General features: G+C 49.4%; 98 protein-coding genes and 2 pseudogenes (1 of these 100 running past the window's edge). 27 read left to right on the forward strand and 73 right to left on the reverse strand.

Going from position 1 to position 115,343, the window contains the following annotated elements:
- Positions 1 to 274: 274 nt before the first annotated feature.
- The 7 genes and pseudogenes from BUB38_RS06835 to BUB38_RS06865 form a co-directional block, all read right to left on the reverse strand.
- Positions 275 to 1,018, reverse strand: coding sequence for a flavodoxin (locus tag BUB38_RS06835; protein ID WP_073158938.1), 744 nt, complete (start codon positions 1,016 to 1,018; stop codon positions 275 to 277).
- A gap of 11 nt (positions 1,019 to 1,029) precedes the next feature.
- Positions 1,030 to 2,100 carry a carboxymuconolactone decarboxylase family protein gene (locus BUB38_RS06840; protein ID WP_217650867.1) on the reverse strand — a complete coding sequence of 357 codons (1,071 nt, stop codon included), beginning with the start codon at positions 2,098 to 2,100 and terminating at the stop codon, positions 1,030 to 1,032.
- A gap of 449 nt (positions 2,101 to 2,549) precedes the next feature.
- Positions 2,550 to 3,176, reverse strand: a complete 627-nt coding sequence (locus BUB38_RS06845; protein ID WP_254794892.1) for a virulence RhuM family protein — start codon at positions 3,174 to 3,176, stop codon at positions 2,550 to 2,552.
- A gap of 292 nt (positions 3,177 to 3,468) precedes the next feature.
- A pseudogene (locus BUB38_RS06850) lies at positions 3,469 to 4,215 on the reverse strand (5-methyltetrahydropteroyltriglutamate--homocysteine methyltransferase); the annotation flags it as partial.
- Positions 4,216 to 4,446: 231 nt separating this feature from the next.
- A complete protein-coding gene (locus tag BUB38_RS06855) occupies positions 4,447 to 4,947 on the reverse strand; it encodes a threonine/serine exporter family protein (RefSeq protein ID WP_073158942.1) in 501 nt (166 codons plus the stop codon).
- Between the two features lies 1 nt (position 4,948).
- Complete coding sequence (locus BUB38_RS06860; RefSeq protein ID WP_073158944.1) at positions 4,949 to 5,881, reverse strand: threonine/serine exporter family protein; 933 nt, start codon at positions 5,879 to 5,881, stop codon at positions 4,949 to 4,951.
- A gap of 20 nt (positions 5,882 to 5,901) precedes the next feature.
- The gene (locus tag BUB38_RS06865) at positions 5,902 to 6,432 is read right to left on the reverse strand and encodes an FISUMP domain-containing protein (protein ID WP_083539719.1); all 531 of its coding nucleotides are present in this window, start codon (positions 6,430 to 6,432) and stop codon (positions 5,902 to 5,904) included.
- 232 nt (positions 6,433 to 6,664) lie between these two features.
- On the opposite strand from BUB38_RS06865, the gene BUB38_RS06870 reads away from it, so the two are divergent.
- Together BUB38_RS06870 and BUB38_RS06875 are read left to right on the forward strand one after the other, a co-directional pair.
- A complete protein-coding gene (locus tag BUB38_RS06870; protein ID WP_073159185.1) occupies positions 6,665 to 6,970 on the forward strand; it encodes a metal-sensing transcriptional repressor in 306 nt (101 codons plus the stop codon).
- 12 nt (positions 6,971 to 6,982) lie between these two features.
- Positions 6,983 to 9,658, forward strand: coding sequence for a heavy metal translocating P-type ATPase (locus BUB38_RS06875; RefSeq protein WP_073158946.1), 2,676 nt, complete (start codon positions 6,983 to 6,985; stop codon positions 9,656 to 9,658).
- A gap of 19 nt (positions 9,659 to 9,677) precedes the next feature.
- On the opposite strand, the gene mnmA is transcribed toward BUB38_RS06875, so the two are convergent.
- The 3 genes from mnmA to BUB38_RS06890 all read right to left on the reverse strand — a co-directional run bounded on the left by mnmA (position 9,678) and on the right by BUB38_RS06890 (position 13,368).
- On the reverse strand, positions 9,678 to 10,784 hold the full coding sequence (gene mnmA, locus BUB38_RS06880; protein WP_073158948.1) for a tRNA 2-thiouridine(34) synthase MnmA: 1,107 nt from the start codon (positions 10,782 to 10,784) through the stop codon (positions 9,678 to 9,680).
- Between the two features lie 200 nt (positions 10,785 to 10,984).
- Positions 10,985 to 11,917: a cysteine synthase A gene (cysK, locus tag BUB38_RS06885; RefSeq protein WP_073158950.1), complete on the reverse strand. Its 933-nt coding sequence runs from the start codon at positions 11,915 to 11,917 to the stop codon at positions 10,985 to 10,987.
- Positions 11,918 to 12,087: 170 nt separating this feature from the next.
- Positions 12,088 to 13,368, reverse strand: a complete 1,281-nt coding sequence (locus BUB38_RS06890; protein WP_073158952.1) for an O-acetylhomoserine aminocarboxypropyltransferase/cysteine synthase family protein — start codon at positions 13,366 to 13,368, stop codon at positions 12,088 to 12,090.
- Positions 13,369 to 13,872: 504 nt separating this feature from the next.
- Here BUB38_RS06890 and BUB38_RS06895 point away from each other — a divergent pair.
- From BUB38_RS06895 to BUB38_RS06905, 3 genes are read left to right on the forward strand one after another with little or no spacing between them, the layout of a single operon-like run.
- Positions 13,873 to 15,195 carry a hypothetical protein gene (locus BUB38_RS06895; protein ID WP_073158954.1) on the forward strand — a complete coding sequence of 441 codons (1,323 nt, stop codon included), beginning with the start codon at positions 13,873 to 13,875 and terminating at the stop codon, positions 15,193 to 15,195.
- Between the two features lie 6 nt (positions 15,196 to 15,201).
- A complete protein-coding gene (locus BUB38_RS06900; RefSeq protein WP_073158956.1) occupies positions 15,202 to 16,068 on the forward strand; it encodes a hypothetical protein in 867 nt (288 codons plus the stop codon).
- 4 nt (positions 16,069 to 16,072) lie between these two features.
- Positions 16,073 to 17,014, forward strand: coding sequence for a hypothetical protein (locus BUB38_RS06905; protein ID WP_073158958.1), 942 nt, complete (start codon positions 16,073 to 16,075; stop codon positions 17,012 to 17,014).
- Between the two features lie 89 nt (positions 17,015 to 17,103).
- On the opposite strand, the gene BUB38_RS06910 is transcribed toward BUB38_RS06905, so the two are convergent.
- Both BUB38_RS06910 and BUB38_RS06915 read right to left on the reverse strand, forming a co-directional pair.
- Entirely contained in the window at positions 17,104 to 17,562 is a 459-nt protein-coding gene (locus tag BUB38_RS06910) for an RrF2 family transcriptional regulator (RefSeq protein ID WP_073158960.1), read from the reverse strand.
- Between the two features lie 80 nt (positions 17,563 to 17,642).
- Positions 17,643 to 18,998, reverse strand: coding sequence for an FKBP-type peptidyl-prolyl cis-trans isomerase (locus tag BUB38_RS06915; RefSeq protein WP_083541999.1), 1,356 nt, complete (start codon positions 18,996 to 18,998; stop codon positions 17,643 to 17,645).
- A 74-nt stretch (positions 18,999 to 19,072) separates the two neighbouring features.
- On the opposite strand from BUB38_RS06915, the gene BUB38_RS06920 reads away from it, so the two are divergent.
- Together BUB38_RS06920 and BUB38_RS06925 are read left to right on the forward strand one after the other, a co-directional pair.
- On the forward strand, positions 19,073 to 19,636 hold the full coding sequence (locus tag BUB38_RS06920; protein WP_073158962.1) for a hypothetical protein: 564 nt from the start codon (positions 19,073 to 19,075) through the stop codon (positions 19,634 to 19,636).
- A complete protein-coding gene (locus BUB38_RS06925; RefSeq protein ID WP_073158964.1) occupies positions 19,629 to 21,812 on the forward strand; it encodes a PorV/PorQ family protein in 2,184 nt (727 codons plus the stop codon). Before BUB38_RS06920 ends, BUB38_RS06925 begins: the two co-directional genes overlap by 8 nt.
- 169 nt (positions 21,813 to 21,981) lie before the next feature.
- Here the strand turns inward: BUB38_RS06925 and rsmG are convergent, their stop codons facing one another.
- Positions 21,982 to 22,782 carry a 16S rRNA (guanine(527)-N(7))-methyltransferase RsmG gene (rsmG, locus tag BUB38_RS06930; protein WP_083538182.1) on the reverse strand — a complete coding sequence of 267 codons (801 nt, stop codon included), beginning with the start codon at positions 22,780 to 22,782 and terminating at the stop codon, positions 21,982 to 21,984.
- 79 nt (positions 22,783 to 22,861) lie between these two features.
- Between rsmG and BUB38_RS06935 the strand changes: the two genes are divergently transcribed.
- From BUB38_RS06935 to BUB38_RS06945, 3 genes are all read left to right on the forward strand, one after another.
- Complete coding sequence (locus BUB38_RS06935; protein ID WP_073158966.1) at positions 22,862 to 24,271, forward strand: hypothetical protein; 1,410 nt, start codon at positions 22,862 to 22,864, stop codon at positions 24,269 to 24,271.
- Between the two features lie 210 nt (positions 24,272 to 24,481).
- On the forward strand, positions 24,482 to 24,886 hold the full coding sequence (locus BUB38_RS06940) for a hypothetical protein (RefSeq protein WP_083538181.1): 405 nt from the start codon (positions 24,482 to 24,484) through the stop codon (positions 24,884 to 24,886).
- Positions 24,879 to 25,619 carry an epoxyqueuosine reductase QueH gene (locus BUB38_RS06945; protein WP_073158968.1) on the forward strand — a complete coding sequence of 247 codons (741 nt, stop codon included), beginning with the start codon at positions 24,879 to 24,881 and terminating at the stop codon, positions 25,617 to 25,619. The genes BUB38_RS06940 and BUB38_RS06945 overlap by 8 nt, the downstream gene beginning before the upstream one ends.
- 65 nt (positions 25,620 to 25,684) lie before the next feature.
- Here the strand turns inward: BUB38_RS06945 and BUB38_RS06950 are convergent, their stop codons facing one another.
- The 7 genes from BUB38_RS06950 to BUB38_RS06980 all read right to left on the reverse strand — a co-directional run bounded on the left by BUB38_RS06950 (position 25,685) and on the right by BUB38_RS06980 (position 32,286).
- Positions 25,685 to 26,566 (reverse strand): hypothetical protein, encoded by an 882-nt coding sequence (locus tag BUB38_RS06950; RefSeq protein ID WP_073158970.1) that lies wholly within the window; start codon positions 26,564 to 26,566, stop codon positions 25,685 to 25,687.
- 95 nt (positions 26,567 to 26,661) lie between these two features.
- Positions 26,662 to 27,429, reverse strand: a complete 768-nt coding sequence (locus BUB38_RS06955) for a hypothetical protein (protein WP_139258305.1) — start codon at positions 27,427 to 27,429, stop codon at positions 26,662 to 26,664.
- 38 nt (positions 27,430 to 27,467) lie between these two features.
- Entirely contained in the window at positions 27,468 to 29,213 is a 1,746-nt protein-coding gene (locus BUB38_RS06960) for a hypothetical protein (RefSeq protein ID WP_139258307.1), read from the reverse strand.
- On the reverse strand, positions 29,203 to 30,060 hold the full coding sequence (locus BUB38_RS06965; protein WP_073158976.1) for a TIGR02147 family protein: 858 nt from the start codon (positions 30,058 to 30,060) through the stop codon (positions 29,203 to 29,205). Before BUB38_RS06965 ends, BUB38_RS06960 begins: the two co-directional genes overlap by 11 nt.
- Positions 30,061 to 30,843 (reverse strand): outer membrane beta-barrel protein, encoded by a 783-nt coding sequence (locus BUB38_RS06970; RefSeq protein WP_073158978.1) that lies wholly within the window; start codon positions 30,841 to 30,843, stop codon positions 30,061 to 30,063.
- A 25-nt stretch (positions 30,844 to 30,868) separates the two neighbouring features.
- Entirely contained in the window at positions 30,869 to 31,354 is a 486-nt protein-coding gene (locus BUB38_RS06975) for a hypothetical protein (RefSeq protein ID WP_112131967.1), read from the reverse strand.
- 293 nt (positions 31,355 to 31,647) lie between these two features.
- On the reverse strand, positions 31,648 to 32,286 hold the full coding sequence (locus BUB38_RS06980) for a nitroreductase family protein (RefSeq protein ID WP_073158982.1): 639 nt from the start codon (positions 32,284 to 32,286) through the stop codon (positions 31,648 to 31,650).
- Between the two features lie 165 nt (positions 32,287 to 32,451).
- Between BUB38_RS06980 and BUB38_RS06985 the strand changes: the two genes are divergently transcribed.
- Genes BUB38_RS06985 through BUB38_RS07005 form a run of 5 tightly spaced genes read left to right on the forward strand, consistent with a single transcriptional unit; the run spans position 32,452 to position 34,549 of the window.
- Positions 32,452 to 32,664 carry a DUF3791 domain-containing protein gene (locus BUB38_RS06985; protein ID WP_073158984.1) on the forward strand — a complete coding sequence of 71 codons (213 nt, stop codon included), beginning with the start codon at positions 32,452 to 32,454 and terminating at the stop codon, positions 32,662 to 32,664.
- A 1-nt stretch (position 32,665) separates the two neighbouring features.
- Positions 32,666 to 33,226: a DUF3990 domain-containing protein gene (locus BUB38_RS06990; RefSeq protein ID WP_073158986.1), complete on the forward strand. Its 561-nt coding sequence runs from the start codon at positions 32,666 to 32,668 to the stop codon at positions 33,224 to 33,226.
- On the forward strand, positions 33,217 to 33,444 hold the full coding sequence (locus tag BUB38_RS06995; RefSeq protein WP_073158988.1) for a hypothetical protein: 228 nt from the start codon (positions 33,217 to 33,219) through the stop codon (positions 33,442 to 33,444). Before BUB38_RS06990 ends, BUB38_RS06995 begins: the two co-directional genes overlap by 10 nt.
- A gap of 21 nt (positions 33,445 to 33,465) precedes the next feature.
- Complete coding sequence (locus BUB38_RS07000) at positions 33,466 to 33,867, forward strand: hypothetical protein (protein WP_073158990.1); 402 nt, start codon at positions 33,466 to 33,468, stop codon at positions 33,865 to 33,867.
- Positions 33,848 to 34,549 carry a hypothetical protein gene (locus BUB38_RS07005; protein ID WP_073158991.1) on the forward strand — a complete coding sequence of 234 codons (702 nt, stop codon included), beginning with the start codon at positions 33,848 to 33,850 and terminating at the stop codon, positions 34,547 to 34,549. The genes BUB38_RS07000 and BUB38_RS07005 overlap by 20 nt, the downstream gene beginning before the upstream one ends.
- A 23-nt stretch (positions 34,550 to 34,572) precedes the next feature.
- On the opposite strand, the gene BUB38_RS07010 is transcribed toward BUB38_RS07005, so the two are convergent.
- Together BUB38_RS07010 and BUB38_RS07015 are read right to left on the reverse strand one after the other, a co-directional pair.
- A complete protein-coding gene (locus BUB38_RS07010; RefSeq protein ID WP_073158993.1) occupies positions 34,573 to 35,814 on the reverse strand; it encodes a pyridoxal phosphate-dependent aminotransferase in 1,242 nt (413 codons plus the stop codon).
- A gap of 133 nt (positions 35,815 to 35,947) precedes the next feature.
- Positions 35,948 to 36,976, reverse strand: coding sequence for an expansin family protein (locus BUB38_RS07015; RefSeq protein ID WP_073158995.1), 1,029 nt, complete (start codon positions 36,974 to 36,976; stop codon positions 35,948 to 35,950).
- A gap of 667 nt (positions 36,977 to 37,643) precedes the next feature.
- Here BUB38_RS07015 and BUB38_RS07020 point away from each other — a divergent pair.
- From BUB38_RS07020 to BUB38_RS07035, 4 genes are read left to right on the forward strand one after another with little or no spacing between them, the layout of a single operon-like run.
- Positions 37,644 to 38,231: a S41 family peptidase gene (locus BUB38_RS07020; RefSeq protein ID WP_073158997.1), complete on the forward strand. Its 588-nt coding sequence runs from the start codon at positions 37,644 to 37,646 to the stop codon at positions 38,229 to 38,231.
- Between the two features lie 20 nt (positions 38,232 to 38,251).
- Positions 38,252 to 39,094, forward strand: coding sequence for a hypothetical protein (locus BUB38_RS07025; RefSeq protein WP_073158999.1), 843 nt, complete (start codon positions 38,252 to 38,254; stop codon positions 39,092 to 39,094).
- A gap of 9 nt (positions 39,095 to 39,103) precedes the next feature.
- Positions 39,104 to 39,967: a DUF6345 domain-containing protein gene (locus BUB38_RS07030; protein WP_073159001.1), complete on the forward strand. Its 864-nt coding sequence runs from the start codon at positions 39,104 to 39,106 to the stop codon at positions 39,965 to 39,967.
- A 12-nt stretch (positions 39,968 to 39,979) separates the two neighbouring features.
- Positions 39,980 to 40,429 (forward strand): hypothetical protein, encoded by a 450-nt coding sequence (locus BUB38_RS07035; protein ID WP_073159003.1) that lies wholly within the window; start codon positions 39,980 to 39,982, stop codon positions 40,427 to 40,429.
- Positions 40,430 to 40,509: 80 nt separating this feature from the next.
- Here the strand turns inward: BUB38_RS07035 and BUB38_RS16290 are convergent.
- The 6 genes and pseudogenes from BUB38_RS16290 to BUB38_RS07060 form a co-directional block, all read right to left on the reverse strand.
- Positions 40,510 to 40,650, reverse strand: a pseudogene (locus tag BUB38_RS16290) (HNH endonuclease); the annotation flags it as partial.
- Between the two features lie 219 nt (positions 40,651 to 40,869).
- Positions 40,870 to 41,019, reverse strand: coding sequence for a hypothetical protein (locus tag BUB38_RS16295; protein ID WP_175547652.1), 150 nt, complete (start codon positions 41,017 to 41,019; stop codon positions 40,870 to 40,872).
- 65 nt (positions 41,020 to 41,084) lie between these two features.
- The gene (locus BUB38_RS16300; RefSeq protein ID WP_073159005.1) at positions 41,085 to 41,747 is read right to left on the reverse strand and encodes a hypothetical protein; all 663 of its coding nucleotides are present in this window, start codon (positions 41,745 to 41,747) and stop codon (positions 41,085 to 41,087) included.
- Positions 41,747 to 42,478 (reverse strand): tetratricopeptide repeat protein, encoded by a 732-nt coding sequence (locus BUB38_RS07050; protein WP_073159007.1) that lies wholly within the window; start codon positions 42,476 to 42,478, stop codon positions 41,747 to 41,749. The genes BUB38_RS16300 and BUB38_RS07050 overlap by 1 nt, the downstream gene beginning before the upstream one ends.
- A gap of 84 nt (positions 42,479 to 42,562) precedes the next feature.
- A complete protein-coding gene (locus tag BUB38_RS07055; RefSeq protein WP_073159009.1) occupies positions 42,563 to 44,338 on the reverse strand; it encodes an NPCBM/NEW2 domain-containing protein in 1,776 nt (591 codons plus the stop codon).
- A complete protein-coding gene (locus BUB38_RS07060) occupies positions 44,338 to 45,576 on the reverse strand; it encodes a M18 family aminopeptidase (RefSeq protein WP_073159011.1) in 1,239 nt (412 codons plus the stop codon). Before BUB38_RS07060 ends, BUB38_RS07055 begins: the two co-directional genes overlap by 1 nt.
- An 87-nt stretch (positions 45,577 to 45,663) precedes the next feature.
- Between BUB38_RS07060 and BUB38_RS16750 the strand changes: the two genes are divergently transcribed.
- Genes BUB38_RS16750 through BUB38_RS07070 form a run of 3 tightly spaced genes read left to right on the forward strand, consistent with a single transcriptional unit; the run spans position 45,664 to position 47,465 of the window.
- Positions 45,664 to 45,927: an MlaD family protein gene (locus tag BUB38_RS16750; RefSeq protein WP_254794894.1), complete on the forward strand. Its 264-nt coding sequence runs from the start codon at positions 45,664 to 45,666 to the stop codon at positions 45,925 to 45,927.
- Positions 45,928 to 46,671 carry an MCE family protein gene (locus BUB38_RS07065; protein WP_254794896.1) on the forward strand — a complete coding sequence of 248 codons (744 nt, stop codon included), beginning with the start codon at positions 45,928 to 45,930 and terminating at the stop codon, positions 46,669 to 46,671.
- A complete protein-coding gene (locus tag BUB38_RS07070) occupies positions 46,665 to 47,465 on the forward strand; it encodes a hypothetical protein (RefSeq protein WP_073159012.1) in 801 nt (266 codons plus the stop codon). The genes BUB38_RS07065 and BUB38_RS07070 overlap by 7 nt, the downstream gene beginning before the upstream one ends.
- Positions 47,466 to 47,537: 72 nt before the next feature.
- Here BUB38_RS07070 and BUB38_RS07075 read toward each other — a convergent pair whose 3' ends face one another.
- The 10 genes from BUB38_RS07075 to BUB38_RS07120 all read right to left on the reverse strand — a co-directional run bounded on the left by BUB38_RS07075 (position 47,538) and on the right by BUB38_RS07120 (position 58,958).
- Complete coding sequence (locus BUB38_RS07075) at positions 47,538 to 48,395, reverse strand: hypothetical protein (RefSeq protein ID WP_073159014.1); 858 nt, start codon at positions 48,393 to 48,395, stop codon at positions 47,538 to 47,540.
- Positions 48,396 to 48,416: 21 nt separating this feature from the next.
- The gene (pyrF, locus tag BUB38_RS07080; RefSeq protein ID WP_073159016.1) at positions 48,417 to 49,310 is read right to left on the reverse strand and encodes an orotidine-5'-phosphate decarboxylase; all 894 of its coding nucleotides are present in this window, start codon (positions 49,308 to 49,310) and stop codon (positions 48,417 to 48,419) included.
- A gap of 23 nt (positions 49,311 to 49,333) precedes the next feature.
- Positions 49,334 to 50,680, reverse strand: a complete 1,347-nt coding sequence (locus BUB38_RS07085; protein WP_073159018.1) for a TrmH family RNA methyltransferase — start codon at positions 50,678 to 50,680, stop codon at positions 49,334 to 49,336.
- On the reverse strand, positions 50,677 to 52,545 hold the full coding sequence (gene dxs, locus BUB38_RS07090; RefSeq protein WP_073159020.1) for a 1-deoxy-D-xylulose-5-phosphate synthase: 1,869 nt from the start codon (positions 52,543 to 52,545) through the stop codon (positions 50,677 to 50,679). Before dxs ends, BUB38_RS07085 begins: the two co-directional genes overlap by 4 nt.
- The gene (locus BUB38_RS07095; RefSeq protein WP_083538187.1) at positions 52,545 to 53,432 is read right to left on the reverse strand and encodes a polyprenyl synthetase family protein; all 888 of its coding nucleotides are present in this window, start codon (positions 53,430 to 53,432) and stop codon (positions 52,545 to 52,547) included. Before BUB38_RS07095 ends, dxs begins: the two co-directional genes overlap by 1 nt.
- A 68-nt stretch (positions 53,433 to 53,500) precedes the next feature.
- Positions 53,501 to 55,264 (reverse strand): hypothetical protein, encoded by a 1,764-nt coding sequence (locus BUB38_RS07100; protein WP_073159022.1) that lies wholly within the window; start codon positions 55,262 to 55,264, stop codon positions 53,501 to 53,503.
- Positions 55,261 to 56,097, reverse strand: coding sequence for a TIGR02147 family protein (locus BUB38_RS07105; protein ID WP_073159024.1), 837 nt, complete (start codon positions 56,095 to 56,097; stop codon positions 55,261 to 55,263). Before BUB38_RS07105 ends, BUB38_RS07100 begins: the two co-directional genes overlap by 4 nt.
- Positions 56,098 to 56,143: 46 nt before the next feature.
- Entirely contained in the window at positions 56,144 to 56,539 is a 396-nt protein-coding gene (locus tag BUB38_RS07110) for a hypothetical protein (RefSeq protein WP_073159026.1), read from the reverse strand.
- A gap of 4 nt (positions 56,540 to 56,543) precedes the next feature.
- Positions 56,544 to 57,872, reverse strand: a complete 1,329-nt coding sequence (locus tag BUB38_RS07115; RefSeq protein ID WP_073159027.1) for a GGDEF domain-containing protein — start codon at positions 57,870 to 57,872, stop codon at positions 56,544 to 56,546.
- Positions 57,873 to 57,923: 51 nt separating this feature from the next.
- The gene (locus BUB38_RS07120) at positions 57,924 to 58,958 is read right to left on the reverse strand and encodes a GDSL-type esterase/lipase family protein (RefSeq protein WP_083542011.1); all 1,035 of its coding nucleotides are present in this window, start codon (positions 58,956 to 58,958) and stop codon (positions 57,924 to 57,926) included.
- A gap of 218 nt (positions 58,959 to 59,176) precedes the next feature.
- Here BUB38_RS07120 and BUB38_RS07125 point away from each other — a divergent pair, with 218 nt between their 5' ends.
- Positions 59,177 to 59,584, forward strand: coding sequence for a c-type cytochrome (locus BUB38_RS07125; protein ID WP_158535436.1), 408 nt, complete (start codon positions 59,177 to 59,179; stop codon positions 59,582 to 59,584).
- A gap of 11 nt (positions 59,585 to 59,595) precedes the next feature.
- Here the strand turns inward: BUB38_RS07125 and BUB38_RS07130 are convergent, their stop codons facing one another.
- The 25 genes from BUB38_RS07130 to BUB38_RS07250 form a co-directional block, all read right to left on the reverse strand.
- Positions 59,596 to 61,449, reverse strand: a complete 1,854-nt coding sequence (locus tag BUB38_RS07130; RefSeq protein WP_254794897.1) for a hypothetical protein — start codon at positions 61,447 to 61,449, stop codon at positions 59,596 to 59,598.
- A gap of 84 nt (positions 61,450 to 61,533) precedes the next feature.
- Positions 61,534 to 64,254, reverse strand: coding sequence for a helicase C-terminal domain-containing protein (locus tag BUB38_RS07135; protein ID WP_073159035.1), 2,721 nt, complete (start codon positions 64,252 to 64,254; stop codon positions 61,534 to 61,536).
- Positions 64,255 to 64,273: 19 nt separating this feature from the next.
- Complete coding sequence (locus tag BUB38_RS07140; RefSeq protein WP_073159037.1) at positions 64,274 to 66,052, reverse strand: Ig-like domain-containing domain; 1,779 nt, start codon at positions 66,050 to 66,052, stop codon at positions 64,274 to 64,276.
- A gap of 19 nt (positions 66,053 to 66,071) precedes the next feature.
- Positions 66,072 to 67,469 carry a signal peptidase I gene (gene lepB / locus BUB38_RS07145; protein WP_073159193.1) on the reverse strand — a complete coding sequence of 466 codons (1,398 nt, stop codon included), beginning with the start codon at positions 67,467 to 67,469 and terminating at the stop codon, positions 66,072 to 66,074.
- Positions 67,470 to 67,502: 33 nt separating this feature from the next.
- Positions 67,503 to 68,270, reverse strand: a complete 768-nt coding sequence (locus BUB38_RS07150) for a LytR/AlgR family response regulator transcription factor (protein WP_073159039.1) — start codon at positions 68,268 to 68,270, stop codon at positions 67,503 to 67,505.
- A complete protein-coding gene (locus BUB38_RS07155; protein ID WP_083539722.1) occupies positions 68,267 to 68,758 on the reverse strand; it encodes a copper resistance protein NlpE N-terminal domain-containing protein in 492 nt (163 codons plus the stop codon). Before BUB38_RS07155 ends, BUB38_RS07150 begins: the two co-directional genes overlap by 4 nt.
- 46 nt (positions 68,759 to 68,804) lie before the next feature.
- Positions 68,805 to 69,737 carry a formylglycine-generating enzyme family protein gene (locus tag BUB38_RS07160; protein ID WP_083542001.1) on the reverse strand — a complete coding sequence of 311 codons (933 nt, stop codon included), beginning with the start codon at positions 69,735 to 69,737 and terminating at the stop codon, positions 68,805 to 68,807.
- Positions 69,737 to 73,174, reverse strand: coding sequence for a hypothetical protein (locus BUB38_RS07165; protein WP_073159042.1), 3,438 nt, complete (start codon positions 73,172 to 73,174; stop codon positions 69,737 to 69,739). The genes BUB38_RS07160 and BUB38_RS07165 overlap by 1 nt, the downstream gene beginning before the upstream one ends.
- A 60-nt stretch (positions 73,175 to 73,234) precedes the next feature.
- Positions 73,235 to 73,978: a hypothetical protein gene (locus BUB38_RS07170; protein WP_073159044.1), complete on the reverse strand. Its 744-nt coding sequence runs from the start codon at positions 73,976 to 73,978 to the stop codon at positions 73,235 to 73,237.
- A 14-nt stretch (positions 73,979 to 73,992) separates the two neighbouring features.
- Positions 73,993 to 75,936, reverse strand: coding sequence for a tetratricopeptide repeat protein (locus BUB38_RS07175; RefSeq protein WP_254794904.1), 1,944 nt, complete (start codon positions 75,934 to 75,936; stop codon positions 73,993 to 73,995).
- 10 nt (positions 75,937 to 75,946) lie between these two features.
- Complete coding sequence (locus BUB38_RS07180) at positions 75,947 to 76,729, reverse strand: PASTA domain-containing protein (RefSeq protein ID WP_073159048.1); 783 nt, start codon at positions 76,727 to 76,729, stop codon at positions 75,947 to 75,949.
- A 1-nt stretch (position 76,730) separates the two neighbouring features.
- Entirely contained in the window at positions 76,731 to 77,441 is a 711-nt protein-coding gene (locus BUB38_RS07185) for a Crp/Fnr family transcriptional regulator (RefSeq protein WP_073159050.1), read from the reverse strand.
- Between the two features lie 23 nt (positions 77,442 to 77,464).
- Positions 77,465 to 78,748, reverse strand: a complete 1,284-nt coding sequence (locus BUB38_RS07190) for an adenylosuccinate synthase (protein ID WP_073159052.1) — start codon at positions 78,746 to 78,748, stop codon at positions 77,465 to 77,467.
- 688 nt (positions 78,749 to 79,436) lie between these two features.
- The gene (locus BUB38_RS07195; RefSeq protein ID WP_073159054.1) at positions 79,437 to 80,420 is read right to left on the reverse strand and encodes an AAA family ATPase; all 984 of its coding nucleotides are present in this window, start codon (positions 80,418 to 80,420) and stop codon (positions 79,437 to 79,439) included.
- 238 nt (positions 80,421 to 80,658) lie between these two features.
- On the reverse strand, positions 80,659 to 81,525 hold the full coding sequence (locus BUB38_RS07200) for a BatD family protein (RefSeq protein ID WP_073159056.1): 867 nt from the start codon (positions 81,523 to 81,525) through the stop codon (positions 80,659 to 80,661).
- Between the two features lie 110 nt (positions 81,526 to 81,635).
- The gene (locus tag BUB38_RS07205; RefSeq protein WP_073159058.1) at positions 81,636 to 83,546 is read right to left on the reverse strand and encodes a glycosyl hydrolase family 8; all 1,911 of its coding nucleotides are present in this window, start codon (positions 83,544 to 83,546) and stop codon (positions 81,636 to 81,638) included.
- On the reverse strand, positions 83,546 to 85,687 hold the full coding sequence (locus BUB38_RS07210; protein WP_073159060.1) for a cellulase family glycosylhydrolase: 2,142 nt from the start codon (positions 85,685 to 85,687) through the stop codon (positions 83,546 to 83,548). The genes BUB38_RS07205 and BUB38_RS07210 overlap by 1 nt, the downstream gene beginning before the upstream one ends.
- A 194-nt stretch (positions 85,688 to 85,881) precedes the next feature.
- A complete protein-coding gene (locus BUB38_RS07215; RefSeq protein WP_073159062.1) occupies positions 85,882 to 87,342 on the reverse strand; it encodes a glycosyl hydrolase family 8 in 1,461 nt (486 codons plus the stop codon).
- A gap of 92 nt (positions 87,343 to 87,434) precedes the next feature.
- Positions 87,435 to 88,445, reverse strand: coding sequence for a T9SS type A sorting domain-containing protein (locus tag BUB38_RS07220; protein ID WP_073159065.1), 1,011 nt, complete (start codon positions 88,443 to 88,445; stop codon positions 87,435 to 87,437).
- Positions 88,446 to 88,562: 117 nt separating this feature from the next.
- The gene (locus BUB38_RS07225; protein ID WP_073159067.1) at positions 88,563 to 89,609 is read right to left on the reverse strand and encodes a glycoside hydrolase family 18 protein; all 1,047 of its coding nucleotides are present in this window, start codon (positions 89,607 to 89,609) and stop codon (positions 88,563 to 88,565) included.
- 10 nt (positions 89,610 to 89,619) lie between these two features.
- Positions 89,620 to 90,714: a hypothetical protein gene (locus BUB38_RS07230; protein ID WP_073159069.1), complete on the reverse strand. Its 1,095-nt coding sequence runs from the start codon at positions 90,712 to 90,714 to the stop codon at positions 89,620 to 89,622.
- A 9-nt stretch (positions 90,715 to 90,723) separates the two neighbouring features.
- On the reverse strand, positions 90,724 to 92,904 hold the full coding sequence (locus BUB38_RS07235) for a hypothetical protein (protein ID WP_073159071.1): 2,181 nt from the start codon (positions 92,902 to 92,904) through the stop codon (positions 90,724 to 90,726).
- A gap of 12 nt (positions 92,905 to 92,916) precedes the next feature.
- Positions 92,917 to 95,223: a hypothetical protein gene (locus BUB38_RS07240; protein WP_083538177.1), complete on the reverse strand. Its 2,307-nt coding sequence runs from the start codon at positions 95,221 to 95,223 to the stop codon at positions 92,917 to 92,919.
- An 18-nt stretch (positions 95,224 to 95,241) separates the two neighbouring features.
- Positions 95,242 to 97,788 (reverse strand): hypothetical protein, encoded by a 2,547-nt coding sequence (locus BUB38_RS07245; RefSeq protein ID WP_073159075.1) that lies wholly within the window; start codon positions 97,786 to 97,788, stop codon positions 95,242 to 95,244.
- Between the two features lie 15 nt (positions 97,789 to 97,803).
- A complete protein-coding gene (locus BUB38_RS07250; RefSeq protein ID WP_249269351.1) occupies positions 97,804 to 98,544 on the reverse strand; it encodes a sugar-binding protein in 741 nt (246 codons plus the stop codon).
- Between the two features lie 211 nt (positions 98,545 to 98,755).
- On the opposite strand from BUB38_RS07250, the gene BUB38_RS07255 reads away from it, so the two are divergent.
- Complete coding sequence (locus BUB38_RS07255; RefSeq protein ID WP_073159077.1) at positions 98,756 to 99,970, forward strand: glycoside hydrolase family 5 protein; 1,215 nt, start codon at positions 98,756 to 98,758, stop codon at positions 99,968 to 99,970.
- A gap of 4 nt (positions 99,971 to 99,974) precedes the next feature.
- Here the strand turns inward: BUB38_RS07255 and lpxA are convergent, their stop codons facing one another.
- Entirely contained in the window at positions 99,975 to 100,781 is an 807-nt protein-coding gene (lpxA, locus tag BUB38_RS07260) for an acyl-ACP--UDP-N-acetylglucosamine O-acyltransferase (RefSeq protein WP_254794899.1), read from the reverse strand.
- Here lpxA and BUB38_RS07265 point away from each other — a divergent pair.
- Positions 100,780 to 101,883: a glycosyltransferase gene (locus tag BUB38_RS07265; RefSeq protein WP_073159079.1), complete on the forward strand. Its 1,104-nt coding sequence runs from the start codon at positions 100,780 to 100,782 to the stop codon at positions 101,881 to 101,883. The two genes, lpxA and BUB38_RS07265, sit on opposite strands and share 2 nt — an antisense overlap.
- 57 nt (positions 101,884 to 101,940) lie before the next feature.
- Here BUB38_RS07265 and BUB38_RS07270 read toward each other — a convergent pair whose 3' ends face one another.
- Genes BUB38_RS07270 through BUB38_RS07285 form a run of 4 tightly spaced genes read right to left on the reverse strand, consistent with a single transcriptional unit; the run spans position 101,941 to position 106,613 of the window.
- Complete coding sequence (locus BUB38_RS07270; RefSeq protein WP_073159081.1) at positions 101,941 to 103,269, reverse strand: CCA tRNA nucleotidyltransferase; 1,329 nt, start codon at positions 103,267 to 103,269, stop codon at positions 101,941 to 101,943.
- An 8-nt stretch (positions 103,270 to 103,277) separates the two neighbouring features.
- Positions 103,278 to 103,736, reverse strand: a complete 459-nt coding sequence (locus BUB38_RS07275; RefSeq protein ID WP_073159083.1) for a hypothetical protein — start codon at positions 103,734 to 103,736, stop codon at positions 103,278 to 103,280.
- A gap of 12 nt (positions 103,737 to 103,748) precedes the next feature.
- The gene (locus BUB38_RS07280; protein ID WP_073159085.1) at positions 103,749 to 105,986 is read right to left on the reverse strand and encodes a T9SS type B sorting domain-containing protein; all 2,238 of its coding nucleotides are present in this window, start codon (positions 105,984 to 105,986) and stop codon (positions 103,749 to 103,751) included.
- A 9-nt stretch (positions 105,987 to 105,995) separates the two neighbouring features.
- Positions 105,996 to 106,613: a sigma-70 family RNA polymerase sigma factor gene (locus BUB38_RS07285; RefSeq protein WP_073159087.1), complete on the reverse strand. Its 618-nt coding sequence runs from the start codon at positions 106,611 to 106,613 to the stop codon at positions 105,996 to 105,998.
- Positions 106,614 to 106,782: 169 nt separating this feature from the next.
- Between BUB38_RS07285 and BUB38_RS07290 the strand changes: the two genes are divergently transcribed.
- Positions 106,783 to 108,705, forward strand: coding sequence for a protein-disulfide reductase DsbD family protein (locus tag BUB38_RS07290; protein WP_073159199.1), 1,923 nt, complete (start codon positions 106,783 to 106,785; stop codon positions 108,703 to 108,705).
- A gap of 101 nt (positions 108,706 to 108,806) precedes the next feature.
- Here the strand turns inward: BUB38_RS07290 and glgA are convergent, their stop codons facing one another.
- The 5 genes from glgA to BUB38_RS07315 all read right to left on the reverse strand — a co-directional run bounded on the left by glgA (position 108,807) and on the right by BUB38_RS07315 (position 114,833).
- Entirely contained in the window at positions 108,807 to 110,036 is a 1,230-nt protein-coding gene (gene glgA / locus BUB38_RS07295; protein ID WP_073159089.1) for a glycogen synthase, read from the reverse strand.
- A 146-nt stretch (positions 110,037 to 110,182) separates the two neighbouring features.
- Positions 110,183 to 111,490, reverse strand: coding sequence for a poly(ethylene terephthalate) hydrolase family protein (locus tag BUB38_RS07300; RefSeq protein WP_073159091.1), 1,308 nt, complete (start codon positions 111,488 to 111,490; stop codon positions 110,183 to 110,185).
- A gap of 231 nt (positions 111,491 to 111,721) precedes the next feature.
- Positions 111,722 to 112,291, reverse strand: a complete 570-nt coding sequence (gene folE / locus BUB38_RS07305; protein ID WP_073159093.1) for a GTP cyclohydrolase I FolE — start codon at positions 112,289 to 112,291, stop codon at positions 111,722 to 111,724.
- 137 nt (positions 112,292 to 112,428) lie between these two features.
- Positions 112,429 to 113,781, reverse strand: coding sequence for an amino-acid N-acetyltransferase (gene argA / locus BUB38_RS07310; RefSeq protein WP_073159095.1), 1,353 nt, complete (start codon positions 113,779 to 113,781; stop codon positions 112,429 to 112,431).
- Positions 113,782 to 113,894: 113 nt separating this feature from the next.
- Positions 113,895 to 114,833, reverse strand: coding sequence for an FKBP-type peptidyl-prolyl cis-trans isomerase (locus tag BUB38_RS07315; RefSeq protein WP_073159097.1), 939 nt, complete (start codon positions 114,831 to 114,833; stop codon positions 113,895 to 113,897).
- 299 nt (positions 114,834 to 115,132) lie between these two features.
- Between BUB38_RS07315 and BUB38_RS07320 the strand changes: the two genes are divergently transcribed.
- Positions 115,133 to 115,343: the 5' portion of a hypothetical protein gene (locus BUB38_RS07320; RefSeq protein ID WP_073159099.1), read on the forward strand. The gene runs 11 nt beyond the window's last position; 211 of the gene's 222 nt are visible here — the first part of the coding sequence; it begins with the start codon at positions 115,133 to 115,135; its stop codon lies off the right edge, out of view.

A 115,343-nucleotide genomic window follows, 5' to 3' on the forward strand; every position in this document is an offset into this window, starting at 1 on the left:
ATGGATTTGTATAATTTTGACATGGGCTTTTTCTTCTGTTTTTTTTGGCGATTAAATTTTAGAAAATAGCCCATTTTTTGTTTAATTTAGGCGAATGTCAACAAAAAAGGGTGGCGAAGCCACCCACACATGTTGATGAAGAGCCCATTTTTTGTTTAATTTAGGCGAATGTCAACAAAAAAGGGTGGCGAAGCCACCCACACATGTTGATGAAGAGCCAGTTTTTTCATGATTTTTGAATGTGCCGCCGCAGCGGCGGTTTAGAATTTTAAATTTAAAATTCGGACTTCAACCAGTCTGCGATTTTGGTTTCGCGGCTAGAGAAATCTGCGGACTTTATAGAAAGGCTTGCGGTGAAGTTATTGCCAGGAAGCAAGCGCCTGGCGTCGGCTTCTACTCCGCTGATTCCGCTGGAATGGCTGCTAACAATGAGTCCCACTTTTTTATTTGCAAGTTCCTTGCTGTTCTTGAAAAGATAGGTCTGCATGGGGGCGGCCATTTGACTCCACCAAAGAGGCGCAACGACGATCACCTCGCTGTAATTTGCGAAGCTTACTTCGGTGCTGACGGTGATAGCGGGGTAGCTGCTTTCCGCATCGGGATTCTTGTCGATTGCTTCGATGAGAGCATCGCCGATGGCGTAGTTGTTTGCTGCAAAATCAGCTTTTTCCACAGGAGAAATTTCAACAACATCGACAGAAATCATCCCCGTCAAAGTTTCTACGATAGCCTTGCTGTTCCCGGTGAAGGAGTAATAAGCGACCAGCATTTTTTCAGAGGCTGCGGAGTCAACAGTAGGTTCGTCCGCGCCTGTAGAATCAGCGATGTTCCCGCTAGAAGAACTTGTGGCATTCTCGACTTCGCTGGAACTGCTTTCCGCAGTTTCTGTTGCAGAAGATTCTACGATGCTCTCACTTGAACCTGCAACATCATTCTTTGCGTTAGAGCTGGAGTCGTCGCCACAGGCGTTCAGAAAGAACACCACCGTCGCACTCAACAAGAACAGCAATTTTTTCATGCCACCCTCAATTACGGAAGCTTGTTGTACACTTCGTCAACTACAGGTTCCAACCATTCGTTGCTGGCGTTTTCGCCAACGTGGGTGTGGTAAGTCAAGTGCTGGAACCAGGAATCCTTGGCAGCACCGTGCCAATGTTTTTTGCCTTCGGGAATGGCCACCACAGTACCCGGCGTCATTTCAAGAGGTTCCTTGCCTTCTTCCACATACCAGCCGCGGCCAGAAACAGCGATCAAGACCTGCACCTGGTTGTGATGCACGTGCCAGTTGTTGCGGCAGCCCGGTTCAAAAGTCACGTTGGTGGGGCCGCCATTTTCGGCGCTCATGGGAGCTACATAGCTGTTGCCGATAAAGTACTTTGCGTAATTTACGTTAGGTACGCCGCGGGGCCACGGGGAATCTCCGCCGTACATGCCAGGAATCAACTTGGCATCCTGCAAAGTCATGGTAATGCTTTCCACCTGCTGATCCGTAAGGCCTGCCTTTTTTGCTCCAGCCTTGTGCGCAGCCAGCTGGGAGTGAACGCCGTCCATGCCGCTGAGGGCAGCAACTGTCACCAGTTCGCGTTCCGGCATAGTCAAGTTGTCGCGGGCGAAAATGTCGCCGAACAAATGAGCCTTCAGGTAGTAATCCGTTGCAGGAGCGAAAGTATTGTTCACCTTGCCGAACAACTTCGTCTGAACTTCGGTACCGGCCTTCAGGGAGTTGTAATTCTTGGGCAGGGGAGAAGCGTCCTTGCCTTCGGCGGTCTTCTTGCCGGCGGCCTTGCGTTCATCCAGAACCTTCTGCAAAGTTCCCAGGGCGTTCAGGGAGCGCGGGAAACCGGTGTAGGCATAAAGCTGGGAAAGGGCTTCCTTCACCTGGCTTACGGTGAGGCCGTCGTCCAGGCCCTTGTCAATGGCCTTGCTAAGTTTTGCCAAGTCGCCCTTGGCTTCCAGGCAGGCGATAATAGCCATGTCCTGCTGCTGAACGGTAAGAACGTTTTTCATAATCTGTGCGTTTGTGGTGGTGGCGAATGCGGCAGAAATTGTGACCGCCGCGCCCATGGATTTTACGAATGTTTTAAAGAATGCAGTTTTCATAGTTATGAATTTACCAAAAGACTAGTTTTAATTCACTACCCAAAACAAATGAATTTCTACCAAAAACACAGATTTTATATATGAAAATTTATAAAATTCTACCATTTTGTAACTTTTTATGCGGTAATTATAGTGCGTTCTTGTGCAGAGCCTGTTTGAAACGTGAATAAAAAAGCGACGGTTATTCATTTCACGCTTTCTAAAAGTTGTTCCCTTGAGATTGCACTCAGTACAGAAAATGCGGTTAGCTTGCTGCCTAAATCGCGGATGCTTGCGCCTACATGGTAAATTGTATTATCGACAATGATGAACCTATCGTGGACATCACGCATGTTGCGAAGCTCAACGGTCGGGAACTGCCGATTTAACCTTGCCGCTTCCTCATTCATGGTTCTATTAATGCGAGCCGAATACACGAAAACTTTAACACCTTCGGCCTTCTTTGCGATTCACGAAAGCACGGTGTCATCGGCATACGGATCGATAATGACGATTTCTTCTTTTGCGGAACGCACCAACTGCGCCGCAAATTCATACCCGCTCCACCAGGATTTTGCGTTTAAGATTCCCTCGCTCGGCGGCAAGTCCGCCTTGACAAAGAAATCGACTTGCTTTTCGAGGGACAAAAGCCTGGAATCGTGATTTTCCAACTTATTTTCGTGAGAAATTAGCCGCTGATTTACGGAGCCGCCTTTAAGCAAATATTCCTTGAGAACCTGGTTTGCCCAGCGACGAAATTCTATACCTTTTAAGGTATTAACTCTAAAACCTACGGAAATAATCATGTCAAGATTGTATAAAGCAACTTTTCTGAGGACATTTCTATTGCCCTCCTTCTGAACTAGTTCCAAAATGGAACTAGTTGACTTTTCCTCTAGTTCATGACTCTCAAAAATATTCTTGATATGTTTCGTAATCGCTTGACGCTGAACATCAAATAATTCAGCCATCTGAGCCTGCGTAAGCCAAACGGTTTCATTCTCTACACGAACTTCAATGTGAAATTCGCCGCCCTCCGGCTGATATACAATGATTTCGTTCTTTTCGCCATTATTGGCAGAAACTGCTTTATCCATTTTTCCTCCAGTCGCTACAGGCTTGAAAAAGCGACAGTTTAATCAGTGTTCTTTTGTTCACTACTAAATTTATACAAAAGTTTGGGCGGTGTCAAGGCGGGGCGCGAAAAAATTTCACTTTGCAAACTATAGGCGACAGGGGACTATGTTTTGGGCGTTGCCCTGGCGGGCCGGCCCTCTTGCGCTATCGACTCGCGATGCGAGTCGTTCGTTCAGCCTCGCGCGACCTGCGACTGCACAAGGCAACCGCCGCGCGAGTCCGACCCCATGCGGGCGGCGGGGCCTAACGCATTCATTTCACGCTTTCTAAAAGTTGTTCCTTTGCGATTGCACTCAGCGCGGAAAATGCGGTTAGCTTGTTGCCCACATCGCAGGAGGCAAAGCCACATTGAGGGCTCAGCTTCAGGCGTTCCAAAGGAATGTACTTGGCCGCTTCCTTAATGCGGGCGATAACTGTCGCCTTGTCTTCCAGCTTGGGGGACTTGGAAGTAATCAGGCCAAGAACCACAACCTTGTCGGCGCTTACCTTTGACAAGGGCTCAAAACCACCGGAGCGTTCGTCATCGTATTCCAGATAAAGCGTGTTCACATTTTCACGGGCGAAAACGTAGTCAGCCACGGAGTCGTAGGGGCCGCTGGTGAAATAGGTGGAGTGATAGTTGCCACGACAAATGTGGGTATTGATCTGCAAGTCCGCAGGCTTGCCTTCGATGGCCAGGTTGTTCACATGAAGCAGCTGATTTTTCACCACGTCAAGGCTCAGGCCCAGGGACTTGTAGCGCTGTGCGGCGGCATCGCCAACGATAGCGCCCCAGGTGCAGTCATCGAACTGGATAGTTCTGCAGCCAGCGTCATAAAGTTGACGGATTACGCCGCGGTAGGCGTAGGCAATATCTTCAATCAGTTCATCGTTTGTGGCGTAGAACTTGCGGGTCGTTTCGATGTTCTGGGGAACGATAAGCTGCTGGAAAAGTTGAGCAGGAGCAGGAATGGTCTGCTTGGCTTCATGACCGTCACCTTCAAGAGACTTCACAAATTTGCGGGGCGCAGAAAACTGCCCACCACATCAAAATGGTGCGTATTTGGCATCGTATTTTTCCTTTTCATGTTGTCGCAGGGCTAAAGGAGAGCACTAGGCGCAAACCTTCGCCGCCACGCTGTCATCAAAGACAGTATTCAACTAAGAGTTATTTCTTAGATGCCGCCAAATATAGATGGAATCTATCGCTTTGTCCAATACTTAATTTTTAGAGTTTGCGATAGGTTTTTGCTATACGCCCTTATGAAAGAATCGATTCCACTTGATTTCAAAGGATCTTTTCTTTTGCAGGTGTATGACGAAGGTGACGCCAAAGACCATCAGCAAAATCGCCAAGAAGCATACCATAAAGTTGTAGAAGAATATGTGTATGTAATGGTCAAACAAACCGTCGCTCGGAGTCTTGAAACAAAGAATCAGGGACTGCACGGAGCGATAGGCGTACATACCGGGAATCATGGGAAGTAGCGCCGGGAACGCCAAGGATTCGCAGGGGCACTTCCAGACTTTTCGCAAAAGGACTGCAAACGTCCCGATGGAAAAACCCGCCACGAGACTCGCCCATATAATGTGAAAGCCGCAAAGGTTCATCAACACAAATCGGGTGACGTGGCCAATGGCCGCCACAAGGCCGCAACCTGCGAAAATCCGTTTAGGCACATTGCTGATGCTTCCAAATCCGACGGCTGCAATGGAAGCGAAAAATCCGTCTTGAAGTAATGTCAGTAACATATTAGAAGAAATGAAGGTTGGTGAGAACAAGGCCTACGCAAAAACCTAGCGATAGGCAGATAGTTAGAATGGCGCCCTTAAAAAACTGGCTGATGCAACCCAGGAACATTCCATTCAGCAAATTGCTAAGCGAATTAATATACGGGATTCCCGGAACCAGGTAAAGGATGCTTGTAGCGAGAGCCACATTAGGTGTTTCTCCAATCTGAAAAACATAGCCGCTGGTGCCAATGACCGTAGAAATGGTAGCCGCCAAAATCGTACCCATTCTAAAATCCAGTTTGAACCGCGAGCACAAAGTTCTTCGCAAGTAAAATCCGCAGGCAGTCGCTGTAGCCACAATGGCCATGGAAATAAAGTCCCCGTTGAACAGCCTGCAGAACGAAGCGTTGGCAAGGCTCGCCAGCACAAGAACAAAATTTGGATGCAGCCTTTTTACCACAAGAATCTTCTGGAACTTTTCATAGAAAATTTCGGGAGAATAATTTTCTGTCACCGTTTCCTTGGCAAGATGATTCAGCAAAATAATCCTGTCAAAGTCAAGGGGATTCTCCTTGATCTTCTGGTTGATGGTATAAGTTTTCTGTCGTTTATCATCTACAGCGCAAAGGAGAATATGCTGCGGCAAGCCAGTCACTTCGGCATGAATTCCAAAGTGGGTCGAAAGGTACGCCACGCTGGACAAAACCTGCATACTGGTCGCACCGCAAGCAGCCAGCGTCGCCGCAAACTCCGCAATCATTTTGCAAACAATGAATTCCTGATTCTCCTGTTGTTCAAGAATTTCAGAAAGCGGCGAGGCGCTCGTCCCCATCCCTTTCTTCGTGATAAATGCTTCATAAATAATCAGGAAAAGTACGATTGCAAAACATGCGCCTATAAGAACGGTTGCATTTCCAGAGGAAACGCTAGTGATGTCAATATCAATTCCCATGGAAATGCCCTCAACAAAAACTAGTCTTCGATGCAGCGGACAGACGCAGCAATATCCTTGTTGAAGTGTTCCACGGTAATGATGCCGTTATCACTGATGTTCAGCATATAGGCGCGAACCGCATCGTACTCGTCATCAATCCAAATGCGAGCCGACTTGTCGCGATCCACATAGTTGTCTTCATGGTAACGGAAGCCTGCATTAACCACATTCAGCTTTGCAAATTCACCGGACGCAATCAGAGATTCATACTCAGCTTTTGTAGGAACATGCCAGCCAAGAGGACAAGCCTTCTTTGCGGCAGCCCAAGTATAAAGGCGACCATAGTCAAAACACATCTTGAAATCATCGCCATAGCAGTAGCTGAAATCCGTGTAGAAATTGGCATTCTGTGCAAACCACTTTTTCCCATTCGCATTCACGACTTTATAGACATTCTCGCTACATTTCAAGGATGTTTGATCATCGCTGAATTTGCATTTATGGAAGTCTTCGCAGGCGGTAAGGACGAAGGTTGCGGTAATTGCCAAGAAGGGAAGAATTTTCATCATTGTGAACTCCTATGTTTTTTTGTTCGGGCCACAATGTAGAATCCCAAAGTTTTTTTGACTAATACTTTATATTTCTGAAAATTATATGTTTTTTTAATACAATCAATTTTTATGATTGATAAATCACGAAAGATGAATATTTGCACTAAGCACTACGATTTCACACCGGGAAAGCACACTCATAGATAAAATGTATTGGTATATACCCCCTAGGGGTATGTATATTTACAGCATGAAAAAAGAAAAATGTTGCTGTTCCTGCAAGAAAAAGGAACGAGAAAATTCCGAAATCAAGAGCCTCATGACCCGTTTAAACCGCATTGAGGGGCAGGTCAAGGGCATTCGAAACATGATTGAAAATGACGCCTACTGCACCGACGTTCTGGTACAGGTGTCCGCCGTCAACGCTGCGTTAAACGCATTTAGCAAGACTTTGCTAGCAAACCATATCAAGACCTGCGTTGCAAATGATATCCGAGCTGGCAAGGACGAGGTCATCGACGACCTGTTGAACACGCTTCAGAAAATGATGAAATAGGTCGGGCAAGCAATGCAAAAATTCAATGTTACAGGAATGAGTTGCGCCGCCTGCGTGGCCCGTGTCGAAAAGGCAGTGAACAGCGTAGAGGGCGTAGAAAATTGCGCCGTCAGTCTATTGACGAATTCCATGAACGTGGAAGGTACCGCCGACTCCGCAGCTATTATCCGCGCCGTAGAAAAAGCAGGTTACAAGGCAAACGTGCAAAAAAGCGCAGGCGAGCCATCGAGCGAGAACGCCACAGGGATTGCGAACGATACAGGGACCGCCGCCGGACCCGCCGACGCCCTAGAAAGTGCAGCCACCGCAGAAATCAACATTTTGAAACGTCGACTAATCGCCTCCCTCATTTTCTTACTGCCGTTGCTTTACTTTAGCATGGGCCACATGATGTTTGGCTGGCCCCTGCCCGATTGGTTCACGACTCCCGACAAGAATCACGAAGCCATGGGTTTGGTGCAACTGATTTTAGCAGGAATCATCCTTGTCATAAACCAGAAGTTTTTCATCAACGGGTTCAGGGGATTGCTTCACCGCGCACCCAACATGGATTCCCTGGTGGCACTCGGTGCAGGAGCCTCATACCTTTACAGTATATCCGTTATTTTCGCCATGACCCGCGCCCAAGTCGTCGGCGGGGTTTCCGCTGCAGAATTCTGGATGGACAACTACTACTTTGAAGGTGCCGCCACCATCGTCACCCTCATTACCGTAGGCAAGCTGCTGGAGGCAATCTCCAAGGGCAAAACCACTAACGCCTTGAAAAGCCTAATGAAACTGGCCCCGCAGCAGGCAACGATTGAAGAAGACGGCGTAGAAAAAATCGTCCCCATCGAAAAAGTTCAGGTGGGATCCATTTTCATCGTGAAGCCCGGCGAAAATATTCCTGTAGACGGCATGGTCTTGGAAGGTTCTTCCGCCGTTAACGAATCCACATTAACCGGCGAAAGCCTGCCTATCGACAAGAACGTCGGCGACACCGTTACTTCGGCCACATTAAATCAGTCTGGTTATTTGAAGTGCCGCGCCACCCGCGTCGGGAAGGATACGACCCTTTCCCAAATTATTCAGCTGGTCAGCGACGCTGCCGCCACAAAGGCTCCCATTTCAAAAATTGCAGATCGTGTTGCAGGAATTTTTGTTCCGGCGGTCATTGGAATTGCCATCGTCACTTTTGTAGTATGGTTTTTCGTTGGTGCAGAAATTGGTTTTTCTCTAGCCCGGGCCATTGCGGTGCTTGTCATTAGTTGTCCCTGCGCCTTGGGCCTTGCCACCCCAGTGGCCATTATGGTAGGCAACGGTGTGGGCGCAAAACACGGCATTCTTTTCAAGACTTCTGCCGCACTTGAAAATACAGGCAGGACTCAAATTGTTGCGCTGGACAAAACCGGAACCATTACTAAAGGCGAGCCCAAGGTAACCGACGTCATCGTCGCCGACAATGTTTCCGCAGTCGATTTAATGGACATCGCCAAGTGCATTGAAAGCAAGAGCGAACACCCGTTGGCAAAGGCGATTTTGAACTATGAAAGCGGCGAATCGAGCGGCGCAGCCTCCGACACGACTTCCAGCACAAACCTTGTTGAGAACTTTGAGGCGTTGCCCGGAAATGGTCTGCAGGGAACGGTAAACGGTCAGCAAGTTTTTGCAGGTAACTTAATGTTCATCGCAAGCAAAGTGAGTGTGTCAAGCGCCATGACTGCCGCGACCCACAAGCTGGCAGAATCCGGCAAGACTCCCCTGCTGTTCGCCAAGGGCAATTCTCTGCTGGGAATAATCGCTGTAGCAGACACCTTGAAGGACGACAGCAAGCAGGCCATTGCAGAACTGAAAAGCATGGGCGTTCATGTGGTGATGCTCACCGGCGATAACGAACGTACGGCAAGCGCCATCGCAAAAGAAGCAAGCGTAGACGAAGTTGTCGCAGGGGTTCTTCCCGACGGAAAGGAAGCCATCATCCAGAAGTTGCAGGAACATGGCCACGTCACCATGGTTGGTGACGGCATCAACGATGCCCCGGCCCTGACCCGCGCAGACGTAGGTATGGCCATCGGGGCGGGGGCCGACGTGGCCATTGACGCCGCCGACGTAGTTCTCGTCAAGAGCAATCTTCTGGACGTTCCCGCAGCCATCCGCCTGAGCCGTGCCTCCATCAGGAACATTCACGAGAACCTCTTCTGGGCATTCATCTACAACGTCATCGGAATCCCTCTGGCGGCAGGCTGCTACTACAAGCTTTTCGGATGGAGCCTGAACGCCACATTTGCAGCCCTCGCCATGAGCCTTTCTAGCTTCTGCGTAGTCACAAATGCATTGCGTTTGAATTTTGCAAACATCGGCAGTTCCCATAGGGACAAAAAGCTGAAGAAATCCATTTCAGGAAAAATTATCAAAGTCAACGACGAACCTTCTGCAGAACTAGAAACCGCAGACAACCCCGAAACCAACGTGCTCCCCGAAGCATCAAAACCAGAGGACACTCCCATGACCAAAACATTCACCGTCGAAGGAATGATGTGCAGCCATTGCGAAGCCGCCGTAAAAAAGGCACTGGAAGCAATCCCCGGCGTAGACTCCGCCAAGGCCAATCACAAGACAAACTCCGTAGAAGTCACCTTTTCCGAAAAGGTTCCTGTCGAAACTTTTAAGAAAGTTATAACCACCGCGGGCTACGAATTCAAGAATTAACGCAAAAAATTTATTGACTCTACTTCGTTATAATTCCCGAAGCTACAATTCCCTGACCGGCGTACAGCACCAGAATCTGTCCGGGAGCAGAAGCGAACTGAGGTTCATCAAAGTGAACGCTAATTGTTCCGGCGTTCACATCCAGCGATGTAATTCGAGCCAAAGAACCCTTATGTCCCAAGCGAATGTGCGCAGTCAAGGGTTGCTGCAACAACGGAGAATCTTCGTCCACCATCAGGTTCAGTTCTTCGGCATTCACATCCACACAGCTCATAACGCTACGGGGACCAAGAACCACCTGGTTCTTTTTCACATCGATACTTACAACAAAGTAAGGTTCAGGAAGACCACCAATATTCAAGCCCTTGCGCTGACCGATGGTATAATGAATGATGCCCTTGTGTTGGCCAAGAACCTTACCGTTCATGTCCACAAAGTCACCAGGCTTGTTGTCGGATTCATCAAAGAGAACTGTGTAGTCACCGCATTCCAAAAAATCCTGGCTTTCTTTCTTGGTGGCAAAATCCACCCAGCCGATTTCTGCAGCCAAAGCCTTCACGTCGGTCTTCTTCATTCCACCCAGAGGGAAGATCACGGTAGACAGCTGTTCTGCTGTCAAACGGGAAAGGAAGTAGGTCTGATCCTTGGAATCGTCCAAGGCAGCATAAAGGAAAGGTTCCTTGGGATTCTTGAATTCTATGCGGGCATAGTGACCAGTAGCAAAATAATCAAATTCCACTCCCATGCGGCGGGTAGCTGAATGCAAGGCGCCAAATTTAATATTCTGATTGCAGCGGACGCAAGGATTGGGGGTACGACCAGCACGGTACTCCGCACGGAAATAATCCAAAACCTGACGTTTGTATTCTTCAGTCACAGAAACAGTATAATGCGGTATGCCAAGGCGTTCTGCCACAGTCTTCGCCTGGGCGATATTTTCATCTTCACCAGGACCAAAGCAACCTTCACGACCTTCCACATGGGGCATGTTCTTGATAGAGCCATCCCACGTGGCCATGGTTACGCCAATGACTTCGTAGCCCTGTTTTTTCAGAAGATAAGCAGAAAGAGCAGAGTCAACACCACCGGAAAGGCCTACGGCCACACGTTTCTTAGAGGATTCCATATTCACACCTAAAATACAGATTCTTAATTACAAACATTCAATAAAAACGCCAGAAAGTTTATTGAGCTTTCTGACGTCTTCTCACTCTGAAATTTTTATAAAGTGCATTGGGCAAGGTTCACTGGGCAGCAAATGAGACCACGCAGCCCCGCAACACTTTTTTAATTTTCGAAAATTTTTCGCGATTTAATTCGGCGAACTTATTCAGCGAACAGTGCGGTAGAAAGGTAGCGGTCGCCGGTATCCGGGAGCAGGGCCACAATGGTCTTGCCCTTGTTTTCCGGGCGCTTTGCCAGTTCCTTGGCAGCCCAGAGAGCGGCACCAGAAGAAATGCCCACCAGCACGCCTTCCTTGTGGCCGATTTCGCGACCAGCTTCGAATGCGGCTTCGTTTTCTACTGCGATGATTTCGTCGTAGACCTTGGTGTTCAAGGTGTCAGGAACGAAACCTGCGCCAATGCCCTGGATCTTGTGAGCGCCAGCAACGCCCTTGGAAAGTACCGGAGAGGAAGCGGGTTCCACAGCAACAACCTTCACGTTGGGGTTCTGGGACTTCAGATATTCGCCAACGCCCGTGACGGTACCACCGGTACCCACACCGGCAACAAAGATATCAACCTTACCGTCGGTGTCTTCCCAAATTTCGGGACCGGTAGTGGCGCGGTGAGTAGCCGGGTTTGCGGGATTCACGAACTGGCCAGGAATAAAGCTGTTGGGAATTTCAGCAGCCAGTTCGTTGGCACGGGCGATAGCACCCTTCATGCCCTTGGCGCCTTCGGTAAGAACAAGTTCTGCACCGTAGGCCTTGATAATCTGACGGCGTTCAACGCTCATGGTTTCGGGCATCACGATGATGATGCGGTAGCCGCGGGCTGCAGCAACGGAAGCAAGACCAATGCCAGTGTTACCGGAGGTCGGTTCGATAATCACTGCACCGGGCTTCAGCTTGCCGGACTTTTCAGCGTCATCCAGAATACCCTTGGCGATACGGTCCTTCACGGAGCCAGCGGGGTTGAAATATTCAAGCTTTGCCAGAACCTTCGCACCCAAGTTGTTTGCGGCTTCGATGTGAGTGAGTTCCAGGAGGGGGGTGTGACCAATCAACTGATCTGCAGAAGTATAAATTTTAGACATGTTTTTTCTCCAAAAAAAGTTTTGAGGGCGGCGCTTCGCGCCTTTCAGGTTTGAGGTCGTTCGCTTCGCTCACTTTGAGGTATGTCAATTACATTCTAATCGCTAACAAAGCCTCTAGGTGCGTAAGCACCGACCTGACACCTCAAAGCGAAGCGACCTCACACCCGTTATTAAACAGCGGCCAAAGCCTGTTCCAAGTCGGCGATGATGTCATCGATGTGTTCGGTACCGATGGAGAGGCGGATGGTGGACGGCGTAATGTGCTGTTCCTTAAATTCTTCTTCGTTCAGTTCGGAATGAGTGGTGGTGTACGGATGAATCACCAGGCTCTTCACGTCGGCAACGTTTGCCAATAGGCTGAAGATCTTCAGGCTATCAATGAACTTCCAGGCTTCGGCCTGACCGCCCTTGATTTCGAAAGTAAAGATGGAGGCGCCACCCTTGGGGAAATACTTCTTGAAGTTCTCATGGTCCGGATGAGACGGCAGGCTGGGGTGGCTAACGGAAGCAACCTTGGGGTGCTTGGAAAGGAATTCCACAACCTTCTTGGTATTTTCCACATGGCGTTCGATACGCAGGGACAAAGTTTCAGTACCCTGGATGAGAGCCCATGCAGCAAACGGGGAAATTGCAGCGCCCTGGTCGCGGAGGAGAATAGCGCGGATGTATGTGACAAAGGCTGCGCCCGGAACTGCATCGGCAAAGCTTACACCGTGGTAGCTAACGTTGGGGTTAGCGATGGTGGGGAACTTGCCGGACTTCCAGTTGGTCTTGCCAGATTCAATGATGATACCGCCGAGAGTTGTACCATGACCGCCGATGAACTTGGTAGCGGAATGAACAACTACGTCTGCGCCGTGTTCAATGGGGCGGAACAGGAACGGAGTACCGAAGGTGTTGTCAACGATAACAGCGAGGCCGTGCTTGTGACCCAGTTCGATAAGAGCGTCAATATCGGAAACGTCAGAGTTCGGGTTGCCGAGAGTTTCCAGGTAAAGGATCTTGGTGTTTTCCTTGATGGCGGCTTCAACTTCAGCGAGGTTGTGAGTGTCAACGAAAGAAGTGCTTACGCCGAAAGGTGCCAAGGTGTGCTTCAGCAAGTTGTAGGAGCCACCGTAAATGGTCTTCTGGGCAACCACGTGATCGCCAGCCTGAGCGAGAGCTTCAATGGCATAAGTAATGGCAGCGGCGCCAGATGCAACGGCGAGAGCTGCGGAACCACCTTCCAAAGCAGCGATACGCTGTTCGAAAACGCCCTGGGTGGAGTTTGTCAAGCGACCGTAAATGTTACCGGCATCGCGAAGGCCGAAACGGTCGGCGGCATGCTGGGAGTTGTGGAAAACGTAAGAGGTGGTTGCGTAAATAGGAACTGCGCGAGAATCGGTTGCGGGGTCTGCGGATTCCTGGCCAACGTGGAGCTGAAGAGTTTCGAAGTGAAGATTCTGAGACATGATTTAATTCCTTATGAGGTGTGAGGTTTTGAGGTCGCTTCGCTTTGAGGTATGAGGTTTTGCGAAGTCACCTCTTTTTGCGTTTCTCTCTTGCGTCATCCTCGACCTGATCGAGGATCTAGCATTTTGTGTTTTTGTGAGCATTTCGCTCGGGCTTTGGTTTAATGCGTTAGCCTCGCATTCGGAATCCGGCTCGACATCGCCGGTCATTTCTCAGGTAAGTTTTAAAATCCATTTTTATTTCTCCGTACAAAATTTTTCGACCTGTTTCCTACCATTTTTGTAGGTCTTTCAAACCAACGGCTATAATGTAAAACCTTTTTCCTATAATCCCAATAGGTTTAGTAGGAAAATTACCAACTTTTTTCATAAAATTCGCTTTTCTATAGAAAATTCCTATAACAAAGCTGCAATTTTTATAATAACAACAGATAACGGGGGCTCAAATAACATTTTTTCAGCACAAAACTTATATTTCAACCTGTATTTTAGGAGGACAACACCATGTTCAAGAAAATTTCTGCGCTTTCCGCAGTAGGATTCGCCTTTTTCGCCATGAGCGGCTGCTCCGACGATAACAGCACCGCTCCCGAAAACCCATCCGGCAATACCGTAGTCTCCTGTACCGCCAAGAAGACCTCTAGCAACACCGTGGAAATGGTCCTAAACATTCCAGGAATTTCTTCAGGCACCATCACCACAACCATCGACGGCGACAAAGCCATCCAGGAAATTTACAGCATCTACAGTTCAAGCGTCCCCGAATCCGTCTTCCAAAAAGAATGTGAAGAAAACAAGCGGGAAGCCGAGGAAGAACACGACAACGCCACGGTCACCTGCAAAGACAGAACCCTTAAAATTACAAGCGAAGAAGACGCTGAAGGCATCACCATAGACAGGCTCCTCGAAAGCAGCAAAAAAGAATGCGCCAACTTCGAAAACATGTACAAAGACAAGGTCTTTGACTTCGATGAAGATGACGACGATGACGACGACAATAGCCCGATTTTCACCGATCCTTCCACTCCCAGCGATAACGACGGCAATCCCATCGCAAGCAACGGTCCCGTCGGCTGCATGGTCTTAAACGATGTGGAAAACGAATTCCATGTCAGAGCAGAGGCCCGCGATTCCATAACCATCGAGACGACCGACCGCTTCTCAAACGATTCCATTTACTCAACGAATATTTTCACCTTTGGGCCAAAAGTTTCCCAAAGCGAAATAGACTACTTTTGCGAAGACTACAGGACGGTAGAAATCTATGATTCTAACGCCAGAGTCTCTTGCGACGGCAACACCATTACCTTTTCCTACATCGAAACCGACCCCTACTCCAACTTTAAGCAATCAAAGGATGATGCAATCGCCGAATGCAACCTGATTCAGCAAAAGGGATCCTTCAATACAGAAGACACCGGCGACACTCCGCTTCCTGAGGGCGACGGTTCCGACAACAGCAAAGGCAAGGCCACTTGCAAAATCAGCAAGAATTCCGACACCGAATTTGAAATGACTGTCTCCGACGCAGACACCGCCACTATGTCCATTTCCGTGGCATACATCGATGGCATCCTGGAAGAAAGCACCACCACGGTATTCAATGAAAACCTGCCCCAGAGTTTCATTGATCAGGAATGTGCTGAAGCCAGGGAAGAAGCTCTCGAAGACGATGACGGAACTGTCGTCACCTGCGAAGGAAACACCGTTTCCCAAAGTTTCATGGAGGAATATCCCTTCAATCCCATACCCTTCGTTAGAAACAAACTTGTTGCGATGTGCAACGACATCCAGGAAACCGGAATCATCCCCGACGACAAATTATAACGACTCATGTTCTACACCCATTTTATCCGCATCTCCCTCGCTACAGCAAGCCTTGTGGCTTGTACGACCGATAACTCCGCTAGCCAGCCGACTTACGATTCCAGCAACGACTACATACCGGACTTATCCCAAAACTCATGTAAGATCGAAACAATCGGTGATTCCAAAATTTCTATAACCGAAGTCTATCAGGGATCAGTGTACAGTTCCATCGTTTACGACGTCACTCCCTCTGCAGTACTCATAACGCAGGACATTTACATTACACCGCTCGCCACCAACAGCCAGTTCCAGGATTACTGCGACGAGTTTGCGGAATCCGGAGATTACGACACATTCACCTGCTCCGGCCGACACCTTTCATACGAGTACAAATACGAAGTAACGTCATCCGTAAACTTGATCCGGACCAATCTTGAAAAAAACTGCGAAACGTTCTACAAAGAAAATCCCGTTATCGAACCAAACGAGCCTGTAGAATTCCCCACCAACAAAAATTCCTGCTTCATCACAAGAAACACCGATACCGATTTCAAGATGGAAGCAAACATCATTGGCATACAAAAAAACACGACTACCATAAAGTATGACGGTGAAACAATTCAGTTAATCCAAACCATACAATTCGATCCGGCCACACCAGCCGACACAATCAGTTCCGTTTGCGAAGAAAATATGGAAATCGGCAGTACAGACGATTACGACGTCACCTGCGGCGAAGACTTTGTACGTATTTACTACAGTGCAACAGTATCAACCACCACCAAAGACGAAATTGTCAATTCATACCTGAACGACTGCAAGGAATTTGACCGATTAGGGTATGCCGCATCCGCCATGCTCTATAGCTCCACCAAACAAAATTTGAGGTAGCAACATGCTAAAAAAAATTATTCCCATTTCAGCCATGGCTCTGTTGGTCATCACAGGTTGTTCATCAGATAGCAGTTCAAGTTCTAACGGTTCCGGTGAAAAAATCGGCTGCTCCGTCAAACAGACCTCCGAAAATTCCATGGTCATGACGTTCTTCGTATCGAACGCCTTTACAGCGAACATCACGACCACATTGAACGGAGACAAGGCAAACATAGAATACGTCACCGAATATTCCAGCTGGGTTCCCATGGAGGAAATCGCCAACATATGCAACGAAAACCAGCAGGAAGCCAACGAAAACCCCGGTGAATCTACAGTCATCTGTTCAGGACGTAACATCACAATTAAAGCTGTAGAAGACGCCGGTAGAAACTCCTTAGAAGATTTGATTCTTGACGCCAAGGGGGAATGCGAATCTTTCTACAAGGAGTATAGCGAGGCCTCCACCCCAGAAGATGACGAAGAAGACGGCGACAAAAACGAAGATAAAAATGAGTCCGGGAGCAGCGAACAAAACAGTTCCGGCAATTCCTCGACGAATCCAGCCGACAACGACAAAGGTCCCCTATTCCCTTCTTCACAAAACAACAAGCCCAGTTGCAACGTAGCCTCGATGGCCGATTCCTCCTTCGGCATCGACATATATGGCCCCATGGGATTCTCCTCCCAGTATATGGAATTTGCCGGTGATACCGCAATCATAACCATACTTATAAACTATGACTATTCCGTATCACAGGAACACATCGGCACAACCTGTACCGAACTGAGCGCAGACCCCAACGCAATTGAATACGAATCAAACTGCAATGGTAACCTCATTGTCGCACAAGGCAGCTATCCCCGTAACGAGTTCAGTTCCCGAGAGGAACTGATCGCCGAAATGCGAGAAATCTGCAATGAAATAGACCGTACAGAGACAGTCCCCGAATACTTTTTCTAACAAGGCATCTTGATTAAAATAGAACAGCCTGCTCCTCAAAAGAGCAGGCTTATTTATTAGTCTTATTTGTTTGCGGCTTTGCTTTTTGGTTACAGCCCACAACTCCAGACCTTGTCATCGGGAACCTTTCCATCGGTTCCTTCGACGCCCCTGACAAACTGGTCCAGCTTTACACTTTCAAGATAGCCGCGGATCATGGAATCCAGTTCCTTCCACACAGGAAGCGTCACGCAGAAATCCGCACGGTCGCAAGAATTTATCTCGTCATCCAGGCAGGCCACAGGGGCCACCGAGGTTTCGGTCTTGGAAAGGATATCCCAGACGCTACATTCCGCAGGATTACATTTCAGCTTATACCCGCCACCCTTTCCGCGGGCGCCTTCCAGAAGTTTTCCACGGACCAAGGTTCCCAAAATTCCTTCCAGGTACTTCTCGGAAATTTGCTGTCGGGAAGAAAGTTCCTGCAGTTTCACATAATTTTCGCGGCCATTCCTGGCCAAGTCAATCATGACTCGAAGAGCGTAGCGACCTTTTGTAGAAATCCTCATAAATAACCTCATCCCAAATAATAAAAAAAGGAAACGCCCCACAGAGCATTTCCCTTGAAAACTATAGGATTTGTAGGGTATTAATCCTGTCCCAGATATTCCACGGCAAAGATCAGCGTAGAACCGCCAGGAATGGGACCTGCTCCGCGGCTGCCATAGCCCAGTCCAGGAGGCACGATCAAGATGCGCCTTTCGCCGGGAAGCATGCCCTGCACGCCCAGTTCCCAACCGCGAATCACGCGACCGCCGCCCAAGGGGAAGCTAAACACCTGGCCACGATCACGGGAGCTATCGAACTTGTAACCGTTGGTAAGCCAGCCGGTATAATGGACGTGGGCATTCTGACCCTTCTGGGCAGGTTCAGCCCCTTCTTCGCCCTGCTTGATTACCGCATAACGCAGGCCTTCGGGACCATTTTCGAAAGTGAGCGTCGTGGTATCCGGGAAGAAGTCCATGGATTCAGCCAAGGATTCATCAATTTCAGAAGAGACCAGTTCCACCTTAAAGATCAGCGTGGAGTTGGAAGGAATCATGGAGTAAGCTGTTGCGCCATAGCCCATGTTCGGGGAAACCCTGAACCAGCGGACGCCACCTTCACGCATACCATCCAGACCAATTTCCCAACCCTTGATCATCTTGCCTGCGCCAAGTACAACCTGCAGGGGCTTGCCGAGATCCTTGGAACTGCCGAACTTACGACCAGAAAGGAGCCAGCCAGTATAATGGGTCTTCAGGACGGAACCGATTGCGGTAGGCTTACCGGAGCCCACCTTTTCGTCATAAATCTTCAAGCCCTTGCCTGCTTCACGCCACTTGAGACCTTCTACATTCTTGGGGAACACATCCGGTTCCATGGGCTTTTCGGCACCCACCAGTTCCACCTCGAAATACAGGTCGGAATAGGCGGGAATGCCTTCCAGGGAATTTTCGCCGTAGGCCATCTGATAAGGGACATACATCTTGCGGATTTCGCCAACCTTCATGCCCACAAGGCCCTTTTCCCAGCCCTGAATGACCATGCCCATGCCAAGGGTAAATTCCAGCGGTTCGCCCTGTTCGTAGGAGTTGGCAAAAGGCTGCTGACCTTCGGACTCGGTAGATTCCGCTTCGGAAGCGGTCTCGGTTGCGGCCTCGGCAGAACCTTTCAAAAGTTTGGTCGTGTCAACTTGTGTCACACCAGCCACCTGGGCAGAACCCAGGTCATTGGCCAGGCGAAGGGAATCGGCCAAGCGCAGGGAATCCAAAACCCTATTCTTCTCGGCCAGAATCTTAGCACTGTCCAAATAAAGATAACCCTTATAGTGAACCTTGATCAGCTGACCTGCACGGATTGTATCGCCAGCACCTTCCTTGACGGTTTCCACCTTGAAAGGGATAGCAAGGGCATTACAAACGGCCAAAACAAGAACAGCTGTAAAAATCTTCAATTTCGACATATAATCTCCTATTCCACAAAATAGAAAATGCTAGTTTTTGAGAGTAAGGCAAAAAGTCCAAAACGGAATTAAATATGCTGTCAATCATTATTGTAATCGCAATTATCGTGCTTTCTATCATCCTGGCCGCCATCGGAGCCTATGTGGTTATCCACAGTTCCGACGAAAAGGACGAGGTCAAGCCTGTAATTGACGTTTCCGGCCAATACGCCGTGGTGGTCCGCCCCGCTAGGGAGTCCCTCACTGCAGTCAAGCCCTCTGAAGCCTCCCTCCGCTCCTGGCTCGAGACACAGAACATGAGTCCCGAACAGCGCGAGGCCCTGATCGCCCAGTGGAACGCCACCATGGAAGAAACCATCCGCACCGTGGACGAAGGCGACAAGAATGGCACCGCCACCTACCGCATCGAGCTTGGCCCCAAGGGCAAACAATATTGCAAGTTCGTGAACGAAGAGAATTTTATTACCCGCGAGCAGATCCGCAACCACGCGGAAATCCTGCCGCCCTACGTTTTGGGCTGCGACTGCAGACTCCTGCCGAAGCAGCCCTGGGAAAACCCCAGCAAGTCCGGTTGGAAGGCAGTTGTCCCGTCACACGGAAGCAACTACGACATCCCGGATTGGAGGCAACTTGCGTAAATCCCTACTTTCTGCAATTCTTTTAGCACCGGCGCTGGCTCTTGCCGCAGGTTCTGCAATTATCACCTTGGAAATGCCCGTTGGCGCCCGCCAGCTGGGTATGGGCGAAGCAGGTGCGGCCCTGGCAGATGACGCCGCCGCCATGTATTACAACCCCGCAGGTCTGGCATTCGGCCCCCTGGCCGACGAATGGCGCATGAGCTACCCGGCCGATTCCAAGAATGCCCCCTATTTTACAAGCATGGCTTCCCGCTCCAAGAATGGCTTCTTCAGCAAGAGCGAACTGTGGGCAGGTACTGCCAACGGTATCCTGAAGTTTGACGGCGAACAGTGGGTCGACTATCATTCCATTACCCTGCAGGGCAATGCCAAGGTCCGCGACGCCGTCAAGGTGTACGCCGGTTCCGAACGCGGCCTGGAAGAAAATGTCAGAAAGGTCAAGGAATTCAACGAGATCAAGACTGCCGACGATGAAAAGCACATCGTAGAAGTCAAGATGCCCTGGAACCTGATTGTTAAGGACACCATTACCGCAGTCCTTTACGAAAGCCGTACCGAAAAGCTGTGGGTAGGTACACCCAAGTCCCTTTACCGTTTTGACGGCAAGGCCTGGAAGAGCTACGACAGCGAACTGGGAAACCACCGCGTTACTGCCTTGGTAAGCCAGGGAGCCTCTATCTGGATCGGTACCGACGACGGTCTCTTCGTATACCGTAACGGTCAATTCGAGCAGAAGGGCAAGGTCCTGCCCAGCCAGAAGATTACCGCCCTCGTATGGTCTGAACTCCGCAAGGAACTTTATGTTGCCGCAGAAGGCGCAGGCGTTGCCCGCCTCATTCCCAAGAAGAGCGTCAACGACAAGGACCGCTGGAGCCTGTTCAACGAAGAAGATGGAGTCATGGACAAGAGTCCCACCGCCCTGGCCGTCGACAGTTCGGGCCACGTGTGGGCAGCCCATAAGGGAGGCCTCTCCCATTTCAACCTCCGCAAGTGGGAACAGATTCAGTTCGCCGACAATACCGTCAACGACATCTCCGTCGACCAGAAGGGCGGCATCTGGATTGCCACCGACAAGGGCGTCTGGCGCCACCTGCCGGATTACGCTACCGCCAGCGGCCGCAAGGCAGAACTTGAACGCACCGAAGCCGACGAGGCCGAAGGCAAGCGCGATGACGAATGGGTCCACTACCACTCCGGAAACGGTCTTTCTGTAAACAAGGTCTGGGCAGTTCTTCCCCAGGGTAATGACGTCTGGTTCAGTACCGCAAACGGTATGGAACAATTCAAGGACGCCGACTACCAGCTCACAGCCTTCTATGAAAAGCTTTTGCCGATTCTCAACATTCCCGACCTCTACCACCTTTACGGCGGCATGACCATCCCCCTGAACGACTGGGGTACCATGGGCTTCTTCGTAAACTTCGTTAGCTTCGGTTCTACAGTTGCGTCTGGCGATGTGGACGCTGACGACCTGGTGGCCTACAACAGTTCTGAAATCGTTGGCGGCTTCAGCTACGGTACCCGCTTCCCCGGCGACTGGGGCCTAGGCCTCAGCATCAAGTTCTTCTATTCTGACCTCAGTTCCGGCGCAGGATCCGGATCCGAAGAAGCAACTACCTTCGGTTACGCATTCGACGTGGGCGTCCTCAAGAAGAACCTGATTGTAGACGGTTTGAATTTTGCATTGGTCCTGGCCAACATCGGCCCCAGCGTCTATTACGTCGACAAAACCATCGAAGACCCCATCCCGCTGACCTGGCGCCTGGGCCTCTCCTATGAAATCCTCTCCCTGGCCGACTATAAGTGGGTCGTGGTCGCCGACTACAACCGCGAAGTGGTTTATGACGACAGCAAGGGAAATCCCGAACCGTTCTACGTATCCTGCTGGAAATCCCTGATCAATCCTGAACGCGGTGGCAGCGGCCTGGAAGGAGCCAAGAACTCCTTGATGCAGGGCGTCTTCAACGTAGGTACCGAATTTATTTACGCCAACACCATCGCTTTGCGACTGGGTTACCTCCACGACCAGACCGGTAAGCGCGACGAAGTGGACATGGGCTTCGGCTTCATGCTCTCCGACATGCTGCAATTCGACTTCGCAACCATCAAGGACGTAGGCGAAAGCGACGGCGTCCGCGACGGCCAGATGCGATTCGGCATGGTATTCAAGTTCTAAAAGACGCAAGGGGGCAACCGCCCCCTTTTTCATTCCCCCGAAATAAACCCGAATAAACCAGCGGTCCCTGCTGCGAAACAAACCCCAGAAGCGTAGCGCCTGGGGCTAGAAGTGAGCACAGCACATTTCAGCGGGGGGGGGCCAGGGGGGCAGTAGCCCCCCCCATGCATCATCGTACCCTTTCGAATATTACGAGGGCTCGTTCCTGTGTGCTGTTGGGGATTGTATAGAAGTGCTTTTCCAGCAACTTGTATCCATAGTCTTCGGGATGCAAGGTCTTCAGTTCGTCAGCGGCAGCAGGCCCCTTCATAAAGAACACGCGCCCACCCACCTTCAGGGAGTTCTGTAGACGGGGGAAAGTCTTTTCCATCAGTTCAAAGGCGCGGCTGATAACACCATCCACAGGAATAGTCATGCTGCGGCTAGTCACCTTGTGACCGAACACATCGATATTCTTCAGCCCCATCTTCTCGATGACCATGTTCAAGAAGTTGATGCGGTTCGGGCGCGGTTCGCAAAGAGTCAAGTTGATATTGGGATTCACGATCTTCAGGGGAATACCCGGGAAGCCGGCTCCACTACCCACGTCAATCATACGGGCAGGCCACTTTTCAACAAAGGCGTTGATCAAAGTGCAGTCGGCATAATGACGTTCAACCATGGTTTCAAAAGCATTAAGGCGAGTCAAGTCCTGGTCTTCGTTGTTGGCTCGGAGAAGCTGATGATATTCCCAAATCTGCTTCAAGGTTTCTTCCTGCAGTTCCACACCATAATAATGCAAAAGCTTGTCGAGGCCAGCCAGAGACGGCGTAACACGCTTTCCGTTAAACAGCGGAAACTCGGTGCGGGGAGCTTTCATGTGAGGCACAAAGGCACTGCCCAAGGCATCGGCGCCACGAGCAGGCATACGAGAAGGAGCTTTACCCCAGGAACCCTTTGCGGGCTTTTTAGACCAGTTAGAATTTGCCATGAACCCAAAATTAGAAATCCCCAAAAGAAAAAAGAACCCCCAAAAGTGATGTTTCGGCAATTCGTGCGTGTATATAGGTATGAACAATTTTTTCTTGGTATATATTCGCAAAATAACAACCGCATTCTGTTTATTCTCGGGCTTCGCCCTCGCCCTTGATGAGGCCGCGGTTTTCAAGTGGTGGGACGACGGGCTAATTTCCGCAGAGGAAGCAACCGAAATGCTGAACCTGCTGGAAGAAGGCAATCAGGAAGAAGCCTGCCTGCTGGCCGAAACCTATTCACTGGAAGACTGCCAGCCCCAACAAGAACCCACCGTTTCTCAGAACTCCGCAAAATCCCAGCGCCCGCCCCTAACGCCCCACGGTTACATCCTCTGGAAAGGCAGAACCGATTCTCTGGGGCATCTGGAAAGTTCCCGACTTTCGCTTCAAGTGGATTTTTACCGCTACCGCCTGCGCCTGGGAACGCAGGAACTTCTGAGCTACCGAAACGAAGGCAGCGAGGCCCACTTCGGGCAAATTTCAACGCGGGAAATCCACAGCTATATTCCGCTGGACACCTTATGGGGCACAACGTTTACATACCCTCTAGGAAACCTTACGCTGGGCGGAACGTTAGACACGGCCCTAAACCTGGAAGCCCGCCTAGGCTACCGAAAACAGGCCGATATTTTCTGCTGGACCCATCCCGAAAGCAACTCCTGCGGAATCCAGGCAAGAACCTCCTGGGGCACCGTCGCAGGCTGGTGGCAACACGGCCAATCCCTCCCCCTGATTAAGATGCAGTTACAGCGGAACGAAAAAATTTCAACAAGCCGAAGTTCCGCCAAAAACAAAAATGCAGAAATCATCAGCTGGAAAATTTCAGCCTACATTCACGGAGACAGCGTCCCGGATCAGTCCCACCTCAGTTCCAGCATTCTAAACAGCATGTTCTGGTATTCCCAGAATATCGCCTACACCGACGCAAGCCCATGGCGCAACCGAATCTCCACAAACATCCGCGTCACCACCCCACTGCCAAACGACAGCGCCCTGCAGCAAACCACCGCCCGCATAAAAGTACAGCTGGACTACGGCCCCCAACAACTCCGCGGAACCGCAAGCGCCACCTGCCTAGACGCCGCCGAAAACTGTCGCAAGGACGACCTGAAATTGCAAGGGGTTTCGCTGCTTTCCCACAGCGATTCCCAAACAAAAAACGGACTCTCCCTGCAAGGCAGCGTCAAGACGACCTATACCCGAAACGAAGGGCTGAACACTCCCCGACTAGAGACGGGCCTCTCCTACGGCACCAACAGTCTCAATAAAGCTAGCGTTTCCCTTGTGCTTCCCCAATCCAATCCTCAAAAAAACATCCAGATCCGCACCCAGTCCGATGTGGGAACAGACCAAATCCAAATATCCATCGCCGCCACCTTCAAAAAAAAGGCAAGAGCCCCCTTCCACCCCGCCCACGCCTATCTGCAACTAAAAGGGCTTTTTTAGCCAGGAATCGCCTAAAGGTAACGTTCTGTATACAAGCTGTATACTCGAGTATACAAGAAAATTTCACTTTTTTTTTCTGCACACCCAAGATTATCTATCTTTGGGATACCCAAACACTCCCTGAGCCCGCTAGGTTACCTCCTTTACCTCGCGGGCTCTTTCTTTTTGTGGGTATTCGGGACTCCAGCGCAAATTGTTAAATTTTACGTTATGATGATTGCAGCAATTATTGGAGCCGTCGCCTTCGCTCCTTCTATCGGGTTGAATATCGCCCTGGCTCTGGGGGCCCCCCTAGGTGCATACGCCATGAGCGGACGCCACCGCGTCGTTCCCAAGGAAGTACGCAAGGCATTCGTTGTTCCCATCATCATGCAGTTCGTGGCCCTGTGGTTTCTGCTTACCGCCGGTGCCGTGTTGCCCGATGCCGCAAACCAGTTGCTGCCCGCCATCATCACCAAGATTTTCGCGTTCTTTTTCGCCTTGTACCTGACGTTCTATGCCGCCACGGTTTTGTTCAGTGCCAGCCACAAGGAAAAGACCGTCATGGGATTTTTCGCCGTCGTCAGCACATTCTGTTTTTGGGCCACCGCATTCGGAACCTTGAACTATGACTGATTTCGCAGAAAACGTCGGCAAGGCCAGCCCGAAACCGCCCAAGCACAACATCCAACGAGATCTGGAGTACATCCTCCGCGGATTGGAAAAGCGTAAAGAAGTTCCCACTTTGCTGTTGCACGCCTGCTGCGCTCCCTGCAGCAGCCATTCCATCGAGTACTTGTCCCAGTATTTCCGCATCACGGTTTTCTATTACAATCCCAACATCGCCCCCGACGAGGAATACCGTCACCGCGTCGCAGAAATCAAGCGCTTCGTTGCAGAATTCCCCACCAAGCATCCGGTAACGCTGATCGAGGGCGAGTACGTCCCGAAGAAATTCTACGACGCAGTCCGCGGGCTGGAAAAGGAACCCGAAGGCGGCAAGCGCTGTCGCAAATGTTTCGAATTGCGTCTTTCGGAATCCGCAAGAATCGCAAAGGAACTGGACTGCGAATACGTCACCACAACTCTTACCATCAGCCCCATGAAAGACGCACAACTGCTGAACGAAATTATGCAGGAACAGTGCGAAATTTACGGCGTCAAGCGGCTGCCCACCGACCTGAAAAAGAAAGGTGGATTCAAGCGTTCCACCGAACTTTCGGAACAGTACCATCTTTACCGTCAGAACTTCTGCGGCTGCGTCTATTCCCAGCGGGAAGCTCAAGAACGTGAAGCACGCGCCGCCGCTAAAGCGATTGCAACAAAGGCTACCGAAACCGAGGCTATGGAAAACAGCACCGGCATCTAAGCAGCAACCGCCATCGCAAACGAAGACTGCGCCGCCGCAAAAAATGCAGAAAGCAACGCAGAACTCTAAAGCGATTTCAGCAACGCCACCAGGCTGAAAATATCCCAGGGGTTTTCATCCACACATTCGCAGGGCACATGCGTCGCCGGCAAGATGTAGCTTAAGGTTGTCTGCGGCGCCCCAAAGCAGCGCTTATCCCTTATGAGGATTTCGCGGGGAGCAGGCACCAGACCCGAGGACGTTTCACGATAGTCAATGGCGTTGTGAACCTTGTTCCCGCAGGAAACGCAAATCCCGCTAATGGAATGAACCCCCGAAAGTACAGATCCGCAACACCAGTAATTATGAACGTCGCCACCGCAGTGGGGGCAGCCATGATGGGCAACACCAAAGCAGTACTTGTAGTAGTTCAGAAGTTCACCGAGGCAAATGTACCTGCCCCCAAACCAGCAGTAGCTAAAGCCCACGTTGCTAAACTGCAGGGAGGCAAACTCCCGATACTTCATCACAAAATCCTTATGCTTCAGAATCAGCGGCAGGTTGTGCAAAAAACATTCCGCCCCATGATCACGGCCTAAGGCAGCAGACATTTTCTTGCGCAGTTCATGCTGGGCGAGAGCTTCGGCCAGTTCTTTTTCGCCAATATCCAGTGTTGCGTAAACAAAGGAACGCAAACGCCTGGGGACAATTCCATTTTCCGCCATATGGCAAAATTTTGCCAGCAGGCTGGATTCCGTTTCCTTGAGTTTTACATTCCGGCTTTCGCAGCGGCGCTTGTACATTTCCAGAAGATCGCCGGGAACATAGCCCTTTGCAGCCATTCTTTCACGAATAATTCGTGCCAATTCAATGGCGGAATCCACATGGAAACCGTCACAGAACTTCTTTACAATTTGAGAATGAGAATTGGGTCCGTTCTTCGGACTAAAATCAAAAGACAAAGCCATAAGGCCTCCTCGTTTAGCTGTTTATTTATCCGCCCGCAAGTAAGGTTAAATCGGCGGTTCATTAGTTATATCGAATAATCTACAAAAATTGTCAATTAAAGCCAGTAACTGACGCCGGCAAAGCCAGACCAATAACGTTTATCAAAGTTTTCTCCATGAACGCCAACCGAGCCCAGTCTTACTCTCCAATGATCATTTAAGCGGTAGCTAGCCGAAGCATATAGGGTGTAGACTCTAGGCGAAAAAGGCACGTCTTCAAGTTCCATATCCCCTTCATAGGTGCTTGCAGAAATCTCAAGGCCAAAGTCTCCCAGATAAGCGCCAGCATAGCCACCATATATAACGGAGGTTCCGTTGTTGGAATGATGGCTATATTCCTTAACCTCGTTAAAGAATAGCATAGAGGTGACAGTCATATCCCCTTCACAGTCGTAGTCGCGATGGTTCATCCACACACCGCCAGAAAACCCGATTTCAAAATGGCTTGTATTCAACCCGAGAGACGCAAACGTATATAAGCCATTGTTGATGCCAACTCCCGTATTGACCATGAATATGTTTTTCTTGAGCGCCAATTCCGCAGCAGCATTTACGATTCCATATTCAAGACTGTATGCAAAATCAACACTACGGCCATTGTGGTAAACATCATCCACCTCCATTTTCTTTGAAGGTCCCGCATTCAAGCCACCAGAAAGACGGACTTGATAGTCAGACGTCATGTGTTCACCTGCACCACGCATTTCAGGAGCAGGATTCACTTCCATCCGTATCTTGGAAATTCTAGGATCGCCTTCCGTGACGCAGCCATTCAATAAGAAAGCGGAAACAATAAGAATCAAACTAATTATGCGAAATTTCATACAACCTCACTAACCTTACGAGATCAAAATAACAACGTCTAGCGGGATACCATTTGCTCAAGGCACTGAGAAAAGGATTTCTCTTCATCAATGATGTACGCCATAGAAACAAGGCCATTATCGTCAAGATAAACCATATTTTCCACACTGCACTGTTCTTGAGAAATCTGTTCAATTTGAGCCTTTCTCCCGGAGCAAACCATATCGCCAAACTTTACGGTCACAGAAACATCCTGCCACAGCATATGGGCATGATTCAAGGTAATTTCATAAGTCTTTCCATTGATCGTAACAGTTTCGCTGGTATTTGTGTGGTTTACAATGGTAACGCCGTTTTCCAGTTCATCTTCCGGTTCATAGAATTCTTCTTCAAAAGTCAATGATCCCGAACCACTTGCAAGAAGGCTGTGGAGGCGTGCGAAGAATTCCGAATTCATGTAGTCGTAATCCGGATTCATATCGTAGGCGAAGGTTATTTTTTCCTTTTCAAACTTGACATAAACATTCACATACGAATCACCCACCATTTTCCAAACGCCATCGAGCTGTCCAGAAGTACCGCCAATCAATACATCTGTAGAACCAAGGATATCATGGATAAAGAGCGTATCTCCACTAAAATTGTACTGTGCCGTGTCCTGACGGTTGCTATACCAACCATCAACCCACTTCACTCCCTCACCTTCTTTGAGACAACGACCTTCCAAGCCAAAATCCCAAACTAGAGTTCCAGCATTTGTTCCAGAGGGTTCTGCACTATAGTAAACCGGCATAAAATCATGGGCTGCGCTAAATTCCTTCGCAAACTTTGAGGAGGAACTTTCTGTCGTAGCGGATTCACCAGCGGCGATCAGCTGATTCACGCATTCCCCAAATTCCTTTTCATTTCCCCAAGAGTAACGAGTCATGACATCAGGAGTTGCATCCGAATAATGCAAGCCATCCGCATTTTCCGCCTTGCATACTGCAGGAGTTACATTCAAGGTGCTAAAATATTCCAGGTGACATTTTGCAGCGCCATTAGAAAGAGTCAACGATAAATAATCATCAAAGGAATGAACAGAATCTATTTTCAGTTCATAGGTCACACCCTTATAAGTAAAGGTTTCGCTTCGATTATCCTGCTTAAGAATCGCCACTCCGTAGCGACCAGGATCAACGGCGCGTTCATCGTAAATGAGATCCGCATAAATATCCATACTGGAATCTTCAAGACCTTCAAAAAACATCCACATAAAGAGGGATTGCATATAGTTGAAGTTCTCTTTTTCCAGCACACGGATTTCAATGGAACCTTCGCCAAAATTCCAGTACACGGTATAGGCAGAACGACTTAATTGCAGCCAGATTCCCTGAAGCTTTCCAAGCTCGCCGCCAACGAATTTAAGAACCGTAACATTGCCATAATAATCTGGTTCTTCATTCAAGGCGGTAAGAGTCAAAGTGTCGCCTGCAAAGCTATAGCGGAACAGGCCCCCAGCAAATTGAGTTACACGGTTCAGGTCGTCGACCCACTGGTAAGTTTCGCCCTGCTTGACACAGCCCGATTCCTGAACAAGACTGATGGAAATAACGCCTGTCGCAGAAGATTCGGAATGTTCCGTTATTTCATAGGAACCCAAAGCATACTGGCGGGCCATGGCAAATTCCTTCTGCAGATTTACGCCCGAGTCATCTGTAGTTCCTGCCACAGGTGGATCCGAGGTAAAACCGGAACAGCCGCAAAGAATGAGGACCGTCGAAAACACAATCCCAAGAATTTTATTAAGCAAATTACTTCTCATCCTTCTCCTCCAATTTCCGAGTCAGGGGAAACATCTGTAAATTGATTCGATAAACCCGATCGTAGTCCTTGACTTCCGACACGATGGATTCAATTTTCTTGCGGAATTCCGCCATTTCCTTTGCCACCCGCTCATAAGCGGTGCGGTCAAGCCCCATAGTTATTCCCGACAAGTTACGCTCCGATCCGTCGAACTCATCCAGGGCATCAGCGGCCAAACGGGCGAACTGCTTTTGCATGGAGCGCACAGCCACATTGATGGCTGCCTTGTGATCCGCATTGTCAGCAGGATTGATACCTACGTCCGTCTGAACGTACGACACCTCCCCCGCACTTTCAATCTTTTTCAGCAGTCCCATCTGGACCATTTGATCCAAAGAATAACGTACATCGGCAGCAGGCACAGAGGGGCATAGCATGCGGGCCATTTCAAGGGGCCTTGCCCCCGGCATAATGGGAGCAAGTTCACGCAACGTAGGGTTAATCCAGCTGGAAAAATAGGAGTACGCCTCGCTACCTAAAATACGGACCTTATTGGCATCAGCCAAACGGCACATTTCGCCATAGGCCGCTTGTTTTTCTTCGTTTGTCTGGGCGTCGCAAAATTCCACCATGCAGCAAAAGTATTCCACCTGGAAACCGCTCAGCCCCATAGCCTTAGCAACACATTCCGCACCAGCCTTACGCAAGCGGGTCTTGCCATCACACACCAGTTTCAAATATCCCGACGAAGCAAAACCGGAGAGCCTGGAAAATTCACGCCACGTAAAAGCGGAAGTTCTCTTACGCTCTTCGTAGAACTCCCGCATATAGCTGCGATAATCAAGATATTCAACAATAGGTTTCATCTAGAACCAATAACCTACACCCAGCTGAAGTTTTAACAATTTATAATAAGAGCCGTAGGGTTCGGAATAATCCATAAAATCAAACACAACATTTCCATCACCATCAAATTCTTGTACTGGGATAAAGTAACTATCCGCAAACTTGTCTGCATCAATTAAATCGTTCACGCGGAAAAGCACACGAAAATCAATGAACAGGCCCGATTTAAATTGATGCCCAACACCCATAGCAACATTCACCCCAAAGCGGCTTTCCTCATCGCGATTTCGGTAAGATTCATCCCTCCACCCATCATCCTCATTTTCGATTGTCCCAAGCAACAGCTCAAATACAACGCCCACTTCAAGAAACAGAATGCGAGGAATCCTCCACTGTAAAAGCACGGGAACATTCAGCAAGAAAGCTTGATTATATTCCCAATGTCTTCTACCACAGTAAAAACTTCCTTCACATTTGTCATAAGCGTCCTGCTCTTCCCCGACATCGTAATCAAGAACATCTCCCGCAAGAGCTTCTATATAAACAAAGAAAATCCTATAGTCCAGGCCCACACCGGAATGCAGGTAAAGATTTTCCGTCAGGCCATAGGCCACATCGAAGGACAGCGACCCCCAGGGACCACCATTGGAAGGATAATAATCCTTTTCAGAATCCGTGATGACATACATGAGACCTGCGCCAAAGCGGGTCCCAAATTCCAGCTTGTCGAAACTACTTGATGAGTTGCTTGCCTCAGCCCAGGCCCCCAATGGCATAAGCAAGGCAAATATGAATGCGACCATACTCCGCATGAAAATATCCTAATCCTTATTCCCTATAAGCAATGGCCCTTGTGTAAAACAAGCTACCTCCAGGAACTAAAATTTTTGCTGAGGTAAACTTCGCCGGAATGGTTGTATTTACTTCGGCAACACAAGAGCAATCCGGATAAATATCGGAAGCGTATTCATCATTAACAAATAAAGTATCTCCACTCATGTGGGCCTTTAACGTAAAATCCATTCCGCATCGAGTCGCAAAAGAGAATGATGCAGAAGCAGATCCGTCAGGGTTCATTTTGAAATAGACTGTATCCATTTCAGTTACAGGCGAAGCATAAATATCAACGTCATCATATTCCTGCACATCGTCTGAAGTTCCATCTGCAAGTTCCTTGTACAGCAAATCATGTTTGCAACGGTCTGCAACGCTGAACGAAAGAGAATTCCATGTAGATTCCGAATCAGAACAGGCACAAAGCAATATCAAGGCGACGCCAGCAGCAAGCCTCGCAAAAAAATATTTCTTAAACACAAGATCCTCCTAACCTCCAAAAATTTATAAGGATGCGTTCGTCCCACATCGCAAAAAATAAATTATACAAAAGCACTCAACAACACTTTCAAGAAACAAAAATCAATGTTTTTGTAAAATTTCAACCCATTTTTCAGTATTTCCATATTTTTATAGAAATCCATGAAACATTGTGTTTCATGAAGGCGCATTTTACGCACATTAAAAAAGCCCCGCATTTTTGCGAGGCATTTTGCTTAGCAATGTCTGTGGCGACTTTAGCCACACTGCTGACAAGGGCAACTTCAAAGAATCTATTTCTCGTAACCCACAGCGTGGTTCAGCAGAGGAATCTGCTTTTCGGAAAGGCCAAGAAGTTTCTGGAGGCCAGCCTTGTCCATGGAGGCACGGACACGAGTATCGATCTTTGCGCCAGCGCAATAGATGCTAATGTTTTCAGAAACGAGGCCTGCATCTGCGGCACCCATCAGAATACGATCAGCTTCGGGACCGCGATCGAACTTGGAAACATCAGTCACCAGCAAGATGATGACCGGAGTCTTCATACGTTCGGTGAAGAGGGCGCGGTTGTCACCTTCCACCACAAGGTTCATAGCATGGGCCTTCGGGTCATACTTGTAAGCAGCCTGGGTGGTGAAAACATAAAGATCCACATCCTGCTTGTTCAGCGCAGAAGGTGCTGTGCGGTGACCCGTTTCAGGACGGTTAATGCCGTTGGCTGCCCACAGGATATTTCCGATTTCCTTATAGGAAACAACCTTCTCGGTGAAGCCCTGTGCAGACTTGCGATTCTGCAAGGCGTCCATGACATCAGCCTTCAATGCCTTGGGCGGAGCGTCAAACTTGATGGTCTTTGCAAGTTCCGGCTTTGCGGTGGCAAAAGCAAAAGTGCAGCAAGCCAATGCGAGGGCGAGAAATGTTTTCAATTTCATGTTTACTCCTATTTAATCATCCACAAGGTAGTAAAAATTTTAGCTCCAATAGACGACACCATATTTGCCAAGGACCAAAGCAAAACTTTGCTGCATTTCTCAAACTCCAACAACTTGTTGGAGTTTTGCAAGATACCATATCCAAATTTTTATATATTGAAGAACATGAGTGAAAGCACCCAGATTATCTATATGCAGACAAGGCTCGTTCGGCTGATGTCCGAAGAAACGGGAGCGTCCATTGCTGCAGTAGCAACCCAGTTCAAGGAACAGGGTGTTTTTCACTATATCAAGCGAATGTGGGACTTGTTCCATATTGAAGGCGACCAGGCGGTTCTTGAAGACATAAGGCAATACCTCAAGTCAAAGGGCGTGTAAAATGCTTGATTTGAATCAGCGAACCATTCTGTACCACGGAAGTTTTTGCGAAGTATCTTCACCTGACTTGTCTAAGTGCGCCAAGTATAAGGATTTCGGTCAAGGTTTCTACCTTACAACAGACAAGGAACAAGCTAAATCCTTTGCAAAGATTTCTACAAGAAAAGCGCAGGAATCTGGAGTAATTCCAACCCAGCAGAATTTTGGAGTTGTGTCTTCCTTTGAATACATACCGGCCAATCTCCGAACCCAAATCTTTTTAACAGCCGATGCCGACTGGCTACATTGCATTGTCGCTCATCGAAAAAAGGGGCTTTTCAATTCCCTTGTTCAGGATTTTGAAAAATACGATATCGTTGGTGGCAAGATTGCAAACGACGCAACAAACATCACAATAACCACCTACATGACAGGAACCTTCGGAGAAGTCGGCACTCAACAAGCAGATGAAATATGCATACGCCTGTTACTCCCCGAACGATTAAAGGACCAGTACTGCTTTAGAACAACAATCGCATTACAGCAACTTGCATTTATCAAAAGCGAGCGTATATGGCTGTAACAAAAGAACAAATTCAGGCCGCAATGGAACTTTTGACAACTATGGTTGTCGAGTCCATTTCCAAGGAAGACCATCTTGATGCAGCCGACGTTTTACCCGATTTTTTGAATTCCAAAACCGGGAAAATGCTCTTTGATGAAAGTCTCAAGCTATGGTGCGAAGGCCCCTCGCACATCGAGGAACTGTATAGAGCCGAGCTACAGAAAGCTCACGACTAAAGGCCGTTGGATAGACGGTTCATGAAGAAAATGACACGGGCATCACCCCAAACTATAATCCTTCTATTAGCAGTCTTTGTTATTGGGTGTGCGTCAACATCCCCTAATTCTAAGAATGGCCCAAATCATCAGTACGAAAAATCAACAGACACTGTCCATGTTTCCAAAAACAATGCCGTTGAAAAATACCCTTTCCCACAAGACTTTGATAGCGATGCCTATAAATACAGAACGGGTATTCCCCACAAACAAATCGTTAATTTTATTGAAAACGACGAAAACGATTCTCTACGGCAGAACGAAACAGAAAGGTACGTTACAAATCTTACATCCTTAATAGATTCCGTTGCAAAAAATGATTTTGAAAAAGTCAAAATGATTTATGACGCATTGGCGCTGCTACTTGATTTCAAGCGCCTTTAATGTCAATACATCGAAATCAAACCATCAACTAACCAAGAAAATCAGTCGCGACGAATTTAAAAATAGACCTCTCCTAGATCCCATTTTTTTCGACTTATTTGAATCTCCCAACAAACTGCAGGCGACCAACAATATTGATAGTTCATATCAGCTAGACCTTATTCAAAAACGGGATGCAAAATTTATATTGAATGTTTACGATTTACAGACCAACCAACCTGTACAAAACAGAGCTCTATTGACACACAATCGTGAAAAATTACAAATAGAATTCCAGGCACCTTACGCAGGAATCTTTCAAGCTTTTTTAATGCATAACGTTAAAGATAACGCTTATAGCAGCATAGCATCTTTTTCGATTAGCGCAAATAAGGCTAGTAATATCCAGCACCCAACTTATTTTCACTCATCAGCAAAGGACATCAAGATAGAGTCACCACTAGTTCAGTTACATGCAGATTCAACATACGAATTTAAAATAAAAGTTTCAAATAAAAAATATGCTCTTCTTTTTTGCAACGGAAAGAAAAATCGTCTCAAAAATCAGGGCAACGGATTCTTTTCAAAAAAAATAAAGATTCCCAGCAATGCAACTGAAGTACTTATAGAAGTCTCTGACACGGAACATGGGCGATATGAAGCAATTGCCAAATATCCTGTAACAAACAATGCAAATTTTTAGCATGCATTCCCATTTTCAGGATCCTATTTAAGCAATTTACGGACACTTTCCAAGCGGTTCAATGCCTCAATCAAGGTTTCGTCCTTCTTGGCGAAATGGAATCGCACCAGATGGTTCACAGGTTCCCTAAAGAAGCTACTGCCAGGCACTGCGGCGACACCAACTTTCTTTGCCAAATCCATGCAGAAAAGTTCATCGGGACGAACGGAACCCGAGCCCGTCATGCCGATTCCTAGGCCCGCAGCGGAACCGCTTGCTACGAGGCTCGCCAGCTTGCGATCGTAACCGAATTCTGAAATATCCACCATCACGAAGTAGGTGCCCTGAGGTTCTGTAAACTTGAATCCCAGATTGCGGAGGCCGTCAGTAAACAGTTCCTTCATGTGAGTGTAATGGGCCTGCAGTTCGGTATAATATTCGTCGCCAAAATTCATGGCGGTCACGCCCACTTCTTGCAACGGCGAAGAAGCCCCCACCACCGTAAAGTCGTGAACTTTCTTAATGCGTTCCATGATGGGCTCGGGCGCAAGAATGTAACCCAGGCGCCAACCAGTAATGGAATAAGTCTTGGAAAGGCTGGAACATTCGATGGTACGCTCACGCATGCCAGGCAACGTAGCCATGTGGGTATGAACGTGAGGCGCAAAAATAATGTGCTCGTACACCTCATCCGTAATCACATACAAATCATACTTGATGGCAAGATCCGCAATAATCTGCAGTTCCGCACGAGTAAAAACCTTACCGCTAGGATTCGAAGGATTGCAAAGCACCAGAGCCTTTACGCCCGGCTGCTTCATGGCATCATCAAGGACGTTGGCGTCGAAGGTAAAATCGTCAGGATTCAGCGGCACATAAATAGGAGTAGCGCCGCTCAAAATCGTATCCGCCGTATAGTTCTCGTAGAAGGGCGAGAAAATCACCACCTTGTCGCCGGGATTGCAAACCGACATCATGGTGATCATCATGGCTTCGGTACTGCCGCAAGTAATGACGCATTCCTTTTCGGGGTCAAAGCGCATGCCGCTGAAATGTTCCTGCTTGTTGCAAACCGCCTCACGGAAATTCTTGGCACCGATGGTCAGCGCATACTGATGAGGACCGGACTTGGCCACTTCCGCCATGCGGTTCTGCAATTCCACCGGCGGGTCAAAATCCGGAAAACCCTGAGACAAATTGACGGCACCGCAAGAATAGGCAATGCGGGTCATGTAACGGATAACAGATTCAGTAAAATGGCTAGTGCGATCGCTTAAAGGTTTCATAAAAAACGTTCTTTTTTACAAATTCATTTTTCAAGTTTGCGGAAACGATCTGCTTTAAATATGGGTTTAAGCAATTCAGATCCGCATACTATAAAAAAATAGAAATATGGAAGTCACAAAAGGAACTGCAAACTTACAGGTAGTAATTCGCCTCGCCCACAGCCAAGTCGCTTCCCTTGATTTGCAAGGTATCGGGCACACCAGTGCGATACTCGATAATCAACTTGACCATATCATCACTCCGCAAAATTCCCTGAGGGACCGTCCAGAAGTTTTCCGCCTCGATGGCGTACTTCAAAGCTACAGGTTCCGCATCCGTCACCGCAGAAATTTGCGTCACGGCATCCTTCGGGTTACGAACCTGCACAATGCTCCAGTAAGGGCCAGCCCCTTCCTTCACCCAGACGCTGGTGGAATCACCCCACACGCCTTCAACGCCTTCGCAGGATACGAATTCCCATTCGCCGTAATAGCGGCCCACCGTAATGCCCATGATGTCGCTGGCAGGTGCGCCACCCAAATCCACACCGCAACTTTCGTCGGGGCAGCGGTCCGTAATGCGCACCGTAACGCGCTTCCAGCCATCAGGAGTTTTCGCCTTTACGCGAACGCAGCCACCGCAGGCAAGGCCCCCATTCCAGGGCCCTTTATCGTCACCGCTAGAAACGTTCACATGGATGGCGGCATAATACTGGATGTTGGTCTGGCCGTAATTGCAGGCGCCACCCAGACTGGTTTCTTTCTCAGTTATGCTTCCGTAAGTCGTAATGGAGCCGGTACCGCCGCGTTCATTCAGCACCGGGTCCTGAGCCGTATAGTTGTCGCACTTTTCGCAGGCGCCATCCGTATCGTCAAAATACCATTCGTCAGAAGCGTTAGACGCAACCGTCTGGGACGCAGAACTTTCGGGAGAAGAATCTGTAGAATGCTCTGCGGAACTGCTCTGCAAGATTCCGCCCGCGCTAGAAGTTACGCCGGAATTTGACGACACCGCGGAGCTTATCGGAGCTTCGCCACCAGACGACCCCGCCTGCGCCATACCGCCACTGGATTCCTGCGAACCGTCGGACGAACTTACTCCAGACGATTCGGAATCGGCAGCGGAACTATCAACTGGTCCCGCATCCGACGGACTTGAAGAATCATCACCACAGGAAACCATCAAGGCTCCCGCAAACAACAAACTTAAAACGTTTTTTCTTTCCCAAAAACTCATATACATGAATATAAAAAGCCCCGCGCATTTTAATCCGCGCAGAGCTTAATTTTTTGCGTTTACCTGCTGGTCATTGCGACGCTCGCCTTTCCAGTCATTGCGCTCTGCGTGCGCAGGACTTACGGCTCGGTCCTACCGGCAACAAGCTTTTCGTCGCGACGCTCGGCTTGCACGCTTTTCCTTGACGAGTGCGCAGAAGTCAGCCACTTCGTATGTTGGTCTTATGGGCGTTTCCCACACTATCGTGTGGGTCGGGCTATATTCTGGGGGCAATCGGCTGCGCTTACGCTTGCAGCTCACCTCCCAGAACCAAGCCTCGCTTCGCGAGTCTTGTCCCCAAGGGGTCACAATCCCTAACGCAAATTTTAATAGGATACAAAAAAAATACCATAAATTACTCAAAGTAAGTACAACGTGCGCAAAATCATTGTGTGACAAAATCTACTCCATTGGGATTTTTGCTAACCCAAACAGACTCCTGAATTCAAAATGATCTTCAAAAACTCTTTGCCGAACGTTTGTAAACAAATTTTTTCTTTAAATCTTGCGTTTTTCATACAAATTCGCATTATGTTTTAAACATCTTTTTTTCTACAACATAATAGGAGGGTTAATGAAAAAGATGGCCTTGATGGCGTTTGCTCTTTGTGCAACGACACTTTTTGCTGACGAATCGTTTGGAGGCATTGGTCTTGTTGTACAAGACGGAAACATTGGATTAGGAATTGAAGCTATCATCCCAAACACACCTGCGGCAAAATCTGAATTAAAGGTAGGCGATTTAATCATCGCTGTAGATGGTAAAGGGTTTGAAAATCTGTCGTTCGAACAATCCGTTTCCTTATTCCGTGATGTAAAGAACAAACCGATTGTTCTCACATATATCAGTGATGGCGACACACTTCAAGCAACACTTCGCCGTGCAATAATTACGACAAAACAAGTATCTTCAATTGACGCAAGTGCCGGAGAAATCAACGGAAAGAAATATGTTTCCACATTTGAACTTGGTGATGACAATTACACAGCAGTTTTTCTTGACAGTTCTTCACCATCTTTTAAAAATGACAACTCTAATCACAATGACAGGCAGAGTGGTCTTCGTCTGTTGCAAATTCAAGACAACATCATCAGCTATGAGAACAGGGCTAGTGGGAAAACATTTTCCACTGATTTGAATGGCAAATCTCGTAATAAATGAGTATAGGAGAAGATTTTTCAATGAAGAAGATATACTTTTTAGCTCTTGGCGCATTGATTTCGTACACTCACGCACAGTTGATTGTGAGTGAAAAAATTTATCAGCAAATGAACGCCCGCGAAAACCCGCGTGTTCTTATGAAAAGCCAAAAAACAACTGTTAATCAGGACTCATACATCTACACAATTGCGGGCACAAGAGATTTCAAATCCGGAAAGAATTTTCAGGTAAAAAAACTTGATGATTTTCATCGCTTTACAGTAAACAAGAAAAACAAGAAAAAACGTCCACTTGCATCCGAGACCGAAATGCGTACTCGCGCCATGGAAGATATCAAAGCGATTCTTCCCAGGGATGTGGCAGATTCCTGCGCCATAACATCTGTTGGCTATGAATACGAACAACGAGACTCCAATAAGCCAAGAGTTGTTGGAAGCATGATTATGGCACATAGAAAACTTGACGGCATCCCGGTAAGGGGAAGTTCTTATGTGCTAATGAGTTACGATTCCACGGGAAACTTGTCTTACATGGATGTTCAATGGGATAAATACAACAAAGTCCCTGCAAAAAGCACTGTTGAACAAAACAAACGAAATAAAATTCACAGAGTGGAATTTGACGAACTCGTTGAATCCGTTTCTCAAGATTTCAAAGAAAATGATCTCCGAGGAAGTCTAGACAACTCCTCACAAACATTAACAGCACTTGAAAACGAAAAAGGAGAAGTGATGTTGGTTCCAAGCGTCACCTTTATTGGTCAATATTCTACAATGAATAGCGATGAAAGCATCCCGATGACCTTCGATATACCGACAGACGCTTCACTCGTTCCTGTAAACAAGGCTATCGTTAGCAGATAGGAGGAATTTATGAAAAAAATCGTATTATTGTTTATCTTTTTTTTGTTTTGTGCGGCAAACGCTATTGACGCAAATGTTCCCTCTAAGTTTTCTATTATCACCTTTGCTATTAGTAAATATGAATATGATTGGCAAAAAGAATTATCTGTTGCTACAGATGCCGCAAACGCATTGGTAAATTCTTTTAAAGACAATCTCAAAGACAAATATTCTAATGCTATAACATTTTCTTCAAAGCAATACGAAAATAGTCAAGTCACCCGTTCTCGTTTTAAGGGGACAGAAACCGATAACTATAATTTTGTTTTTTATAATGGCCATGGAAATGTCAATAGGATAACAATGTGGCCGAAGGACGAACGTATTTACAATGAAGATAAAGCTTTCAAAGGAAAAACATATTGGGTTATGCTTAATTCATGCCTTGTGTTCAAAAATGATGAATCAAATCAAGATCCCTGGTTTAATGGAGTGCATTCAATTCTTGGTTATAGCTCGTTATCATGGAGCTACAAAAAATATAAGCATAAATACAGCTGCGGCTTTTTAAATTTAGGCACATGTTCCTATTCAAGAGCCTCGTATTATGTAGAACGAGATTTTGCAAAAAATTGGATAAAAGAAAAACAGGGAATTTGGGAAGCATATAAGAATGCTGTAAAAAAATGGATTTATAAGGAACAAGGGTTGGGGGTTGAACCTAAAATAGTATATCGTTACGGATATGTCGATGGAAAATTTTTTGATCCGTGGGAAGAAACATTTGAAAATTCCATTCAAAAGCCTGTTTTTAAAAATGGAGGTGATTACGATGGAATTGGATCAAGATGGATAAAATATGGAACCCCTTGCTATAGTACACCCTGCAAATAAAAGGAGCTGTTTATGAAAATCTTTCTATCTTTTTTAATATTTGTCCTTTCTTTCGTTGCTTGCTCAGATGATTCTAGTGAATCATATTCAGGGGAGATTTTTCACTATGACACATCCCTTAATTACGATGAACAAACTCTATCGCTGGATTCAATAACGAACTGTATTATAGATCGCGCAGAAACTGAATACCATGCTAGCATCGACACTGTCTTTATTAGTAGCGATGGTAAGAAAGCTCGTTTTACATTTCCTTCGTACTTACTTTGCTCAAAAGATAATGTAAAATCAATCGGAGTCTACGCTATAAAAGACACGCTAAAAATAGAGCTTATTGAAAACGAAAAAACACCAGTCGTATCCTTAGATTGTCCTGTTTGGGTTTATAGTACACTGAATGAAGATGTAAACGCCAAATACATACTTACTCGTTCAGGCGTATATCCATTAGGAATGAAATAGCCTCTTTTTCTAAATTTCAAAAGTTCCTCAGTTTTTTCCACAACTGCGGAATTTTTGATTTTTTCAGGAGTCTGAAAAATCTACCTATTCCCTTTAGCCCGGTTATGCGACTTGCAGAGCATTTCGCAGTTGGCGCGGTCGGTTGCGCCGCCCTTGCTCCATGCGGTTACGCGGTCGGCGTCCATTTCGGCGAGTTTCCATATTTTGTTCTTGTTCGCATTTTCCGACGAACGGTATAATGCGTCGTACTTTGCGATTCTTTCGTATTCGGCGTTTTTGAACAAATTAGGTTTATAAATGAAAAATGCAGTCCCTTTTGATGTGAACCCCGAAAGTTGGACAAAACTTTCGGGGTTCACATCACTTTCGAGTCTGCCTTTTTTAGCTGTCATTGGATCCTATCGGACGCGAAGCGTCCTCCAGGATGACGTGCGGTTCTATTAGCGAACAACCTTGCGGTCGTCTGCGGTCATTTCCAGGAACTGAGCGACAGTCATCTGACCCTTGGGGACTCCTTCGGAGTCCTTCCCGCTCGCCTCGGTCCTACCGGCAAACAAGTTGATGCTCGCGACACTCGGCTTACCAGTCATTGCGCTCTGCTAGCGCAGGACTTGCGGCTCACTCAAGAACAAGCAAGCTTGTTCTTGGTTTCGCCTTACCAGTCCTTGGCAGGTCTTGCCTGGCCGCGGAGGGGTTTCCAAGGTTTACGTTCACCATTCTGTTCGTCAAAATCCTTCAAAAGCTGGCTGGCTTCTTCAGGGCTCATCTGACCTGCAGGAACCCCCTGCGGTTCCTCGGGCTGCTGGGGCTGTTCGCCCTGGCTATCGCTGGACTGTTCCTCAGGCTGCTGCGGTTGTTCGCCGGAACCGCCTTCGCTATCAGAACTCTGACCCTGACTATCGCTAGACTGGTCACCATTATTCTGATCTTGATTCTGGTCCTGCTGATCCTTGTCCTGATCCTGGTTTTGATCTTGGTTCTGGTCCTTATTCTGGTCTTGATTTTGATCCTGATTGTTCTGATCATTCTGATCGTTCTTAGGATCGTTTTTCTTATTCTCGTTCTTCTGCTCGTCCTTGGCTTCCTGAATGCGATCCAGGAGCATCTGCAGCTTCTGATCATTGGGATAATACTGCAAACCTTCATTACAGGTAATTTCCGCAGAAGGCAAGCGATTCTCAATGTACTGGAAAGCGGCATCGCTATAATAAGCACTTGCAGACTTGGGAGCGGCAAATGCAGCAGCGGCACACAACAAGACGCAAACCGTCATGCGTACCGGGTTCTTCACTACGTTCAGAATGACGTCCTGGAACATTAGATCACCTCCAAGTCGTTATCGGTGTTGCTGGCATCGATTTTTGCCTTGGGCTTGCGACCGGCCTTGATTTCAATGACATCGTCAACACGCTGCACATAGGCATTCAGCTGACCAGCCGTTTCATCTTCGGCGATAATGTTTTCCAGAATCTGCTTGGCTTCTTCGTACTTGCCATCCTTACTCAGCTGGAGGGCTCGTGCCAGGGCATCCTTGGCCTTTTCACTTAAAGGAGGCTGCTTCTGGTCATTGTCCTGGTTCTGATCCTGATTCTGTTTCTGCTTATCCAGTTCCTCTTTCAGTTTGCGCTGGACAATTTCAACATTCTTCTTGGCATTTTCAAAATTGTTGTCCAGGTCGATCGCCTTTTTAAGGTATGCCACGGACTCACGCCAAGCGGCAATACGTTCGCTGGGCTCAGCGGCCTTTTCACCAACGCGGAAATGGGTATTGGCCAAATTGTAGGCCGCCTTCGCCGCCATCTTCTTATCGGGCATGCGTACCGCACTTTCCAATTCCTTCTTGGCCTCTTCATAATTTCCAAGGCGGTACTGGCAAGTTCCGATGTTGTAGAACAGCAAAGGATTTGCCGGCTCCGATTCACGGGCCTTCATGTACTTTTCAAGGGCTGCGGCATAATCGCCTGCGGCAAACAACTTATTGCCATCATTAATGGGGCGGGCAAAGCCCATCACCGACAGCAAGACAATCAACAAAATAGACAATCGCATATCAAATTTCCTAATCGACCAGTAATATACAAAAAAACGAGGTCCCAGTACTTTTTGACTACGGACCTCATTTTATCCCTAAAACTACTTCTCTGTATAAACCACAGGGTTTACCCAGTCAGCATGGTCAAAATTCTTGGCGCCCATTTCGTCAGTCACCAGAGATATTCTACGGCCACCGCGAATATCCAGATCCGCCGATTTTACCTGACGGCCTTCCATACGGCCACTTCTCCAGATTTCACGGTTGTCCAGTAAGACGATAAAGTCTACGACACCATTGCCCGACTCATCATCCACGCCGCAAGTCACCGTAAATCGGGTCGCATTCTTCGGCAGTTCATAAACGTGCCTTGAAGGAGCATGGGTTCCAATGCCTGCTACGTAAAGTTCGCCATTGACCCGCAGCGGATTTCCATCAATGGATTTTCCAATATGGGTGTTTCCATAACCCTGTTCCTGATGGATCAAGTTCAAATCATACACAAAGACTTCACCATCCTTCAGGCTGTAAGCGGAACGGGCCATCTGGGCAAAAGTACTTCCCATATCCACGCCATAAACCAACAACAACAGCACATAGGGAACAAGTCCCGGCAAGGGGATTTTTTTGAACAGCCCACAGAGACGTTCAAACTTTTCAGGAGCAATGTTCTGAGCCAGGAAATAGACCATGGCAAAAATGCCGGCAATGGAAATCCAGAACCAAAGCGCATCGCCACGGGTAGACATCAGCATCGAAATATTCAAGTAAGCGACAGCCGACAAAATTACGGCACCATTGATGTTCGGCTTTCTCTGGCAGGACACCGCCGCAACGCACATGACAGCCGCGGCAAGGCAGTAACGTTCATGCATGCAAGGCAACAACATAAAGAAGGCCAGTGCATTCAGGGTAGCTACCATCATGATGGCGCCCATGTCAAGCCTCCTGAAGAAAGTCACCAGTAGTACCGCGAACGAAACGATTACAAACAAAATCTTTCCCATGAGGCCCGGATTCATAAAAGCCGGAGCCCATTCGAATATGGGCCTGGTATCGGGAGTCATGTTGCCCACGAGGGCCATCCACAAGTTACCCGCATTCATGGCCGCATAAGGGTACTGCCCCACGGAACTCAGATAAGCCTGAGAGAATTCCTTGGCAAAGTTCCCCGTCAGAATAAACGGCAAGAAGACCAGCACAAAAACAGCACCGGCAGCAAACAAGCCCTTCCACATAATCTTGCGGTAGCGGAGAGCCAGGGCTCCGAAAACCGGGAGGAACATAATCATCTGGAACTTGGTCAAAAGACCAAGCATGAACAGAGCCATACCAATCGCAAAAGTATTGGGCCTTGCCGCATACCACAGCGCCCACACGCAAATCGTTACCGGCAAGATATCCACCTGTCCCCACACAGGTCCATCCAGGTAGAACGCAGGATTTATCGCCACCAAAAGCATGACCACAGTCTTTATCTGCGGCGGCCAATCACGACTCCGCAGGCGGAGCCACACGAAATGGGCCAGGGATACATGGGCCAAAATCACAGGTAGCAGGCAGAACTGTTTCAGTTCATAATCCAATTGCAACGAAAGCCCCGTGGCCTTGTAGAAGGCAGCCACCACGCGAAGCCACAAGATATAAAACGGTGGATAGTCGCCCGAAAAATTACCGACGCCCATTTCAAGGTTGCTGATCCAGCTGCGCCAATAGCCCAGGTCAGAACTGAATCCCAGCGCATGGAGCATCACGAAATTCAGGAAAACAATAAGCAAGCCCCAACTGGCAAAAGACTTTCGATCCAAAAAAGAATCAAAGGTAATTCTTCTAAAAGAGTTGATTCTATTCTTTACTTTATTCAATACAAGCTTCATTAAAACTTCCCCAAGAAAATTTTCAAAAGACTAATCAAATCCACATGATCCTTAGAGGCGATCATCTCACGAATGCTGTGCATGCTGAGCATGGGCTCACCGATATCTACAGTGGGAATTCCAAGCGAAGCAGAAATGGTAGGACCAACAGTACTTCCACAGGGCATGTCATTACGGGTGATGAACGTCTGATAAGGAACGTCTGCCTTTTTACAAAGAAGTTTGAATTGTGCCGAAGAAAGAACGTCACTGGCATAACGCTTCTGGGCATTCGTCTTTAGCACCACACCGCCGCCCAAGACAGGCGCATGGTTTGATTCATGCTTCTGCGGGAAGTTAGGATGTTCTGCATGAGCCATGTCAATGGACAAGGCTAAGGAATCAGCCAACACTTCAGACAGGCTACGGCCAACACCACCATTTTGGGCATAACGGTTCCAGAGGGTTTCAAGAGTTGACTGCAGGAAGTTTCCGCCAGCACCATCACGAGAAACAGAGCCCACTTCCTCGTTGTTCATGAACGCAGCCACCAGGAAGTCATTTTCGGGAACATCCGAATTCAGCATTGCTTCGGCAATGGCGTGGCAACTGCTCAAGTTATCCAGGCGTCCGGAATAGACCCATTCATCATTAAAGCCACCCACACTTGCAGGTTGGGCATCAAAAAACTGGACGTCAAAATCAAGCAGGTGTTCATCACCACCCAGTTCCGCCTGAAGGACATCGGCAAATTTCCGGGAGGCATCTGCGGCGCTAGAACTGGAACTCCATAACGCATCCAGATCCGTCTGGGGGTTCACCTTCAGACCATCCTGATTCACGCCACGGTTCAAGTGGATTGCCAACTGAGGGATACGGAACAACTTGCTTCCGCGAATCAGTCGAGAACCGACTTGGCCATCCTTTTCAAAAGCCAGCAGACCGGCATATCCCAGATCACGATCCAGCCAGCTTGTATAAAGCAGGCCGCCATAAGTTTCAACATGAAGTTTGTTCACTCCCGCACAGTTCTTGTCGGGATTGGGAGATATCCTGAGCGCAGGAAAATCCGTATGGGCCAGGGCGATACGAAACCTGGTGTTAGAATTCACCTTCCTAGGCAAACGGACCACAATAAGGGCCCCATTTCGTTCAAAAACGGAGTCCTTACCAAAACCAGCCTTTTCAAAAGCCTTCTTTAACTCCGATACCGTGTGAAAAGGTGTTACTGCACTATCTAGAAACTCAAAAAAATCCATGATCTCCTCAAATATCGCTTTTAAAAAATAGAAACATAACGGAAAGACCCATCCAAGTGGTAAATAATTATTTATATATTTCCCAATATGGCTTTTAAACCGCTAAAGCGCATCAACTGGATGGAAATTTCCGGCCTCCTGGTCGGAATCTTCTTTACCGTTGCCATCATGATTTTTGGCATTGTGCTTTACGCAAAGCTTTTCTCATCTGGTATGATCGGCGTGGAAGAATACAAACTCCACAGTAGGTTCGAAAAGGCGTTCGGCTTACGCCCCGGAACCCGTGTCCAGATTAGCGGTGTAGACGTGGGCCAGATTTCCGACATGGAAATTGAGGGCGAAGGCGTCTAGATGGAATTCATCATCCGCAAGCAATACCAGAACTGGATTACCGACAGCGCCAAGGTGTTCGCCATCCGTGACCAGAACCTGATTTCGGCCCGTGTTGTTAACATCGACGTGAACCGCGGCAAGGGACGAGTACTGGAGGATGGAGAATTCTTACCTCCGGGCCAGGCGCAGGATATCGAAACCGTTCTTGAAACGGCAAACGAACTTCTGGGACGCGTAAACGTACTTGTCAACGCTGCCGACACCCTACTCTCCATGGCAATGGATACGGGAACTACCGTCGGCGCATTGTTCGGCTCCCGAGGACTTTACGACAACCTGAACCGCCAGCTAGGTCGTCTAGACGATATGACCTACATCGGCAAGAAGGTCTTATTCCAGGCAGCAGGCTTGTTTGACACGATTCAGACAGAAATGCCTCTCCTGTTAGGAAAGGTCAATATCATCGCCGACGACGTATCCGCTATGATGGGTGAACTGAAGCCCATTCCCCAGCGAATCGACGGCTTGATGGGTAGTATCGATGGTATGATGGGCAAGGTCGACAAGACTTTCGAACGTGTAGATGGAGTCCTTACCGAAGTTGGCGTACTGACAAGCGGAATCGGCGACTTTATGGAAGCCACCGAACAGACTTTGCAGAATGCCGACGACCTTATGGCAGGAATCTCCAACATGTGGATAGTCCGCAGATCCATGCCCTCCAAGGATAGCGTGCCCTTCATGGTGGAGACCCTATGGTAAAGAAACTGCCTAAGTTCCGCCTTGCCCGCACAGCAGCCGTCGCCATGGGAATCGCCCTGGCCGCCACTTCTTTCGCAGAAGCCTCCGAATCGGGAATTCTTGCTGCAAGAGCCCAGCGTTCCTTCAGCAACGGAAAGTTCGCCAAGGGTTACGGCCAGCTGGAAAGAGCTCTTCTCGCCAGCCGCAAAGAATCCGACCTATTTTCTGAAGGTCGAGTTCTGATTAACATGGCACGAATCCGCACCATCAGCCTTGACCTAAACCTGGCAGATTCTCTGCTTACCGTTGTCAGGCCCGAAGCCCTGGACGTCAGCACCTTGGTGCAGCTGGTCACCGCAAAGGCCGCCATCGCAAACGCCCGAGGCGACTACCAGAAGGCAAACAAGAACTGCGAATCCATCGTTGCAGACTCGCTAAAGAATGCGCAAGAAACTGCACAGGCCGCTTATTATAGCGAATGCGCCATTGCCCAGGCTGGGGCACGTCAGATGGATGCCGCCAATGAATCCCTCAAGATGGTCGGAAAGCGAACCGACAAGAAGGGCGGGTTCTATGCCTTTACCGCAGCCCGCATCGCAGACATCTCTGGCAACGCCGAAGCAGACTCCCTCTACCGCATCGCCGAAGCCAAGGCAATCCAGGCAAACCTCCCCTTTACCACGGCAACGATTCTGTACTTGCGTTCCCAGCTGAAGTCTACGCCTAAAAAAGAAGCCGAAGACCTGAAGTTGCGTTGCAAGAATGCGTTCGAACTGATCGGCCTCCCCAACAACGCAAAACGTTGTTCTAAATAAAATTTTTCAGAATTTATATAAGCAAGAAAGCCTTCCTTACGGAAGGCTTCTATTTTTTAAAGTCAGCTGTTTTTAGTTCGACGTAGAATCCGGAAAAGCCACGGCAACGGAATCGCTAGGCGGCTCAACACTGTCAGTCTTGACTTCCGGTTCCTCAACCTTCTTCATAGCCAGCAATTCCCTGTACACAAGGCCAGGATGCATCTTACCCTCCACCATGGCATTCATGAGGAACTTCACCCTCTGATAGGTTTCATTCTTCTCGGGATCGCCAACCATACCTTTATATCCAAGAAGTCGAAGAACCTTGGAATAAAAACCTTCCCTGAACTTCTTGAAGCGAGGTTGCATCATGTCATTCAGCACTGATTCCAGGGCCATTTCGGTCTGCATGGTATCCAGCTCAAAACTGCGGTAGATGGTACGGATATGGGGCGGAATAGTGGTATCGGGGCTATCGAAATAACGGCGCATCACGTTTGCGGCCTCGGTCTTGTTCGGATGGGGACCGCGAGCAAGACGCATGGCATAGTAGAGCGAATAGCGCCAGTTTTCAGGATAGACTTTACTGGCCCTGCGAAGCACCACAAAGTCAGAAGTATCCTGAGCATCGACAGGAGTGATACCGCCAACAAAATAGTAGGGGGTATTAAAAAGGCTATCCAACTCCGTGCAAAGATTTGCCACATGACCCAGATAGGCATACTCCTTACCCGTCAGGAAGCTTTCACCCAGTTCGGTAAGACCCTTGATCCAGAAAAGCCCCGCCACAGATGCATCGTGACCGGCAGCCACATAGCGAACAGAAGAGGCCTTGGGCAAGAAGGATTCGTCGAAATTGGTACTGGGAAGAGGCTTTGCCATACGGAAAGCCACCGCCACGAGGGCTACTGCAACAACGATTACCGCAATAAACCTAACAGACCGCATTCGACTACCTCAACCTTGTTCCTAGATCTGGCAAGCTTCAGCCAGACGTTCCAGGGCGTCAACGCATTCGTTAGCGAAGTTTTCGGGCTTTTCGCTACGCTGGTAAGCGAAATTCAGACCACTGGAGCTGTTCAGCACATGGAACTTGCGCTTGCCGCCACCGTTCTTGATTGCGGTAAGTACAGTCTTTGCATCGCCACCCTGACCACCGGGCACACCAGGAATGGAAACGCCAGGAATCAGGAAGGGAATTTCGTGCTGGTGGGCAACACAGTAGGCGGTAATCTTTTCAAGTTCTTCGGGATGAGTTGCACCGACCACAGCACCGAAGAAGCCCTTGTCGCCGTCCCATTCAAAGATCTTGTCGGCAACAGAGTAGAAGGCTTCGTTCACGTCGCGGGGATCGTCACTACCGATAACAGGCATATCCTGGAAATCGTGAGCGCCCTTGTTGCTGGTACGGAGCAGCACGTAAGCACCGTTCTCGGAATTTTCGCGAACAAAGGGATTCACGGAATCGGAACCCATCCACGGGGAAACGGTCACCACGTCAGCCTTGTACACGTCAAAGGCGGCGGTAGCGTAGGCAGCGCTGGACTTACCGATATCACCACGCTTGGCATCGAGAATCACGGGAATGCCAGCACTCTTGTAATCAGCAATGAGCTGCTGCAAGGTGAGCATGGCCTGCACGCTGACGCATTCGTAGTAAGCGCTATTGGGCTTGACTACAGCGGGCTGCACATTGCGCTTCAGGCAGCATTCCAGAATTTCGGAATAGAAACGCTTGATCTTGTCTTCGGCAGAACCTGCAGAAACACAAGGGTCAATCAGCTTCATCACCGGATCCATGCCCATGCAAACCGGGTTGCCGCACTTGGCGACGCGCTGTTCTAGACGTTCATGAAAGTTCATTATAAACCTCAGCTATTTCCATTTTACTTCAGTTCGTCCAGGATCTGGGCGGCTTCGTAAGAAAGGATGCCGTGAGCCACAGCAACATTCAGGGATTCCAGATCGCTACTCATGGGGATCTTGACGGTTTCGTCAGCCAGTTCAATGAAGTAGGGATTGGTGCCAGCACCTTCGTTACCCACCAGGAAAGCCATCTTGCGGAGCTTATGCTGGGGAATTTCGCGGAGGGACTGCTTACCGTGAAGATCAGTAGCAATAATGGTGTAACCCTTGCTGCGGAGGAAGTTGATCTGGTCGATCAGGTCAACATCAAATTCGAAAGGCACGCGGAGGAAAGTACCCGAGGAACCACGAACAACCTTGGGGTTGAAGGGGCTAACGGTACCGCGACCGAGAATCATACCATCGGAACCGAAACCGAGGCTGGTACGGAAGAGAGTACCCAAGTTACCCGGATCCTGCACGGCGTCCACGAGAGTGAGGATGCTACGGCTGGATTCATAGGCGGGCTTCTTGCTGGCAATGCGGGCCACGGCAATCACACCCTGGGGGGTAACGGTAGAAGACAGACGCTTCATCTGGTCTTCAGTCAAGATGTTAATCTTGATTTCAGCTTCATTAATGGTTTCGATCAAACCTTCGTCAGCGAAACCTTCGACAGCATAAACGCCAACCACCAATTCACGATGATGGGAAACCAGTTCCTGCACAACGTGAACACCTTCACCAATGAAACGGCCTTCGCGTTCGCGGCCCTTTTCGGTGGTGAGAGCCAGGAGCTTCTTGAACCAAGGCGGGTTGAAGTTTACATCTTCGCTAACTTCAGCCTGGGCTACGCGTGCTTCCAGTGCGGCTTCGTCCAGAACTTCTTCCACAGTTTCTACAGGCTGTTCTTCAGGACGCTGACGGTAAATGGGGCGGCTAAATTCACGACGTTCGCCACCATCGCGGTTAAAGGGCTTGCGGTCGCCACGGAAGGGGCGGTCACCGAAAGAACGGGGGCGACGGTCACGATTGAAGGGGCGGTCTTCGCGGTTGAAGGAACGGCCTTCACCTTCTGCGCCTTCATGGTTGAATTCACGACGGTCATCGTCGCGACGGGGGCGGTCACCAAAGGGACGGTCACCGAAACGGCGTTCGCCGCGGTCACCAAAAGGTTTGCGGTCACCGAACTTGCGATCACCAAAACGGCGTTCGCCACGGTCACCAAACTTTCTGTCGCCAAAAGACTTGCGGTCGCCACGGCCTTCACGGGAGTCACGGCTATCGCCGTCACGACGGGGGTTACGACGGTCAGCAGCTTCGCTGACGCCGAACTTGCGGTTCAATGTGGCCTTTACGGTGCGGTTTTCGTTATTTTCTTCGCTCATAGTTTTTCCATTATTTGTTTGGCGACGGATTCCCCGTCAATATTCAAAAGTTTGTAGAGGGCCGAAATTTCGCCCTGTTCAACGAATTTGTCCGGAAGTCCGAAGCGGAGCAAACGTTTGTCCGTAATTCCGAGATCCATAAGCAGTTCGCCGATAGCAGAACCAAAACCACCAACTAAGGTATTGTCTTCGAGAGTTACAATAGTCTTGTGGCTTTCGAAGAGTGCGCGGTAGCATTCTTCGTCCAAGGGTTTGATGATGCGAGCATCCACGAGAGTCGAGTTGTAACCGTTCTCACGCAAGACACTTGCAGTCTTCTTCAGTTCGTTAGTCATGAAGCCTGCACCCAGGAGCAAGATATCCTTACCCTGTTCAAGAACCTTGGGCAGTTTCGCATCAAAGTTCTCAGTTGCAGGTTCCAAAGTTTCTGCCAAGGCAGTACCGCGAGGATAGCGGATCGCCACAGGCCCTTCCATGTCGATAGAAGCCTGGATCATATCCCGAAGTTCATTCTCGTTAGACGGAGCCAGGATGGTAATTCCCGGAACCGTACGCAAGAACGACAAGTCAAAAACGCCATGATGGGTAGGACCATCGGCCCCCACCAAACCGGCGCGGTCAAGTACCATCACCACATGCAAATTCTGCAGGGCGATGTCATGCATGATCTGGTCGTAGGCGCGCTGCATAAAGGAGGAGTAGATTGCCACTACAGGCACCACACCATCACAGGCAAGACCAGACGCAAAAGTCAGAGCGTGTTCTTCGGCAATACCCACATCGATAACGCGATCAGGAAGTTCCTTGGCAACGATATCCATGCCGCAGCCCGTGGGCATTGCAGCCGTAATACCGATGACACGGTTATCCTTCTTCGCAATTTCAAGAAGGGTCTTACCAAAGATGCTGGTAAGAGACGGATTGGGCTTACCCGGAGCCAGGGGCAGACCACTTTCAGGATCGAAGGGACCGCAACCATGGAACTTGGTGGGGTTAGCTACAGCCGCAGACATACCACGGCCTTTTTCCGTCAGCACATGAACGAGGCAAGGCCCGGGCTGGGACTTGACTCGCTCCAGAATCATAATCAATTCATCGATGTCATGACCATCGATAGGACCAAAGTAGCGGACGCCCAGATCTTCAAAGAACTGACCGGGCTTCACAGCCGTCTTGGCCGCACTTTCCACCTGCAGGAACAGATCGCGGAAACGGGAACCCAGAATACCGGGAAGACGCTTCATCAGGCGGTCCAGGTCCGTACGCATCTTGTTGTAAACCGGATCGGAAATCACACGGTTCAGATACTTGCTAAAGCCGCCGACATTGGGCGCAATGCTCATCTTGTTATCGTTCAAGATGATGGTCATGTTCTGCTTAGAAATGCCAGCATTGTTCAGAGCTTCATAAGCCATACCGCCGGTCATGGAGCCATCACCAATAACAGCCACCACGTTGTTCTTGCGCTTGAAGTGGTTACGGGCAACAGCAAAACCCAGAGCAGCAGAAATGGAAGTGGTTGCATGACCTGCACCATAGCAGTCATACTCACTTTCGTTACGCTTCAGGAAGCCCGAAATACCGCCCTGCTGACGCAAGGTACCGAAGCGATCGATACGGCCAGTCAGAAGCTTGTGAACATAAGCCTGATGACCCACATCCCAGACAATCTTGTCTTCGGGAGCGTTGTACACATAGTGCAGCGCAAGAGTCAGTTCCACTACACCAAGGCTCGAAGCCAAATGGCCGCCATGCTTAGAAACCTGACCAATGATGGTCTCGCGAATCTGGGAGGCCAACTGTTCAAGTTCCTTCACAGAACAATGCTTAATGTCCTGAGGCGACTTAATGCTCTTAAGGTCCATTATTTAACTCGGGTAATGATGAAAGCTGCGACAGAGCGAAGGATCGTGGTATCGTACTTAAGACCGTCCAATGCCTTGATAGACTCGTCATAAAGTTCGCGAGCCCTTTCCCTGGACTTTTCCAGACCAACCAGAGCCGGGTAGGTTGCCTTGCCCTTCTCGATATCGGAACCGGCGTCCTTGCCCAGTTCTTCGGTGGTAGAAACGATGTCCAGGATATCATCGACAATCTGGAAAGCCAGACCGATAGAACGGCCATAGTCGCGAATAATCTTGATTTCGTCTTCGGTTGCGTTTGCCAGACGGGCACCCACTTCCAGAGAAGCTTCCAGGAGAGCGGCAGTCTTGTGGTAATGGATATAGTCCACAGTTGCCAGATCAACAGCCTTACCTTCGGATTCGATGTCGATCATTTCGCCACCGATCATACCATAGGTACCCAGCAGGTGAGCCAGGATTTCGATAGCCTTGGCATTGCCGGTCTTGCCCATCATTTCAAAAGCGTGGATGCAGAGGGCATCGCCAGCCATCACGGCGGTAGCTTCGCCAAACTGCTTATGGCTAGTGGGCTTGCCGCGACGGAAGTCGTCGTTATCGACGCAGGGCAGATCGTCGTGAATCAGGGAGAACGTATGGAGCATTTCCAAGGCGCTCATGGCGTAATCCACAGAGTTTCCCTTACCGCCGAACATGTCAAACGCAGCCTTGACCAAGGCCGGGCGCAAACGCTTGCCACCTGCAAACATGGAATAGCGCATAGCCTCATGAAGGCGACAGGGCTGATCCGTCACAGGGGGGAGTAATTCATCAAACTTCTTTTCCGCTTCCTTGGAGACGCGGGAAAGGTAATCCAGGGCAATAGCCGCTTCTTTTTCAAGAGATTCCATATTTACCAAATTTACATAAAAAAAGGCCCCCACAAAAGGGGCCATTCCTTTAAATGAAGCGTTTGAAGCTAGAAAAGCACACCATAAAGTTTAACGTCATCCACATAGACTTCATTCTTCGGACTCAGGTAGCAGTTGTCCTTGCAACCCGGGAAGAAATGAATCTGACGGACGCCGTTCTTTACGCGCTCCCAAGTACTCTTGCAATCCTTCTTTTCGTCATTATCGATGCAAAGTTCTGAAGGCTTGATTACAATACGCTTCCAGCTTGAATCCAGGGAAATCCTGGATGAGGCAGCCTTGGTACCCTTATCATAGTTCTCCCAATTTTCGAGAGTCACCCTGATGTTGCCATCGCCCTTGGCATAGAATGCGATGGAATCAAGATCCGAAAGATTCAGCGTTTCCTTAAACTGAGTTCCCAGCAGAACCCATGCGTAAGGATCAAAGGCAACCGAGTACTTTCCATGGAATACGGTAGATCCGCGAGAAGAATCCGCTTCTAGGTAATCGGCAATTTTATGGGAAGAATCAGCCTTGCCGTTCTTGTAGAAAGAGGACCCCTTCCACAGAGTATCGACACTCATGTACCAACGCGTATCGTCTTCTTCAAAGTCGTAAAGAAGTACCGACGGCTTTTCAGACTTGGAAACCTTAGAAGTCTTTACAGTCCAGTCAACAAAGGGTTTGGTTCCGTCATTATGAACAAAGTAAACTTTTAAGGAATCGTTAGCAGGAAGCGCAGGCAGCACATAGGCGCCAGACGCATCCGTCTTCACCAGTTCATCAAGGCCATAAACTCCAACCCAGGCAAAATCTTCGTCGGCAGTCAAGGTCACATTGCTGGAGTAGCTTACCGAAGTAGTCAACGTAATAGAATCAACATCCTTCAGCTCTTCTGCAGAATAAACTCTGGAATAGGACTGGCTTCCCGAAGTGACAGTCAGACGGTAATCGCCAGACTTAGGCCATTCCATATCAAAACGTCCATTCTCGTCGGCATACTTATCTGCAACAACCATGAAGCTCCTGACAAAACGAATTTCGCCAACGCTATCAAGGGATCTCAGGGCAACCGTGGCATAAGCCGCCGGAGAGCCATTCTGAAGCAGCACGGAAACCTTGGGCAGAGAATCGGCAACCACCTCCGAAGAATCCGTTACGGAACTGTCAATTTCTACGGGAGTCTTATAGTTGTACTGCACCTGTTCGTAGGGCTGCAGGAACACGGACTCACGTCCCAGGTCTTCCTCATAGCCGTCATCCATGAAATACAACTGCAAGGTGTCGTTAGCAGGAATTGCCGGAATAAAGAATACACCATTGGAATCAGAACGCACCAGCACATCAGTGCCGACAACGCCAACCCATACCGCCTTGCTGCCTTCAGGAATATCGGCAACACCCGTCAGGGTTGCAATAGCAGAAAGGTCTACAACCCCTTCCAGAGAATCCAGAGCCTGATAGCTCTCATGAGAAACAATCTTTGTATAGGCAGAACCGTCATAGGACACGGTCATACGGTATTCGCCAGAGTCGGGCACAGTCAATGCAAAGCGGCCAACACTATCGGTAACCGTCGTCGCCACGGCGACCACCATAACTTCTTCCTTAGCCTCGGGTACGGTATAGTCAACCTGATGCAAGGACACGCTGGCATTAGAAACAGGAACGCCACCAACACGGGCAACGATACCATTGGTAGTAATACTACCCGGTCCACCAGCGAGATTATTTCCGGAATCGGAAGGATTATCGGAGCAGGCAAAGAACGACGCTACCAATGGTAGCGACAAAGGCAAAACAAACTTTTTCAGCAACTGGCTGTTCATTTTTCCTTCTCCTGCAACGGTTTTGTAAAGGCAAGAGGGAACAACTGGATATTCAGCTGGAAAACCGTGTTATCGCCTTCGCCTTCCTGAGATAAACGTAGTAAATCCGTTCGAAATTCATTAATCTTTTCGCGAATCAACTGGATATCATCCATGTTGAACGTCATGGTGACAGTGCTGATATCTCGCAGGTGCGGTGCATGACGTTCCAGCGACTCCCCTGCCAGGGCGATAGTGTCTTTCTGGAACTGTCGAACAGCGGCAGAGCGCCAGTTTCCGCCGGTACTCACGAAGGTATCGTTTACCTTCCAGAAGCCGTCGCGGTCTGTTGAAATCATGTTCAGTTCGTAAAGCAACTGAACGGCCGCTTTCGCCTCGTCCTCGGTAATCTGGGGAGTGCAGCATTCGGCTAGGCCTTGATAGTCATCCTTGAACTTGCAAATACCGATAATGGAACGGATTGCGTTGTAGTACCAGTGGCGGTAGAATTCCAGTTCCTTCTTCTGCAGAAGCTTGAGAGACACACCCTTTAAAGCCTGCATACGTTCGTAATGCTGCAAGGCTTCGTTGTCAGTCTTGGCTCGGCCAAAGAAAACCATTTCTGTCCAGTAGGCAGTTTCCTTTTCATCCAGTTCGAAGAACTGAGCCGCCGGCTCGATAAGCGCGGTAGAAAGGTGAATCTTGCCCTGGGAAACACGAAGCAGATTACCAGGATCGGCACCCATCTTCATAGCCATATAACGCCACGAAATCACAGTCTTGCGCTGCTTAAAGTCATCGAATGCGTCACGTAACCACTCGCGGTAGTCGGTATATTCAAAAATCTGCTTCATACAGAAAAAGATAAATCAGCCCGATGAGAAATTCCACCACCGCAGACTAATCTCCGTTGTGAAACTTTACAACGATATCCAGGTCCTTGCTGCAGGTCGCCTTCCACCGACATTCGGGGGCGGAATTTCTTTCCGCATCGACGCAAACCCCAGTAAAATAAAGGGTTCCAGCCTCTTCCTTTGATTTTCCGTATGCCACTCTGTATGCAAGATCCGCCACCGGCGAAGCCTGAACCAAATCCTCGCCCATCAGTTTAGCCGTGAGCCGAATCACACAATTATCCTTGGTGGGCATGGATTCTTCATCCTCGCCCACTCCGGGAATCCAATGAATCTGCAGGGGCCGGAACTCCGGCTCGGGGCTCTTCTTGGCGCAACCCGTTACGAGGACCGCGGCAAGAGAGCAAGCAACAGCTGCGATATAGAAGGCAGCCTTATTCATATCGTTAACGGGTACGCTTGAAGGTGGCGCTAGTCACCCTGTTGCGGCCGTTCTCCTTAGAAGCGTAAAGGGCCTTGTCAGCACGTTCGAACAGGCGCTTAGGATCTTCGCCAGCCACCATTTCGGCAATACCGAAGGAGCAGGTCACCTGCTGCTGCTTGATCAGCTGAGTATTTTCAATAGCCATACGGAGCTTTTCAGCAAGGAACTGGGCATTCTGGATCGGCGTGTCGCTGCAGAGGATCACGAATTCTTCGCCACCCCAACGGACCAGTGCATCCGTATTACGGATCTTGCTCTGGATCAGCTTGCAGAGGTTCACCAACACTTCGTCACCGACGCTATGACCATACTGGTCATTGATATGCTTGAAGTGGTCGATATCCAGAATCACGAAGGAAACAGGGCTGTCATTCTTGACCAGGTTTTCCTGTTCGCGCATCAGGATGCTGCTGAAACCGGCACGGTTGAGGCAACCGGTCAGCGGGTCTTCCTTACTGGACTTTTCGTATTCAGTCTTTTCGATTTCGAGAGCCTTCAGGTTCTTTTCCAGTTCTTCACGCTTCTTCTTGGCTGCGGCCCGTTCACGGCTATAGTCAAAGAAGCGGATGACCAGGATCATGAAGAAGGTCACGAACCACACACCGACGATGCCGGTCGTAAGGTCTTCCTTGGCGATCTTCTTGCCCTTGAAGCAGAGACCGCGGATTTCAAGAGTACCATAGCCCAGGGGAGCGTTGGTACCGGTCTGAATTTCGATCAGGGGGATGTTAGAAAGGTCTACACGAGCCTTATGAACGTCCACCTCGTTCTGAGCAACCCACCAGCCGGCCACGCGGAATTCCTGGGGAACGAACACTGCCGGATAGGTTTCATTCAGGGGGAAGAATTCTATTTCGTTAAACTTCAGTGAAGTTTCATCACCGTCGCGATAGATAGCGCTATCATAACCGCGCATGTAGAGACGGACGGAACCTTCGCCACGGGGCTTCACCCACACGAAGATACTGTCGTAATGGGAAAGATCCTTACCGCGGACCTTACCGTCTCCAAGGAAAATCTTCACGCCAGCATAAGGATAGGCGTAGCCTTCACGGAGTTCATAGTCCATGATGACAGAGGAATCCGTACGGGTCAGCTTTACAGCAGATCCGCCGCCATCCACAGAGTCAGACTGGGCGATGACGTAAGGGAAATCCGACAATTTGAGGAATTCGATATTATCTAAGCCATTTTCGTACGCAAAAAGGGCGATGGCGGTAAGAGCCAACAACACGAAAATCAGGATATTCATCCTGAACAGCACATAGATTTTCTCAAAGAGCCTAGACATAGGAAACCTATACTTGTAAGATATTGTCCCTCAAATATATAAAAATAGGGGCTAACGGGATAGCCAGCCACCCAGTTTAGCTACAAATGGGCGCAAAGTACGGGCCAAATCGGCCTGGGAATGCACATCCGGATGTCCAAGGAGGCCTGCATTATCCGTACGGACCTCCACAAATTCCAAATCCTTGTGACCGGCAGCCAGTTCGGACTGGTAAATGGCCTTTACAGTGGGAGTCAGGTCATCATTGGGCCAGATTTTTGTGGACACCAGCAGGAACTTCACCCCTTCATGGGCCTTGCGCAGTTTCTGAAGGAGCTCCGCATAAGCCTTGGAGAATTCCTTCTTGTCGCCATAAGGAGGGTTTCCCTGGAAGTCATTGATGCCAATAAAGATTACAACCACCTGGGGGTGGAAGCTGCCAAAATCCCACTTGAGGGATTCTTCGGGCAGCTTGCCAGCCAAATCCGCCGGGGCCTCACCGGGAACGGTAAATTCATAAAGGCGAGGCACCTTCCATTCAGGCACAATATTGTCGTAATTGCGGACCATGCCGCGACCGCTAAAGGCGTTCACCTGAAAATCAGCCTTGAAGCCATCGGCAAGCAGGTAGGCATAGCTCTTGGAGGCGTTAGTCTTTTCGAAAACCAGGGACGGGTCATCGGAACCGCTACCTTCATCACCGAAGCCCACGGTAAAGGAGTCCCCAATAAATTCGATACGTCGGCCACTCTGCTTGGGAACGGAGCCAAAACTTCCGGAACCATCCAGAGAAATTCCGTAGACCTTTACGGAACCGGGATTCGTCTCGCTGATTTTCACCAGGCGATAACGGTGGGATTCACCATCTCCGGCCACCTTGACCGACTGGACCTTACGCGCACCGCTAACAAAGGCGGCAACTTCCCTTGAATCTTCTACGAGGATCCAGCGGGATTCCCCTTCCAGATCGAAATCAATAGACTTCGCCACGGCATTAAACTGAATAACTGCCGCCGGAGCGCTAGTCCTACTGAACTGTTTTTGATGATCCCAGCGGCCATTAAAAATGCAATTCTTCGCCAGTGAGCTTTCAGACAAATTATTCATAGAATTTTCCTTGGCCTGGGGAGAAGCCACAAAAGAAGCAAGTGCGAGTCCAAAGACCGCCACTTTAAAAAAAACACCTAATCTCATAAACAAAATTATAGTAATTGTCCCGACGTCCTCAAGCAAGCCTTACTAAATTGTCGTTTATGGGCGTAAACAAGTTTAAATGTTTATTTACACTGTTAGCTGTGTATGGGATGCTGCTAGGCACCTCCATTATGCCCGCATTCGCAAACAGCGAACCAGACACTTCGCAAAGCCCAGGCACCCCCGCCCCAGGTTCCGAAGGAGACACCCTCACCCGCGAAGACGCACGCATGGCCCTTCTCGTGTACAAACTTCTTCAACCCGATGGAAAATTAAAGGGAGCCAACCCGGAACGCGGGAAAAAACTTTTCAATCAAAACTGCAAGTCATGCCACGGCGAAGAAGGGCATCGACTCAACTTCGCCCACGATTACAGAAAGCCCCCGATTTTCATCGGGGACCGAGCTAGAAATGACATGCCAACTTTCTGGTATCAGATGAATTTCGGCGATGATGACCGCAACATGGAACCCTACATAGACGAATTAACACTGGATGAGTTAATCGATATAGCGGGCTATGCGCAGACCCTGCCATAAGAAAACGAATTCTAGGGTTCCTTGCCGTTAAAGACCTTCACTTCCTGAATAAAGGACAGGTCCAGCATTTCCCGTTCTTCCTTTCCATAAATCTGAATTTCAATGACCTGGGGAGACTTGGCCAGTTTCAACGCATGGACAAAGAAAATCTTTTCTTCTTCCTTGGCATTACGCTTGACAGGATCCTTGGCCTTGACGCCAACCAAGGTTCCCACAGTCTTGGCATAACGCAGCACCTTCACCAGATCGAACGTGCTCATCTTCTGATAGTTGCTGCCATACTTCGTAGAGTTCAAGGCCGTCTGCAAAGTATTTTCATCGGCATCATCTTTCAGTTCATAGTCGGGAGCCTTCGCCTCGGGCCATGCCACGACAAAGTCCTTGCGCCATTCTTCGGTAGGTGCAGGAAGACGGTTCACGTCATGCTTTTCGACAAAGGGGCAATAACCGTAGTTTTCCAGAATTTCAAAAGCCTTATGTTCCAGTTCCGGCTTCAAGATAAAACCGTAACCGGGAATGTATTCGGTCGTAGCTTCGGTAAACTGCGGGAAGCGGGAAAGTTCCGCAAGCACTTTCAGATCTTCAATTTTCAGAAGTCGAACGGTATGAACTCTGGCCCCATAATAGGAGGAGTTCCATTCCGAAATTGTAGAGGCAACATTTTCGGGAGGCTTAATCCAGTTCTTGAAATTTTCGATTTCCGCTTCAGGCAGACCACACCTTAAACCCTGAATATAAGTTTCACGGTTCAAGGCAAAGCGGAGGAACACTTCATCATTTTCAACCTTGGAAAGACTTGCCAAAGTGAAAAGCACACGAGGAGAAGTTCCCGTCGATACGATCAGTTCAAAATTGGGCAGGCAGGAAATGTTCTGTTCAGGAATGGAGGCGATAGATGTTTCCACCCAATCCTTGCCAGACTGTTCCATGACAACACCGGCCACCTTACCGTCAACCATGTGGAATTTCACAAATCCCAGCAGCCACAATTCACGCAAGGGGCGAGGCAGGTATTCCCAAGGGAGCTCCTTGTTCTTCTCTACCATGCGGAACGTCGGGTCAAGAACCCACAGCAGATTGCAGGCGTCGGCGACAGGACGAGGCTGTTCCAAAATTTTCAGCAACTGGACGCAGTGATTGCGATCGCCGCGGAAACGTTCCTTTAGCCACCAGGACACTACATCCTGATGCAAGCGGAAACCATTCTTACGAATAAATTCAAGAGCCTTTTCAGACGGAACCAAGCAGGAGTCTTCCTGTTCCAGCCAACCATTCCCTGTCAGGAAATTGAAAATAAAGGACAGCTCGTTTTCGGCAGCACGTTCAGACAGTTGCTTTGTAGACGTAAAGGAATCCACGCAAATCTGGTAACCACGACGATGGATGGTACCATTGGTATTCACCTTCAGTTCCTTGCGCAAGGCGTACGACAACACCAGGCAGATGTGCCAGTCCAGCAAGTTCTGAAAACAGGCGAACTTGGCTCTAGCCGGGAACTCCATTTCAGAAGCCATTCCAAAGCAGCCCCAGAAATTAGAGAAACCGTAGTAGACCATCGTACTACCAGTAGATGTGCGCCACAGCAAATATTCACGGCACATATCCAAAAGGAACTTCTGCAGGTCGCGTACTTTTCCAACCGGAACGGTCAGACGCAATTCATTATAAGTCAAGCCGCGGGAACCGCTATTGTAAACCAAGCTGATGCAGCGACGCTGCCATAGTTCCATCTTGCTAAACAAGTCGGCAGCACGTCTGCGATCATCAAAATAAGACAAGGCTTCGCTCTGGATCAGAGCGTTATTCAAAAGACCCTTATGTCCGAAGGCCTTCGCATGGACACCACGAAGGAGTTGCTTGGACATTCCATCAAAAAACGAATTTAAATCGTACATCAGTCACACCCTATTAGGGCGCCAAATTTAGAAAAAATAATCCGGAGCCAAAGTCTAGGACTTCACAAAAGACTTGATGTCTTCTATGGAGTCGGCAACCTTCTGCTTCATGTTCCAGATCCGCATAAAGCTTTTGCCATAATGTTCCAGCACCACGCGGTTATCAAGAATCAGAACCTTACCAGAATCTTCTTCAGAACGAATCAGACGTCCCAGCCCCTGACGCAATTCCATATAGGCTTCCGGCACATAATAATCCTTAAAGGAATTCTTACCGTCGGATTTCATCTTGGCAGAAATTCCCGCAACAAGAGGATCCATGGGATTCGGGAACGGAAGCTTAGGAATCACCAGAAGTTTCAAGGCGTCTCCCGGGAAATCAACACCTTCCCACAAGCTTTGACAGCCCAAAAGGCAAGCGCCCCTTTCCTTGCGGAACATGGCAATCAGTCCATCCAGAGCACCGTCGACATGTTGGCAAAGAAGCAGTTTGCCCTTTTGCGCAAACAGCGGAGCAAGTGCCGCCTGGGCCTTCATCATCGCCGAAACGCTGGTAAAGAGAACCATGGCATTTTCTTCCACCTCCGGCAAGAACTGACATAGGGTATCGTTCAAAGCCTCGTTATATTCCGGTGCAGAAGGTTTCGGCAAATATTTAGCCACCATTACAGACTGGCGAGCATCCTTTGTAGACGATTCGTTATACACTCTAAGGAAGGGGGCCCTCTTTGGATCCTGGACGTTCAAGCCCATTCTTTCAACAAAGTAAGTCAAGTCACCCTGTACCGCCAAGGTCGCAGAAGTAAAGGTAGCAGACTTGATCCAAGGATAGAACTTTTCTTTCCAGATAGTACCGAAATTCAACGGGTAGGCATGAAGCTTTATGGTATGAGGATTAAAAGGTTCCTCCATAAAGAAGATCCAGTCTTCGCGAGCGCCCTTGGTCAGGAACTCAAAATCAGAAACGAATCTTTCGATCTCCGTCATTCGGCCATTCAGATCATGCACCAATCCAGAAACAGATTCATTGACCCTGGAAGCCATGGCGGAAAGTTTTTCTACCAGTTTCTGAACCTTGGCATACTGGTCCATAAAGCCTGCAGGATCGGCATCATATTCTGCCATCATGCTAGAAGAATACGAGAAGCCATTCTTATTTTTCTGCTTTGTCAGCTTCTTGCCGATCTTCATAAAGAAACGATGCAAGGCCTTTTCCAATTCGCCCAGGCTTTCAACCAAATTAGCGCATACCTCATGGGCTTCAGTACACTCCGCCGGAATTCCAGCCTCGATTTCTACAACGAGGCCATCCTTTTTAGTGCGGGACGGAACCATAGTCTTAATGACATTACGCAGGCCAAAGAACGACACCGTACGGCACAGCGACTGGTTGCTGATTTCAGGCAGACGGTGAGCTTCATCAAACACAATATGTTCGTAAAGCGGAAGCAGCGCAAAATCCAACGACATGTCTGCCAGGAACAGAGAATGGTTTACCAGCAGCAAATTGGAATTCATGGCACGGCGCTTTGCGGCAAGGGCTGGGCACCTGCCATAATTCGGGCACTTTTCTCCAAGGCAAGACTTTGCAGAACTTGCCATCTTGGACCAAAGCACACGATTACGTCCCTGACTAAACGAAGAGCATTCATTCACGTCACCAGTTGTCGTCGTATAGACCCAAGGTATAATAGCCATGAAGGAATCTCTTTCTTCCGGCAAGAGCATATTTTCGGGGGACGCAAGAATTGCCTCAAACTTTCTTAGGCACAAATAATTTTCGCGCCCTTTCAAAACAGAAGCCTTCAACTTGCCATTGTACAAGCAGGACAGCTGGGGAATATCGCGATTCCACAATTGTTCCTGAAGCGCACGGGTTGCCGTACTAATGACGACTCGTTCACCGGATGCAGCCTTGTTAGCGGCGGCCACTAAATACGCAAGCGATTTTCCAGAACCCGTAGGAGCCTCGATGACGCAAAGCCCACCCTTATGCATATTGCGTTCCACCACAGCGGCCAAATCCTGCTGGTTAGAACGGGGCTGATACCCAGCCATATTCTTGGCAAGAATGCCGCCTTCCTGGAAGAATTCTCCCACACGGGGAACGCGGTTCTTTACAGGAACCTCTTCCAGGGGGACTTCCGGCAACTTGTAAGAAAATTCATTTCCGGATTCACCAGAAACGGGCCAGATTGCAGACCAGTTGGAATTGACTGCAACCTTGGAAAGGGCGTTATACAGCCAGCGGTCTTCACCCTGAATTTTTTCCAGGGACATCACAAAAAGTCTGCCGCAGGCATCGGCATCAGGCAACGCGCGGTGTGCCCGGCTCCTGGGAATATTCAATTCCTGGACCAGGGTATCCAAGCGATGATTAGGAACATTCTGGAAGGCGATACGAGAAACCGTCAAGGAATCCCACACCATATGGTTTTCAAAGGAAATACCGACCTTTGCAAAAGTCTGGGTCAGAAACTTCGAATCAAATGCGGCATTATGAGCAACAATGGGATAATCTCCGATAAAGGAATAAATCTTGCCTGCCACACCTGCAAATGATTCTGCATTTTCAAGATCGCTCTTGTATATTCCAGTCAGATTTTCAATAAAGGGGCGCAAGGAAGCCGTCGTTGGCTTGACCAGATAATCCACATCTTCAACAGGGACCCCATTTTCAAAACGGACCAACGCGACTTCGATAATTTCATCTTTTTCAAAATCAAGACCCGTTGTCTCAAGATCAATCGCAACAAAAGTCGGAATATTTCCCATATTTATCCTCACCAAAATTCTAATGCAGAGACGGAATTGCAGCCTGCAACTGGTCTAGATTATTTTCACCATTCTTCAGCTTCAATGTATCGTTAATCGCTCTCCAGGGAGACCCATAACGGAAAGGTTCAATGGAACCTCCATCAGGAATATTCTTTCCTTCCTGGGGATAATAGTAGTCCATAAAATAGGCCCCTTCGACCAGTCCGTTAAACTTAAAGCGGCCCGCATTATCACAAGGTTCTATAAAATCCTTATCAGACTCGATGGAATGCAGACGGACCAGGGCACCTACCTTTGCACCGGGGACAGCACCCTGCAACGTTGCAAGTTTCAACTTCGCCACCGTTTCAAATTTCTGCAGTTTCTTGTACTTCAGTTCAACAACGGTATCACGAACGCCATTACTGTCGGCAGCCGCCAACGTCGTATCGTTATACCCCATCAAGAAGTTCATCGTAAGGTCCGTTCCCCACGGGTCAGAATTCAATACCACAAAACGCACCGGATCGATTTGCTTGACCTGAACCTCGGTCGTATCCTTGTTAACCGCCACATAGAAGGTTTCTTCTACAGAATCCAGTTTGGGCTTATTAAACAAGACGATTAGGGAATCGTCAGGGAACAGGTTCTTTGACTTCGAGACAGCCTTCACCGTACTTACCGCAGGCGGAAGCGTATCGGACTCCATCTTCTTCCATTCCCATTCCACTTCATTTCTTGCCGTATCCAAAGTTCGATAAAGCGAATCCTTTCCGGCAAGGCAAGTAAACTTGTAAAGAATTTCACTTTTGGGTGCCGGATCAAAATAGAACTGCGGCTTATTGGAAGATGCTCCCAAATAAACAAGCTTCGGATACACCTTCTCATTTTCAGGAGAAGTCAGGAAGCAGTTGGCAGAATCTCTAAACAGGGAATCAAAATAGACGTTTCGTGTAAAGTTCGCTTCCAGCACATTTGCAAAGGGCTGAGATACAGATTCCAGTTCCAGATGAGACGAGTCCATATCTGCCACGGCAATCCATAAGGTATCCGTTGTCTCTGCAGTCAGGTGAATATCCTGGGTCCAAACGCCAGCCTGTTCCGTTGCCAGTTCCACCTTCTGGTTACCATTGCCATCCACAAAGGCTACGACACGATACATTCCCGCCTTAAGACCCGTCAAGGTAAAATGCCCCGCACTATCGGCTCGAGTCACATACAGGGGCGGTTCCTTAAGAATCATAGGCAGGGAGTCCAGCGCCTTGGTTACAGAATCGCGGTACTTATCCAGATAATGTTTCGTTTCACGATCTGCACCCATCAGGAACAAACCCACACTGGGAAATTCCTTCTTCTTTGCCATAGCCGCATTCACAAGAACTCGGCCCGAAAGAGTCAGCGAGTCAATATAGGCTCCCGTCGAGAACACAACCTGGAAAGGCTTTGCAAGAGCATTGCCGCGCAAATCCTTGATACCACCCGCAAACGTTACTGTGTACGTCGTTCCAGAATCAAGCTCTGCACGAGACGACAACTCCAGAGTTTTGCCGCTGACGTCAAACCGCACTCTTTTATCAATCGGCGGAGAAATAGAAACAGCGCTCCTGGGAATAGAGGCGTTAATCCATTCGTCAAATTCAAGCTTTACATAAAGTTCGTTAGGATGGTTTGTCGTATACGGAGCTGGATACACCCCCGCCACACGCGGAGGCAACTTATCTTCGGGGCCACCGGACGGAGCCACCTGCGTCGCACAGGCCACAAGCAAGCTCGCAACAATCGCACCTAGAACGTATACGGTCTTAAAAAATTTCATCCTAACAACACTTTCAGACTTAATCAATCAAGTGGATAATCTTGCCCAGTCGGCTCCAGCGGATCTTGAAGGGCAGACGCCACCAGGTAAAGGGATTGGACAAGGCGAAAGACTCATCTTCATTTTCAAAAGAGAAGTAAATGACAAAAGCCTTGGCGCGCATATTACGGAGCGACACATATCCCCAATAACGACTATCTGCGGAATTATCACGGTTGTCACCCATCATGAAATACTGAGGAGTCTGAACCACATAGTAATCCATTTTTTTACCGCCGAGAGTCAAGTTCTTCCTGATTTCAAAAACAGGAGAACGAGCCACATCAGCCTTCAGCGAATCAGCCAGGGAATCAGCAACAACGGAATCCGTAACCGCAGAATCGACAACAGCGGCACTAACAGCCGATGCATTCAAAGCGTTCACATTGTCTTCCAGATCCTTCAACATAGAAGCTTCGAAACCGATGTAGCTAACTTCGCGCATCAGCCCACCCTTGGCATGGGGATCCAGCATAGGCAAATAACAGATACGGGCCAGTTCCCTGAAATAGGCGAAGCTCATCACCCCAGAAACGGTGTCCCCCTGGGTCACACGCTGCTGAAGGATAGTACGATTGCGGCGGAACAGTTCATTCATGGCCAGCCCGCGGTCATTTTCTACCGGTATGCGGAAGTTCTCGAAATCGTAGTTATTGCTTTCGACACCATCCTTCCACAGAGAAATATCAAGCTTGACGGAGTCATCCGGATTTTCCTGGGCGACAAGGGAACGCAACCACCAGAGCTTATCCAACGGCAGGGAATCCACATACAGAGTATCACCTACAGACGGCACAACAAAAGGTTCTCGTTCGTCACGAGGAGACATGGTTCGAACCGTACTAGTCCATTTACCACGTCCGGGCAAGGTATCCTGCTTAACGCCATTCACATAAAGACGACCGCCATGAACGGCAACCGTATCGCCACTCACGGCCACACAGCGCTTGATGTAATCCTTCGGACCATCGCCATAATGAACTAAGTGAGGCTGTCCCTCTTCAGGTTCATGATCCCAGTAGAAATTGCCAAGCATCAAGGCGTTAAAGAGATGAGTATAGCGGCGAGGATTACCATCGGGATATTCAGGTTCCCCGGGATAACGGAAAATTGCCACATCCCCAGGCACGGGATCGGTAATAGCAGGGAACTTCTGATTTCCAAAAGGTATGGGAGAGCCATAGGTAAACTTCAAACCGAGAAGGAAGTCTCCTGTTTTCAGCGTATCTTCCATAGATCCGCTAGGAATCTGGAAAGCCTGAATCACATATTGGATTACAATCAACGCCAGAGCAATGGGAACAATTATTTCCCTAAACAAGCCCTTCACAAAACCCTTCACAGAAAAAACTTTCTTCTCTTGCAAGTTGTCCTTCATCTTATTTTCCAAATTAAAATCTGACTTATAATTTTACAGGCTGCGAATCTTTTTGAACATGGCCTGGCTTACTACCAGTTCAGTCCTGCTCTTATCTCGAAGCACCATGGTAATGCGGGAGTTCACCTTGCGATACTCTGCGATATGGTCAATCGAAACAATGGTCGAACGGTTAACGCGTATAAAATGCATGGGATCCAAACGTTTCTCAAGTTCCATGGTCGACACATCGACTATATGCATCTCGTTCATCGTATAGACCATGGTAAAACGGCCTTCCGTCTGAAAACGGACCACTTCATCTACACTCAGAAAGATACAACGATCTCCTTTTCGAACCTGAATTCGCTGCAGGTAGAAATTGCTCAAGTCTACCACGTTACGGAACTTCTTCCAGGTAAAATCAGGAGGCGCCGGAATACTAAAACCATCATCGGGGAATATCTTGCGCAGTTTTTCAACTGTGGCCATCAAACGTTCCGAATCAAAGGGTTTCAGCAAATAATCAACCGTATTTTCTTCAAAGGCCTTTAAGGCAAACTCATCATAGGCGGTCGTAAAGACCACATACGGGACTTCCTCCGGATTCAAGGCATGCAGAACATCAAATGCATCCATATCCGGCATCTGGATATCCAGAAAGACGACATCAGGAAGATGGTCCTGAATAGCCTTGATTGCCTGAGCTCCAGATTCTGCCTCCCCCTGAATATCAAACTCGCTCGCGTAATCCCCCAACATGGAGATGATGCGGGCACGAGCCCAAGGCTCGTCATCAATCACTAAGGTCTTGACCTTCATTTCGGATCCTTGGATTTCTGGACGGGAGCCGTCATGATTCTAAACAGTTCTGCACGACGGCCATTTTCATCTTCATAGACCTGACCTGCAGAATTCATATAAACCAGATTTCCAGATGCAGAGCGTTTAAAATTCCAGTGAACACTATCTGCACTTTCAGAGGCAGAGGGCAAAACAATCCTTATGGAACTATCCACTACAGAAAACACACCCTTCAGGGAATCCACCTGCATGGAATCAGTTACACGGGTCTGCACCGCATTAACAGTGGAGTCTTCATTCAAGGTTATGCGCAATGCCTTCATGGTGCAATCATCACAAGGCATACTTCCCGAATAGAGGCCCGTCACATCCTTCGGCAATTCAACAGGCGGAAGTTCCGGTAAAGGTTCAGACTTTTCTTCAGAGCAGGAAGAAATCAGCAATGCCATCCCAACAGGAAGCAAAAACCTTACAAATGAAAAAGCCATGGAGTTCGAAATCTTCATGGCTACAATTTAACAAATTAGCCGTTTAGGCATTAACAGAAATTATCTAAAAACCAGTCGAATGCACCAAACGAAGGCCCAAATCCTTACCCCGATAAAGGGGTTCCCTTTTAGCAACAGTATCGGCGGCAAGGGCCTTGACTTTATCGCCCCAGCCACCTCCACGAACGACTTTCAAACTGCCGGATTTCGCCCCGGTATAATTCATCTGCGATTTAGTCGGTTTCACTCCGTACCAGTCGTTAGTCCACTCCGCCACATTGCCAGCCATATCATAAAGGCCATAGGCATTAGGCATAAACTGAGCCACGACAGCGGGGCCACTACTTTGTACATAATAAGCGTATTTAGAAGCTTCTTCCCGATCCCAATAATATGTCGTAGTCGTTCCAGCACGGTAGGCGACTTCCCATTCCATTTCCGTAGGAAGTCTCACGGACTCAACGCTGTAATCAACATACAAGTTCTGCAGATATTGTGCGTTTTCGACAGCCTCATAGACATAGGCCGTATCAAGCCCCACCTTTTTCGATAGAGCATTGCAGAACAAGATTGCCTCATACCAGTTTACGTTCGCCACCGGAATACTGTCACCAGAGACACCCATTGCCGGCAAGGAATCCATAATGGTTCTATACAAAGACTGGGTCACCTCCGTCTTCCCGATTTCAAAGGAACTCACAGAAAAAGACATGGAGCCTCTTTTTACAGAGGACGCAGGAATCTTTACCCAGCTTACATAATAAGACAAAAGGGAATCCGAGCTCAATGCAGAACTACACGAAGGTTCCGCAGAACCCGAAGACTCTTGAACAGGGCTTTCCGATCGGCTAGAAGAACTTTTGACAACGGCACTAGACTGACGTTCATGCCCACTGGAGGAGGTTTCGTCCAAATCTTCAGGCGCCCCACCAGCAACAGAACTGCAGGACACCATCAAACCCATGGCAAGAAACCCTAGGCATAAGCGGAACCTCATCAGCGGATAACTCCCACACGGTACAGTTTCTGCTTAGTCTTTCCAGACTTGAAATCTACACGCAGGCGAGCGGTGTATACGTCCGAACCTAGCTTTTTCAGGTCAAGGTTTTCAAACTGATTGCGGCCAGCCACAACATCAGACATTTTCTGCTTGAACACGCAGAGGCCCGTTATGTCATACAATTCAATCGTTGCGGAATTGGCTTCTGCACCAACTTCAAAACGGGCCTTGGCCACCCCGCCACGCACCGGATTGGGGAACATGAAGAATTCCGTAATTTCATCCTTAGACTTAGAAGCCTTCACATCCTTCAGCTTGGAGGCATCAAGATAGCCAGTACGTTCGTTACCGCCGGCAGGCAAGGTCCATGCGGCAGCATTACCCGCAGCATCTTCAGCAGCCTTCTGCAAACGGAATGCACTAACGTTACTTCTGTGGAAGGCATAAAGTTCCGGGCCAGCAGACTTGCTACTACCAACAGCGTCCGTTACATAAATACTCATAGGCTGCAATTCACTCAGGGAGTCCACATACTCAAAACTACCTGCAGCAAGGGGGAACTGTCCAGAAACCCGCTTGGCCTTTCCCGTATAGGCATAAATCAATCCGTCATTGTTAGGAACAAGAATTTCCGGAACATCATCACCAGTCACATCAACCAGCAACGGGTCGCTAAAGAATCCATACACAGGACTACCCTTTGAAATCTTCACGGGGAATCCAGAAACGGGCAAGCCAAAACGATCGAGGGCATAAACCAGGTTATCTCCCAGGAATACGATTTCAGGATAACCATCTCCGTTTACGTCACCCAGGGCCATACCAGAAGTTTCATCAGAGAGGCCGCTGGAGCCAGCAGCTCCACGCTCATAATTCTTGGTCCAGACAACAGACTTTCCATTCCGTTTTCTAGCAGACACCGTTCCACGGCTGCCGAGGACAATGGCTTCCTCAACACCGTCGCGATCCATGTCTGTACAGGAAACGCGGTAGAATTTTTCAGTTCCGTGAACTTTTGCGGGTTCACTTTCATAGGTAGCAGAATTCACCTTGGAACCGAAGCCCACTTCACCTTCGTCCGTAACATAGGCAATCTTGGAATTGCCATCCTCATCCGTACCACAGAAAGCCATATCTGTAATATTTCCGCCGGCAGTCACCTTGACGTCAAATCCCCTAGAGAACTTTCCGTCGCCAATTTTCACATTTCGAATCTGATGTCTAGTCGCATACCACAGTTCATTTCCAACCACCATGGGGCCAGCCACCACAGAGTCCACATCCAACGCCGTTTCACTTACGTAGGATTCGCTTTCAAACTGCGTACGGACCAGATGCTTTTCGTGAAGCGAATAAACGTATTTGCCATCGCTAGCCATACCCAGCAGGGGACCATAATTGGAACCGATGCGATAAAGCGGAATTTCCTTTTCAGTCCCCTTATTCGTCAGCTGTTTTTTAACAACGACCGTATCCGCATCAAACAAGGTATCACCCAAAGCGCTAAATGCCTGCAGGGATCCATTGTCTGCACCGAACACAACAATTTTCTCCCCGCTCTTTTCAGGATTATCCACAAAGACTGCGCCACGGACGATTCCGTTCAGGCCAACCTCTCTCGGGAACTTGCTGTCTTCAATACTTCCATCATCAATAGAAACGGTCACCGTAATAAGAGTCGAGGCAAAATTAAGGACGCTATCCCCCATCAGGCCGTTAGCCGTCTTTTCCTTTCGGAAATCTTCGGGAACGGAAACAGAAATCCTGATACCCGTATAACCGCCCTGGGTCGTCATGGTATTCGCATAACCGGTGGGATTGATGGTCTTTACCGTATCGAATTTCTGCTTTGAAGATTTGTCCGCTACGCGCAAATGAGGCAGCAAATCCGCACCACTTCCGTAATCATAGGTATCTTCGCCCAGGGCGTTCTTAAAGGTCTTTCCGATACTCAGCACGCCATCGGCTTCAATCAGTGAAAGTCCAAACTGATGGTCACGGAATTCATCGCCGGCCCAATAGTTGGCAACACCATCTTCCAAATTTCTACGAAGGAACCATTCGTTCACCTTCCACACGGCAATACCGCTTGCAGGGATGCCCGCATCAAAGGAGCTTACATCAAGAATGACACCACGGGCCTTCTTCTTGTTCACCTTGCATTCCCCCTTGACACAAGTGCTATCCTGGAACACAAGGTCAAGACTATCTACGGGAACGGTCCTGATTGTCGTATCTGAACTTTCGTCAGGTTCACCCAGCACCACGCTCACCTCGCCATCCTTGTTCCAGGAACGCTGACGATTTTCTACAAGCAGGTATTCAGATGCGCTGAGAGGCACCTTCAGGACTTCAGTACAGACATTTTTACTCTTGGATTTTGAGCAGGCCCCGGAACCGGCTGCAGCCACATCCACAGAAATTTTCTTTCCTGCAGAGGGGCGAACTTCCTGAACGGAACTCCACCCCATATAGGTTCGTTCCCAGGCCGCAGGCAGTGCAGGCAAGAATCCATTTCCTGCATTATAGCCGGCAAAGTCCATCAAGTCAAAATAACCCAGGCGAGAAATTCCCTTCACCACATCATAGGTATCGGGCATACCAAGCTGACGGCCTATCTGATTTACCAGAATCCCGTTTACACCCCAGTTCAAACCATCCTGGGAAGCGGTTTCGCTCATGACCATTATAGAACGCAAGGTATCGATAGAGGCCCCCTTAAGAGCAAGACCGTCAACTACAGACTTCTTGCTAGAGGAATCAGCCTTTAGAGCAACATTTGCCAAGGTATCAGACAGGAACGGCCAATACTCCCCGCTAACAAAAGCGTCTATAAAATCGGCAGGGGTGTCGGCATTGTTCGAACCCATGGTACCGCCATCCATCAACCGGCTGGCACCGGCATGGATAATCATAAAGGCACGTTTCGTATTCGGATTTTTCGAAAGGGGAATGCTAAAGGGCGAATCGCTGGATTCATGAGCGGCCATTACGGCATCGTACACGAACTGCATATAATCGCAAACACGGGAAGAATCAAATTCAGCAGTCTTTTCGCCATCCCTCTTGCTGGTTCGATTATAGTCGATGATTTGCTTCTTCAGCTTGTAAGCACTGGAAGATTCCGGAAAAATTCTGGACTTGATTACAATATTTCCGCCACTGGCAGCCTTGTAATAGGCATTCGCAAAATCAAAATGCTTTTTCCAATAGGGCACACTATTGCGACGGCCCGGCGGATCCAACTTATACGAATCCTTCTTCTTTTCGTCAGAGTCGAAAGTTCCATTTCCCGTGGTCAACGAATTGTCAGTCTTTTCTTCGGCAAACTGAACTCGAATCGCAAATACCTCCAAGGTATCTGCAGCAAAACTAAAAGACGCCTGGAACAAAACCAAGGCAAACAAAAGGCTAATCTTATAAAAAAAACTCATCTTCACAACCTCAATCTACAAAAATCAAAAACAGCCGCGCCGGAATCACAACCTAAAAAATTACTGTTCAACAAGCTTAAAACTCCGGGGAACATTCAATTTCCAGGTTCCACCGCTAAAAGACTTTCCGTGGGTCACCTTCTTGATTTTTATTTCCAGGAATCGCTTTTCCCCACGTTCAAAAACAATGGTCTCGGGTAACACATTTCCCTCAAATTCGCGGAACCCGGAAAACTTCAACGTTTCAGGTTTTCCGTCACGTCCCGTATAGGTTAGCTGAACCACTCGCGAATCCTGCAATTCATAGGTAAAGTGACGTCCCGTCCCATCAACGGCTTCGTGGCCAGGCACCACATCCTCGTAATTATCCGGAAGTAACTTACCCTCAAAAAAAGCCGCAATCTGATGGATATGAACCAGGGGTAAGCTCCGGTCATTGAGCAGCCCAACCATATAGCCAACGCCCTTCACATAAAGCTTTTCTGTGGGGAAGGTCATGAGCCAACCTTCTTCCGTCCAAAGCATCGAGGCAACCCCAATGCCCATGGGGCCCGTCAACTCCATGCGATAACGTTTTCCAGGTACAGAAAACAGGACGGCATCCAGCTCCTGATTTTCACCATTCTGGACAATGGTCAGCTTAAACTTAGCCCGCAGACTATCCTGAGGAGCAATTTCCTTATCCGCCACAGGTGCGTCTGTGCGAACCTTGCCCCCCGTACAGCCGGCAACAACAAACATGGCCAGTACCAAGGCACAGACAGGCAGCAAAGAGAAAAGAGAGCGAAATCTAAACAGCGGCATAAAGCAACCGCCTTTTACTTTTTCTTGATATTAAGGAAGCGCCTTGCTTCAGGATGCTTCGGAATAAGCTTCAGCAATTTCTTGTAGGCAGCCGTGGCTTCAGCCTTATTGCCAAGGGCTTCCTGAATGGCAGCCATATGTTCCCAATAAACGGCATCCTCATCAAACTTCGGATCCTTGATTTCCTGCATGGTCTTCAGGGCCTCTGCATAAAAGCCCTTGCGATACTGCCCCCATGCCTTGGAATCCAGATAAGCCTCAGTGGGAGTTTCCGACTTTTCCATGGCAAGAGCCTTCAAAACCATCTGGAAACCCTTTTCCACTTCGTCTGCGTTGCGGTTCAGGTCAATCAAGGTATAGCCATAATAATTCAGGACTTCGGGCTGATCTACACTGCGGGCGCGAACGCTATCCAACAGGAATTCAAACATCTTGAAGGATTCTTCATAGCGTCCCATGCGTTCCAGATTCATGGCCATCAGCATGCGCACATCCATGTTCAACGAATCGACGGCGGCAATTCCCTCGTAAAATTCCTGTGCCTTGGCACGCTTCGCATTTGCAAGGGCGATCTTGGCAGAATCATACTTATCGGTCTGCAAAATTTCCTGGGCTTCATTGGCCAGAATACGTCCATAGACGCTACGGAACTGCAACTTGTTCCGTTCCACTTCCGCGTTCATCTTGCGCAAAGTTACAGAATCAGCCACTCCGGCCAGCGGGCTCCACTTATCCCAAACGGCGATGAGGGAATCCAGCATCTTGTAGGCCTTGTCATACATCTTTGCAGAGCCGTACATCATGGCCAACATGGCCTTTTCTGCACCCATCGACACAGAGTCAGCCTTCTCGGCATAAAGCACGGCATCGTTCATGCGCTTTTCCTTGACGGCGATTCCAGCCAGGGCGTGGTAAGCATTAGCCGCATAAACCTTCTGGTCGCCCAACGATTCAGCCGCCTGCAGCAGGTGAACCTTGGCGCTATCGACGTCTCCATGAATATTCTCGTAATGGCCCAGGAAGTTTGTCAGCACAGGAGAACGGACACCATCCTCATAGTATTTCTTCTTGAGCAGGGTATATGCAACAGCACGGTCCGTTTCCGCCAAAGTCGTCATCAGGAGAACGACCATGGATTCGTTGTCTTCGCTAGAGCCAGTCAAAGTATCTACGACAGCTCGGGCTTCCTGCAATCGGCGCTGGAACACAAGTCCCTGAACCATCTTGGTCAAATATTCCTTGTTGCCCGTAGCATCGTGAGCCCGTCCAAAAAGATCGATTACAGAAGAATCCTTATGATGTTCCAGCAACAAGTTCAGCTGACGCTGTAACAAGGACGGCATATAGTTCACCTGGGGCAGCAGCAAGTCATAAACACGGATCAGTTCATCCGCATCCTGAACGGCCTCCAGGAACAAGCTATAATCGTAAAGCAAGGTCATGTCCTGATACTTGCTGGAATCAAGGGCTGCCTTGAAATACTTACGACAGGAATCGGCCACACCCGCCTTCACATAAAGGTGTGCCAGCAAGGACAACTGAGAGGCAAGAATCTTACCCTTCAACTTCTGGCCACGCATGGCCTGAATCAAAGCCAGGGAATCATTGCCCTCGGCCATGAGCATTTCGGCCAACTTGAAGGTCAAGAAGCGGTTGTAAGGGTCAGACTCCGCGGCATGCTGCCAGAACACATTGGCCAGAGTCTTTTCGCCACGCATTTCCATTTCGAGAGCGCGGATAAAAGATTCATGGGCGGCATCGATATTTTCAGGAAGGCGCGGTTCCTCGGCACTTACAGCCACACCGCCTTCAGCAATCTGTTTTGCCACAGCGGCGGCAATCGCCAGGGAATCCGCCTTGCTCAAGGTAACGGCCACTTCCTTTTTCGCAGGAGCGGAACTGCAGGCGTTCAGCAAGAACACCGCCACCACCATCAGCGACAAAAAGAAAGACTTCACCAAAACAGACCTACTCGACAATTACAAAGTTAATCTTGGTATCCGGCGGCAGATAATCGCCATACTTGGGAGAAGTTTCGATCACTGCACCCGGAACAGGATTTTCCATATCTTCGGGAGCCTTGGCGCGCTTGATACGTCCAACCACAAAACCCAGCTTTTCAAGCTTCGGGTAAACTTCGTCAATGGGAGTACCGGCAAAATTCGGCAACAAGGTCTTACCGGTAGTCACACCGGCAGAAATCACCACCTTCACGGTATCGCCAATACGGACCTTTTCACCTGCGATAGGAATCGTACGAATCACCACACCGCGAGGAATGCTCTGGTGGGCCCCCTTCACAATGGCACCCTGCACAAGACCGGCACGGGCCAGGGAAATAGAAGCCTGCTTCTGGCTCTTGCCACGAAGATCAGGAATCTCGACCTGACGGAGCCCCATGCTGCGAGTCAGCTTCACGGTACGGCCAAGCTTTGCCACACGGCCTGCAGCAGGAATCTGCACAAGAACCTTGCCGGAATCAATAGTCGCACTGTAGCGCCCCTCTTCCAGCCATTCAAACTTAAAACCAGCATCTGTCAGCGCAGCCTCGGCAGCCTCCTGACTCATGCCTTCCAGATTGGGAACCTCACCCGTGCTGGCAAACTTACCGGCAAAAGCGGGCATCAATACTTTATCTACAGCCAAGGCGAGAAACACCAAAAGGACAATCCAGATAGCGATAGCCTTAACCACGGGAGCCTTTTTCAGCCACCCGCCAACACGACCCACAAGGGATTTTAATTTATCCATATTAGCCCTTGCTAGCCTTTTCCTGCAGGGCGTTTTCGTCGAAGATGACGATATCCTTGCCGGTCATAGCAATAGCATTCGCCTTCACCAACATAGAGCAAATGCGGCTAACCGTTTCACGGGTAGTACCAGACATGTCGGCCAGCTGCTGCTGGGTGGGGCGGTTGTGAATAACAGTTACCATAGTGCCGGCATCAGTATGAATGCGAACACCACGTTCTTCCATCAAGTTCAGAAGAGTTCCAGCCACGCGTCCGCTTACAGACATCGTAGACAAGGAACCGATCTGCTTGTTTGCCTTACGCAGACGCTTACTAATTTCGCTCAGCAGCGCCATGGCAATTTCGGGAGTCTGACGAATCAGGGTCAAGAAGGATTCACGGTGAATGATCATCATCTGGGCATCCGTCACCGTACGCACAGAGGCAGACCTAGGTTCACCGTCAATCAAGCTCATTTCGCCAAAGAAGTCACCGCGTTCCAGGAACGAAAGAATCGTCTCACGACCATCAACGCCGGTCATGTACACCTGGACGGAACCGGAGGCGATCAGATACAGAGCCTGCATCGAGTCGTCGCCCTCCAGCACCACGGTTTCATCGCGGTTATAGTTCTGGACAACAACCAGATTGGCCAGCATCGAAAGCTGATCCTCGTTCAATTCAGAAAAGAGCTCCACACCCTTCAGCAAACCAACAACGTTATTGTCCATAAGAACTTCTCCTTCCGCTTCAATTAGTCCATGTCAACGATAATGCTCTGATCGCGCTTAGCACCGATAGAAATCATACCGATCTTCACGCCAACCAGTTCTGCCATACGGTTCAGGTACTTCTTAGCATTTTCCGGAAGATCTTCCATCTTGCGGCACTTGGTAGTATCGCACTTCCAGCCCGGCATTTCTTCGTAAACCGGCACGCAACGACCGACCTTGGACAGCTGGTTCGGGAACACTTCGATCTTTTCGCCATCGCATTCGTAGTGAGTGCAGATCTTGATGGTGTCGAAAGTATCCAGGACGTCAAGCTTGGTGATAGCCAGGTGAGTCAGGCCGTTAACGATAGCAGCCTTGCGGACAACCGGAGCGTCGAACCAACCGCAGCGACGGTTACGACCGGTGGTTGCACCATATTCGTTACCGATCTTACGGAGGGTGTCACCCATTTCGTCCAGAAGTTCAGTGGGGAACGGACCGTTACCAACGCGAGTGGTATAAGCCTTGACAACACCAACGACCTGGTCGATAGCGGTGGGGCCGATACCTGCGCCGCAGCTTGCATAACCAGCGACAGTGTTGCTGGAGGTCACGTACGGGTAAGTACCCTGGTCCACGTCCAGGATGGTGCCCTGAGCGCCTTCGAACACCAGCTTCTTGCCTTCCTTCACAGCCTTGAACAGGAGGGCGCTAGTATCGCAGACGAACGGCTTGATCTTCTGACCCAGTTCCAGGTAATCCTTGATCACCACTTCCGGATCAATTTCGGGAACATCGTACATCACCTTGAATTCTTCGTTATGAACCTTGGCCATAGCTTCGACGCGGGGGCGCAGTTCACGTTCGTCCATCAAGTCACCGACGCGAACACCGATACGGTTCACCTTGTCGCTGTAGCAGGGGCCAATGCCGCGGCCGGTAGTACCGATAGCAGCCTTGCCAGCCTTCTTTTCCTTGGCCTTGTCCAGAGCAGAGTGGTACGGCAGCACGACCTGAGCATTGTCAGCAATGAACAGGTGGCCTTCCGGGTTGATGCCCTTAGTATGGAGGTCGGCAATTTCTGCAAGAGTCTGGATCGGATCCAGCACAACGCCGTTACCAATAACGCAAAGCTTGTCGTCATGCATAATGCCAGACGGAATCAGATGGAACACAAACTTCTTGTCACCCACTTCAACAGTGTGACCAGCGTTTGCACCGCCCTGGAAACGCACCACGATATTTGCGTCCAGAGTCAAGAAATCCACAACCTTGGCCTTACCTTCGTCACCCCACTGGGAGCCGATTACAACACGATTTGCCATATATCCTTCGTTTTGTTTATGACCCATTCGGGTCGATTAGTTAAACAGGAAATTAGCTACCCAGAGCGTTTCTCCGGGACCTTTTTCGCCTACAAGATAGTAAAGAGCGTAAAGCGGAAAGGATAAAGGCTAAAGAAATGACGCATAAAAACCTGCTTTACACTTTAAACTTTAACCTTTAAGCTAAAAAGGGCGGAGCCCCGCCCCTCGCTCCAACCGGCAAAGCCGTTTTCCGCTACCCCACCCAGCGGGGACACCCCGCAACACCCCACAGCAGAAAGTACAGACAAGGTAACGAGCGCGAGGTATGAGGTATGAGGTATGAGGTAGTGAGCGACGAGCCGCATGCCTTTGCGCTGTCATCCTGAGCGGAACGAAGTGGAGTCGAAGGATCCAGTGAGAGGACGAGGCGTGAGGTCACAGGCATCAGGCGCGAGGTAGTGAGCGACGGAGGCGCCTAATGTCACCCTGAAGGCGCTCAGGGTCTCGTGCGTTCATGGGATTCTGAAACAAGTTCAGAATGACAGTCCACACAGTTCACTTCTTTCGTATCTCATAATTCATATCTAAATTCCTCCTCCGCAAAAAAAAGGAACAGTGAAGTTGAACTTCACTGTTCCTTTTTTTTTGTTAACAGCTCAAACCTCTAGGTAGCAAAGCTACCGACCTCAAGCCTCAAACCCAATAACTAGGGTACGTCTACAGAATCCAGGATCTTCTGGACTACAGTTTCTGCAGAAATTTCTTCCGCTTCAGCTTCATAGCTCAAGACGATACGATGGCGGAGAACTTCCATAGCCACAGCCTTCACATCTTCCGGAGTCACGTAGGCACGGCCCTGGATAAAGGCATGAGCCTTTGCAGCCTGGGCAAGACCGATGGAGGCACGGGGAGAAGCTCCCACTTCAATGAAGCCCACCAGATCAGCGCGCTTGATGCTGCCCGGATCACGGGTAGCCAACACCAGGTTCACGATATATTCGCGGACACGTTCGTCCACATAAACCTGCTTCACAAGCTCACGAGCCTTCAGGATATCTTCCTTGGTGGCCACAGCATTAGGCTGACGGAGACCAGCACCGGCGACAGCATCCAGGATGCGCATTTCATCGGCCTTGTTGGGGTAAGAAACCTTCACCTTCAAAAGGAAACGGTCCACCTGGGCTTCGGGCAGCGGGTAGGTACCTTCCTGTTCGATGGGGTTCTGGGTAGCCAAAACCAGGAACGGTTCATCCAGCTTGAAAGTTTCGTCGCCAATAGTAATATGGCGTTCCTGCATGGCTTCCAGCAAAGCACTCTGAACCTTACTGGGAGCGCGGTTGATTTCGTCAGCCAGCACCAGGTTGGTAAACAGAGGGCCCTTGCGAGTTTCAAACTTAGCTTCGCGGGCGTTATAGATTGTAGTACCCAGCAAGTCAGCCGGCAGCAAGTCCGGAGTGAACTGGATTCGCTTGAAGTCCAAAGAAACGGCATCAGCAAAAGCCTTCACCGCAGTAGTCTTTGCAAGACCCGGAAGGCCTTCCAGAAGAACGTGACCATCAGCAAGAATACCAGTCAAAATACTTTCCACCATGGCCTTCTGGCCAATGACGGTATCTTCCACTTCACGCAGCAGATTCTGACAGAAAGCGCTCTGCTGACGAATCTTTTCAGAAAGTTCCTGAATATCCATTTTATTATTCCTCAAATTATTTCAAACTGAATTTAGCAAATTTCATAAAAGGGATGAGGTACGAGAGACGAGAGAAAAAATCAGATACGAGATACGAGTTATTATAATCGCGCCGAAGACGCCTAACTTATTAATTCATATCTAATTTCCTGGATTCTTCGACTTCGTGCTTCGCACTCCGCTCAGAATGACACGTAGACGAATCACCACTCATCGCTCACCGCTCATAACTCACAGCTCACCACTCTTCCCTGATTCCCATTAGTTTCATGGCCAGTTTCCAGGTTTCCCTGTTTTCAAAGCCGTCACGTTTGCCGCCACCATAGCGGGCATGGGAGAATTCTTCCAACAGGGATTCCCATCCTTCCAGATTGCCCTGCTTCTGCAGCACTTCCAAGTTAACCTTTTCTGCATCTAGGTAAAAACGTTCAGCCGCATATTCCTTGCAGATTGCCTCCAGATCCAAAAGCCACTGGCGACTATCAGCCGAATTCACACGCTGTTTCAGAACAGTCATCTTCCCCAGCAATTCACTTTCGGCAGCCTTTTTAGCCGTCATGGCAGCACGGTTCGAGGCACGGCGTTTCATCCGTAGCATCCCAGCCAAAAGCACGACAACCGCCACCATAACGCCAATCATCACAGGCAGCACACTGGCAGGAGCATCCACACGCAGGGGCACGCTTTCGGTTCGCAAGGTCAAGGGCATCCCCATCTGAGTGGGAATATCGTACTTCAACACGGGAATATTCAGATTCCCCGTATCCTGAGCCAAAATCTTATAGTTAAAAGTAATGGAAGCGATTTCCTTCCCGTCCTTAACGGAGCGGGCCGATTCCTGGCTAACGCCAATCTGCTCCAACCCCTTTGCGGTGGCTGAGTTCGTAGGCAATACCAGCAAGGCGCTTCCGCTAACACTCCAGCTCACCGTCACCGGAAAGTCAATGGTATCCCCCACAACGGCATTCATGGGCAACAAAGTCCCATCCTGGGAATGAACCCCTGCCACAACGGTAATCCCCAACTGTTCCGCAGAGGGCATCTGAATTTCTTCTACCGCAGCACTATCCTGGGCCGCCTCCACATTCAAAGAATCATTTTCCATACCGCAGAATATACAAAAATCAATATGGATGGGGTTTGTCCATACTTTATAAAAAAAGAAGGGTCCGCCTTAACGACGGATCCCTCTTCAATGACTCGCTAGAGCAGCAATTAGTCAGCGATATGAATCTGCTGAACCTTCATGCCAGAAGACTGCTTGACCACAACCAGATAGTTGCCTGCAGTCAGGCCATTCAGCTGGATCTGAGTCATACCAGCTTCTGCCTTTACAGCGGGAACAACCACGCGGCCCTGCATATCCATCACAGACACGCGTGCGGCGTTAGTCAGCTGGACATAGGCGATCTTTTCAGAAACGCTGATCTTCATCTGCTGAGCCTGAGCCACTTCGGCAATGCCATCAACCGGACCCGGATCGACAATTTCAACAGCCTGACCATCAGCGGACTTCAAGGCCAGATTAGAAATAGCCACCTGAGGTTCATCCCAGTTATTCAAGACAAGGGCCAGGTAAACACCACCAGACTGGGTAGCAGTGAATTCGCAGGTCTGAGCAACGGTCTGGCCGCCAACAAGCTTCTTCATGGCACCGCACAGCTGCTCAGTCATAGTTTCATCAGCATACACGGCGTAAGTCAGCCACAAGTTAGAACCTTCGGACTGGGTAGCGTCCCAACTCATGACATAAGCCTTGCCGGCTTCAACGCTTTCTACCTTTCGATAGACTTCGCGCTTGTCGCCCTTAATCAGCTTACCCATGTAAACGCCAGTGTTGGATTCGTCGGAAAGTTCCACAGAGGTAGAGTTCCAACCGTAAGCACCGGAGTTTTCGTAGTAGGTGGTAGTATCCTTACAGGCGTCTTCAGGAATAGTAAAGGTCTGAGGTTCAACCGGAGTTGCCTTGGCAAGGTTCTGCATGTTACCAGACATCAGCAAGCCGGTCAGCAAACGGAGGGAAGAATGGAAGTATCCCTGCTGCTGAGACATAAGAGCACCATAGTTGGTATTCAGAAGGTCCTTATACTTTTCGTCTACGATAAGAACGGAGCTCAAGGTACCAATAGAAGAACCATTGGCCTTGCAACCATTGGACTTACAAGGTTCACCATTCTGGTTAATCGTACCATCAGGCTTCATATTGATATAGAGCTGACCATTGTTCCTGGTGCTTACCCAGGCAGCCAACTTGGTAGAAAGTTCCTTTGCATCGGAGTGACCATACCAGGCATAACTCCAGGCCCAACGCCAAGGAGCGCGGACAGCATCATAGTCGTAACCGGCGAAGTTGTAGCCGTTATTACCGACAATGGGCTGGAAAGTGTTATTGTCTGCCCAACCAGAGGGAATACCCGTGCTAGCGTTCTGATTCTTCTTCAGCAAATTGTAGTTGGTAGTGATAGCGGATGCCCAGAAGCTGCTGTTACCGGTATCCACATCCTTGAACAATTCGTAAGCGGCAGGGCTAACATAGCTGGGGTTCTTGTACGGATCCCACTGGTCACCCAGCTTGTGCATACCATTGCTGGAGAATTCGCTCTTACGCATGTTGGCAACCAAGGTTGCTGCGTCAGACAAGTACTGGGAATTACCGAACTGGTAATAAGCCATGATCAAGGCCACAGCCACATCTTCTTCGGCATCAGTAGCACCACCGGTACCAATAGCGCCACCGAATCCCTGGATGTTCCAGTTCATGATGCCGTTACCGTTCATGTTCTTCTTGTAGTAATTCCAGAGCTTCTTGAATTGGCTTTCGTAGCTGGTCTGATTGTCACTGAAATACACGCACATGAGCATGCCGTAGCCAATACCTTCAGAGACAGTACGAGCCTTGTCATCGAACTTGATACGGGCGAGATCACCCTGTTCTTCGTAGTATTCCTTCAGGTAGGTGACAAACTGGTTCTTAAGCATGGTAGAAGCAGTCTGACCAGCGCAGTTCCAGACATCGGCAATAACACTGGTATGCGGATAGCCATGAGCCTGAGGATAGGGGAACTTTACAGCAGCGGAAGCAACCGTAGCTGCAGCAAGACCAATAAGAGCTAAACGTTTAATCATTACTTATTGCTCCAAGGAATAGTCTTCACCATGGAAGACTGTTTAACATTCACGAAATAGTTGCCGTGAGCGACTTCACCCAAATCCATCACGTTAGAGCCAGCAGATACGTACTTAACGACGTTCTTTACGGTACGTCCAGCCATATCAACAACCTGCACGGTAACAAAGCCAGAATGCTTTGCAGTCATCACAAGCTTATTGCCGTTCATACGAGCGTTCATGCTCACGTTAGCCATGGTCTTAGGAGTGATACCTTCAATCATGGACAGGTTGCCAGCACCGATATTGATCATGATTGTTTCGTCAATAGCTTCATAAGTTTCAGCTTCGGGGGCAACAGCGTGAATGGTAATGGTAGCATCGACGTTACCAGCCACCAGCATTTCACCGTCCTGAGTTGCATAACCTTCCGGAGTAATGGTATAGGTCACAGGAACCTTATGAGCTTCAACAGTAAACACCTGAGTCGTGGAACCCAATGCAACAGTCTGGTTCTTGAAATACTTGGTATTCAGGGAGTTCACATTCTTTGCATAGGTAAAGGTCACGGTAGTATCAAGAGCGCGATAACCGGGAACAGCAGCTGCAGTAGCGCGGATATGGGCAACACCGACACTCTTGAAGGAAGCGATCCAGACCTGCTGATTCTTGTAGGAATAGCAGTTTGCAGAAGTACAGGTCATCTTCTCAACAGAAACCACATCCGGATTGTCAGAGGTGTAAGTAATGGGGCTACCTTCGATAGTAACAGTTTCGTTCATCTTCTGCTGCATCTTGGAATCACCGGAGAAGTTCTGGCAACCGCTACCACTCAGACGGCAGGTCACATTGGGCTGGGTAAAGGTCTGGTTCGGCATAGCGGTAATGTTCACCACAGTCTGAGAACCGTCGTTACCAGTCATAATTGCCACACCGGCACCATGAATCTTGATGGAACCAGCTTCGATAGTAGCAACAGATTCATCGCTAGAAGTATAAGTACAGGAAGCGCTAGCCTTGCCTTCAATGGAAGTTTCCATTTCAGAAGCAGAAGCGTGAGCGAAGGCGCAAGCACCAGTGTGCTTACCGGCAGTAATAGAGTCTGCCCAGGTGCCTACTCTAGACTTAGAGGTAAGATAGTTCTTGACGATAGTGCCAGAAGTGGTGTAGCTAGCTTCATTCAAGGCAGCCTTGGAATTCAACACGGTGCTACCCTTGAACATGGCAGAAGCTTCAGGCTTATTGCCGACAGTTTCGTGACGCAGAGACCAGTTACAGTTGGAAATACCCTTACCATCCAGGTAGTCCAGCCATTCCTTAGAGCTGCCTTCGCTAATGCTACCGGCACCAGAAGCTTCGGTAGTACCCCATTCGGTAACAAACACGGCATTGTTGCTCAAGCAACCTTCAATGGCATTCTTGAAAGCCCCCAAGGTATGTGTTGCTGCGTAGAAATGGAACACGTAGCCTACGTTGGTCTGGTTAACGCCACCGCAGCTACCCATCTGGGAGTAGAAGGGGGTGCCTACCAGGGCCAGGTTCGGGGAGCCATTTGTACGGATGGCGCTGATAACGGTGTTTGCATAGGAAGCAATTTCACCCATGCCATCATTAACAGGTTCGTTGAACACTTCCCAGATGATATTGGGAACGTTGGCATACTTTGCAGCCATACGGCCAAAGAAATCCGTTGCCAAAGCCTGTTCGCTTCTTGCGCGATGGCTATGCCAGTCAACGATGATGTAGATATCGTTTTCAATGGCGACCTTCACCATGTTGTCCAGCTTAGCTTCCAAGCCAGACGGATTGCTCTTATAGGATGCGGCAACCTTTTCGTCGCTATTGTTACTGCAGTCGCTTTCCTTATAGCAATCAATTGCCATGGCAAAACGGAAAACATCGATGCCAAGCTTTTCGGCAGCCCAGCTGATCACTTCGGAATTGTAATAGGGGGAGCCGGTAGCATCGGACCAGAACAGGCTCATACCGCGGAGGGTCACCTGCTTTCCGCTGGAAATGCTAACAACCTTGCTACCACTGGTACCCAAAGCACCATAGGCAGAAACGGGACCGACACGGAGCGGCTTAGCTCCATCGTAGACTCCTGCAGCAAAGGAAACTGCGCAGGACAAAAGTAGTGTCGACAATAACTTTTTCATACTAAAAACTCTCCGGCTAAAATATTTACCATCCCAATAGTAAAGTTAATTTACTATGCCTAGTTTTATAACCCTTGAACTAGCTATTTTTTGTTTACATAGGTAGACAAAAAGCCCGCCAGAGGCGGGCCTGTGATATTCTGCACGTTTTAGACTACGTTTCGTTTACAATAGTTTACCACATTGACAGTCAACTACTTAACAAAACCGCCATTCAGCAACGTTGCAAACAAGTTCATCAAGATTTCCTTGAAGTAAGTACCAGTGTATCCCACCGGATTGTAGCCTGCCATTTCGTTGTTGAATCTAGCGTAGCAAGCATCCAGCCAGGGCTGATTTACACCCATACCCATCAAGCAGTAAGCACCGATAAAGTGGGTACCCTTAATAGAACTGGTAGAAAGTTCGCCAGTAAGATAGTTATAGGAGTAATCAGAAAGGGCGTTAGGATCGCCTGCAGTTGCAGTAGAGATGAAGGTAGACATCTTGGTCAAGATAGTCTGCGCTTCTGCACTCTGATTCCAGTAGTAATCCCAGGCAATACGCCAGGGAATACGCACAGATTCCTTATCGAACAGCATATAGGACTTGGCGGCAGATCCATTCTTCGGGTCAGTAGCTTCTGCGGCTGCGTTAGACCAATCCGGGAACAGAGGGATAGCGCCCTTATCCTGAACATCCATCATGTACTTGTAGTTTGCAGCCAGGATGTCCAACCACTTACCTTCGGGCTGAACGGCATCAAACAGGCGGATTGCAGCCGGGGAAAGGTAGCTCAGGTTATAGACGTCCTTGTTTGCCCAGGTGTCACCCGGACGGATCAACAGATTTTCGGGATTGATACCCTTGAGCTTAACGGCATCCAGCAAGACAAGAGCGTCAGCCAGATAGTATCCACCGCCCCACTTGCTTTCTGCAAGAATCAGAGAGGTAGCCACATCAAGGTCAGCATCCAGAGCGGCAGAGTTAGAAACGGTATTGCTGAAAGACTGCAGTTCCCAGGGCATCAAGCCAGCGGTATTGTAGTCACGGGCCACCACGTTGTAAGCCCACAGAGCGTTGTACAGGTCCTTATCGTTGTGAAGGACAGCGAGCAACATACCATAGCCGATACCTTCAGAAACGGTACAACCCAACTTACGACGGAGAGCCACCGTAAAGTTCACGCCATTCCAAGATTGCATATCGGTAAGTTCGCACTGTTCGCCCGTACCGCCATCCCAAATCACTCGGGCCGGATTCGGATGAGGGGCACCCATCTTGGCAGTCATAATATACTGTCCCTGGGAACCGGTGAACATTTCGTAGTTGAGGGTAGAACCACCGGCAACTTCATCATTAAGATAAATAATCCAGCGCTTTTTCCAAGTTTCGTAGAACGCGTCGGAAACTGCGGGAGATGCTCCTGCAGGCAGTGCGACAGTAGAAACAGCAGCTGCGGCAGAAGATGCGGGCTGTTCCGGAGAGGACTCGCCACCTTCATTGCCTCCAACGGGAGAGCTAGTGGGGTCCATAGAACCCTGAGAGTCAGAAGAAACAATAACAGACGGATCATCCGGATTGACAACAGGATCGGAACCGGCAGAGGAATCATCACCACAAGCATATAAAGCAAAAGCTATAGGCAATGCAAGGAAAGCTTTCGAAATATTCATGAGCACCTCATTTTTTGAGTAGTCCTAATATATAATAAAAAGGGGAATTCCGTCAAGCGAAATTCCCCTTTTCTAGAATCTTGTGAGTTAAATTACTTCACGAGGATCTTCTGGTTCATGACAGCGGACTTGCCAGCAGCGCGAACCATATAGACACCAGCCTGAACCTTGGAGAGGTCCATGGTCTTCACGGAGGAAGCGGTCATAACAACCTGACCCTGGAGGTTAACGATTTCAGCCTTAGCAACGGTCACACCGAAGGAGAGGGTGCGGCCAGCGAGGGTTGCCTTAACTGCGCTTGCAGCCTTAACAGTGTTGATAGCGGCGTCGCCGGAGCATACAGCAGCGCCAGAACCGTTGGACTTGCAAGTGAATGCAGGTTCAGCAGCAGCAGACTTTGCACCAGAGCAGGTACCCTTAGGACCGACTTCGAAAATACGGAGCTGACCCTGAGCGTCAGAAGCCTGACCATCCAGCTTGAACTTAACAGCGGTAGCTGCAGCGAAAGCGTCAGCGCAACCGCCCGGCAGCTTTTTATCTGCCCAAGTGGGCTGCTTGAAGTCTGCGATAGCCTTGTCAGCCTTGGTCGGAGTAGCAGCCTTGGTGAGGGTCACGCTACAAGAAGCGTCGCCTGCATCCGGAGTTGCAACTTCGAGAGTCACAGCGAGGTCAGAAGTATAGGTAGCGCAGAGACCACCAGCAGCGGTGATGTCCATCGGATCCTGGCTAGCACCAACAGTGTTGAAGCCGAAGCCAACGAAGTTGTACGGATATTCAGCGGTCTGACCGGTAGTGGTCGGGTCGACGAGAACGTACTTGATGGTTGCATAACCGAGGTTTTCAATCATCGGCTGAACGAGGGATTCGTACTGGTCAGCTTCGTACGGATAGATAGCGTAGGAACCACCCTTGTCGTTCTTACGGTCATCATAGTCGTACCAGTAACCCATAGTGGTTTCTTCGCAAACCTGGTATTCGTACATGCAATCTCCACCAGTGTTAACCTGCTGGTTGGTGCCATCGAACCAAATTTCGAGGTTAACGGCAGCGGATGCCATTGCAGCCATGGAAACTGCAGAAAGTGCAATAAGTTTCTTATTCATAGTATCTCTCTCTTTTTTTTCCCGACACCGGGAAGGGGTTTGGTTGAAATATATATACTTTTTTTTGGAATAGTATTTTTTTTAGTGTAAAAAAGCGTATGTTAGTATTTTTTTACACTACTTTTTCTTCTTCGGGGCGTAATTCACTTCCGGACGGAGAACCAGACCGGCAGTCACCATCAAAGACACGATGTTTTCGTCATGATCCTGACTAATATCGTACATGGCGACACCAGCCAAGCTTTCATCCTTAACCATCATGCTAATAGCCTTCACAGAAGGAATACCCATGAAGACAATGGTTTCAGAGTTACTTACAGCCACTTCAGAGGAAGATTCTTCATCAAAGTTCACCTTGTAGTCCGGAGCTTCGAACTTCTTCATCAGTTCCTTATAGGCCAAGTAACCTTCGTTACCGCTACCTACACCCTGATGAGAAGAACCCAGGCCGCTTGCACCGGCAAAGGACTTACCATACATGGGAACAATGGGAACGATCTTGTCGCTGGAGACACCCTTGCCAGACAGAGCGCGAACAGCGGATTCCACGTCCTGCTTAGAAAGGTTGGGCTTGACGGATTCTGCAGATTCGTCCATCTGGTCGCCTACAGACAGTGTGACATAGTCAGCCTGGCTGATTGCATCGGAATAGGCATCCATGGTTGCAGCATAGGCCATCACGGAAACAGACTTGGAACCCAGCTTATCCTTGAGAGCGGAAACCAGCTTGCCAATGTCGGCGGCATCATCGCCAGTTGCATTGGTCCAGTCCAGTTCCACACCACCAAGATTATACTTTTCGACCCATTCCATAGCAGCATCGCAGAAAGCGGAAAGCTTGGAATCGTCACCGGCGATAGCCTTCAAATTGCCTTCGTTTTCGAAGCCACCGATGGATGCCACCAGGGAAACGCCATTTTCAGAAGAAAGCTTGGCCAACTCTTCGAAGTTAGCGGCATCGCTTTCGTCTGCGTAGGCAATGCTACCGTCTTCAGCCGGAGCCAAAGAGGCATAATGGATATCTGTCACGAACTGGTAACGAACATCCTTCGGGAAGAACTGGCTATACTGAGCCCAGGACGGGTAGTATCCAACGACCTTAAAAGGAGCCGCAACGGCAGCAGCAACAAGAGAAGCTAAAGCGATAAAAGAAAGCTTTTTCATAAAAACCTCGCTACGGATTACCGATTAAATAAACTTCACCGTCAACTTCGGACTTGCAGTAAAGATCAGCGGAGAAATCCCAAACTTCACCAGTGTTGCCAACAGGTGCAGCATTGGGGCTCATGGCCTGAGTAGACGTCTTCTTCTTCTGGTAAATACTGTCTCTCGGAGCACGGTCTACATAATCCTTAACTTCTTTAGTCTCAATGGTGTAGATAGTATCCTTCGGAACGATAGAAGAATCGCCTTCTGCAAGATGCTTCTGATAGGAGGAAAGCAACATTGTGGTATCCTTGCCGTCAGCATCCACATAACTAATCTTAGTTGCGGAGTGAGTAGTATCGGCTCGTTCGGTTACGCTCCAAGTAGTGTCGTAAACCGTTACAGTGGTATCATAGCGGGTAACCGTAACGTCCAGCTGCTTGATGACAGCGTTATCGCCTGCACGGCAGAAACGGTAGGCACGACCTTCATAACGGCCAGCACGAATGTACTGATACTTGATCAAGTTGGAATCAACAGGAACAGACTTCAGGAAAGCCAGGTCTGCAGAAGCCTTGTTACCGTAAATGTGGTACGGATTCAAGGCCAGGCGGTACTGCATCGCGGTCTGACCGAAGATGTTGATGGAAGAGTCCGGATTGTACATACCGTTCAGGAATGCGGCAGAACCAGGCCAGTAACTTTCGCTAAGACCAGCATAGTTAAGGAAGATTTCCTTTACTGCGGTAGAATCATCAAAATAGGCAGTCCATTCGGCATCGTCGTTGAGGATGATACCGGTGACATAAGTCTTCTTGACCTGCTGTTCTGCCTTGGTCTTGGCAGAGGCGAGCTTTTGTTCATAGGTCTTATCGGAAGAGTCTGCCTCGATAGCAGCCTGAGTCAGCTGCTCGGTAATCAGATTACGAAGAACAGCATTGGAATCAGCCACGGCAGACAGGGCCTGATAGGTTCCCAGGTCCGGATTGACTCTTGCATATTCAGACACACTAAAATCAGAGGGCCAGTTTTCGGCGTCGCTATTGCTAATGCTATCTGCAGAGCAGGCAACCAAAGCGATTGCTGCAGCGAGGCCCATGCCATACTTAAACATCTTATTCATGATAACCTCCTAGAACAGAACCGTAATGTTACCGGCAATCAAGAGCTTGCTCAGGCTCAATTCGCTAGGCTGAGCAAAAGCGACTCCGTTTTCATCAACGGCAATGCCCGTGTAGTTAACAGTGTTGGTCAGGAGACCACCCTGGAGATCCAGGACCGCACCGGGGCCCAACTTAATCTGCAAGCCACCCATGGCCAGCATTTCATCAATGTCATTAACAATGACTGTTTCAGACAGAGGCAGACCGCTACCAAATTCCTTAGTCAGCATCTGCATGCCGCCGAGGATAGTGAAGGGGCCCCAAACGTCTGCGGTAAGGCCAGCAACAACGCGGGAAGTCTTACGCTTCAGGTAGTTGCTTTCTTCTGCGGATTCGAAGGATCCCTGCAGAATGAGTCGGCGGTTCAGACCGAGGAACGGAGCCACATTCAGGCCAAGACCTGCACCGATAGTGGTATAGTCGTTATCGACATCGCTGCTATGGCTATACTGAGAGAAACGACCATTAATGGTAATGGCATCGTTCCAAGCCACGTTAGCGTTCAGGGCGAAACCTACACGGTCGGGAGTTGCCAGACCCATGGGCATAGCCATGTTGACAGAAGGATCGACAAATTCAGAATAGCTAGCGTATTCCAACAGCTTGCTAGCAACAGCTTCGTAACCATTCTTGTAGAAGTGGCCCAGTCTGTAGTTGTTAGCCAGACGACCGAATGCATAGTAGGAGTCAACAGAGGAACCATTCAAGATCGGGGTTTCAGCGTCTTCAGACTTAGTCATCAAGTTCTGCTGCTGCAAAACGTTGACATTGTAAATGCTGAAGTACATGTTTTCAAGGCTACCGGAACGGAAGCGGCTGACCACATTAGCGTCGGCGCCAGAAATGTTAGCATCGCCATTCAGGATCGTTGCACCGCCAACATAGTAGGCAGAAGCAGCCTGTTCAGACCAGAACTTTTCGTCGTTCTTGACGATGGTTGCCTTAACATCAAAGTTAACACCAGCAATGTCACCGTTTACATAGGGAGACACATGCAGAGCCATGCCAGAAACGTTTTCAATTTCTTCGTCGCTCCAGTGCTTACCGAGAGTCATACCGTCGGCCACATAGAACTTAGTCTGGAAAACAGAGTCCTTGCCGTTGTCGTCAAGAGCCTTGCCGTTTTCATCGAACACGGGGTAATCGTAGCTCTCAACCTTATAGTTGTGGATGGTATCGAGAACCAGGGAGTCGCGGGACAAGGTCCACTTGGAGCCACCGATTTCAGCATCGATACCAGCGCGGATCTTACCGTCCATGATCATGTCCTTGGTGTCATAACCAATAACACCGGTGTAGACCATGTTGTCTTCGTAGTACAGGTTCTTGATAGCAGCATCTTCCTTGGAACGGGAAGACTTCTGACGGTCAAAGGTGTAGACGAAGTTACCACCGATGGTTGCGCCAAAGGCTTCAACGCCCAGGTTTGCGCCATAGAGGTAGCGGTCGCTCCAGTCAAAGTCGAAGAAGACTTCATCGGCCTTCTTGGCGATATTGCGGATACGGGCACCAGTCATCTGGACGTAAAGGTTGGACAGGGGGCCCATATCGAAGCTATTGTACTTGAAGTTCAAGCCCTGCAGCAAACGATTGGAAGAGGTATCCAAGTTGCGCAAAGCAAGAGCTTCCTGACGCTTGGCAAAGAAGATTTCCGGTTCCTGCAGAATTTCAGCCTGGGGCACGTAAATGGTGAGAGGAGTATAACCAACTCTCATGTAGCCAAGATTGAAGTCGACGTGCTTGTCGAGAATCTTGCCATCGTAGCTAAACCAGTGACCGATCACAGGGTTGATCGGTTCGTCGTAAGCGCTCTGCCAATCCTTGTGGAGACGGAGTTCTACTCGAGCTTCAGTTTCTGCACTGGGACGAGCGTTAACCTTGAGGTTTACGTCGGTGTAGGCCTGGTTTTCACGCTGGTCAGCTTCGTTGTAAAGCTGATCGGAACTCATGGTGGAAGAAAGAACCCCACCCTTAGCCGTACCGCCAATGCGAAGACCCAAGACTGAAGAATTCATAGAATCAAGAGTATTGAGGAGGCTCTGCTGACGTTCGACCAAGGTCGAATCTGCAGCGGCAGCGTATACTGCGGCTCCGCAAAGAAGAAGCGAGATTCTGGAAGTCATCTTAAACATATCCTTATTCATTTTCATCTTGCGCCTCCCTTAGAAATTCACGTTCAAGATGGCCTGAACAACAGCCTGGGAGAATTTATGAGTGTATTCGGCAAGGTTCTGGGTATTGCCATCGACATCTGTAACCGTTACATCGGCATAGTTAGGCACATTGGATCCAGCACCTTCTGTGGTATTATATGTGTTTTCAACATTAATCATACCATAGTTCAGCTCGAGATAGACACCTTCTGCGACAGTGTAGTCGAGACCCACCATCCACTGCATCTGCTTACCCTTCAGCAACGGAGTCTCGTAACCCGGAGCAACGTTGAGTATCGGACTAGAAGATACAGCATCAAATGTGGTGTTAATCATCTGGAGACCAGCGTTAATACCGAGACGCGGCATGTACTGAACGTAGAGGCCTGCGTTGATGAAGTCCATGCTCAGTTCACCCTTGTCAGCGAAATAGGGCTTGAATTCATCAGTGAGTTCCTGAGTCTTTACAGCATGCTTGTAGCTGCCGGACAGTTCAAGAGGCAGAGAGAAGCCAAGCATCTTGAACACATCCACCTTAAGACCTGCACCGAATTCCTGGAATTCAGCTTCCTTCATGAAGACGTTGTCGCTCTTCTTCTGCTTCAGCATAGAGAAGATGGCGTTTGCTTCGGCGAAATCCTGGAAGCCAAACTTCATGTCGATGTTGAAACCACTGCGGTTCGGAGTAGCAAAGCCATTGGGCAAGCTCATCTGAACAGACTTATCGAGCATGAAGCTCATCAAAGCCAATTCCCTGCGGGTGTAAACAGAAGTGCTATAGGCATTTCTCTGGATCGGAGCGATGTTGTAGCTGTTGGTCTGACCCTTAATGGTCGGGTCATCGGTATTAGCCAACTGGGTTCCCACCGGAGTAAACTTCGGATCGTAATAGTACAGAGAACTGAAGGTGGAGTAGAGCGGAGAGTTAACACCGTAGCGGCTAACGTTACCGTCCTTATCGGAGTTCAGAGTACGGGTAGCGAAGAACTGCGGAGACTGAGCAAGGTTGTTGAACCAGTTGCTGTCATTCATCACGTAGTTAGCTGCCAACTGGATGTCCAGACCGACGGGGAGCTTGTAACCAGCATTGAAGGAAATATTCAATGCAGAACCGTTGTCATCTTCGGTAACTTCGTTATAGGCCACTACATTGCCGAATTCATCGAAAGCAGGCTCAAAGTGGCGCTGTTCATCGCTGGACATGGCGTATTCACCCATAACATCCAAGGTCAGGCTCTTGTTGCCGAGAATGCCAGCAATGTCGGCACCGGCGCGAGCAGAAATGATCGAGGTGTTCTGCGGATCAGTTTCATACGGGTTGATGGGCTGATACACAGTATAGCCACCATCTTCGAAAGTACTGGGGTTAAGAATCGGGCCTTCCAATTCACCAGTTTCGGTGTTGTAATAGCTCAGCTGACCATTGTAGATGACTTCCTGATACTGAGTACGGTAGGTATTGGTGAAGCTTGCGCTATCATCAAAGACCAACATACCAGTAAAGCCGAGGAAGACGTTCTTGTCTACAGGCAGGTATTCGACGTTTGCACTAAGCAACCACTTATCCATATTGGATGCCATGGAGGAACCCGGATAAATAGCACCGTCATTCAGCAAGCTGTTATAGCCGTTAGCAAGAAGGTTGCCGTTGGAACCGGAGAAGTCCAGGAGCTGGACGCGGCGAACGCGGGCAAAAATACCTTCTGCACGGATTTCACCAGCCATGCCACCGAAATCGTGGCGGAACTGGAGGTTCACACCCTGCAGGTTGCGCTGGTTCCCAACGATCATGGCTTCTTGCATAGCCATTTCACGGGCGCGAGCAAAGATCAGCGGTTCATAGAGAATGCCATCAAGACCGGTGGGGGCGAAAAGGGTCAGGGGGCTGTACTGCTGACGGAAGTCACCGACAATCCAATACAGGTCCTTACCGACATTGCCTTCCATATTCAGCCAGTTTGCAGTCAGGGACTTTGCGGAAGTAGCAAAGTAGTTCTGCATGCCTGCTTCCATACGGAGTGTTGCGTTAAAGCGGACCGCTTCGTAAGGACGGAAGTGGAAATCCAAGTCTGCAGAAACAAACTGGGATCTTTCGGTGTTGGGCATCTTGTTGAGCTTGCTGTCTTCCTGGTCAGAAGACATGTAAGCGTTATTGAGCACGCCAGTAATGCGGCCACCAACTTCAAAACCGCGCTTGGAAGAAAGGGAATCTTCCTTAGCCTGGAGCTGTCGATCCAGTTCAGCTTCGGACACTGCAGAAGCGACAGAGGCGGCAGAAGCTACAAAAAGCAGGGATACTAAAACTTTATGCATCATAGTTATACCTTAATCCCCTTAGAACCAGACCTTGGTTTCAGCCGTAATGAAGTGGCCGGTCCAGTCGTTTTCTGAAATGTAATTGTCTGTATGAGTTGCATACTTGTAACGGAGGTGGAGACCTGCGCGAGGAGAGAAGTCCCAGTCGACGCCAAGACCGATTGCAGTCTGGTAGTAGTCCACAGGAGCCTTCTTATAGGTAGCCTGGCTAGTCGGGATCAGGAGACCGTACGGGCCACTAGCATTGGTAACCTTAGAGGAAACTGACACATCTTCTACCTGGTAGCCGTATTCAGACTTCCAGTTTTCAAAGCCGAGGTGACCAACCAAGTGGATAGTCGGAGTCAGGGCAAAGGTAGGTTCGAACAAGCCGTAGAAGCTCCACAGAAGCATGTCGCTCTGAGATTCGCTATAGGCGATAGGAGCGAAAGTCTTGGACACACCGGAAATGGAAGCGTAGCCGCTCATCATCAGGTTGCGATCGGTACCGAACCAGTGGCCAATGTCATAACCACCGTCGATGGAGAGGTAGGAAGACCACTTGATATGAGACGGAACTTCTTCCTTCTTCATCTGGTCAGCATTTTCGTAAGCTACGAAAGATTCCCACAGTTCCCAGGTACCACCATAGAGACCGCCACGCTGGCGTTCCATCTTACGCTGGTTGGTGAGAACACCTGCACGGTTGTAGTAACCATTCTTTGCAATTGCGTTACCGGAGTCAGCCCAGAACAAGGCGTTAAACTTGGTCCAGGAGTTGGTGCTTTCCCACATGTTACGGCCATTCAGGCGGTAGTTGAAGAGGATGACGTCATCACCGGCTTCAATCTGGCGATGCTGGGCGTACTGAACACCGAGACGGCCACGGTTGAATTCCGGTTCGAACTTGAAGTTAAGACCAGCCATGTTGGGGCCATAACGCATAGCACCACCATTCAGGTAGAATTCGTCCTTGCGCCAGCTGCGGAGACGAGACGGATCGGTAATGCCGTAGGGAGAGAAGAAATCCTTTCCGAAGTAGACGGCTTCAACAGTAGTGGGCAGCCAATCAAGATGCTTGTCCTGAATCTTGACATAAACACCCAGAGACGGAGCGGAAACACTGGAAGTCGTTGCATCGCGAGTGTAAGCTCTCTTGCTAGTGGTGTCCACATCCTGGAAGGTAGTGGAATCATCCCAGCTAATGGCCACATCAGCCATCAAGTAGAACTTGGGAACGATGTTACCCTTGATGTCCAAGGAAACGATCTGATTGTTTTCAAAGTGCGGGTCACCTTCAAAGGCGTTCTTTGTCCAGGGGCCGGCAAATTCATCTTCGTCAATAAGACCTTCATCGTAGAAGACACCCAGGTAGTTGGCACCGAGAGTCATACCGTCGAAGAGCTTGTTCTTTGCCAGACGGCCGTGAATCACGTCGCCACGGAAGTCGTAGTTACCGGACATTTCCAGTTCGCTGGGCTGACCACCGTAGAGGCGGAGACCGTCACGAGTACCGGCGTCCATATCCTTGGGCTGAGAAATCATGGCCTGTGCGGTCATGCCAAAGGGCATGTTGTACACGTTCATGAACACGCCACCGAAAGAACGGTTGGTCCAGAATGCACGACCACCTTCCTTGACGGGCTTAAAGGACTTTTCCTTATAGTAGGTGCTGACAGTCTTTTCTTCTTCGAAGGTTTCGTACTGCCATGCAAAGCGGGGCATGGTTTCGCGTTCCCACATGGTAAGGGGAGATGCGCAAGCCCAGATAACACCACCTGCGGTCACGTAGGCGCCAAACACAGAAGAACGAATATCGATACCAAAGTTCATTTCTTCTTCAACGCCAGCTGCAGCGTAGTCGGTGTTGTGGTCAAACATCACACGAGTCCAGTTGTAGCTGGGATTGTTGTTGGGTTTTTCGGCCATATAGTTTGTATACAAACCGGTCAGGTCGAAGGGGAAAGTCATATTGGTCCACAAGGTCATATAGGAGTTGGGCATCAACACCATATTCATCTTGAGGGTAGCGTCAACAGCGGTACGAGCCTTGTCGTCGCCGTACACCGGAGCGATTTCGGTGTAGTCGAAATTCTTGACGCGGAAGGCCATGTAACCGGAGACAGCCAGCGGAACATCGTCCTTACCCATGAGGGTAGATTCCATGTCGTTGGCCAGGGTATCCAGGTTTTCCTGGATGGCGGCAACGCGCTGTTCGGCGGTCAGGTCCTTAGGAATATAGACCTTGGCTTCGGGAGCAACCTTCGCGGGAGCCTTTTCAACATTGGCACCGCCGAGAGGCTGAACTTCTTCGGCAGCGGCCACTTCTTCGGCAGGTTCCTCTGCAACAGCAGGTTCAACCTCAGTAGCCGGTTCGGCTTCGGAAGCATAAGAATCGGAGCCATAGGTATCAGAAGAGTATGCATCGTAGGAAGATTCGTTGGAAGAGCTTTCTTCAGAAACGCTTTCTTCTGCGGGAGCTTCTACAGCGGAAGCTTCGGAACCGTAATCGGAATAATCATCCTCTTGAGCAAGAGCAAGAGAGGAGCAAAGCAGGGTTGTTGCTAATAGAGATAATTTGCGCATATAATCCTAGTCCTCTTAGATCTCATTGCGGAACGGATAGTAGGCAGGACCCTCGTAAGCCTTGCCATGCTTCTTAATAACAATATCGTCCATCCAGACCTTGAAGGATTCGTTTTCGTCCTTACGAACTTCGAGGCGGAAGCCCTTGAAATTAGACCAGTTGAAGGGGAGCATCACTTCGCGAGTATTCTTGGCATCCCAGTACACACCAGTGGTACCGAAAAGCTTCAGAGGAATGCTAAAGCGGGTCCATTCGGTGGTAATTTCACCGAGACCCTTGGAACGGAGCTTGACCTGCAGGGATTCACCGTTACTCTTAACGCCATCATCCACAAGCACGAACAGAGCGTTTTCACCACCCTGGGCACCCTTGATCCAGAACTCCAGGACGCCGTCTTCCAGGTACGGAGCCAGGTCTACGGAACCGGCAATACAGATTGCGATACCGGAGTAGTCGCTAGCGATCAATTCCATTTCCATGGAAAGAGCGCCTTCCATGGCGTACTTATCCGTGAGGACCGGTTCGGGGTTTTCACGGGGATACTGGTAGGTATATCCACCACCACGGGGAATTGCTTCACGCATGATGACGGTTACAACATCCTTATCCGGGCGGAAGGACTTGCCTTCTTTAAGGACAAAACGACCAGCATCGCGATCGCGATAGCTGCTAAAGGAAGCCGCATCAGCTAGGGAAACGGCAAGAAGCATGCCCAAGGCACACTTCAGTAACGACGAGATTCTCATATATTTCATATCCTAAGGAGTCTCCAAAAACGGACGGTGCTCAAATATAATCAAATTTGAATACAAGCCCAAAAATAACATTTTTATATGCACTACGAATACCAGTTTTTCAAAAAAACATGTTTTCCGATGTAAACAAAAAAAACATTTTATCAATATGACCCTCAACGAATTAAATTTATGTTTACAATACCGACTTTTACACTACGGGAAAGGTTTTATGAAACGAATTCTGTCCACTCTCGCCATTGTATCTTCTGCCCTAATTTGGCAGGCTTGTTCCGACGATCCGTCCAGTTCCAGCGAGGAACCGGGCTCCTCCGCGTCTGCACTTCCCACCAGTAGCGCAGTCATCGATGAGGACGAACCCACAGGTCAGTCCTCGCTTCCGGATTACAGCCGCGCCATCGCCGTCAACAAGATGCTGGGACACGGCATCAACTTCGGTAACTCCTGGGATTCCGGCATCGATCCCCAGAAAAAGTGCGAAGAAGGCAAGGAAAACGACTGGTGCTACACAGAAGGCAAGGTCTACGACTACCTGGACGAAAAGTGGAGCAACCCCATTGATGACGAATGGTTCAAGATTGCCAAGGACGCAGGTTTCCAGTCTATCCGTCTGCCGGTTCGTTGGAACCAGACCGCCCTGCAGGAACCTCCCTACACTATCCAGGCGGAACGCGTAGCCGGTGTGAAGCACCATATTGACGTGGCCAACAGCCTCGGCATGCCCGTGGTCATCAACCAGCACCACTTTAACGAACTTTATGAAAACCCCGACAAGTACTTGCCGCAGTTCTACGCCATCTGGGAACAGATTGCCGAAGAATTCAAGGATTACAGCAACGACTCCCTGGTTTTCGAAGTCCTGAACGAATCTCGCGGAAAGTCGGATAAAATCCTGGCCCAGATGACTGACAGCGCCATCAAGATCATCCGCAAGACCAATCCGGGCAGAACCATCATGATTGACCCGGGTAACTACGGTAAGTTCGATCTGATGGGCGATTTCGCCGATATCAAGGACAGCAACATCATTATCGACGGTCACTACTATGAACCTTATAGCTACAGCCACCAGGGACACAACGGCGCTTGCGGCTCCCTCTGGAAGCCCATCGACCAGACCGCAGCTCTCTCCATCGTCGCCGACTTGAAGAATTACGTCCAGCTGGCAAAGAAAACCTTCCCCGGCAAGAACGGAACCTACGCCCCCCTGTACATCGGTGAATTTGGCGCCTCTTCCGCCTGCGAAGCCGAAGGCGTAGACGACGAAAACAGATCCTATTATATCAAGGCTATCGTGGAAGTCGCCAACCAGCTGGGCTATACCTGGGCCATCTGGGGCTTTACCGGAGTTCAGTTCGACATCTACGACAAGGGTGCCGGCGAATGGTACCCCAAGATTCTGGAAGTTCTTCAGAAGAATATGTAATAATCTACGGTCGAACGATAGAACCGGCCCAATGATCGTCAAAGAAGGCTTGGAACAGATGTTCCGGGCCTTTTTTCAATTCCTCGATGACTTCGGAGGCGGGGCGGCCGCTACGGTACAGCATACGGTAGGCCTGTTCCAGGTTGCGGATACGTTCTTCGGGGAATTCTTCGGGATGGAGGCGGAGAGCATGGAGATTAAGACCACAATAACGGATAGGGGTTCCCGATGCCTTGGTACACGGAGGGACGTCGCGGTCCACCTTATAGGTTCCGCCCACGAAAGCGTATGCACCCACCTGGTTGCGCTGCTGGATGGCAGTAACGCCACCGATGGTAGCGAACTCACCGATGCGAACATGACCGCCAAACTGGCAACCATTGGCGATAACGGCACCGCGGCCAATCTGGCAGTCGTGACCGATGTGGGAATAGGCCATGATCAGAACCTGGTCGCCGACGCGGGTGCAACCTCCCCCCTGGACGGTTCCGCGGTTTAACGTACAGTATTCGCGGATGGTGCAGTGGGCGCCGATTTCTAGGCGGGTTTCTTCCCCGGCGTACTTCAGGTCTTGTGGGGGCGCCCCCAGAACGGCACCATCATACACATGGGTTTCAGGTTTGATGTTCACTCCGCCATACACATGTACCCTGGATTCCAGGACCACGCCTTCTCCGATTTCAGCCCCTTCATCTACCAGGCACCAGGGCCCGACAACAGCAGAATCGGGGATTTTTACAGAAGGATGGACAAATGCGGAAACGTGAATCATGGCAAAAAAGTAGAAATTTCCTAAATTTGCGAACACCATGGGTAGTGTAATTATCGGCAGCCTCACTGCACTCTATGTGCTCCTGTTCCTATTCTTTGTAATAGGGCTGTTGAAGACGCACCGTTACAAGGGTGTGAAGGCCACTCCCACCGTTTCTGTGGTGGTCCCCATGCGTAATGAAGAGGAATTTGCCCTGCGCACCCTGGAGGCCCTGGCGGTCCAGGATTATGTGGGGGAATGGGAAGTAATCTGCGTAGACGACCGTTCTACGGATTCTACCAGGGAGATTCTCGAGAAGTTTGCCGCAGACCATCCGCGATTCCGTGTGCTTTCGCTGGACCCGAACCTGCCCCAAATCGCAAGCCCCAAGAAGCGAGCCCTGGAAAGCGCCTTCAAGATTGCAAAGTACGAAGTGCTCTTGACCATGGATGCCGACTGCATTCCCCGCAAGAGCTGGATTACCGCCATGGCGGGCCGCTTCGTAGACGGAATCTGCATTGTCCAAGGTCCGAAACAGAATAACGGCACCCGCACCATGCCTCACCTTTTCCAGAAACTGGAAACCCTGGGCTACACCGCCATGGAAGCCGCCGGTTTCAGCTGGGGACACCCCATCGTGGCAAGTGCTGCCTGCCTGGCCTACAAGAAGGACCTGTTCTTTGAAGTGGGCGGATTCGGCGACCTGATTAATTTGAGCAGCGGTGACGATGACATGCTCATCCACAAGATGATGAAAATTCCGGGAACCAAGGTCTGCTACAACCTGGACAGGGAAGCGGTTATCGAGACGGAACCGGTTCACACGTGGAAGCAGCTCTTTAACCAGCGCGCCCGCTGGAGCAGCAACGGCACCAGCTACGAAAGCAAGCCGTACATTTTGATGCTGACCTTGATTTACACCTATTACATCTGGATGTTTATCAGCCCCTGGTGCGTGGCGTTCTTCGATTGCCCCTGGCAGTGGTGCGTGTTCAGCATCTTGCCGAAGATTGTCATCGACTTTATCTTCCTGGGAATTGCATCCTGGAAGTTGCATAGCAAGCGCAAGATGCTTGCGTTTATCCCCACGGAACTGATCCAGATTCCTATGATCGTGTTCTGCGTGCCGGCAGGAATTACCGGACTATTCAGGTGGAAATAAATCCCTAGAGGTAAAACTGCTCGCAGTTTTACGTCAGTTGTTCGCGGGACCAAATGTTTATTGCAACCGCTCGCGGGCCCAGGACTGGGCGGCATCGGCATCGGCGATTTCGCCATCCAACTGCAGTTCAAAACTTTTCTTGATCAGCTCGCCCATTTGCTTGCCGGGCTTTACACCCAGATCCATCAGCATCTTGCCAGTGAGATAGGCCGTAGGCGCCTTTTCGTAGACACCCAGTTCTTCGGCGCGGACCCTGAAGGCCTGTGCGTAGGTGTTCCGAGTTTCTTCGGCGTACAGGGTATTACTCTGCAAGAAAGCGATGTACAGGCGGAGTCCGGAAAGTTCAACCGACAGACGACGGATTTCGGAATCCCGGGGAATGCTTTCGTCAGGCTCATACCTGAAGGCATTTTTTAACAGCAGGGGAACACCGCGAACCAATTTGATTTCGTTGGTAATGCGAGCCAGGAACTTAAGAACCGCTTCTTCGCAGGACTTCTCATCAGAAGCAGCGGACGCATTACCGGCAAGCAAACCGGCAAACATCAGGACCATCCGTTCTTCGTCGGAAAGATCCTGGACGGCGGAAAGATTGTTGAGGAATTCGCCAAGAGTTTCCCAGCTAGAATCATCTGCAGCGCCATTCAAGGACAGGGGACGAATTTCGGGGAAGTATTCATCCAGCTTAATGTCGAGGAAAGCGCGAAGGCCGAGAGAGGGCTTACCGGGTTTCAGCAACCACTTCTTGAATTCTTCGAAAAGACGTTCGATGGACAAGTCATCAAGCGAAAGGGTGCGGCACATTTCAACCGTTTCGGGAGCTAGCTTAAGCTTGAAGCGGCTAGCAAACTGCACTCCGCGAAGAATACGCAAGGAATCTTCGGCAAAGGCGGGCCCCACATGACGAAGAAGGCCGGCCTTAAGATCTTCCACACCATTATAAGGATCGCAAAGAGTCAGATCCGGCAGTTCCATGCCCATGGCGTTGATGGTAAAGTCGCGACGGAGGGCGGCTTCCTTGAAAGTCAGACGGGCATCGGTCTTGACCACAAAACCGCGATGTCCGTAACCCACCTTGCTTTCGGTACGGGGGAAAGAGAAATCGAGAGACTCCCCTTTCATGGCGAGATGGATGACACCAAAAGCCTTGCCAATCAAATTGCAACGACCAAACTTGGACAGAATGGCAATCAAGTCATCCTGCTCCATGTCATACACTTCGATGTCGTAGTCACGGCAGTTACCGCCCAGCATGGCATCGCGGACCCAACCGCCCACCAAGTAGGCACGACCACCGGCCTCGCGAATTTCGCCCGCAATTTTCAATAAACGCTGGGGCAGGCCCGGTTCAAAAGTTTCACCCGAAAGAGTTTGCACTGTGGCCATGAATCACCCTACTGGAAGTTGGAAACATCACTTGCAGAAGTATCGGCAGGTACCTCATCCGCAGACGGAGCGGTTCCTGCACTTTCGGACGGAACAGTCTTGCTTCCGTAGCGGTCATAGATGCTCACCGTTTCCTGCCCTGACGAATCACCCAATGCATCTGAAACAGAAATTTCACGAGGGGATTCGTCAGCCGCGGCAGTTCTAGACTCAGCAGACTTTGTCGAATCCGTTGCGGCAAAGCGGTCATAAATGCTTTTACGAGATGCGGCTCCATCTGCCTTTTTCAAGGCTTCCTCTTCACGGCAGACACGAAGTTCTTCTTCTGCGTAAGCTCGCTGGTCAGGAGAATAGGCCATGGTATTCAGACGATATTCCATTTCTTCGCACACGAGACCTTGACGTTCCCCTGCGCAAGCATTCAGCAGTACACTTATCACGAACAACAAAAAAATCAGACGTACCATCCAGCAAACCCTCTAATGGATAATAATGAACTTGCCCTTCTTCACCTTTGAAGAATTTTTTACAACATAATAATACACGCCAGGTGCCACCAGATTTCCGTCTAATCCGCGACCATCCCATTCAACGCTGCCCCCCAGTGTATCATCTTTTCGGAAGGAACGAATCAGGGAACCGCCACGGTTATAGATGCTAACAGATGCGCCTTCTGCAATATTCGCAATAACGAATCGGTTATGGACAGCAGGCCTGAAGGGAACGGGATAGGCATAAACGTCGGCCTTTGCCGAATCGGTCATGTTCTTCGAGGAGTACTTGAGATTCTTGTTGTAATAACGGCTGACGCCACTGGCATGAGTAAACCAGACCACCCCAAGGGTATGGTCAATGGAAAGGTCCGTTACGTCATTGGACAACATACCGCTCTTTACATTGTAGGACTTGACCGTCAGCGTGTCGGGAGACTTGTTTTTCAGGGACAGACGATAGGCGCCCTGGTCTGTCGTACCTAACCACAGGTTGCCATGAATATCCACGTCAATGGCAGAATATTCGGAAGCACGCAGACCGTTCGTCGACTTGGGCGACACAAGCGTATCCTTGTCTTTTTCATTCTTGTCCAGATAGTAGAGCGATGATTTCGTAATCACCCACAGGCGATCCCCAATAGAGTCGTAAACCATATCCACGGGAGTAGATTCCAGGGGGATAGATGTTTCTATGGTAGCACCGGACAGTTCACCCCCATTGTTCTTGGGAGAAGGAATTCGAATGATGTCAAGCCCGCCATCGGCAGCGATCGCCGTGCCCTGTCTTGAACCCACATACAGAAGCCATGAACCATCTTCATCGATCGTTGCGTAGAGAGGGCCAGCCATTGAAGTTTGCCCCACCTGAGTTGCACAATAAACTTCGCCATTGGTCTTGAAATAGTTTATGCTGTACTTCTTTCCGTTGGAGGTCGTCGTCAAGAAACCGGAACTGTCCGGCGCAGGCGTCGACCCGACAGAAATAACATACTGCAAGGGATTTCCGAGGTCATCATAACGGCCTTCAAAGTAGTTATCCAGGCAGGCGCCGCTATTCAGCCCAACGGAGAACTGCTGATCCAGCCCCCAATTTATGAACATGAAGAAGCCGAAACCCCAGATGTGGAAAAAGGTATGGCCATCGGGCAGCACCGATATGGACTTGATGCGGGCATCAAATGCAGCAGATTGACTACCGATCCCAGGCAGAGGATAAGACAGGTCGCTCCACGGTGCAACACCCCCATAGCTAATCCCGCCTTCCGTAGTACCAACAACGACACCACCGGTAGGCACGGCATGAACTTCATAGGGTTCCCCCAGCGGGAAATCATTGAACAGCGACAGGTCTGTTAGGGAGTTAAGGCTAGGGTCATAAAGGAAGACAGCCTCATCGCCAACCAGGAAATACTTGTCTTGGGCCTTCTCGATCCATCGAGTCTTTCTGACGACGGTGGTATCGTAAATAATCTCCTGGTTTCCCGCAACCTCGATAGTGTCAATGGGAGTCGCACTAATTGTATAGCTGGGGTCATCAATGATATCCCCTTCGATATTTATAAGGTTGGAGTCCTTTTCGACCAATCCATTCACCAGAGACGGATCTTTAACCTTGCTCCATGACAAAGGATCAAAAAGTTTAGCATCCCCGCCCACATCATACCAGTCCATTTCGCGAACATAGGACTGTTCGCCAACATTCACGTAAAGAGAATCTCCGTGAACCACAAGTTTCTGGATATTATCTGCAGACAGATTGTATTCACCAATTCTGTCGATTGTCGCAATAGAGGTTTTCGTAATCAAGTCAAAAAAGGCCAGACGGTCTTCAAATGCAATAACAATGATGGAATCGGCAAGAGCGGCTCCATCAGGCAGCACTCTAGACTTATTGGCGACGTAAGACCTATTCAGTACTCCCCAAACATTTCTTTGGGCGTCCAATGCGGCAATCAGACCGAACTTGGAAATGGCATAAATCCGTTCTTCATAGCCGACAATGGCGTGGAATATGGCCTCTTCCAATCCGTCTTCAGAATGAAATACGCGATCACCGTCTATGGCGCGGTAACGGATACCTCCGTCAGTCGCCAAAAGAATACCCCCACCATAGGGGATGCAACTTCTAACAGGAAAGGGCTTAGAAAAAGTAAGCCAGCTCTCCGCGGCAAAAGCCTGGGCAACAGTCAGAAAGACAATCAGTAGTAAGGTATAGAACTTCACATTACAAAATTACGAAATTTCATTGTTCCTCGTAAGCAAATCCTCCAAAAGAACCATTGGAGCATCAATCTTTTCAAGGATGGCATCCCTTTGCCGCTTTTCTTTGCGCATTTTATTTACAGCCCTGCAGCGAAGCTTGCTTAGGTACCCCCTATTTCTCGTCAGAATCCGGGCCGCATCCTTCAAAAGAAAACCTCCAAGATACGTCAGTTCCGTAACGAGGGCTTCTTCTGGATTGAGCACCTGCATAAAAGTCTTGAGCAGCGCGGCAGCCTTGTTCTCGCGGGATTCATTACGAAAATGGACCGAAGACTGTTCGGGATAAACATCGTACGCCGCCTGATTTTCCCTCAGCACAGAAAAGGGCAGAACCATTTTCTCCCGACGGTAAAGATCGAAGTGGGTACACAACGTTACCCTATAAAACCAGGGCCAAAGTGCGGTATCCAAATTAAGATTTTTCGCATATTTGCAAAACTTCAGCGCAACCTCCTGAAAAAGATCGTCTGCGGCCTCTTTTGTACTACTCCGCTTGCAACATAGTTTGTAAATTTGTGGGGCATTCTTGCGCCAGATATTCTCTAGCCGAATGGATACTTCTTCTGAAAAAATTCGCGTATTTTCCATAGTCAGAACGGGAATTTTGACAGAGTGTTTTCAGTTGAAGTCAAATCTAGGAAACCCTATGCGTAAAAAACCGATTCTTGATTATTTTGTCAACAACTGTTTGCAAAATGCTTCATTTTGCATTTTGCTACTGACTTTACCCTTGACAAGCTTCGCCGAAGAATTCAACATGAACAACATGCCCCCTCCGGACATGAGCATGACCTATTCGGCAGGGGAACTGGCTGCAGGATCAAAACTTACCGTCAAAATCACCATTCCCGACAACTGGCACGTAAACGCCAACATTGCCGCCGACGAATTCCTGAAACCCTCGTCCATTGACGTCTCCGCCCAAGGAATTTTCTTTGGCGAACCCGTCTGGCCCGCCCCCATCAAGGAATACAGCGAGGCTCTGGACCTTGAAAACCTGGTATTCCGCGGCGAGTTCCAGGTCATCCTCCCCATCGACAGCGTAGAAAAGAACTTCGACAGCCTCTCCACCACCATCACCTTCCACTACCAGGCATGCGACAATTCCATCTGCCTGGCACCCGCCCAAAAGACCATATCGCTGGACGGGAATACTTTTGGAAAGGGGAACGCAGGCAACGGGGACGCTAACCTAAAAAAAAATGGTAAAGACGGGGATGAGCCGCAGCAAGTAAACGCTACGGAAGAAAAATTCGACATCATCATGGAATTCCAGCAGGAAGAAACCGCTGGAACAGACGCCAAAACCGTTGCAAGTGAAGCCACAGCAAACGAAAGCACCGCAAGCGAACCGCAGACCGCCGCAGAAGAAAGCGCCGCTGAAGTCGCCGCCGTTGGAGAAAGTGCCGCAGACTCCGCCGCAGGTTTCGCCGGCACCCTAGCCCTCCTGTTCTTCGCCTTCATCGGTGGCATCATCCTGAATCTGATGCCCTGTGTTTTGCCGGTGCTTTCGTTGAAAATTTTCAGCCTCGTCAAGCAGGCCGGGAAATCCCGCAGCCGCCTGCTGGCATCGGGACTCAGCACCACCGCAGGCATCCTCTGCAGTTTCTGGGTGCTGGCAGCCATCATCAGCATCATCAAGATTGGCGGCGGAAATGCCGGCTGGGGAATGCAGTTCCAGAGCGCAGGCTTTATCGCCTTCATGGTGGTGATCCTCACCGCCTTCGCCATGAGTTTCTTCGGACTGTTTGAAGTGTGGCTCCCCTGGGGTGCCACCACCAAGATGGATGCCGCCGGCAGCAAGGGCGGCCTGGCAGGCGCCTTCTTTACGGGAGCGCTGCTTGTTTTGCTCAGCACCCCTTGTTCCGCACCCTTCCTGGGAACCGCCATGGGATTCGCCTTTACCGCAAGCCTGCCGGTACTGTTCCTATTCTTTACGGCAGCAGGCATCGGACTTGCCCTCCCCTATCTCCTGGTCAGTTTCTTCCCCGCCGTTCAGAAACACTTGCCCAAGCCGGGAATCTGGATGACCTACCTGCAGAAGGTCATGGGTGTTTTACTTCTGGCCACCGTCTGCTGGCTTCTCTGGGTCGTGAACGAGCAGGCAGGTTCTGCAGGCGTAGGAATCTTCGCAGTTATCGCTGTAGTATCTGCAGCGGCCAGCGCCCTCATCGGGAAAATCGCCCCGCCGGGTGTAGCCTTCAGCCGTGAAGTGGTCGGATTCGCAGGCGCCATTGTGATTCTTGCCGGTCTCTGGTTCGGCGTTCTCGCACCCCGCTACGAAAACGTAGTCGTCGATCGTTTCAACGCCCGCATGGCAGAACAGATGACAGAAGACGGCTGGTTCCGTTACAGCCCCGCCCTCATAGAAGAATTCAAGGCCGCCGGGCGCACCGTATTCATCGACGTTTCCGCCGACTGGTGCATTACCTGCAAGGCAAACGAAGCCGCCGTCCTTAACCGCGAAGAATTTACCGACGCAATGAACAAGCTGAACGTGGCCCGCGTCAAGGCGGACTGGACCCGCGAAACTCCGGAAGTGAATGCATTGCTCCGCAGTCTTGGAAAATCTGGCGTACCCGCTTATGCAGTATACCCCAAGGGCGATGCAAGCAAGCAGATTGTCTTCCCGGAACTGCTGACCACAGGTGCCATCGTCGAAAAGATTACTGGCAAGTAAAGTCCTTTTTCCGTATAAGAAAAGCCCGCGGTTTAAATCCCGCGGGCTTTTTTGCGATTTCTATAAGTAATCCCCGACATTGTCGGGGATCCCATTAAAAATTAGCGCTTGCCTTCCTTCTTATATCTCTCAATACATTCCTGGTAGAATTCATAGGTCTGCTGAGCGATGGCCTTCCAGCTGAAGACGTCGATAGCGCGCTTGCGGCTCACTTCGCCCATCTTCTTTGCCATTTCGGGGTTGGCCAGAATGGTGTTCAGCTTGTTTGCGAAATCGGTCTGGAATGCCTTGGGGTCGGCGGGTTCGAAGTTGGTCTCGGAAACAGCCTTCAGGGGAACCAGGAAGCCAGTTTCGCCATCCACGATAATTTCGGGAATGCCACCCACGGCGCTACCCACCACAGGAGTACCGCAGCTCATGGCTTCAAGGTTGATGATACCGAAAGGTTCGTAAAGGGACGGAGTTGCAAAGACAGTAGCGTGGCTATAGAGCACACGGAGTTCTTCATGAGGAACCGGTTCCTGGATCCATACAACACCTTCGCGGGTCTTCTGGACTTCTTCAATGAGAGCCTTGCATTCGTCGGCCAGTTCCTGAGTGTCGGGGGCGCCAGCGCAGAGAACCACCTGGGCGTTCTTGTCGATCTGGGGGATAGCTTGGATCAGCTGGCTGATACCCTTCTGACGGGTAATGCGGCCCACAAACAGCACGAAAGGCTTCTTCGGGTCTACACCCCACTTTTCCAGGATGCCTTCGCTGAAGGTGGGCTTGTAGAAGTCGGGATCGATACCGTTGTAAATCACCTTCACACGGTCTTCGGGAACGCCATAAAGCTTCATCACGTCGCGCTTCATGCCCTGGCTAACGGCGATGACACCGTCGGCGGCTTCGTAGGCGGTCTTTTCGATCCAGCAGCTCATGGCATAGCCACCGTCGCCCAGCTGTTCAGCCTTCCACGGGCGGTGAGGTTCCAGGGAGTGGGTTGTCAAGATCAGGGGGCACTGCAAAAGGCGGGAAGCCAGGACACCACCGAAATGGCTGTACCAGGTATGGCAATGAATGACATCGATGTCATCCATGGTAGCTGCCCACTGCAGGTTAATATCCAGGGGCTTGAAAATCTTCTGAAAACGGTCATCCTTGGGATTCAGGCCCAACTTACGGCTAAAACCGATAGCACGGATATTGTCGGCGTCATCGTTCTGCACGCCAAAGCAGCGGGCTTCCACATGGCAAAGCTTGGCCAATTCCTGGGTCAGGAACTTGACGTGGATACCGGCACCGCCATAGATTTCCGGCGGGAATTCATTAGTAAGGATAGCTGCGTTCATAAATGTCTCCAGTGGCGGAAAAATCCGCCATTCGCACTAAATATACATCTATTTCCTTAGGCCAAAAACGCTAACTAAAAAAAAGATTCCCCGACTTGCGCCGGGGAATCCTTGGAGTGTGTTATGTAGAGATACTTTTTATCAGGCTAGAAGTTCTTGCACTGACCCTTCCAGTTACCCGGGCCACCAACGATGGGGCCGTTGATGTAGGCACCACTGGTACCGACGAAGTCAGCCTTACGGAAGTCTTCGCCACCCAGGTGCCAACGCATCCAGGAAACGGTAGCAGCCATGCCACCCCAAGGACCAGAACCGTGGCCCCAGCCACATTCGCCGTTCTGGCATTCAGGATTTGCACCGACCGCACCACCAGTCATCTTGATAAGGCAAGCGGGAGCCTTGACACCCGGATTACCGTAGTCAGCTTCTGCATTGGGGCGTTCCATACCACCTTCGCCATAAACGATGGCGAAAGTCTTGGTTGCAGGAACCTTAGTGCCATCCACATGAGCCATGTCGCCACTGTTGTTCAAGACTGCAGTAATCACGCGATCGTCATTGATAAGCATTTCTTCGGACTGGAGACCACCCATGGAGTGACCGGATGCACCCACCTTGGTCATATCCAATTTCTGGTACAGGGGGTCGCCCGGAGTATTGTTCTTCTTTTCGAGCCAGTCGAGAGCGGGCTTGCCGCGGCCAGTACCATCCGGAGATTCGCTAGTGGCGATTACAACGAAACCGTGGGAAGCAAGGCGACGGATAATGCCTTCGTATTGTGAGGGGCTAGAACCGCCACCTGGGCCCCACAGCACAACGCCATGTTTCTGGGTTTCGGAAAGTCGCTTGGGATAAGCAAGAATGGCTCCGCCGTTATCACCGGTGTTTGTGAAGTATTCCACCTCCATGTAGTCCTTGTTTTCGTCGGTATCGTTAGCAAGGAAGATACCCTTAGGAGCTTCCTGGACCACGGCGCTAGAGCTTTCCGGAGCGGATTCGCTTGTGCTGGAAGCCGGTTCAGTTACGCCGCCCTCAGAATCGGAACTTGTCACGACATCGGAAGGATTGTTATCGGTAGGAACGTCACCTTCAGCAGGAACATCACCGCCTTCTGCGGGGGTGTCGCCACCTTCGGCGGGAGTATCACCAGTGGGGGGAACAACTTCACCTTCTCCACCAACGTCACCATTTTCTTCACCGGTAATCGGATCGTCAGTAGGATCCATAGCGGCAGAAGATTCCGGATTAGTATAGATAATTTCACCCGTAACCGGGTCAACCATGGGTTCGCCAGTTACCGGATCGATTACCGGTTCGCCAACCACAGAGCTGGAAGACAGACCACCAAGGGCGCCGTCTACAGCATCTGCTACAGAATCACCACAGTTCATGAATGCCAATGCACTTGCAGTAACAAATGCCAGCTTGACCACCCTAATAAAATTCTTTTTCATTTCAAACTCCTTTTATTCCATCACCGAGAATAAAAGTACCTAGAACCAGGCAAAGAAAATAAGGTTCAAAAAGAGATTCCTTGGATAAAATGTCAACATGGACAATTTGTCAACGAGAAAAATTTTTACATTAATTTATACATAAAAATCCACGATTGACACATATCAATCGTGGATAAAAATCAGACTTTTATTTTTTACAAATTAATTTTCGCGCCAGCGACCGCACCCTTAGCGAAGGCGGTCGTTAATAGTAGCCATAAATTCTGCGCGGGTCTTTTCGTCGGTCTTGAATCGGCCAAGAAGCTGTGTAGTCACCATGGTAGCACCGGGTTTCTTGATACCGCGCATGGTCATGCACATGTGGCTTGCTTCCAGAACAACGGCAACGCCCTTAGGCTGCAATTCCCTCTGGATCAGTTCCGCAATCTGGCGAGTCATGCGTTCCTGAATCTGGGGGAAGCGGGCATAGAATTCCACCACGCGGGGAATCTTGGAAAGCCCAACAACGCAATCACCGGGAATGTAGGCGATATGGGCCTTACCGGTAAAAGGCAAGAAGTGATGTTCACACATGCTGGCGAAGGGAATGTTGGGCACAACGATCATCTCGTCATACTTTTCGTGGAAGCGGGTCTTGAGGATATCTTCGGCCTTCAATTCTCCAGTCAGGCTGCTCATGACCTCGGCATACATCTTGGCCACGCGCTTGGGAGTTTCCAGCAAGCCTTCGCGATTAACATCTTCACCCATACCTTCAAGAATCATCTTGAAGCCATCTTCCATCATTTTTAAATTCATATCAGTTACTCTTCAATCAATTTTTTTTAATCCTGCACCTTCGAACCTAATTCAGCTAAGGAACTAAAGTTCCTAGTTTCGTACAGCTCGCGGGACTGGATCCTTCACTTCGTTCAGGATGACGCACCTGCGGTGCGTCACTTCTCCAGCGGGAGCATCAAGATACGAGACTTCCGCTTCTGATTGTAGTGATCGCGCTTGGTCTTGGGGAGTTCCTCCACAGTACCATCCACAAAGCCAAAATGGTAGAACCAGTCCAGAGCCTGGGTGGTTAGCAGGAACAGCTTCTTGTAACCCTTCATGCGACCAACGGAAATCAGGTGGCGGACAATGGCGTCGCCAATGCCCGACTTACGATAGTTGGCGCCAACGGCAATGCCAGCCACTTCGGCCATACCATCCTCAAATTCATGGAGGGCGCCGCAACCGTGAATGCTGTTATCGATGCTGTACACCACATAGTCCGAAAGCTTTTCGGAGATGCTTTCCTGAGTACGGGGCACCAGGAATCCCTTGTCGATATAGTCCTGCATAATGCGGAGGATATCGGGAATGTCTTCCATGGTGGCCGGGCGGATACTAGAGTACTGGTTGGCGTACACCATGGTACCGTCACCACGGGCAGAGAACACTTCCTGCAGCAAGCTTCCCTGAAATTCACCGCTGAGCAAGTGGACACGGTTGGCGCCAGCCTCGCAAGCGTGAATGGCATTCATCAAGTAATCCATCTGGGCGAAATTCAAGACGTCAGAATTCAATTCCAGAAGTTCCTTGGCCTGGTCCACATCCATAGCAGAAATCAAACCGTTATCGGTAGGTTCCAGATACTTGGTATTCCTACCCGTCACGAGACCGCCAAGCTTGATACCGTTCTGGTTACCGATGAAGAACAGCTTTCCCACCTTCATGTACTTGCAAAGTTCGGTAGCCAGTTCCGTAGAACTGATATTGTAGGCATGACCGATCTTGTTCCAGCCGATAGGTGCAATGATAGGCACGAAATCTTCGTTCAGCAATTGGTCCAGAGTATCCTTCTGTACGCGTTCGATGCGTCCGGTGCGCATATAATCCACACCGTTGATCACGCCCATGCTGCGGGCCAAAATCCAGTTGCCCTGAATACCGCGAAGGCCGCTTGCCGTCAAATGACTCATAATGTGCTGGGCCGCACCTAGAGAAGCCTGTTCCACGTGGGGCAAGGCCTGCTCACTGGTAAGACGTACGCCACAATGGAACTTGGTTTCTACGTTCCAGGCCTTGAGCTGGGCGTCGATACTATTGCGGGTACCCGGCACGATAATGATCTTTACCCCAGTCTTGTGGAGCAAGGCGATATCACGCATGAGCACAGGGAAAAGCGGATGGCTCATGAGATCGTCTTCGATCTTCAACACAAACAGCTGGCCCTTGAAGCGTTCCATATACCCGAACACTTCGCGAATGAAACCTGCTATTTCAAAATGCTGGGATGTAAAATCATTTGGATTCATAAACTCAATAATAAAAAAATTGGTTCAGAAACAAAATGGCATAACGAAAAGAAAACAAAAAGAAAAACCGCGGGAAGTTAACCGCGGCCTTTCTTGAGAGAGAAAGAAAACTCTTACTTGGCAGGCTTGGCCTCAGCGGGGGCTGCAGGCTGGGCTTCGGCGGGGGCAGCAGTCGGCTGAGCGGCGTCGGCAGCGGGCTGAGCTTCAGCAGGAGCGACTTCTGCAGGAACCGTTTCAGCAGGCGGAACTTCTGCGAAGACCTTCAGCAATTCCACTTCGAACACCAGCATGGCATTGGCAGGAATCATGGGAGGTACGCCAGCTTCACCATAAGCCAGGTCGCTAGGAATCCAGGCCTTCACCTTGGAACCCTCCTTGAGAACCTGCAGCAGGTCCTGCCAACCGGCAATGACCGCATTCACCGGGAATTCCAGCGGTTCTCCGCGCTTTACGCTATTGTCAAATTCAGTACCATCCAGCAGGGCACCCACATAATGCACCTGGACCTTGTCGCTAGCCTTGGGAGAAATGCCGGTACCTTCGGTAATCACCTTGTACTGTACACCCTTGGGAGTCAGCTTCACGGTAGGATCCTGCTTGTTCTTTTCCAGGAACTTGTTCTGTTCATCCAGAGCCTTCTGGGCAGCGGCCTTTGCATCGGCTTCCTTGTTCTGCTGCATCAGCAGGAGCAAGTCCTGAAGGGCACTTTCTGCCGTAGAATCATCCATCAGGACCTTACGGTTGGAATCCACCACATCCTGGATGGCGCTCATCAAGAGCATCATGTTCACGGGAGCATTCACATTGGCAATAGCCTTACCCAGGTCCATACCCAGGGCATAGCTGTAACGGTCAGTCTTGTTTGCAAAACCGGCACCGGGAACAGCCACAGAAGCCTTGGCACCACTGGCTTCGGCAGAAACGGCTGCGGAATCGGCAGGGGCGGAACCAGCAGCTGGGGCAGCGGGATCCACAGCGGGTTTTTGAGAACCACCACATGCAACCATGGCTGCGCAAACGGAAATTGCAGAAAAAAGACGGACAAAACTCATGTTAATTCCTTTATAATCAGTGACTTACTGCACATCAATTTACAAAAAAGTGTGTCGGGGAACACGCCGTGAACACTTTTTAGCGGCTAAAAAATAGCGAAAAAGAATCCCCCAGGGCATCCATTTTTGGCAGAAATCGCCGTTTTTGAATAGAAAAACGCAACTTTTATCCAAAACTACATTCGGGAAACCCATTTAGAACCGCCCCAAACCGTAAACTTGCGTAAACAAAAACCCTTTGAAAGGTACAAGAAAATTACTAACTTACAACGCCAAGAAAGAGAGTGTAAGGAAATTGTATGAATTACCGCTTTGAAAATTACATTGAATCGGCTTCTGCAAGCAAGAAAAACTTCGAACGTGACCTTGAAGGTATCAAGGCCTCCCTCCAGTCGTCTATCCAGGGCAAAACCTCCACCTTTACGGTTCAGCCCGCAAAGACCGGCTGGCTCAAGGGCAGCCTTTCCTACCCCTGGGTACTGATTTGCAGTATCGCTCCGGCCCTGAAGG

The organism is Fibrobacter sp. UWH5, assembly GCF_900142505.1.
Taxonomy (GTDB): domain Bacteria; phylum Fibrobacterota; class Fibrobacteria; order Fibrobacterales; family Fibrobacteraceae; genus Fibrobacter.

Bases quoted from the DNA above. Each gene is read 5' to 3' on its own strand.
- BUB38_RS07215 (WP_073159062.1), bottom strand. From the start codon at position 87,342: ATGAATATTTCGAAAGCTTTCCTTGCATTGCCTATAGCTTTTGCTTTA.
- BUB38_RS07050 (WP_073159007.1), bottom strand. From the start codon at position 42,478: ATGCGATTGTCTATTTTGTTGATTGTCTTGCTGTCGGTGATGGGCTTT.
- BUB38_RS06960 (WP_139258307.1), bottom strand. From the start codon at position 29,213: ATGAGAAGTAATTTGCTTAATAAAATTCTTGGGATTGTGTTTTCGACG.
- BUB38_RS06970 (WP_073158978.1), bottom strand. From the start codon at position 30,843: ATGGTCGCATTCATATTTGCCTTGCTTATGCCATTGGGGGCCTGGGCT.
- BUB38_RS07060 (WP_073159011.1), bottom strand. From the start codon at position 45,576: ATGGATTTTTTTGAGTTTCTAGATAGTGCAGTAACACCTTTTCACACG.
- BUB38_RS07070 (WP_073159012.1), top strand. From the start codon at position 46,665: ATGGTAAAGAAACTGCCTAAGTTCCGCCTTGCCCGCACAGCAGCCGTC.
- BUB38_RS07200 (WP_073159056.1), bottom strand. From the start codon at position 81,525: ATGGAAAATGATTCTTTGAATGTGGAGGCGGCCCAGGATAGTGCTGCG.
- BUB38_RS07160 (WP_083542001.1), bottom strand. From the start codon at position 69,737: ATGAGGTTCCGCTTATGCCTAGGGTTTCTTGCCATGGGTTTGATGGTG.
- BUB38_RS06900 (WP_073158956.1), top strand. From the start codon at position 15,202: ATGTTCTACACCCATTTTATCCGCATCTCCCTCGCTACAGCAAGCCTT.
- BUB38_RS07085 (WP_073159018.1), bottom strand. From the start codon at position 50,680: ATGAGCGAAGAAAATAACGAAAACCGCACCGTAAAGGCCACATTGAAC.
- glgA (WP_073159089.1), bottom strand. From the start codon at position 110,036: ATGAACGCAGCTATCCTTACTAATGAATTCCCGCCGGAAATCTATGGC.
- BUB38_RS07220 (WP_073159065.1), bottom strand. From the start codon at position 88,445: ATGAATAAGAAACTTATTGCACTTTCTGCAGTTTCCATGGCTGCAATG.
- BUB38_RS06860 (WP_073158944.1), bottom strand. From the start codon at position 5,881: ATGGGAATTGATATTGACATCACTAGCGTTTCCTCTGGAAATGCAACC.
- BUB38_RS07010 (WP_073158993.1), bottom strand. From the start codon at position 35,814: ATGAAACCTTTAAGCGATCGCACTAGCCATTTTACTGAATCTGTTATC.
- BUB38_RS07030 (WP_073159001.1), top strand. From the start codon at position 39,104: ATGAAAAAAATCGTATTATTGTTTATCTTTTTTTTGTTTTGTGCGGCA.
- BUB38_RS07225 (WP_073159067.1), bottom strand. From the start codon at position 89,609: ATGAAAAAGCTTTCTTTTATCGCTTTAGCTTCTCTTGTTGCTGCTGCC.
- BUB38_RS06835 (WP_073158938.1), bottom strand. From the start codon at position 1,018: ATGAAAAAATTGCTGTTCTTGTTGAGTGCGACGGTGGTGTTCTTTCTG.
- BUB38_RS07170 (WP_073159044.1), bottom strand. From the start codon at position 73,978: ATGCCGCTGTTTAGATTTCGCTCTCTTTTCTCTTTGCTGCCTGTCTGT.
- BUB38_RS07165 (WP_073159042.1), bottom strand. From the start codon at position 73,174: ATGAGTTTTTTTTATAAGATTAGCCTTTTGTTTGCCTTGGTTTTGTTC.
- rsmG (WP_083538182.1), bottom strand. From the start codon at position 22,782: ATGGCAAATTCTAACTGGTCTAAAAAGCCCGCAAAGGGTTCCTGGGGT.
- BUB38_RS06895 (WP_073158954.1), top strand. From the start codon at position 13,873: ATGTTCAAGAAAATTTCTGCGCTTTCCGCAGTAGGATTCGCCTTTTTC.
- BUB38_RS07125 (WP_158535436.1), top strand. From the start codon at position 59,177: ATGCCCGCATTCGCAAACAGCGAACCAGACACTTCGCAAAGCCCAGGC.
- BUB38_RS16750 (WP_254794894.1), top strand. From the start codon at position 45,664: ATGGCTTTTAAACCGCTAAAGCGCATCAACTGGATGGAAATTTCCGGC.
- BUB38_RS07055 (WP_073159009.1), bottom strand. From the start codon at position 44,338: ATGAAGCTTGTATTGAATAAAGTAAAGAATAGAATCAACTCTTTTAGA.
- BUB38_RS07075 (WP_073159014.1), bottom strand. From the start codon at position 48,395: ATGCGGTCTGTTAGGTTTATTGCGGTAATCGTTGTTGCAGTAGCCCTC.
- BUB38_RS07265 (WP_073159079.1), top strand. From the start codon at position 100,780: ATGGGTAGTGTAATTATCGGCAGCCTCACTGCACTCTATGTGCTCCTG.
- BUB38_RS07195 (WP_073159054.1), bottom strand. From the start codon at position 80,420: ATGGATATTCAGGAACTTTCTGAAAAGATTCGTCAGCAGAGCGCTTTC.
- BUB38_RS07180 (WP_073159048.1), bottom strand. From the start codon at position 76,729: ATGGATAAATTAAAATCCCTTGTGGGTCGTGTTGGCGGGTGGCTGAAA.
- BUB38_RS07135 (WP_073159035.1), bottom strand. From the start codon at position 64,254: ATGGGAAATATTCCGACTTTTGTTGCGATTGATCTTGAGACAACGGGT.
- BUB38_RS06995 (WP_073158988.1), top strand. From the start codon at position 33,217: ATGGCTGTAACAAAAGAACAAATTCAGGCCGCAATGGAACTTTTGACA.
- BUB38_RS07110 (WP_073159026.1), bottom strand. From the start codon at position 56,539: ATGAATAAGGCTGCCTTCTATATCGCAGCTGTTGCTTGCTCTCTTGCC.
- BUB38_RS06940 (WP_083538181.1), top strand. From the start codon at position 24,482: ATGATGATTGCAGCAATTATTGGAGCCGTCGCCTTCGCTCCTTCTATC.
- BUB38_RS07035 (WP_073159003.1), top strand. From the start codon at position 39,980: ATGAAAATCTTTCTATCTTTTTTAATATTTGTCCTTTCTTTCGTTGCT.
- BUB38_RS16295 (WP_175547652.1), bottom strand. From the start codon at position 41,019: ATGACTGGTAAGCCGAGTGTCGCGAGCATCAACTTGTTTGCCGGTAGG.
- lpxA (WP_254794899.1), bottom strand. From the start codon at position 100,781: ATGGTGTTCGCAAATTTAGGAAATTTCTACTTTTTTGCCATGATTCAC.
- BUB38_RS07140 (WP_073159037.1), bottom strand. From the start codon at position 66,052: ATGAAATTTTTTAAGACCGTATACGTTCTAGGTGCGATTGTTGCGAGC.
- BUB38_RS07105 (WP_073159024.1), bottom strand. From the start codon at position 56,097: ATGAAGCAGATTTTTGAATATACCGACTACCGCGAGTGGTTACGTGAC.
- BUB38_RS06875 (WP_073158946.1), top strand. From the start codon at position 6,983: ATGCAAAAATTCAATGTTACAGGAATGAGTTGCGCCGCCTGCGTGGCC.
- BUB38_RS07245 (WP_073159075.1), bottom strand. From the start codon at position 97,788: ATGCGCAAATTATCTCTATTAGCAACAACCCTGCTTTGCTCCTCTCTT.
- BUB38_RS06950 (WP_073158970.1), bottom strand. From the start codon at position 26,566: ATGGCTTTGTCTTTTGATTTTAGTCCGAAGAACGGACCCAATTCTCAT.
- BUB38_RS07000 (WP_073158990.1), top strand. From the start codon at position 33,466: ATGAAGAAAATGACACGGGCATCACCCCAAACTATAATCCTTCTATTA.
- BUB38_RS07190 (WP_073159052.1), bottom strand. From the start codon at position 78,748: ATGGCAAATCGTGTTGTAATCGGCTCCCAGTGGGGTGACGAAGGTAAG.
- BUB38_RS06945 (WP_073158968.1), top strand. From the start codon at position 24,879: ATGACTGATTTCGCAGAAAACGTCGGCAAGGCCAGCCCGAAACCGCCC.
- BUB38_RS07255 (WP_073159077.1), top strand. From the start codon at position 98,756: ATGAAACGAATTCTGTCCACTCTCGCCATTGTATCTTCTGCCCTAATT.
- BUB38_RS07230 (WP_073159069.1), bottom strand. From the start codon at position 90,714: ATGAATAAGATGTTTAAGTATGGCATGGGCCTCGCTGCAGCAATCGCT.
- BUB38_RS06890 (WP_073158952.1), bottom strand. From the start codon at position 13,368: ATGTCTCAGAATCTTCACTTCGAAACTCTTCAGCTCCACGTTGGCCAG.
- cysK (WP_073158950.1), bottom strand. From the start codon at position 11,917: ATGTCTAAAATTTATACTTCTGCAGATCAGTTGATTGGTCACACCCCC.
- BUB38_RS07065 (WP_254794896.1), top strand. From the start codon at position 45,928: ATGGAATTCATCATCCGCAAGCAATACCAGAACTGGATTACCGACAGC.
- BUB38_RS07285 (WP_073159087.1), bottom strand. From the start codon at position 106,613: ATGGAAAATACGCGAATTTTTTCAGAAGAAGTATCCATTCGGCTAGAG.
- dxs (WP_073159020.1), bottom strand. From the start codon at position 52,545: ATGGACCTTAAGAGCATTAAGTCGCCTCAGGACATTAAGCATTGTTCT.
- BUB38_RS06935 (WP_073158966.1), top strand. From the start codon at position 22,862: ATGAACAATTTTTTCTTGGTATATATTCGCAAAATAACAACCGCATTC.
- BUB38_RS06955 (WP_139258305.1), bottom strand. From the start codon at position 27,429: ATGAAATTTCGCATAATTAGTTTGATTCTTATTGTTTCCGCTTTCTTA.
- BUB38_RS06905 (WP_073158958.1), top strand. From the start codon at position 16,073: ATGCTAAAAAAAATTATTCCCATTTCAGCCATGGCTCTGTTGGTCATC.
- BUB38_RS07120 (WP_083542011.1), bottom strand. From the start codon at position 58,958: ATGAATAATTTGTCTGAAAGCTCACTGGCGAAGAATTGCATTTTTAAT.
- BUB38_RS07270 (WP_073159081.1), bottom strand. From the start codon at position 103,269: ATGGCCACAGTGCAAACTCTTTCGGGTGAAACTTTTGAACCGGGCCTG.
- BUB38_RS06845 (WP_254794892.1), bottom strand. From the start codon at position 3,176: ATGGATAAAGCAGTTTCTGCCAATAATGGCGAAAAGAACGAAATCATT.
- BUB38_RS07290 (WP_073159199.1), top strand. From the start codon at position 106,783: ATGAACAACATGCCCCCTCCGGACATGAGCATGACCTATTCGGCAGGG.
- BUB38_RS07210 (WP_073159060.1), bottom strand. From the start codon at position 85,687: ATGAAAAAGTTATTGTCGACACTACTTTTGTCCTGCGCAGTTTCCTTT.
- BUB38_RS07250 (WP_249269351.1), bottom strand. From the start codon at position 98,544: ATGAAATATATGAGAATCTCGTCGTTACTGAAGTGTGCCTTGGGCATG.
- BUB38_RS07235 (WP_073159071.1), bottom strand. From the start codon at position 92,904: ATGAAAATGAATAAGGATATGTTTAAGATGACTTCCAGAATCTCGCTT.
- BUB38_RS06980 (WP_073158982.1), bottom strand. From the start codon at position 32,286: ATGAAATTGAAAACATTTCTCGCCCTCGCATTGGCTTGCTGCACTTTT.
- BUB38_RS06990 (WP_073158986.1), top strand. From the start codon at position 32,666: ATGCTTGATTTGAATCAGCGAACCATTCTGTACCACGGAAGTTTTTGC.
- lepB (WP_073159193.1), bottom strand. From the start codon at position 67,469: ATGAAGGACAACTTGCAAGAGAAGAAAGTTTTTTCTGTGAAGGGTTTT.
- BUB38_RS06920 (WP_073158962.1), top strand. From the start codon at position 19,073: ATGCTGTCAATCATTATTGTAATCGCAATTATCGTGCTTTCTATCATC.
- BUB38_RS07275 (WP_073159083.1), bottom strand. From the start codon at position 103,736: ATGGTACGTCTGATTTTTTTGTTGTTCGTGATAAGTGTACTGCTGAAT.
- BUB38_RS07185 (WP_073159050.1), bottom strand. From the start codon at position 77,441: ATGGACAATAACGTTGTTGGTTTGCTGAAGGGTGTGGAGCTCTTTTCT.
- BUB38_RS06915 (WP_083541999.1), bottom strand. From the start codon at position 18,998: ATGTCGAAATTGAAGATTTTTACAGCTGTTCTTGTTTTGGCCGTTTGT.
- BUB38_RS06965 (WP_073158976.1), bottom strand. From the start codon at position 30,060: ATGAAACCTATTGTTGAATATCTTGATTATCGCAGCTATATGCGGGAG.
- pyrF (WP_073159016.1), bottom strand. From the start codon at position 49,310: ATGAACTTTCATGAACGTCTAGAACAGCGCGTCGCCAAGTGCGGCAAC.
- BUB38_RS06865 (WP_083539719.1), bottom strand. From the start codon at position 6,432: ATGATGAAAATTCTTCCCTTCTTGGCAATTACCGCAACCTTCGTCCTT.
- mnmA (WP_073158948.1), bottom strand. From the start codon at position 10,784: ATGGAATCCTCTAAGAAACGTGTGGCCGTAGGCCTTTCCGGTGGTGTT.
- BUB38_RS16300 (WP_073159005.1), bottom strand. From the start codon at position 41,747: ATGTTCCAGGACGTCATTCTGAACGTAGTGAAGAACCCGGTACGCATG.
- BUB38_RS07020 (WP_073158997.1), top strand. From the start codon at position 37,644: ATGAAAAAGATGGCCTTGATGGCGTTTGCTCTTTGTGCAACGACACTT.
- BUB38_RS07240 (WP_083538177.1), bottom strand. From the start codon at position 95,223: ATGATGCATAAAGTTTTAGTATCCCTGCTTTTTGTAGCTTCTGCCGCC.
- BUB38_RS07300 (WP_073159091.1), bottom strand. From the start codon at position 111,490: ATGAAAAAGAATTTTATTAGGGTGGTCAAGCTGGCATTTGTTACTGCA.
- BUB38_RS07115 (WP_073159027.1), bottom strand. From the start codon at position 57,872: ATGTCTAGGCTCTTTGAGAAAATCTATGTGCTGTTCAGGATGAATATC.
- BUB38_RS07095 (WP_083538187.1), bottom strand. From the start codon at position 53,432: ATGGAATCTCTTGAAAAAGAAGCGGCTATTGCCCTGGATTACCTTTCC.
- BUB38_RS06840 (WP_217650867.1), bottom strand. From the start codon at position 2,100: ATGAAAACTGCATTCTTTAAAACATTCGTAAAATCCATGGGCGCGGCG.
- folE (WP_073159093.1), bottom strand. From the start codon at position 112,291: ATGAATTTAAAAATGATGGAAGATGGCTTCAAGATGATTCTTGAAGGT.
- BUB38_RS06870 (WP_073159185.1), top strand. From the start codon at position 6,665: ATGAAAAAAGAAAAATGTTGCTGTTCCTGCAAGAAAAAGGAACGAGAA.
- BUB38_RS07155 (WP_083539722.1), bottom strand. From the start codon at position 68,758: ATGAAGATTTCGAACTCCATGGCTTTTTCATTTGTAAGGTTTTTGCTT.
- BUB38_RS07025 (WP_073158999.1), top strand. From the start codon at position 38,252: ATGAAGAAGATATACTTTTTAGCTCTTGGCGCATTGATTTCGTACACT.
- BUB38_RS06855 (WP_073158942.1), bottom strand. From the start codon at position 4,947: ATGTTACTGACATTACTTCAAGACGGATTTTTCGCTTCCATTGCAGCC.
- BUB38_RS07100 (WP_073159022.1), bottom strand. From the start codon at position 55,264: ATGAACAGCCAGTTGCTGAAAAAGTTTGTTTTGCCTTTGTCGCTACCA.
- argA (WP_073159095.1), bottom strand. From the start codon at position 113,781: ATGAATCCAAATGATTTTACATCCCAGCATTTTGAAATAGCAGGTTTC.
- BUB38_RS07015 (WP_073158995.1), bottom strand. From the start codon at position 36,976: ATGGTTTCCTGTGGTGATGATTCTTCAAGTCCGTCGGATGCGGGACCA.
- BUB38_RS07130 (WP_254794897.1), bottom strand. From the start codon at position 61,449: ATGTCCAAGCAACTCCTTCGTGGTGTCCATGCGAAGGCCTTCGGACAT.
- BUB38_RS06985 (WP_073158984.1), top strand. From the start codon at position 32,452: ATGAGTGAAAGCACCCAGATTATCTATATGCAGACAAGGCTCGTTCGG.
- BUB38_RS07150 (WP_073159039.1), bottom strand. From the start codon at position 68,270: ATGAAGGTCAAGACCTTAGTGATTGATGACGAGCCTTGGGCTCGTGCC.
- BUB38_RS07315 (WP_073159097.1), bottom strand. From the start codon at position 114,833: ATGAGTTTTGTCCGTCTTTTTTCTGCAATTTCCGTTTGCGCAGCCATG.
- BUB38_RS06910 (WP_073158960.1), bottom strand. From the start codon at position 17,562: ATGAGGATTTCTACAAAAGGTCGCTACGCTCTTCGAGTCATGATTGAC.
- BUB38_RS07205 (WP_073159058.1), bottom strand. From the start codon at position 83,546: ATGATTAAACGTTTAGCTCTTATTGGTCTTGCTGCAGCTACGGTTGCT.